The 88,287-nt window shown below is 69.1% G+C and carries 91 protein-coding genes, 5 tRNA genes and 2 riboswitches; of the genes, 39 read left to right on the top strand and 57 right to left on the bottom strand.

Annotated elements, in window-relative coordinates; translation table 11 throughout:
* From AC1DXJ_RS12330 to AC1DXJ_RS12305, 6 genes are all read right to left on the bottom strand, one after another.
* On the bottom strand, nucleotides 1-139 hold a 139-nt coding region (locus tag AC1DXJ_RS12330), incomplete at its 3' end, for a helix-turn-helix domain-containing protein (protein WP_477616056.1).
* Nucleotides 140-253: 114 nt separating this feature from the next.
* A tRNA-Thr gene (locus AC1DXJ_RS12325) sits at nucleotides 254-326 on the bottom strand.
* 197 nt (nucleotides 327-523) lie between these two features.
* Nucleotides 524-1,261, bottom strand: coding sequence for a transglycosylase family protein (locus AC1DXJ_RS12320; RefSeq protein WP_477613941.1), 738 nt, complete (start codon nucleotides 1,259-1,261; stop codon nucleotides 524-526).
* Between the two features lie 11 nt (nucleotides 1,262-1,272).
* A riboswitch (cyclic di-AMP (ydaO/yuaA leader) is annotated at nucleotides 1,273-1,425 on the bottom strand.
* Nucleotides 1,426-1,607: 182 nt separating this feature from the next.
* The gene (locus AC1DXJ_RS12315; RefSeq protein WP_477613942.1) at nucleotides 1,608-3,104 is read right to left on the bottom strand and encodes a threonine/serine exporter family protein; all 1,497 of its coding nucleotides are present in this window, start codon (nucleotides 3,102-3,104) and stop codon (nucleotides 1,608-1,610) included.
* The gene (locus tag AC1DXJ_RS12310) at nucleotides 3,101-4,807 is read right to left on the bottom strand and encodes a serine/threonine-protein kinase (RefSeq protein ID WP_477613943.1); all 1,707 of its coding nucleotides are present in this window, start codon (nucleotides 4,805-4,807) and stop codon (nucleotides 3,101-3,103) included. Before AC1DXJ_RS12310 ends, AC1DXJ_RS12315 begins: the two co-directional genes overlap by 4 nt.
* Before the next feature lie 64 nt (nucleotides 4,808-4,871).
* A complete protein-coding gene (locus AC1DXJ_RS12305; RefSeq protein WP_477613944.1) occupies nucleotides 4,872-5,300 on the bottom strand; it encodes a CBS domain-containing protein in 429 nt (142 codons plus the stop codon).
* A gap of 156 nt (nucleotides 5,301-5,456) precedes the next feature.
* Between AC1DXJ_RS12305 and AC1DXJ_RS12300 the strand changes: the two genes are divergently transcribed.
* Nucleotides 5,457-6,971 carry an alpha,alpha-trehalose-phosphate synthase (UDP-forming) gene (locus AC1DXJ_RS12300; RefSeq protein WP_477613945.1) on the top strand — a complete coding sequence of 505 codons (1,515 nt, stop codon included), beginning with the start codon at nucleotides 5,457-5,459 and terminating at the stop codon, nucleotides 6,969-6,971.
* Complete coding sequence (gene otsB / locus AC1DXJ_RS12295) at nucleotides 6,968-7,738, top strand: trehalose-phosphatase (protein ID WP_477624993.1); 771 nt, start codon at nucleotides 6,968-6,970, stop codon at nucleotides 7,736-7,738. The genes AC1DXJ_RS12300 and otsB overlap by 4 nt, the downstream gene beginning before the upstream one ends.
* A gap of 89 nt (nucleotides 7,739-7,827) precedes the next feature.
* Here otsB and AC1DXJ_RS12290 read toward each other — a convergent pair whose 3' ends face one another.
* Nucleotides 7,828-8,010 carry a hypothetical protein gene (locus AC1DXJ_RS12290; RefSeq protein WP_477624994.1) on the bottom strand — a complete coding sequence of 61 codons (183 nt, stop codon included), beginning with the start codon at nucleotides 8,008-8,010 and terminating at the stop codon, nucleotides 7,828-7,830.
* 10 nt (nucleotides 8,011-8,020) lie between these two features.
* On the opposite strand from AC1DXJ_RS12290, the gene AC1DXJ_RS12285 reads away from it, so the two are divergent.
* Together AC1DXJ_RS12285 and AC1DXJ_RS12280 are read left to right on the top strand one after the other, a co-directional pair.
* Nucleotides 8,021-8,428: a DUF6318 family protein gene (locus tag AC1DXJ_RS12285; RefSeq protein ID WP_477637093.1), complete on the top strand. Its 408-nt coding sequence runs from the start codon at nucleotides 8,021-8,023 to the stop codon at nucleotides 8,426-8,428.
* Nucleotides 8,429-8,793: 365 nt separating this feature from the next.
* Nucleotides 8,794-9,300, top strand: a complete 507-nt coding sequence (locus tag AC1DXJ_RS12280) for a hypothetical protein (protein ID WP_477637092.1) — start codon at nucleotides 8,794-8,796, stop codon at nucleotides 9,298-9,300.
* A 341-nt stretch (nucleotides 9,301-9,641) separates the two neighbouring features.
* Here the strand turns inward: AC1DXJ_RS12280 and AC1DXJ_RS12275 are convergent, their stop codons facing one another.
* Nucleotides 9,642-10,655, bottom strand: a complete 1,014-nt coding sequence (locus AC1DXJ_RS12275; RefSeq protein WP_477613950.1) for a LacI family DNA-binding transcriptional regulator — start codon at nucleotides 10,653-10,655, stop codon at nucleotides 9,642-9,644.
* A gap of 270 nt (nucleotides 10,656-10,925) precedes the next feature.
* Here AC1DXJ_RS12275 and AC1DXJ_RS12270 point away from each other — a divergent pair, with 270 nt between their 5' ends.
* From AC1DXJ_RS12270 to AC1DXJ_RS12260, 3 genes are all read left to right on the top strand, one after another.
* Nucleotides 10,926-12,038: an ABC transporter ATP-binding protein gene (locus tag AC1DXJ_RS12270; RefSeq protein ID WP_477613951.1), complete on the top strand. Its 1,113-nt coding sequence runs from the start codon at nucleotides 10,926-10,928 to the stop codon at nucleotides 12,036-12,038.
* Between the two features lie 198 nt (nucleotides 12,039-12,236).
* Nucleotides 12,237-13,526, top strand: coding sequence for a DUF4032 domain-containing protein (locus tag AC1DXJ_RS12265; RefSeq protein WP_477613952.1), 1,290 nt, complete (start codon nucleotides 12,237-12,239; stop codon nucleotides 13,524-13,526).
* Nucleotides 13,527-13,585: 59 nt separating this feature from the next.
* Nucleotides 13,586-14,206, top strand: coding sequence for an RDD family protein (locus tag AC1DXJ_RS12260; protein ID WP_477637091.1), 621 nt, complete (start codon nucleotides 13,586-13,588; stop codon nucleotides 14,204-14,206).
* A gap of 48 nt (nucleotides 14,207-14,254) precedes the next feature.
* Here AC1DXJ_RS12260 and AC1DXJ_RS12255 read toward each other — a convergent pair whose 3' ends face one another.
* The 5 genes from AC1DXJ_RS12255 to cysS form a co-directional block, all read right to left on the bottom strand.
* Nucleotides 14,255-14,575, bottom strand: coding sequence for a CD225/dispanin family protein (locus AC1DXJ_RS12255; RefSeq protein ID WP_477613954.1), 321 nt, complete (start codon nucleotides 14,573-14,575; stop codon nucleotides 14,255-14,257).
* A gap of 137 nt (nucleotides 14,576-14,712) precedes the next feature.
* Nucleotides 14,713-15,156: a DUF2752 domain-containing protein gene (locus AC1DXJ_RS12250; protein WP_477637090.1), complete on the bottom strand. Its 444-nt coding sequence runs from the start codon at nucleotides 15,154-15,156 to the stop codon at nucleotides 14,713-14,715.
* Nucleotides 15,157-15,177: 21 nt separating this feature from the next.
* Nucleotides 15,178-15,486 (bottom strand): CD225/dispanin family protein, encoded by a 309-nt coding sequence (locus AC1DXJ_RS12245; RefSeq protein WP_477637089.1) that lies wholly within the window; start codon nucleotides 15,484-15,486, stop codon nucleotides 15,178-15,180.
* 87 nt (nucleotides 15,487-15,573) lie between these two features.
* Nucleotides 15,574-16,566 (bottom strand): 23S rRNA (guanosine(2251)-2'-O)-methyltransferase RlmB, encoded by a 993-nt coding sequence (gene rlmB, locus AC1DXJ_RS12240; RefSeq protein ID WP_477624425.1) that lies wholly within the window; start codon nucleotides 16,564-16,566, stop codon nucleotides 15,574-15,576.
* An 11-nt stretch (nucleotides 16,567-16,577) separates the two neighbouring features.
* Entirely contained in the window at nucleotides 16,578-18,017 is a 1,440-nt protein-coding gene (gene cysS, locus AC1DXJ_RS12235) for a cysteine--tRNA ligase (RefSeq protein ID WP_477613958.1), read from the bottom strand.
* 79 nt (nucleotides 18,018-18,096) lie between these two features.
* Here cysS and AC1DXJ_RS12230 point away from each other — a divergent pair, with 79 nt between their 5' ends.
* Entirely contained in the window at nucleotides 18,097-18,483 is a 387-nt protein-coding gene (locus tag AC1DXJ_RS12230) for a hypothetical protein (RefSeq protein WP_477637088.1), read from the top strand.
* On the opposite strand, the gene AC1DXJ_RS12225 is transcribed toward AC1DXJ_RS12230, so the two are convergent.
* Genes AC1DXJ_RS12225 through ispF form a run of 3 tightly spaced genes read right to left on the bottom strand, consistent with a single transcriptional unit; the run spans nucleotide 18,431 to nucleotide 20,704 of the window.
* Nucleotides 18,431-19,114, bottom strand: coding sequence for an MBL fold metallo-hydrolase (locus AC1DXJ_RS12225; protein WP_477613960.1), 684 nt, complete (start codon nucleotides 19,112-19,114; stop codon nucleotides 18,431-18,433). The two genes, AC1DXJ_RS12230 and AC1DXJ_RS12225, sit on opposite strands and share 53 nt — an antisense overlap.
* Nucleotides 19,114-20,199, bottom strand: coding sequence for an S-(hydroxymethyl)mycothiol dehydrogenase (locus tag AC1DXJ_RS12220; protein WP_477637087.1), 1,086 nt, complete (start codon nucleotides 20,197-20,199; stop codon nucleotides 19,114-19,116). Before AC1DXJ_RS12220 ends, AC1DXJ_RS12225 begins: the two co-directional genes overlap by 1 nt.
* A gap of 10 nt (nucleotides 20,200-20,209) precedes the next feature.
* Complete coding sequence (gene ispF / locus AC1DXJ_RS12215; protein ID WP_477624430.1) at nucleotides 20,210-20,704, bottom strand: 2-C-methyl-D-erythritol 2,4-cyclodiphosphate synthase; 495 nt, start codon at nucleotides 20,702-20,704, stop codon at nucleotides 20,210-20,212.
* Nucleotides 20,705-20,787: 83 nt separating this feature from the next.
* Here ispF and AC1DXJ_RS12210 point away from each other — a divergent pair, with 83 nt between their 5' ends.
* Nucleotides 20,788-21,381 carry a GNAT family N-acetyltransferase gene (locus AC1DXJ_RS12210; RefSeq protein WP_477613963.1) on the top strand — a complete coding sequence of 198 codons (594 nt, stop codon included), beginning with the start codon at nucleotides 20,788-20,790 and terminating at the stop codon, nucleotides 21,379-21,381.
* On the opposite strand, the gene ispD is transcribed toward AC1DXJ_RS12210, so the two are convergent.
* The gene (gene ispD, locus AC1DXJ_RS12205; RefSeq protein WP_477637099.1) at nucleotides 21,378-22,049 is read right to left on the bottom strand and encodes a 2-C-methyl-D-erythritol 4-phosphate cytidylyltransferase; all 672 of its coding nucleotides are present in this window, start codon (nucleotides 22,047-22,049) and stop codon (nucleotides 21,378-21,380) included. The genes AC1DXJ_RS12210 and ispD overlap by 4 nt on opposite strands.
* Nucleotides 22,046-22,528 (bottom strand): CarD family transcriptional regulator, encoded by a 483-nt coding sequence (locus AC1DXJ_RS12200; protein ID WP_056922091.1) that lies wholly within the window; start codon nucleotides 22,526-22,528, stop codon nucleotides 22,046-22,048. Before AC1DXJ_RS12200 ends, ispD begins: the two co-directional genes overlap by 4 nt.
* A 219-nt stretch (nucleotides 22,529-22,747) precedes the next feature.
* Here AC1DXJ_RS12200 and AC1DXJ_RS12195 point away from each other — a divergent pair, with 219 nt between their 5' ends.
* On the top strand, nucleotides 22,748-23,299 hold the full coding sequence (locus tag AC1DXJ_RS12195; protein WP_477637086.1) for a hypothetical protein: 552 nt from the start codon (nucleotides 22,748-22,750) through the stop codon (nucleotides 23,297-23,299).
* 1 nt (nucleotide 23,300) lies between these two features.
* Here AC1DXJ_RS12195 and AC1DXJ_RS12190 read toward each other — a convergent pair whose 3' ends face one another.
* Nucleotides 23,301-23,984, bottom strand: a complete 684-nt coding sequence (locus AC1DXJ_RS12190) for a winged helix-turn-helix domain-containing protein (protein ID WP_477613965.1) — start codon at nucleotides 23,982-23,984, stop codon at nucleotides 23,301-23,303.
* Entirely contained in the window at nucleotides 23,981-25,183 is a 1,203-nt protein-coding gene (locus AC1DXJ_RS12185) for a sensor histidine kinase (protein ID WP_477613966.1), read from the bottom strand. The genes AC1DXJ_RS12190 and AC1DXJ_RS12185 overlap by 4 nt, the downstream gene beginning before the upstream one ends.
* A gap of 169 nt (nucleotides 25,184-25,352) precedes the next feature.
* On the opposite strand from AC1DXJ_RS12185, the gene phoU reads away from it, so the two are divergent.
* Nucleotides 25,353-26,042 (top strand): phosphate signaling complex protein PhoU, encoded by a 690-nt coding sequence (gene phoU / locus AC1DXJ_RS12180; RefSeq protein WP_477618378.1) that lies wholly within the window; start codon nucleotides 25,353-25,355, stop codon nucleotides 26,040-26,042.
* Between the two features lie 128 nt (nucleotides 26,043-26,170).
* Here the strand turns inward: phoU and AC1DXJ_RS12175 are convergent, their stop codons facing one another.
* The 4 genes from AC1DXJ_RS12175 to AC1DXJ_RS12160 all read right to left on the bottom strand — a co-directional run bounded on the left by AC1DXJ_RS12175 (nucleotide 26,171) and on the right by AC1DXJ_RS12160 (nucleotide 29,623).
* Entirely contained in the window at nucleotides 26,171-26,905 is a 735-nt protein-coding gene (locus AC1DXJ_RS12175; protein ID WP_477637085.1) for a phosphoglyceromutase, read from the bottom strand.
* A 33-nt stretch (nucleotides 26,906-26,938) separates the two neighbouring features.
* Nucleotides 26,939-27,427: a YbjN domain-containing protein gene (locus AC1DXJ_RS12170; RefSeq protein WP_477637084.1), complete on the bottom strand. Its 489-nt coding sequence runs from the start codon at nucleotides 27,425-27,427 to the stop codon at nucleotides 26,939-26,941.
* Complete coding sequence (gene mshA, locus AC1DXJ_RS12165) at nucleotides 27,424-28,737, bottom strand: D-inositol-3-phosphate glycosyltransferase (protein WP_477637083.1); 1,314 nt, start codon at nucleotides 28,735-28,737, stop codon at nucleotides 27,424-27,426. The genes AC1DXJ_RS12170 and mshA overlap by 4 nt, the downstream gene beginning before the upstream one ends.
* A gap of 94 nt (nucleotides 28,738-28,831) precedes the next feature.
* A complete protein-coding gene (locus AC1DXJ_RS12160; protein ID WP_477637082.1) occupies nucleotides 28,832-29,623 on the bottom strand; it encodes a hypothetical protein in 792 nt (263 codons plus the stop codon).
* A gap of 45 nt (nucleotides 29,624-29,668) precedes the next feature.
* Between AC1DXJ_RS12160 and AC1DXJ_RS12155 the strand changes: the two genes are divergently transcribed.
* Nucleotides 29,669-30,472, top strand: coding sequence for a class I SAM-dependent methyltransferase (locus AC1DXJ_RS12155; RefSeq protein WP_477637098.1), 804 nt, complete (start codon nucleotides 29,669-29,671; stop codon nucleotides 30,470-30,472).
* On the opposite strand, the gene AC1DXJ_RS12150 is transcribed toward AC1DXJ_RS12155, so the two are convergent.
* The 7 genes from AC1DXJ_RS12150 to AC1DXJ_RS12120 all read right to left on the bottom strand — a co-directional run bounded on the left by AC1DXJ_RS12150 (nucleotide 30,454) and on the right by AC1DXJ_RS12120 (nucleotide 34,910).
* Nucleotides 30,454-30,825, bottom strand: coding sequence for a phosphomannose isomerase type II C-terminal cupin domain (locus AC1DXJ_RS12150; protein WP_477637081.1), 372 nt, complete (start codon nucleotides 30,823-30,825; stop codon nucleotides 30,454-30,456). The genes AC1DXJ_RS12155 and AC1DXJ_RS12150 overlap by 19 nt on opposite strands.
* 8 nt (nucleotides 30,826-30,833) lie before the next feature.
* On the bottom strand, nucleotides 30,834-31,172 hold the full coding sequence (locus AC1DXJ_RS12145) for a DUF2516 family protein (protein ID WP_477624437.1): 339 nt from the start codon (nucleotides 31,170-31,172) through the stop codon (nucleotides 30,834-30,836).
* A 16-nt stretch (nucleotides 31,173-31,188) separates the two neighbouring features.
* Nucleotides 31,189-31,614 carry a D-aminoacyl-tRNA deacylase gene (gene dtd, locus AC1DXJ_RS12140; protein ID WP_477637080.1) on the bottom strand — a complete coding sequence of 142 codons (426 nt, stop codon included), beginning with the start codon at nucleotides 31,612-31,614 and terminating at the stop codon, nucleotides 31,189-31,191.
* A gap of 6 nt (nucleotides 31,615-31,620) precedes the next feature.
* Nucleotides 31,621-32,601 carry an asparaginase gene (locus AC1DXJ_RS12135; protein ID WP_477637079.1) on the bottom strand — a complete coding sequence of 327 codons (981 nt, stop codon included), beginning with the start codon at nucleotides 32,599-32,601 and terminating at the stop codon, nucleotides 31,621-31,623.
* 189 nt (nucleotides 32,602-32,790) lie between these two features.
* Entirely contained in the window at nucleotides 32,791-33,489 is a 699-nt protein-coding gene (locus AC1DXJ_RS12130) for a hypothetical protein (protein WP_477613976.1), read from the bottom strand.
* A gap of 1 nt (nucleotide 33,490) precedes the next feature.
* On the bottom strand, nucleotides 33,491-33,913 hold the full coding sequence (locus AC1DXJ_RS12125; protein WP_477624440.1) for a helix-turn-helix domain-containing protein: 423 nt from the start codon (nucleotides 33,911-33,913) through the stop codon (nucleotides 33,491-33,493).
* Nucleotides 33,914-34,070: 157 nt separating this feature from the next.
* Nucleotides 34,071-34,910, bottom strand: coding sequence for a beta-keto acid cleavage family enzyme (locus AC1DXJ_RS12120; protein ID WP_477613978.1), 840 nt, complete (start codon nucleotides 34,908-34,910; stop codon nucleotides 34,071-34,073).
* A gap of 154 nt (nucleotides 34,911-35,064) precedes the next feature.
* Here AC1DXJ_RS12120 and AC1DXJ_RS12115 point away from each other — a divergent pair, with 154 nt between their 5' ends.
* Nucleotides 35,065-36,483 carry a tyrosine-protein kinase domain-containing protein gene (locus AC1DXJ_RS12115; protein WP_477637078.1) on the top strand — a complete coding sequence of 473 codons (1,419 nt, stop codon included), beginning with the start codon at nucleotides 35,065-35,067 and terminating at the stop codon, nucleotides 36,481-36,483.
* A 63-nt stretch (nucleotides 36,484-36,546) separates the two neighbouring features.
* On the opposite strand, the gene ygfZ is transcribed toward AC1DXJ_RS12115, so the two are convergent.
* Both ygfZ and AC1DXJ_RS12105 read right to left on the bottom strand, forming a co-directional pair.
* The gene (ygfZ, locus tag AC1DXJ_RS12110; protein WP_477637077.1) at nucleotides 36,547-37,605 is read right to left on the bottom strand and encodes a CAF17-like 4Fe-4S cluster assembly/insertion protein YgfZ; all 1,059 of its coding nucleotides are present in this window, start codon (nucleotides 37,603-37,605) and stop codon (nucleotides 36,547-36,549) included.
* Entirely contained in the window at nucleotides 37,590-38,009 is a 420-nt protein-coding gene (locus tag AC1DXJ_RS12105) for a Fur family transcriptional regulator (RefSeq protein WP_477637076.1), read from the bottom strand. Before AC1DXJ_RS12105 ends, ygfZ begins: the two co-directional genes overlap by 16 nt.
* 78 nt (nucleotides 38,010-38,087) lie before the next feature.
* Between AC1DXJ_RS12105 and AC1DXJ_RS12100 the strand changes: the two genes are divergently transcribed.
* The gene (locus tag AC1DXJ_RS12100) at nucleotides 38,088-39,110 is read left to right on the top strand and encodes an LCP family protein (RefSeq protein WP_477613982.1); all 1,023 of its coding nucleotides are present in this window, start codon (nucleotides 38,088-38,090) and stop codon (nucleotides 39,108-39,110) included.
* 16 nt (nucleotides 39,111-39,126) lie between these two features.
* Here the strand turns inward: AC1DXJ_RS12100 and AC1DXJ_RS12095 are convergent, their stop codons facing one another.
* Genes AC1DXJ_RS12095 through AC1DXJ_RS12085 form a run of 3 tightly spaced genes read right to left on the bottom strand, consistent with a single transcriptional unit; the run spans nucleotide 39,127 to nucleotide 41,165 of the window.
* Nucleotides 39,127-40,071 carry a hypothetical protein gene (locus tag AC1DXJ_RS12095; RefSeq protein WP_477637075.1) on the bottom strand — a complete coding sequence of 315 codons (945 nt, stop codon included), beginning with the start codon at nucleotides 40,069-40,071 and terminating at the stop codon, nucleotides 39,127-39,129.
* Nucleotides 40,071-40,658 (bottom strand): arsenate reductase/protein-tyrosine-phosphatase family protein, encoded by a 588-nt coding sequence (locus AC1DXJ_RS12090; protein WP_477637074.1) that lies wholly within the window; start codon nucleotides 40,656-40,658, stop codon nucleotides 40,071-40,073. The genes AC1DXJ_RS12095 and AC1DXJ_RS12090 overlap by 1 nt, the downstream gene beginning before the upstream one ends.
* A 9-nt stretch (nucleotides 40,659-40,667) precedes the next feature.
* Nucleotides 40,668-41,165, bottom strand: coding sequence for a heme-binding beta-barrel domain-containing protein (locus AC1DXJ_RS12085; protein ID WP_477613985.1), 498 nt, complete (start codon nucleotides 41,163-41,165; stop codon nucleotides 40,668-40,670).
* A 122-nt stretch (nucleotides 41,166-41,287) separates the two neighbouring features.
* Here AC1DXJ_RS12085 and AC1DXJ_RS12080 point away from each other — a divergent pair, with 122 nt between their 5' ends.
* Nucleotides 41,288-41,656: a DsrE family protein gene (locus AC1DXJ_RS12080; RefSeq protein WP_477637073.1), complete on the top strand. Its 369-nt coding sequence runs from the start codon at nucleotides 41,288-41,290 to the stop codon at nucleotides 41,654-41,656.
* Nucleotides 41,657-41,942: 286 nt separating this feature from the next.
* Here the strand turns inward: AC1DXJ_RS12080 and AC1DXJ_RS12075 are convergent, their stop codons facing one another.
* Both AC1DXJ_RS12075 and AC1DXJ_RS12070 read right to left on the bottom strand, forming a co-directional pair.
* The gene (locus AC1DXJ_RS12075) at nucleotides 41,943-42,806 is read right to left on the bottom strand and encodes a hypothetical protein (RefSeq protein WP_477637072.1); all 864 of its coding nucleotides are present in this window, start codon (nucleotides 42,804-42,806) and stop codon (nucleotides 41,943-41,945) included.
* A gap of 7 nt (nucleotides 42,807-42,813) precedes the next feature.
* A complete protein-coding gene (locus AC1DXJ_RS12070) occupies nucleotides 42,814-43,134 on the bottom strand; it encodes a MoaD/ThiS family protein (protein WP_477613988.1) in 321 nt (106 codons plus the stop codon).
* A gap of 121 nt (nucleotides 43,135-43,255) precedes the next feature.
* Here AC1DXJ_RS12070 and AC1DXJ_RS12065 point away from each other — a divergent pair, with 121 nt between their 5' ends.
* The gene (locus tag AC1DXJ_RS12065; protein WP_477613989.1) at nucleotides 43,256-43,960 is read left to right on the top strand and encodes a winged helix-turn-helix transcriptional regulator; all 705 of its coding nucleotides are present in this window, start codon (nucleotides 43,256-43,258) and stop codon (nucleotides 43,958-43,960) included.
* A gap of 157 nt (nucleotides 43,961-44,117) precedes the next feature.
* Here AC1DXJ_RS12065 and AC1DXJ_RS12060 read toward each other — a convergent pair whose 3' ends face one another.
* Entirely contained in the window at nucleotides 44,118-46,025 is a 1,908-nt protein-coding gene (locus AC1DXJ_RS12060) for a bifunctional metallophosphatase/5'-nucleotidase (protein ID WP_477613990.1), read from the bottom strand.
* A gap of 99 nt (nucleotides 46,026-46,124) precedes the next feature.
* Here AC1DXJ_RS12060 and mshD point away from each other — a divergent pair, with 99 nt between their 5' ends.
* The 7 genes from mshD to pstB all read left to right on the top strand — a co-directional run bounded on the left by mshD (nucleotide 46,125) and on the right by pstB (nucleotide 54,586).
* Entirely contained in the window at nucleotides 46,125-47,108 is a 984-nt protein-coding gene (gene mshD / locus AC1DXJ_RS12055) for a mycothiol synthase (protein WP_477637071.1), read from the top strand.
* Complete coding sequence (locus AC1DXJ_RS12050) at nucleotides 47,105-49,366, top strand: RNA degradosome polyphosphate kinase (protein WP_477637070.1); 2,262 nt, start codon at nucleotides 47,105-47,107, stop codon at nucleotides 49,364-49,366. Before mshD ends, AC1DXJ_RS12050 begins: the two co-directional genes overlap by 4 nt.
* Nucleotides 49,363-50,331 (top strand): NUDIX hydrolase, encoded by a 969-nt coding sequence (locus AC1DXJ_RS12045; RefSeq protein ID WP_477613993.1) that lies wholly within the window; start codon nucleotides 49,363-49,365, stop codon nucleotides 50,329-50,331. Before AC1DXJ_RS12050 ends, AC1DXJ_RS12045 begins: the two co-directional genes overlap by 4 nt.
* Before the next feature lie 197 nt (nucleotides 50,332-50,528).
* A complete protein-coding gene (pstS, locus tag AC1DXJ_RS12040) occupies nucleotides 50,529-51,650 on the top strand; it encodes a phosphate ABC transporter substrate-binding protein PstS (RefSeq protein WP_477637069.1) in 1,122 nt (373 codons plus the stop codon).
* A gap of 153 nt (nucleotides 51,651-51,803) precedes the next feature.
* On the top strand, nucleotides 51,804-52,817 hold the full coding sequence (gene pstC, locus AC1DXJ_RS12035; protein ID WP_477637068.1) for a phosphate ABC transporter permease subunit PstC: 1,014 nt from the start codon (nucleotides 51,804-51,806) through the stop codon (nucleotides 52,815-52,817).
* A complete protein-coding gene (gene pstA, locus AC1DXJ_RS12030; RefSeq protein ID WP_477613996.1) occupies nucleotides 52,814-53,734 on the top strand; it encodes a phosphate ABC transporter permease PstA in 921 nt (306 codons plus the stop codon). The genes pstC and pstA overlap by 4 nt, the downstream gene beginning before the upstream one ends.
* Nucleotides 53,735-53,809: 75 nt before the next feature.
* Nucleotides 53,810-54,586, top strand: a complete 777-nt coding sequence (gene pstB, locus AC1DXJ_RS12025) for a phosphate ABC transporter ATP-binding protein PstB (RefSeq protein WP_477613997.1) — start codon at nucleotides 53,810-53,812, stop codon at nucleotides 54,584-54,586.
* A 345-nt stretch (nucleotides 54,587-54,931) separates the two neighbouring features.
* On the opposite strand, the gene AC1DXJ_RS12020 is transcribed toward pstB, so the two are convergent.
* From AC1DXJ_RS12020 to AC1DXJ_RS11995, 6 genes are all read right to left on the bottom strand, one after another.
* Complete coding sequence (locus AC1DXJ_RS12020; RefSeq protein WP_477637067.1) at nucleotides 54,932-55,699, bottom strand: hypothetical protein; 768 nt, start codon at nucleotides 55,697-55,699, stop codon at nucleotides 54,932-54,934.
* A gap of 729 nt (nucleotides 55,700-56,428) precedes the next feature.
* A complete protein-coding gene (locus AC1DXJ_RS12015; RefSeq protein ID WP_477613999.1) occupies nucleotides 56,429-57,421 on the bottom strand; it encodes an inorganic phosphate transporter in 993 nt (330 codons plus the stop codon).
* 8 nt (nucleotides 57,422-57,429) lie between these two features.
* Complete coding sequence (locus AC1DXJ_RS12010) at nucleotides 57,430-58,056, bottom strand: DUF47 domain-containing protein (RefSeq protein WP_477614000.1); 627 nt, start codon at nucleotides 58,054-58,056, stop codon at nucleotides 57,430-57,432.
* A gap of 108 nt (nucleotides 58,057-58,164) precedes the next feature.
* A complete protein-coding gene (locus tag AC1DXJ_RS12005; RefSeq protein ID WP_477614001.1) occupies nucleotides 58,165-58,383 on the bottom strand; it encodes a hypothetical protein in 219 nt (72 codons plus the stop codon).
* A gap of 566 nt (nucleotides 58,384-58,949) precedes the next feature.
* Complete coding sequence (locus AC1DXJ_RS12000) at nucleotides 58,950-59,597, bottom strand: hypothetical protein (RefSeq protein WP_477614002.1); 648 nt, start codon at nucleotides 59,595-59,597, stop codon at nucleotides 58,950-58,952.
* Nucleotides 59,598-59,638: 41 nt separating this feature from the next.
* Nucleotides 59,639-60,001 (bottom strand): TFIIB-type zinc ribbon-containing protein, encoded by a 363-nt coding sequence (locus AC1DXJ_RS11995; RefSeq protein ID WP_477624453.1) that lies wholly within the window; start codon nucleotides 59,999-60,001, stop codon nucleotides 59,639-59,641.
* 111 nt (nucleotides 60,002-60,112) lie between these two features.
* Between AC1DXJ_RS11995 and AC1DXJ_RS11990 the strand changes: the two genes are divergently transcribed.
* The 9 genes from AC1DXJ_RS11990 to AC1DXJ_RS11950 all read left to right on the top strand — a co-directional run bounded on the left by AC1DXJ_RS11990 (nucleotide 60,113) and on the right by AC1DXJ_RS11950 (nucleotide 64,761).
* Nucleotides 60,113-60,508: a hypothetical protein gene (locus AC1DXJ_RS11990; RefSeq protein ID WP_477624454.1), complete on the top strand. Its 396-nt coding sequence runs from the start codon at nucleotides 60,113-60,115 to the stop codon at nucleotides 60,506-60,508.
* A 103-nt stretch (nucleotides 60,509-60,611) separates the two neighbouring features.
* Nucleotides 60,612-60,684 (top strand) — tRNA-Lys (locus AC1DXJ_RS11985).
* A 148-nt stretch (nucleotides 60,685-60,832) separates the two neighbouring features.
* Nucleotides 60,833-61,822, top strand: coding sequence for a pirin family protein (locus AC1DXJ_RS11980; RefSeq protein ID WP_477624455.1), 990 nt, complete (start codon nucleotides 60,833-60,835; stop codon nucleotides 61,820-61,822).
* A gap of 35 nt (nucleotides 61,823-61,857) precedes the next feature.
* Nucleotides 61,858-62,151 (top strand): hypothetical protein, encoded by a 294-nt coding sequence (locus tag AC1DXJ_RS11975; RefSeq protein WP_477614006.1) that lies wholly within the window; start codon nucleotides 61,858-61,860, stop codon nucleotides 62,149-62,151.
* A complete protein-coding gene (locus AC1DXJ_RS11970) occupies nucleotides 62,148-62,987 on the top strand; it encodes an oxidoreductase (RefSeq protein ID WP_477624456.1) in 840 nt (279 codons plus the stop codon). The genes AC1DXJ_RS11975 and AC1DXJ_RS11970 overlap by 4 nt, the downstream gene beginning before the upstream one ends.
* 4 nt (nucleotides 62,988-62,991) lie before the next feature.
* Nucleotides 62,992-64,059 (top strand): PHP domain-containing protein, encoded by a 1,068-nt coding sequence (locus tag AC1DXJ_RS11965; protein ID WP_477637066.1) that lies wholly within the window; start codon nucleotides 62,992-62,994, stop codon nucleotides 64,057-64,059.
* Nucleotides 64,056-64,430: a GntR family transcriptional regulator gene (locus tag AC1DXJ_RS11960; RefSeq protein ID WP_477637065.1), complete on the top strand. Its 375-nt coding sequence runs from the start codon at nucleotides 64,056-64,058 to the stop codon at nucleotides 64,428-64,430. Before AC1DXJ_RS11965 ends, AC1DXJ_RS11960 begins: the two co-directional genes overlap by 4 nt.
* 164 nt (nucleotides 64,431-64,594) lie before the next feature.
* Nucleotides 64,595-64,667: transfer RNA gene (locus tag AC1DXJ_RS11955), tRNA-Glu, on the top strand.
* Between the two features lie 20 nt (nucleotides 64,668-64,687).
* Nucleotides 64,688-64,761 (top strand) — tRNA-Asp (locus tag AC1DXJ_RS11950).
* Nucleotides 64,762-64,864: 103 nt separating this feature from the next.
* Here AC1DXJ_RS11950 and AC1DXJ_RS11945 read toward each other — a convergent pair.
* The 7 genes from AC1DXJ_RS11945 to AC1DXJ_RS11915 form a co-directional block, all read right to left on the bottom strand.
* Nucleotides 64,865-65,767, bottom strand: coding sequence for a TauD/TfdA dioxygenase family protein (locus AC1DXJ_RS11945; protein ID WP_477637064.1), 903 nt, complete (start codon nucleotides 65,765-65,767; stop codon nucleotides 64,865-64,867).
* On the bottom strand, nucleotides 65,764-67,113 hold the full coding sequence (locus AC1DXJ_RS11940; RefSeq protein ID WP_477637063.1) for an LLM class flavin-dependent oxidoreductase: 1,350 nt from the start codon (nucleotides 67,111-67,113) through the stop codon (nucleotides 65,764-65,766). The genes AC1DXJ_RS11945 and AC1DXJ_RS11940 overlap by 4 nt, the downstream gene beginning before the upstream one ends.
* A 36-nt stretch (nucleotides 67,114-67,149) precedes the next feature.
* The gene (locus AC1DXJ_RS11935; protein ID WP_477637062.1) at nucleotides 67,150-68,043 is read right to left on the bottom strand and encodes an ABC transporter permease; all 894 of its coding nucleotides are present in this window, start codon (nucleotides 68,041-68,043) and stop codon (nucleotides 67,150-67,152) included.
* The gene (locus tag AC1DXJ_RS11930; protein WP_477632776.1) at nucleotides 68,043-68,888 is read right to left on the bottom strand and encodes an ABC transporter ATP-binding protein; all 846 of its coding nucleotides are present in this window, start codon (nucleotides 68,886-68,888) and stop codon (nucleotides 68,043-68,045) included. Before AC1DXJ_RS11930 ends, AC1DXJ_RS11935 begins: the two co-directional genes overlap by 1 nt.
* The gene (locus tag AC1DXJ_RS11925; protein WP_477637061.1) at nucleotides 68,885-69,940 is read right to left on the bottom strand and encodes an ABC transporter substrate-binding protein; all 1,056 of its coding nucleotides are present in this window, start codon (nucleotides 69,938-69,940) and stop codon (nucleotides 68,885-68,887) included. Before AC1DXJ_RS11925 ends, AC1DXJ_RS11930 begins: the two co-directional genes overlap by 4 nt.
* Nucleotides 69,940-70,515 carry an NADPH-dependent FMN reductase gene (ssuE, locus tag AC1DXJ_RS11920; protein WP_477637060.1) on the bottom strand — a complete coding sequence of 192 codons (576 nt, stop codon included), beginning with the start codon at nucleotides 70,513-70,515 and terminating at the stop codon, nucleotides 69,940-69,942. The genes AC1DXJ_RS11925 and ssuE overlap by 1 nt, the downstream gene beginning before the upstream one ends.
* A 285-nt stretch (nucleotides 70,516-70,800) precedes the next feature.
* Nucleotides 70,801-70,915, bottom strand: a riboswitch (SAM riboswitch).
* A 155-nt stretch (nucleotides 70,916-71,070) separates the two neighbouring features.
* Complete coding sequence (locus AC1DXJ_RS11915) at nucleotides 71,071-71,994, bottom strand: NADP-dependent oxidoreductase (protein WP_477614016.1); 924 nt, start codon at nucleotides 71,992-71,994, stop codon at nucleotides 71,071-71,073.
* 172 nt (nucleotides 71,995-72,166) lie between these two features.
* Here AC1DXJ_RS11915 and AC1DXJ_RS11910 point away from each other — a divergent pair.
* The 3 genes from AC1DXJ_RS11910 to AC1DXJ_RS11900 all read left to right on the top strand — a co-directional run bounded on the left by AC1DXJ_RS11910 (nucleotide 72,167) and on the right by AC1DXJ_RS11900 (nucleotide 75,139).
* Nucleotides 72,167-72,243 (top strand) — tRNA-Phe (locus AC1DXJ_RS11910).
* 569 nt (nucleotides 72,244-72,812) lie between these two features.
* Entirely contained in the window at nucleotides 72,813-73,457 is a 645-nt protein-coding gene (locus AC1DXJ_RS11905) for a DUF6308 family protein (protein WP_477637059.1), read from the top strand.
* 1,154 nt (nucleotides 73,458-74,611) lie between these two features.
* Entirely contained in the window at nucleotides 74,612-75,139 is a 528-nt protein-coding gene (locus AC1DXJ_RS11900) for a hypothetical protein (RefSeq protein ID WP_477637058.1), read from the top strand.
* Nucleotides 75,140-75,235: 96 nt separating this feature from the next.
* Here AC1DXJ_RS11900 and AC1DXJ_RS11895 read toward each other — a convergent pair whose 3' ends face one another.
* The 5 genes from AC1DXJ_RS11895 to AC1DXJ_RS11875 form a co-directional block, all read right to left on the bottom strand.
* A complete protein-coding gene (locus AC1DXJ_RS11895; RefSeq protein ID WP_477637057.1) occupies nucleotides 75,236-75,760 on the bottom strand; it encodes a hypothetical protein in 525 nt (174 codons plus the stop codon).
* Nucleotides 75,757-78,753 carry a type I restriction endonuclease subunit R gene (locus tag AC1DXJ_RS11890; protein ID WP_477637056.1) on the bottom strand — a complete coding sequence of 999 codons (2,997 nt, stop codon included), beginning with the start codon at nucleotides 78,751-78,753 and terminating at the stop codon, nucleotides 75,757-75,759. The genes AC1DXJ_RS11895 and AC1DXJ_RS11890 overlap by 4 nt, the downstream gene beginning before the upstream one ends.
* A gap of 10 nt (nucleotides 78,754-78,763) precedes the next feature.
* The gene (locus AC1DXJ_RS11885) at nucleotides 78,764-80,005 is read right to left on the bottom strand and encodes a restriction endonuclease subunit S (protein ID WP_477637055.1); all 1,242 of its coding nucleotides are present in this window, start codon (nucleotides 80,003-80,005) and stop codon (nucleotides 78,764-78,766) included.
* Nucleotides 80,002-81,945, bottom strand: a complete 1,944-nt coding sequence (locus AC1DXJ_RS11880; RefSeq protein ID WP_477637054.1) for a type I restriction-modification system subunit M — start codon at nucleotides 81,943-81,945, stop codon at nucleotides 80,002-80,004. Before AC1DXJ_RS11880 ends, AC1DXJ_RS11885 begins: the two co-directional genes overlap by 4 nt.
* Before the next feature lie 128 nt (nucleotides 81,946-82,073).
* Nucleotides 82,074-82,229 carry a hypothetical protein gene (locus AC1DXJ_RS11875; RefSeq protein WP_477637053.1) on the bottom strand — a complete coding sequence of 52 codons (156 nt, stop codon included), beginning with the start codon at nucleotides 82,227-82,229 and terminating at the stop codon, nucleotides 82,074-82,076.
* Nucleotides 82,230-82,504: 275 nt separating this feature from the next.
* On the opposite strand from AC1DXJ_RS11875, the gene AC1DXJ_RS11870 reads away from it, so the two are divergent.
* Genes AC1DXJ_RS11870 through AC1DXJ_RS11855 form a run of 4 tightly spaced genes read left to right on the top strand, consistent with a single transcriptional unit; the run spans nucleotide 82,505 to nucleotide 87,743 of the window.
* Nucleotides 82,505-82,759 (top strand): hypothetical protein, encoded by a 255-nt coding sequence (locus tag AC1DXJ_RS11870; RefSeq protein ID WP_477637052.1) that lies wholly within the window; start codon nucleotides 82,505-82,507, stop codon nucleotides 82,757-82,759.
* 4 nt (nucleotides 82,760-82,763) lie between these two features.
* A complete protein-coding gene (locus AC1DXJ_RS11865) occupies nucleotides 82,764-83,189 on the top strand; it encodes a hypothetical protein (RefSeq protein WP_477624976.1) in 426 nt (141 codons plus the stop codon).
* Nucleotides 83,186-85,729: an ATP-binding protein gene (locus AC1DXJ_RS11860; RefSeq protein ID WP_477637051.1), complete on the top strand. Its 2,544-nt coding sequence runs from the start codon at nucleotides 83,186-83,188 to the stop codon at nucleotides 85,727-85,729. The genes AC1DXJ_RS11865 and AC1DXJ_RS11860 overlap by 4 nt, the downstream gene beginning before the upstream one ends.
* Before the next feature lies 1 nt (nucleotide 85,730).
* Nucleotides 85,731-87,743 carry a hypothetical protein gene (locus tag AC1DXJ_RS11855; RefSeq protein WP_477637050.1) on the top strand — a complete coding sequence of 671 codons (2,013 nt, stop codon included), beginning with the start codon at nucleotides 85,731-85,733 and terminating at the stop codon, nucleotides 87,741-87,743.
* The last annotated feature ends 544 nt before the right edge of the window (nucleotides 87,744-88,287 follow it).

Raw genomic sequence — 88,287 nt, 5'->3', positions numbered from 1 at the left:
GCTCGTACCTGGCCAACCACTCGTGCAGGGTTTGCCGCGAGACCGACCAGGCGGCCGCGACCTCCTTCACCGTGCGGCCGTCACTGATGACCGCCAGAACCGCCTTGTACCGCTGCTCAGCCACGCTCATCTCCCTCATCAAGGGAGTGTCAAGGATCAGCCGAAGTAGGTGTCAACCATCAACCGAAACACTGTCAGGCATCAACCGAAGCCCAAACGTCAAGCATCAGGCGAAGTCGTACACAGATCAGGGAGCCGACGGGGGGACTCGAACCCCCAACCCCTTGTTTACAAGACAAGTGCGCTGCCAATTGCGCCACGCCGGCCTGCCTGCCGCAGCAGACGGCGACGATGGTACCGGCGCGGGCGCCCTCGTCGAGAATTCCTGACCACCACACGGCAACCAGTGCCAGGGGGACAGCACCTGTTGCCACGTGGACGCCACGAATCGCCGCTCAGGCTGGTCGGCGACCATCCCGGAGCAACACGTCGCACCGGCTCACCGGCTCACCGGCGCGGTGGGTCAGCGGGCGTTGAGGTAGCTCTGCAGCGTCCGCACGGTAGCGCGGTCGAGCGAGTGCGAGCCGTTCTTCCGGGCGCCGATCTTCGCCTGGAGGGCGGCGACCGTCTTCGGGCCGATCACGCCGTCGGGCGCCGAGCCGACCTTGCGCTGCAACGCCTTGACGTCGGCGCGCGACAAGGTGCCGTTGACCGAGCCCCCGACCCAGCGCTCGATGGCGGCGTTCGTCTTCGGTCCGCGGATGCCGTCGACCACCAGCCTGCCCGCGGACGACCGTGCAGAGGAGGTCGCGGGGGCCTTGCGCACCACCGACCGCGACGCGGCTGTCTGCGTCGTGGTCGACCCGGCGTTGACCGCCCCGCCGTTGGCGCGGGTCAGTCCGGCCCGGGCCCCACAGGTCGGCCAGGCACCGGGCCCCTGGGAGGAGAGGACCTTCTGGGCGACCGAGATCTGCTGGGCCTTGGAGGCTCGGTTCGCGGTCGCGGCATAGCGCTCACCGCCGAAGGCATCCCAGGTGCGGTCGGAGAACTGCAGTCCGCCGTAGTAGCCGTTGCCCGTGTTGATGGCCCAGTTCCCACCGCTCTCACAGGCGGCAACCCGGTCCCAGACGGTCGATGCCGACGCGGAGGTCGCGGTCGCCATGCCTCCCGCGACGGTGGCGACACCGGCGACGGCGACACCGGTCACTCGACGGCGGACGGGGTTGACCTTCCGAGCAGAGTGCTTCGGGGCATAGAACATGGCGGGGGGGTTCCTCTCCTGACCGGCGCCTGCGGGGTGAGCTGTCGGGTTCGGGCTGTCAGGTGCCCGGTCGGCCGGAGCCGACTTCACCCCAAGGCCACCGTGGTGGCCGAATTGGGTCCCCCGTCCTCGTCTGCCCGGAGATCTTCCGGCAAGACATCCACCTGACGAGGCTCGGCGCGGTGGATGTGCATGGCTGATTGGGTATGCCGTGTGCAGTTGTGAGAGCGCATTTGCGCAGGTTGTCCACCGTAGAGGGCACTGACCCCGGCGACAAGCAATTCGGACACATTGACGGCAGCCCGCCGCCGGCTGTCGATCGCCGAAGGTCACCCGGTGCCGTTGATCAGCGCCGGCGGGCCCGCCGCTTCTGCACCATGCGGTGGTCGAACGGCGCGGCCATGAACTCCCCCAGCACGCTGCCGGCCGCGATCGCGAGCAGCACCGCCATCGCCCCGAGCAGGGTGGTCAGCCCGCCCTGGAGGGACAGGCTCCCGGAGTTGGCCGACGAGCCGTTCACCATCTCGTAGAGCCCTCGGAAGATGGCCAGACCCGGCAACAGTCCGTAGGACGCGGGCACGACGAGCACCATGGCCGGGGCACCCATGCGCAAGGCGAGCAGTCGGCCGGCACATCCCAGCACGATGGCCGCACTGCCGGCCGCCGCGAGCTGGCCGAGCCCTTCGACCCGGGACACCGCGAGTGACACGGCGACCCCGACGGCGCAGAGCAGCCCGCACGGGATGACCAGCAGCCGCCGGCTCCGCAGCGACACCGCGCCGGCCACGCCCACGACGAACGCTCCCACCACGGCCAGCACCACGGGGGCGTCGAGTGCCCGCGTCGCCATGATCGAGGGTGAGGCGAGCTCGAGGTCGAAAGCACTGGTCAGCGCGAACGTCAGGGACAGGCCCGTGGCCACCCCCAGGATGATCCCCGCCGTCGTCAGGAAGACGGCGAACATCCGGCCCGCACCCGTGACCGAGTAGCCCGAGATCGCGTCCTCGAACGCGGAGGCGACCGTCCGACCCGGGAGGAGCACCGTGATCCCACCGGCCACGATGAAGGCGAAGTCGGATGACGACACGGGCAGCCAGCCCGCAGCACCCAGGCTGAAGGCGCCCCACGCGATCGTCGTCGCCAGGAAGCCGCCGATGGCGCACTGGTAGAAGTCCGGGAGGCCTCCGCGGCCGAGGACGCGGGCGGCATACCCCACCAGGAGGGCCGAGATCCCCGCAACCAGGGCAGCGACCACACCGGCGCCGAGCATGACGGCGATGGCCGCGGCGAGCAGCCCGAGGGAGCCACGAACCGTCCACTTGGGCCAGAACCGAGGCGCGCGCCGGATCTCGCGCAGCTGCTCTGCCGCCGCCTCCCGGTCGTACGAGCCGGCGACGAGGTTCTCCACGAACTCGTGCACGGCCGTCAGCCGGGCGAAGTCGCGGGTCGACGAGCGCACGACCCGGAGCATGGTGATCGGCACCCCCGAACCGGTCGAGCACTGGATCAGCAGCGACTGGAGAGTGATGTCGACCTCGAGGTTGTCCAACCCGGCCGCGGCGGCCACCGCCACCACGGACGACTCGACCTGCGGTGCGCCCGCGCCACAACGCAGCATCAGCTCGCCGACCCGCAGCGCCAGGTCCAGGGACGCCCTGGCCTCACGCTCCTCGGCGGCCGCCTGGAGCACACGCGGGTTGCGGTAGGGCGTGTGTCGCAGGCTCTCGATCATCGGAAGCGTCTCGGTGAGCTCCTCCCCCCGCCAGATCCGGCTCTGGCGCAGCACCGGACGACGCTTGACCGGTCGTGGCCTGGCCGGCCTGCCCTCGGTGCCCTCCGTCATGCGGTGAGGCCGACGCCGGACAGCAGCCCCGACGGCGCCTCGGTCGGCCACCACTGCGGCACACCGGAGTTCTGCAGGCTCCACACGGCGAGCGCGCCAGCCGCAAGCAGCAACAGGACCACCAGCACCTGGGTCGCCCGCGGGCCGGGGCTGACTCCGCGGATGATGCTTCGGGTGCCGCGGCGCAGGCCCGACCCACCCGGGCCCCACCACGCCATCAACGCGGCAACCAGTGCGCCCACGGCCAGCGGGGCGGAGGAGTTCGGGTGCGGCGAGCCGCTGTTGACCGCCACCGCGGCCAGGGCTGCGCTGAAGACCGCACAGATCCCGACAAGCAGGGGCAGGATCGCGCTGACAACGGTCGCGAGCGCCCCCACGACGAGGTGCCAGGGGCTCGCGACGACGGCCAGCGGCATGTCGGACCGGCGGCGGCCGCGGTGGTGGCGACGCAGCACGAGCGAGGTCACCGAGCGGTCCGCGGTGCGGGCCGCCCAGGACCAGAGCACCGCGACCGCGACGGCCACCACGGGGAACCCCGCCGCTGCCGCGACCACGACGGTGAGCAGGGCCAGCAGGGTGCCGGTGCGCGCCGGGCGGCCGATGCGCGGGTCCGGCTCGCCGACCTCCCCCTCCCAGGCGGCCTGCCACTCGGACAGCTCGCCCTCGGGCTCGTCCCAGGGCACGAGGTCCTGCTCGGGTTCCGGCGCCCACTGCCCGTCAGACACCCACTGCGGCTCTGGGGCCCATTCCGGTTCGACAGGCAGGGCGACGGGCCCGGCGGCGACCGCAGGGCGTTCCCAGCGTGCGGTGGGACGGTTCTCCAACACCTGGGTATGCCGCGGGGGCGTCGCGAGCGCCTCGGTCACCGGTTTCCCGGTGGCGTAGCGCTCCAGCGCGTCGACGACCTCGTCGGAGTCGGGGCGCTGGCGCGGCTGCGGCGACAGCGCGGCATACAGGAGTGGGGCGAGGCGCGGGTCGACCCCGGTGAGGTCGGCCTCGCCCCTGCTGACCCGCGTCAGGACCACGTCCATCGGTCCGCGGCCGAAGGGCGGGGCGCCGCTGGCGGCGTAGGCCAGGGTGGCGGCCCATCCCCACCAGTCGGTGGCCTCGGTGACCGGGGCGCCCTCGACGACCTCGGGGGACAGGTAGCCGGGCGTCCCCATGACCAGCCCGGTCATGGTGATCCGGACGTCGTCTGCGACGTGGGCGATGCCGAAGTCGATCAGCACCGGGTCACCGTCGAGGAGCAGCACGTTGCCCGGCTTGAGGTCGCGGTGGATGACGTCGGCGGCGTGGATGGCGTGGAGGGCGTCCGCGAGGCCACGGCCCAGCCGGAGCAGCTCGCCGCCACGCATCGGGCCGGACTCCTTCACCACGTCGTCCAGGGCGGGGCCCGGGACGTAGCGGGTCACGAGGTAGGGCCGGTCGCCGTCGAGGTCGGCATCGATCACGGCCGCGACACGGTGGTCGTCGATGCGACGCAGGACCTGCACCTCGCGCGCCAGGCGGGTGCGGGCGTCGCGGTCGTGCGCCACGTGCGGGCGCAACAGCTTGAGCGCCACGGCCCTGCCACTGGGGTCGAGCGCCAGGTGGACCACTCCCATGCCGCCCTCGCCGAGCTGCTGGATGAGGCGGTACGGGCCGATCCGGAGGCCGTCGGGCGCGACGGACCGGCCGCTGCCCTCCATCGCCTCGGTCGTCATCCCCCTGCGTCCTGCGCCGTCATCCCCCTACGGTACGTGAGGGACCCCTGTGAAACGGGTGAGGTTACTGCTGGATGTACCCAACAAGTTGGTCACGCTCGGACTGGAGCTCGTCGATCCGGTGCTTGACGATGTCGCCGATGCTGACGATCGCGTGCAGCTTGCCATCGACCACGACCGGTACGTGGCGGATGCGCAGGTCGGTCATGGTGCGGGCCAGCTCGTCGATCTGGACATCAGGCCCACACGTCTGGACGTCGGCCGTCATGATCGAGCCCACGGGCGCCAGGAGCACGGCTGCGCCGTCACTGTGCAGGTGGCGCACGACGTCACGCTCGCTGACGATGCCGGTCACGCTTTCACCGTCGTCGCTCACGACGAGGGCACCGATGCGGTGCTCGGCGAGCAGGTCGAGCAGCCGTTCCACGGTCTCCTCGGAGCGGATGGTGACCACTTGGCCACCCTTGCGACGCACGACATCCGAGATCCTCATGCTCAGACGGTAGACCGCCGGGAGGGCCACCGCTAGGGGGAGCCCACGCACGCGGCATACCCGCCGGAGAGCTCCCACGGCCGTGGCACCGTGTGCCGTCAGGTCGGCTCGCGACATAGGGTTGCCACTGCAACTACACCGTGGAGTTGATTTTCTGTGCCTCGCAGCCAGCAGCAGTTCGACCTGGTCATCGCCGCCAACCGATTGCCCGTGGACCGGGTCGTGGACGCCGACGGGCAGGAGTCCTGGCGGACCAGCCCGGGCGGTCTGGTCACCGCCATGGAGTCGGTCATGCGCGGCCGCGAGGGCGCCTGGGTCGGGTGGCACGGAGAGGCGGGCGAGTCCCCCGAGCCGTTCGTCGAGGACGACATGTACCTGCGCCCCGTGCCCCTGTCCGAGGACGAGGTCGCCCACTACTACGAGGGCTTCAGCAACGACACGCTCTGGCCGATCTACCACGACGTCATCGTCCCGGCGACGTTCCACCGGTACTGGTTCACCGCCTACGAGACGGTCAACCGTCGGTTCGCGGAGGCGGTCTGCGAGGTCGCCGCGAAGGGCGCGACGGTGTGGGTGCACGACTACCAGCTGCAGCTGGTGCCCGCGATGGTTCGCGAGCTGCGTCCGGACGTGCGGATCGGCTGGTTCGACCACATCCCCTTCCCGCCGGTCGAGCTGTTCGCCCAGCTGCCCTGGCGCCGGGCCGTGCTCGAGGGGTTGCTCGGAGCGGACTACCTCGGGTTCCAGCGGGTCGCGGACGCGCAGAACTTCGTCCGTGCCTGCCGGCAGCTGCTGGGACTGCCCACCAAGGGGGACACGGTCTCGGTCTCGCGCGCCGACGACAGCCGGCGGGTGCGGGCCAGCGCCGTCCCGATCTCCATCGACTACGTCGGGCTCGAGGCGGTCGCCAAACAGCCCGAGACCCAGCAGCGCGCCAAGGAGATCCGCGAGTCGCTCGGCAACCCCCGCACGCTGCTCCTCGGCGTGGATCGACTCGACTACACCAAGGGCATCGGGCACCGGATCAAGGCCTACGGGGAGCTCCTCGAGGAGGGCCAGGTCTCGCCGCCCAACGAGGTCTTCGTGCAGGTGGCCACGCCGAGCCGCGAGCGGGTGGCTGCGTACCGCGAGCTGCGGCACGAGATCGAGGGCGAGGTCGGACGCCTCAACGGAGAGCACAGTCGCATCGGTTCGCCCGCGGTCCAGTACCTCCACCACTCCTACCCGCGGCAGGAGATGGCAGCGCTCTACCTCGCCGCCGACGTGGTCCTCGTGACCCCGCTGCGCGACGGCATGAACCTCGTCGCCAAGGAGTACGTCACCTGCCGTCACGACGAGGGCGGTGCGCTGGTGCTCTCGGAGTTCACGGGGGCCTTCCACGAGCTGCACCAGGCGTTCGTCTGCAACCCGCACGACATCGAGGGACTGAAGCAGACGATCATGCGGGCGATCGAGACGCCCGAGAAGGAGAAGCGGCGCCTGATGCGGTCGATGCGTCGCCGTGTCGCCGACCACGACGTGCAGCGGTGGGCATCCCGGTTCCTCGAAGCCCTCGCCGTCGCGCCGGATCGACCGCAGCGCACCACCAAGGAGCAGAAGGCCGACGACGAGCACGCCACGGCCGACCGCAAGGCGCGCGACCTGCACAACGCCGAGGACTCCATCCCGTGAGCCTGCCCCCGGGACTGACGGAGGCCATCGACGAGTTCGCTTCTGCGACAACAGTGCTCGTCGCGTCTGACTTCGACGGCGTGCTCGCGCCCCTCGTCCACGACCCGATGGCATCGCGCGCCCTACCGGGCACGATCGAGAGCCTCGAGGGCCTGGCGGCCCTTCCCTCCACGTATGCCGCGGTGGTGTCCGGGCGCGACCTCTCGACCCTGACCCAGCTCACCGGCCTGGCCGACAGCGCCGTGGTGCGGATCGGCAGCCACGGGGCGGAGACCAGCTCCGAGGTCGGTCGCGGCCTGAGCGACGACGAAGCACAGGCGCTCCACCGGGTCACCGACGACCTCAAGGACCTGTGCGTCGGACTGCCCCCCGGCGTCACGCTCGAGTTCAAGCCGACGGCCGTAGTCCTGCACACCCGCCGGATGGCCGACGAGTCCGCCGCGCGCGATGCCGAGGCGGCGGCGCTCGAGGTGACCACCCGGCATACCGGACTGCACGTGCTGCACGGCAAGCACGTGGTGGAGGTGAGTGTGGTGCGAGCGGACAAGGGCACCGCGCTGGTGGCGCTGCGCGACGAGGTGGGGGCGGACGTCGTCACCTACGTCGGCGACGACGTGACCGACGAGGACGCGTTCCGGGCGCTGGGGCCCGACGACCTCACCGTCAAGGTCGGTCCCGGCGAGACCGCTGCGCGGTTCCGCGTCGACTCCCCCGAGGACGCCGCCGAGGTCCTGCGGCTGGTGTTCGACCGACGCTCCGGGCGGTAGGGCGGTCTCGGCGGGTGTCCGCGCTGTGGATGGTGCTGGGCCAGTTGTCATCTGTTTGCGTAGAGTCGCGTGCGATCGGGTAGCGGGGGCTACTGAGGGGGATCGACCGTGGGTTCTGTGCGTGCGTATGCCGCGTCCGGCCTTGGCGTGGCGCTGGCCTTGGTGGGGTGTTCGTCGGGGGGCGCCGACCCGCCGGTTGGAGGTTCGACGACGTCGAGGAGTGCGACGAGCTCACCGCCGAGCAGGTCGGCGACGACGACTTCGCCTCCCACGACTGCTCCGGTGGACATCCCGGCGGCGGCAAGGGCGCACACCCCGGAAGGCGCCGAAGCCTTCGTGCGCTTCTTCGTCGAGCAATCCAACGTGGCTTGGACCAAGCCCGCGGCAGGACTACTCCCGCCGTTGAGCGATCCGGGTTGTATCGCGTGCAAGGKACTTGAGACCACGGCCTCCGAATTGGTCACCAAGAAGCAACGCTATGTCTCAGCCCCAATCACCCAAATCCGGACAACAGCGGTTTCCGGTGCGGTGGCTGCGCGCCAACTGATCCGTCTCACCGCCAACCAGAACCGGGTCAAGGTCGTGGACGCTGCCGGGACCGAAGTGAGAACGGACCCTGCCATGAAAATCGCGAGGACCGTGCTACTCATCTGGGGGGATGAACAGTGGCGAGTATTCGACGCACAGTGACTGCTGTTTGCCTTGGCTCTGTCCTCGTCCTGGCTCCCGCGGCCGCCTGGGCCGCGGACGGTTGGGGCGGCCTGTTCACGGGTGGTGGCTCCCGAACGACTCTGTTCGACCGCGCGGAGTTGTTAGCGATCCATGCTCAGGCGGCTGCAACTGCCGCGAAAGCGACGAGACATGAGTACGCGTCGGTCTCGAACTGTGGGTCGAACTCGCCCGACAATCCGAACGCGGATGACCTGTGCACCGAGGCCGCGGCCTTCTGCGCCGGAAACACCGATCAGCAGGGGCTCGGGCCGAGTGTGCGGCTGTTCCGTCGCACCGTTGACGCTGCGGGGAGTGCGACTGGGCCGTGGGTGCAATACGGGATCATGTGCTTCCCCGAGGACGCGCCGGGCGCGCGGCCGGTGGTGACGATGGCGATGGTCCTGGCGGCGTTCCACGACACCGCGTTCGCGAGGCCGACGTTGGAGGTCCAGCCCAAGGGCAACGTGACCCTGGTGACCCTGCCGACGTACTTCGAGACCCGCTGGCCGGACGCCGGCTACGAACCGGGCGAGATCGACCACGTGGACCGGGCGCGGATGGCGGGCTTCCGGGTGGAGATCCGGCCGCGGGCCAAGAGCATCACCTACGTCTACGGTGATGGCACGACGAGTGGGGCGGTGACCTCTCTGGGAGGTCCCTATCCGGAGGGCGACATCACCAAGTCGTACGCGAAGTCCGGCGACTTCACGGTCCGGGCCGATGCCACGTACACGGGTGAGTTCCGCGTCAACGGTGGCGAGTGGATCGACATCCCTGGCGAGGTGACGATCCAGGGCACCCCCGAGACCCTTCAGGTGAAGACAGCCAAGGCGAGGCTCTACACCCGCTGACCGGCGCCCAGTGCCGACCTGTTGCCGGCAGATCGTCACCGACCCCCGAAATCAGGGGGCCCGTGACCACCAGGACGCAACAAGTCCAACCCACCCCGACGTGTTGCCGGCAGATCGTCACCGACCCCCGCAATCAGGGGCCCCGTGACCACCAGRACGCAACAAGTCCAACCCACCCCGACGTGTTGCCGGCAGATCGTCACCGACCCCCGATCCAGGGCCTCCCGTGACCACCAGGACGCAACAAGTCCAACCCACCCCGACGTGTTGCCGGCAGATCGTCACCGACCCCCGATCCCGGCCCTCGCGTGACCACCAGGACGCAACAAATCGCAGCAGCTTCAGCGGCTGGGCGCGGCGCCGGTGGAGGCGCGCACCACGAGCTCGGGCCGGAACACGTACTCGGCTCGCGGAGAGGGCTCCCCGGCGATCTCGTCGAGCAGGGCTCCGACGGCGGCCTCGGCCATCGCCTGGACGCTCTGGCGCACGGTCGTCAGCGGCGGGTCGGTGAACGCGATGAGGGGCGAGTCGTCGTACCCCACCACCGAGAAGTCCGCTGGCACCTGCTTGCCAACCCGCCGTGCCGCCCGGATCGCGCCCAGGGCCATCAGGTCCGAGCCGCAGACGACGGCCGTGCAGCCCTTCTCGATCAGCCGCGCCCCGGCGGTGTCGCCACCTTCGACCGAGAACATGGTCCGCTCGATGAGCTCGTCGACGTCGTCGCGACCGAGCAGGTTCCTCATCGACGCGCGGAACCCGTCGATCTTGCGGATGACCGGGACGAAGCGCTCCGGCCCGACGGCCAGCCCGATCTGGGTGTGGCCGAGCTGGACGAGGTGGGTCAGCGCGAGCTCCATCGAGGCGACGTCGTCGTTGGAGATGAAGGGCGCGTCGATGCCCTCGCAGTAGCCGTTGACCAGCACGATCGGCAGCTCGCGCTCGCGCAGGGTGATGTACCGCTCGGGATCGGTCGTGACGTCCGCGTGCTGGCCCGAGACGTAGATGATCCCGGCGACGCCGCGATCCAGCAGCATCTGCACGTACTCGTCCTCGTGCACCCCGCCCGGGGTCTGCGTGCACAGCACCGGCGTGAACTGGTGCCGGGCGAGCGCCGTCTCGATGATCTGGGCGAACGCGGGAAAGATCGGGTTGGTCAGCTCCGGGACGATCAGCCCGACGAGGTCGGCGGTCTTGCGCCGCAGCCGCGACGGGCGGTCGTAACCCAGGATGTCCAGCGAGGTGAGCACGGCCTCGCGGGTGGACTCGGCGACCCCGGGCTTGCCGTTGAGCACCCTGCTGACGGTCGCCTCGCTGACGTCGGCATGCGCCGCGATGTCAGCCAGTCTCGCCTTCATGGCCGCGACGGTAGCAAGAACTTGCAGGCTTGACCGCCGACACCCTGCAAGAACTTTCAGGTATGCCGCGTGCGCGCCGCGGCCCCGTGGCATACCTGTCGCTTGCGCAAACGTTTTCATCCCCCTGCCCGCCGGCCGGACCAGCACTGGCGCAACGCCCCCTGCTGGGCCAGACTGAGGCCACCGCGGACACCGACGTCAGCGGCGGCACCACCCTTTACAACGGATCGTCCGGCACGTTCCTGCCGGTGAAGGAAAGGCAACGAAGCCATGGCAACAGTCAAGTTCGACGAGGCAACCCGGCTCTACCCGGGCAACGACAAGCCCTCGGTTGACAAGCTCAACATCGACATCGAGGACGGCGAGTTCCTCGTCCTGGTCGGTCCCTCCGGATGTGGCAAGTCCACCTCCCTGCGCATGCTCGCGGGCCTCGAAGAGGTCAACGCCGGCAAGATCTGGATCGGTGACCGAGACGTCACCAACCTGTCCCCCAAGGACCGCGACGTCGCGATGGTGTTCCAGAACTATGCGCTCTACCCCCACATGACGGTGGCCGACAACATGGGCTTCGCGCTCAAGATCGCCGGCGTCGACAAGGGTCAGATCCGCAAGCGCGTCGAAGAGGCCGCCAAGATCCTCGACCTCGAGCAGTACCTCGAGCGCAAGCCGAAGGCCCTCTCCGGTGGCCAGCGCCAGCGCGTCGCGATGGGTCGCGCGATCGTGCGCTCCCCCCAGGTGTTCCTCATGGACGAGCCGCTGTCGAACCTCGACGCCAAGCTCCGCGTCCAGACGCGCACCCAGATCGCCTCGCTGCAGCGCCGACTCGGTGTCACCACCGTCTACGTCACCCACGACCAGGTCGAGGCCATGACGATGGGTGACCGCGTCGCGGTCCTCAAGGACGGCCTCCTCATGCAGTGCGACACCCCGCGCCGCATGTACGACCACCCGAACAACGTCTTCGTCGCCGGCTTCATCGGCTCGCCGGCCATGAACCTGCTCGACGTCGACGTCGCTGACGGCGGCGTCAAGGTCAGTGGCAGCGTGATGCCGGTCGACCGCGAGGTCCTGGCGAAGGCGCACGGCAAGTCGATCACGATGGGCGTGCGACCCGAGGACCTCGAGCTGACCACCGAGTCCGGCGGCGGCATTCCCGTCACCGTCGACGTGGTCGAGGAGCTCGGCGCGGACGCCTACATCTACGGGTCCGCCAAGGTGCACCAGCACATCGAGGCCGACGAGGACAGCGACGCACCGGAGAAGCCGTTCATCGCCCGTGTCGACGGCCGCAAGCCCCCCAAGAAGGGCGAGACGGTCTACCTGGCCCCCAAGCAGGGGCACCTGCACCTGTTCGACGCGGAGAACGGCCAGCGCCTCAGCTAGGCCCCCCGCGGCTCGTATGCCGGGTGGCCGGTTCCCGTGCGCGGGGGCCGGCCACCTCGGTTTCTGGCCCGACGATTCATGGCCCGACGATTCATGGCCCGACGATTCATGGCCCGACGATTCATGGCCCCAGGCGTGGATCTCACCTGTGTGGAACGATGTTGACGCTGCCCACGACACCAGAGCGAGGCTGAGGACGTGGCACTACAGATCACCGCGGCACGACCTGACCCGGCCCTGCTGGACCTCCCCTGGGAGCTCCCCCTCGAGACCTGGCCGGAGGAGCACCTCGCTGCCCTCCCCCGCGGCATCTCGCGGCACGTGGTGCGGTTCGTCAAGCTCTCGGGACGGGTCCTGGCCGTCAAGGAGATCAAGGCCGACATCGCGGCGCGCGAGTACCAGATGCTGCGGATGCTGGGGAAGCTCGACCTGCCGTGTGTCGTGCCGTTCGGCGTCGTCAGCGGACGGGAGGACACCGACGGCGAACCCCTCGACGCCTGCCTCATCACCCGGCACCTCCAGTTCTCGCTGCCCTACCGCGCCCTGTTCAGCCAGTCGCTGCGCCCGGACACCTCGACCCGACTGATCGACGCGTTGGCCGTGCTGCTGGTCCGGCTGCACCTCGTCGGCTTCTGGTGGGGCGACGTGTCGTTGTCCAACACGCTGTTCCGCCGCGATGCCGGCGCGTTCGCGGCATACCTCGTCGACGCGGAGACCGGTGAGCTGCACCAGACGCTGACCTCAGGGCAGCGCGAGCACGACCTCGACATCGCTCGCGTCAACATCGCCGGCGAGCTGATGGACCTCGAGGCCGGCGGCTTCCTCGAGGCCGGCGTCGACCCGGTCGACACGTCCAACCGCATCGTCACCCGCTATGGCGACCTGTGGGCCGAGCTCACCGGCCTCGAGCGGTTCGAGAGTGGGGACCGGTGGCGCGTGGACGAGCGGATCCGCCGCCTCAACGAGCTCGGCTTCGACGTCGACGAGCTCTCGATCTCGACCGACATCGGGGGGACGACGATCCAGATCCAGCCCAAGGTCGTCGACGCCGGCCACCACTCGCGGCGCCTGCTGCGGCTCACCGGCCTCGACGTCGAGGAGAACCAGGCTCGTCGGCTGCTCAACGACCTCGACTCCTACCGCGCGGACACCGACCGCCAGAACGACGACGAGGAGATCGTCGCGCACGACTGGCTGGCCAAGATCTACGAACCCATCACCCGCACCGTCCCGCGCGACCTGGCCGGCAAGCTCGAACCCGCTGAGCTGTTCCACGAGGTCCTCGAGCACCGCTGGTACCTCTCCGAGCGGGCCGGGCGCGACATGCCGATCGAGGACGCGATCCGCGACTACGTGTCGACGGTGCTTCCGAGCAAGCCCGACGAGGCGACCGTGGTGGGCGTCGACACCGTCGAGATGCCGGTGGTGGCGATGTTCGACGACACCGTCGACGACGACCCGCGCCCTTCGCCTCGGCACCAGGCCTAGCACCGCTAGGGTGACGGCGCCCGCACGACCAACGACGTGCGCCGACCGCAGGGGGAACAGTGCCTGACCAGCCCGACCAGCCAACCGCACCGCTCCCGCCCCAGCCGGCGCAGCCATGGACCCAGGCGCCCGCCTACGGCGCACCCCACGGGTATGCCGGCCAGACGGCATACGGGGTCGGCTCGCCCTGGGGGCCGCTCGCCGGCTGGGGCACCCGGGTGGCGGCCATGCTCCTCGACAGCCTGCTCCAGCTGCTCGGCCTGGTCCCCTACGTCGTGGGGCTCATCCTGTTCGTCGTCGGCGCGCCGGACTCAGGCGGGTCCGACAGCAGGTACTCGGACTACGCGCCGGCCACGGAGGGCAACACGGGCCTGATGGTCGGCGGAGGCCTGCTCGTGCTGGCGGGCCTGCTCCTGATGCTCGGCATCCAGATCTGGAACCGCGCCTTCAAGCAGGGCCGCACGGGACAGAGCGTGGGCAAGAAGGTGATGGGCATCAGGCTGGTCGACGAGGGCACGGGACAGCCGATCGGCGCCGGGATGGCGTTCGTGCGGGACCTGGCGCACACGCTGGACGGGTTCGCCTACGTCGGCTACCTCTGGCCGCTCTGGGACGACAAGCGACAGACGTTCGCGGACAAGATCCTCAGCACCGTCGTGGTCGAGACGCCCAAGGGCTGACTGACCAGGTCCCCCGGCACGGACGACCAGGTGGCTCCTGGCTGAGGGTCAGGAACCGTTGCTCATGGCGGCGACCACGACGACGAAGAAGAGCCACACCAGGGCGCCCGCCACGCCAGCGATCGCCGACCACATCGCGAACTTCCTGGCCTTTTCCGAGGCGTCGGCTGCGCCGGCGACATCGCCCGCCTGCCACTTGCTGTTGACCTGGGCCGCGTAGACGATGGACGCGACCCCGAGCGGCAGGCAGCACAGGATGGTCGACAGGATCGCCCAGACCAGGTAGTTCGGCGGCGGGGCGCCAGCCACTCCAGCGGGGTTGTAGCCGGTCGCGGCCGGCGGAGGCGGCGGGTTGCCGTAGTCAGACATTGCGATTGCGTCCCTTCGGGGTGTGCGGGCGCCGCTCCCCCCAATGGGCGCGACAGGGCGAAACGCTAGCGGACGCAACCCGACTCGCGCCGGGAGTCAGGTAGCGAAGGGCCAAACGGACGGATCGGCGGGCGGGCTCAGACGGGCGACAGCCAGGTCCAGCCGGGCAAATTGCGCAGCACCCAGAACGCCAGCACCAGCGTCAGCAACGCGTACAGGAGCCGGGGAGGCGCCACCCAGGTCCGCGGCAGTCCGCGCCACAGCCGCCGCGCCCAGAGGACGAAGGCCACGAGGAGGCCGCCCGCGGCGAGCACCATCAGGGGGTTGCGGGCCAAGGCGCCCGCGACGTCACCGTGGGCGAGGTCGTGCAGGGCGCGCAGCGAGCCGCACCCCGGGCAGTAGTAACCGGTCACCGCCAGGAAGGGGCATGTCGGGTAGTGACCCGGCTGGTTGGGGTCGACCACCGCAACGAGGGTGGTCACGGCCGCGGCCGCGGCCAGGACCAGGCCGGGCACACGCAGCGCCCCGAGCCCCCGTGCGGCGACGGGTGGTGCGGGGCGCTGCGGTACCACGGCGGTCATGGCTGCCTCGGAGACCGAGACCTACTTGTTCAGGTTCGGCAGGACGAAGGCGAAGTAGAGGCCGTTGACGACGACGCCGACGACAGCCGCGATCATGGCGAAACGCTTCGCCTTCTCGGACGAGGCGCGGGCGCCGGCGGCGTCGCCCGCCTGCCACTTGCCGTTGACCTGGGCCGCGAAGACGATCGAGGCGATGCCCAGCGGGAGGCAGCAGAAGATCGTGGACAGAATCGCCCACACGAGGTAGTTCGGCGGCGGCGTGCCACCGGCGGTCGTCTGGCTGAAGCCGGGCGCGGGCGGAGGAGGCGGCGGGGTGCCGTAGTCAGACATGCGGTTGGTCCCTTCGAGTGTTCGAGCGCCGCTCCCCCATGGGCGCGACAGGGCGAAACGCTAGCGGATTCGTCCCGTTTCGTGTGGTCAGATCGCCCGACGTCGTGCGACTTCGTACAGCGCGACTCCCGTGGCGATGCCTGCGTTGAGGGACTCGACGGCCGAGGACATGGGGATGGAGACGATCTGGTCGCAGTTCTCCCTGACCAGGCGGGACAGCCCCTTGCCCTCCGACCCGGTCACGATGACGATCGGCTCGGTCGCGAGCTCGAGGTCGGGCAGCTGGACGTCGCCCTCCATGTCGAGCCCGAGGATGAAGAAGCCCGCCTTGCGGTACTCCTCCAGCGCGCGCGTCAGGTTCGCGGCCAGCGCCACGGGGACTCGGGCTGCGGCACCCGCCGACGTCTTCCAGGCGCTGGCGGTCATGCCGACCGAGCGACGCTCGGGGACGACCACGCCGTGGCCGCCGAACGCCGCCACCGAGCGGATGATCGCGCCGAGGTTGCGGGGGTCGGTGATGCCGTCGAGGGCAACCACGAGGGGTATGCCGGGTGCTTCCGGGTCGATGAAGTCGTGGGGGTGCGCGTACTCGTAGGGCGGGACCTGCAGGGCCAGGCCCTGGTGGACCGCACCGTCGGTGAGCCGGTCCAGCTCGCCGCGCGGGGTCTCCAGGATCGCGATGCCCCTGGCGGTGGCGATCTTGAGGGCTTCCCGGACCCGGTCGTCGGAGTCGATCCGGCCGGCGACGTACATCGTGGTCACGGGCACCTCGGCACGCAACGCCTCGACGACCGAGTTGCGCCCGGCGACGATCTCGCTCGAGACCTTGCCCCGGCGGGATCCACCGCGGCTGGCGCTGGGTCGAGCGCCCGGCTTGGACCCGCCGGACCTGGATCCGCCGGCTCGCTTCTCGGCGGCGGTGGCCATCCGGTTTGCCTTGTGCTTGGGACGCTCCTCGGCCTTGGGTGTCGGGCCCCTGCCCTCGAGGCCGCGACGACGCTGACCGCCGGAACCGACCTGGGGCCCCTTCTTCGACGCGCCCTTGCGAACGGCGCCACGTCGCTGGGAGTTGCCAGCCATGGGTGTTCCTCTCAGCTCTCGCGGCGGGCGAGCGACCAGTTCGCTCCCGACGCCGTGTCTTCGATGACGATGCCGGCCGCGCCCAGCTGGTCGCGGATCGCGTCCGCCGTGGCGAAGTCGCGCGCCGCCCGGGCCGCCGCGCGGGCGTCCAGCTGCACGCGGACCAGTGCGTCGAGCGCATCGTGGGCGTCGCCGGCACCGGCGTCGCTGCCGCCGCCCCAGTGTGGGTCGAGCGGGTTGATGCCGAGCAGGTCGGTCATGGCCACGACGGCGCCGAACGCGGTCGCCAACGCCTCGTCGTCACCGTCGTCGATGGCGGTGTTGCCCGCCCGGACGGTGTCGTGGACCACGGCGAGCGCGCCCGAGACGTTCAGGTCGTCGTCCATCGCCGCGGCATACGCCTCAGGCACGGTGGTGTGGTCCGGCGCGGTGGACGTTCCCTCGGGGAGGGCGCGCAAGGCGCGGGCGAGGAAGCCCTCGATGCGCTCGACGGCCGCCTCGGCCTCGCGCAGCGAGCCCTCGTGGTACTCGATCGTGGACCGGTAGTGGGCCGCCGTGAGGTAGTAGCGCAGCGCCAGCGGGCGGGCGACCTTGGTGACCTCGGAGACGATCAGGCTGTTGCCGAGCGACTTGCTCATCTTCTCGCCGCCCACGGTGACCCAGGCGTTGTGCAACCAGTAGGTCGCGAAGCCGAGGCCGGCGGCGTGCGACTGGGCCTGCTCGTTCTCGTGGTGCGGGAAGCGGAGGTCGACGCCGCCACCGTGGATGTCGAAGGAGTCACCGAGGTACTTCCGTGCCATGGCGGAGCACTCGAGGTGCCAGCCGGGGCGACCGGTGCCGAACGGAGTGGCCCAGGACGCGGTGACCGGCTCGGACTCCTTGCGTCCCTTCCAGAGGGCGAAGTCACGGGGGTCACGCTTGCCCCGGGGGTCGGCGTCCTCCGCGGCCTCCATGTCGTCAATCTTCTGGTGCGTCAGGGAGCCGTACTCGGGGAAGCTCTTGACGTCGAAGTAGACGTCGCCGCTGTCGTCCGTCGCGGCGTAGGCGTGGCCCTTGTCCACGAGGGTCTCCATCAGGGCGACCATCTCGGGAATGTGGCCGGTGGCGCGCGGCTCGTAGGTCGGGGCCAGCACCCCGAGCGAGTCGAGCGCGGCGGCCGTCGCCACCTCGTTGCGGTAGGACAGCGCGAACCACTGCTCCCCCGCGTCGGCGGACTTGGCGAGGATCTTGTCGTCGATGTCCGTGACGTTGCGGACGAGCGTCACGTCGTAGCCGTGGCGACCCTCGAGCCACCGGCGCAGCACGTCGAACGCCACGGCGAACCGCACGTGACCGATGTGGGGTGCGCCCTGGGTCGTGAGCCCGCAGATGTAGATGCCCACCCGACCAGGTTCCAGAGGGGTGAAGTCGCGCAGCTCACGCGCGGCGGTGTCGTACAGGCGAAGACTCACGGCGCAAGGCTACCTGCGCGAACACCACCCACCGAAACGCTAGGTTGGGCCGTCACGTAGAGCACCGGGGGGTTTGGTCGTGCTGTTGGGACTGTTCGGCATCGAGGGGGTGAGTGTCCTGACGGAGCTCACCATCGTCGGCCTGCTCGGCGCGGCCTACGTCGTGCGCAAGCGCGGGGGCGGCGAGCGCTGGGCCCGGTGGGGCGGGCGCGGCTTCGGGCTCCTCGCCATCGAGAGGGTCTGCTCGATCGTCACCACGCAGTGGATGCTGCACAGCTCCCTCCCGATGTACTACCGAGTTCGACGGATGGAGATCTTCACCCTCGCGGAGTGGCTCATCTCGGTGGCCGGCCTGGCACTGCTCGTGGCCGCCGTCCTGGTCGGGCGAGGAACACCCGGGCTGGCACCCGTTGTCAGTGACCGCGGTCGAGCCACTCCTGCAGGTGCGGAGCCTCCGCCCCGATGACGGTCGAGTCGCCGTGTCCGGTCAGCACGACGGTCTCGTCGGGCAAGGTGAGGAGCCGGTCGCGGATCGACTCGATGATCGTCGGGAAGTCGCTGTACGACCGCCCTGTCGCGCCGGGCCCGCCGTTGAACAGCGTGTCCCCCGTGAAGACGACGTCCAGGGCCGGCACGTAGAGCGAGCACGACCCCGGAGTGTGGCCCGGCGTGTGGATCACGTGCAGGTCGACGTCACCGACCGTGATCACCTGGCCGTCAGCCAGCTCGCGGTCGGGGGTGACGGGATACACCTGGTCCCAGAGCATCCGGTCCGCAGGATGCAGGTATGCCGGGGCGCGTGTGCCGTCGCACACCTCGGCGACGGCGTTGATGTGGTCGTTGTGGGCGTGGGTGGAGATGACGGCGGTGACCCTGCGCTGGAGGTCGATCGACTTCACGATCTTCCTGCCGTCGTGGGCCGCGTCGATGATGACGCACTCCTTGTCGTCACCGACCACCCAGACGTTGTTGTCCACCTCCCAGCTGCCTCCGTCCAGCTCGAACGTCCCGGAGGTGACGATCCGATCGACGCGGACGCCACCCGCGGAGGGCGAGATGACCGGCATACCCGGGTCCTGGTCGTCAGCCGCGGCCATCAGAGGACCACCACCGAGCGGAGGACCTCGCGGCGTTCCATCTTGTCGAAGGCACCCTCGACATCGCCGAGCGAGATGCGCTCCGACACGAACGCGTCGAGGTCGAACCGGCCCTGCCGGTAGAGGTCGACCAGCATCGGGAAGTCACGGCTGGGCAGGCAGTCGCCGTACCAGCTGGACTTGAGCGCACCACCGCGGCCGAAGATCTCGATCATGGGCAGGGTGACCTGCTTGTCGGGGGTGGGGACGCCGACGAGCACCACCGTGCCGGCCAGGTCGCGGGCATAGAAGGCCTGTTCGTAGGTCTCCGGGCGGCCGACCGCCTCGACGACCACGTCCGCGCCGAACCCGCCCGTCAGCTCACGGATCCGCTCGACGACGTCCTCGTCCTTGCCGTTGACGGTGTGGGTGGCGCCGAAGGTCCGGGCAGTCTCGAGCTTTCGGTCGTCGACGTCCACCGCGATGATCGTCGTCGCACCGACCACGGAGGCCCCGGCGATGGCGGCGTTGCCGACGCCACCGCACCCGATGACGGCGATCGAGTCGCCGCGACCCACGCCACCGGTGTTGACGGCGGCACCGAAGCCGGCCATCACCCCGCACCCGAGCAGGCCCACGGCCGCCGCGTCGGCCTCGGCGTCGACCTTGGTGCACTGCCCGGCGGCGACCAGGGTCTTCTCGATGAAGGCGCCGATGCCGAGCGCAGGGCTGAGCGCGGTGCCGTCCTCGAGGGTCATCTTCTGCGTGGCGTTGTGGGTGTTGAAGCAGTACCAGGGCTTGCCCTTGGCGCAGGCCCGGCACTGCCCACACACCGCGCGCCAGTTGAGGATCACGAAGTCACCCGGCGCGACCTCGGTGACGCCCTCGCCGACGGACTCCACGACGCCCGCCGCCTCGTGTCCGAGCAGGAAGGGGAACTCGTCGTTGATGCCGCCCTCGCGGTAGTGCAGGTCGGTGTGGCAGACCCCGCAGGAGTGGACCTGGACCACGGCCTCGCCGGGTCCGGGGTCGGGGACGACGATGTCGACGAGCTCGACGTCGGCGCCCTTGCTGCGGGCGATGACGCCCTTGACGGTCTGCGGCATGCGGGGCTCCTCAGTTGGTGGGGCGGACGAGGGCAGTCGCGATCGCGGCGATTCCCTCGTCGCGACCGGTGAGCCCCAGGCCATCGGTGGTCGTCCCGCTCAGCGACACCGGTGCCAGTGCGCACCCTGTCATGGCTTCCTGCGCCTCCGCACGGCGCGTCCCGATCTTCGGACGGTTGCCGATCACCTGGACGGCGACGTTGCCGATCTCGAAGCCCGCCTCGCGCACGAGCCGGGCGGCCTCGCCCAACAGGGTCAGCCCCGAAGCCCCCGCGAGCTCAGGGCGGTCGGTGCCGAAGTGCACCCCGAGGTCACCGAGGCCGGCGGCCGAGAACAGCGCGTCGCACGCCGCGTGACAGGCGACGTCCGCGTCGGAGTGCCCCTCGAGCCCGGTGACGCCCGGCCACAGCAGGCCGCCCAGCCACAGCTCGCGACCCGAGCCCTCGGGCGCGAAGGCGTGCACGTCCACGCCCACGCCCGTGCGCGGCATACCGGTGGTCCCCATGGCGTCCATCCAACCACCCGGGACTCCCGGGACCCGGATAACGAGGTGAGCCGGGCACGCCCGAGCCGTTAGCGTTGCCGCGCATGAGCACCCCGACGCAGGCGCTGGCCGTCCCCGTCCTCGCCGGCGACCTGGTGACCCTTCGGCCGCACTCGTCGGACGACCTCGACGCGATCTACGAACGGTGCGTCGACCCGCTGACCAAGCGCTTCACGACGATCCCGCTGGAGTACACCCGCGAGATGGCGCAGGACTACCTCTCGGGCCTGCTCGAACCCTCACCCGTCCTCATCTCGTGGGGCATCGAGGTCGAGGGCCGCTATGCCGGGACCATCGACCTCCGGGTGCTGCCCGTGGACGACGGTGCAGGCGATCTCGGCTACGTCACCCACCCGGCGTTCCGCGGACGGGGCGTGATGTCCGAGGCGGTCCGGCTCGTGGTCGTCCACGCCTTCGACACCCTCGGCTGGCAGACCGTCCGCTGGGAGGCGCACGCCGGCAACTGGGGCAGCGCCAAGGCGGTCTGGCGCGCGGGGTTCCCGGTGCCGGCCTTCGTGCCCGATCTGTTGATCGAGCGCGGCCGGCTCGTCGACGGCTGGATCAGCACGCTCCACGCCCCTGCCCCTGCCGGGCCGATGACCCCGTGGGACGAGTTCGTCGCGGCCCTGACGCCCTAGTCCGCGACGTGGCGTTCTGCCAGGGCCAAGTCGTCCGGCGTCGTGATCTTGAAGGCGAGCCGGTCTCCGTCGACCACGCGCACGTGGCCGCCCATCCGCTCGACCAGGGCTGCGTCGTCGGTCGCCTGCCCACCCGAGGCGTGGGCGTGCACCAGCACCTCACGCAGAAACGCCTGCGGTGTCTGGATCGCCCGCAGCTGGGTGCGGTCAGGCGTTGCGGTGACGCGACCAGCCGCGTCGACCACCTTGACGGTGTCCGTGACGGGTATGCCGGGAACGACGGCCGGGTGCCCCGACCGCACCTCGTGCACCAGGCGGGAGAACAAGCTGGCCGGCGCGAGGGCGCGGGCCGCGTCGTGGACCAGCACGATGCCGTCGTCGGGGCGCAGCGCCGCGAGACCTGCTGCCACGGAGTCCGTCCGCTCGGCGCCACCGGCGACCACGTCCACGTCGTCGGGCCGGCTGCTCCGGGACGCGATCGCGCCCGCCTCCCTCAGGTGGGAAGCGGGCGCAACCACGACTACGTGTGAAATCTCAGGCGCCGTCAGGGCGCGCTGGACGGCGTGCTCGAGCAACGGCATACCCGCCACGACCACGAAGGCCTTGGGCTGGGTGGCGCCGAGCCGGGTGCCTTGCCCTCCAGCGACGAGGACGACGGCAACGCTCAGGAGGCGAGCACCTCGTCGAGGATTGCCTCGGCCTTGTCCTCGTTGGTCTTCTCGGCGAGCGCGAGCTCGGAGACGAGGATCTGACGAGCCTTGGCGAGCATGCGCTTCTCGCCGGCCGACAGGCCACGGTCCTTGTCACGACGCCACAGGTCGCGAACGACCTCGGCCACCTTGATGACATCGCCGGAGGCGAGCTTCTCGAGGTTGGCCTTGTAGCGGCGCGACCAGTTGGTCGGCTCTTCGGTGTGGGGAGCGCGGAGGACTGCGAAGACCTTGTCGAGCCCTTCCTGTCCGACGACGTCCCGGACGCCGATGTCCTCGCAGTTGTCTGCGGGAACCTCGATCGTCAGATCGCCCTGGGCCACCTTGAGCTTGAGGTAGATCTTCTCCTCGCCCTTGATCGTGCGGGTATTGATTTCTTCGATGAGTGCAGCCCCGTGGTGGGGGTACACGACCGTCTCGCCGACCTTGAAAACCATGTGCTGTTTTCCCCTTTCGCGACTCTCAGAATATCACGCCACGCCGACGTCGGGAAAGCCAGCCAGAATGCGTTTGCGCAGGTCAGGGGCGCGCAAAGGCCTTGCGGGGCAACGAATTCGGTCTTGACAGAATGGTCACTTCCGTGCAACGCGCACGGGTGCGCACTCGGGTGCAGAGGGTCGGCGCGCGGCCGGCACCCGGCCGGTAGGCTGTCTCCCGTGACCCGCCGAACCCCGCTGGCCCGCCGTTCCGGAGGCCGTTCCACCAGTCCGCGCCCTTTCCTGCGACGCCTGCTCCCGGTCGCGGTGGCCGGTGCCGCCCTCGCGCTCTCGGCCTGCCAGACGCAGTCGCCGATGCAGACCGACGTCCCCTACGTCGCGGCCGACGGTGTCCCCGTTGACCTCGGCGCCGTGCAGCTGCGCGACCTCGTCGTCGTCAGCGGCGGCAAGGACAAGGCCGGCGTGCTGTCGGCGTCGGTCAGCAACAACAGCAGCGAGGCGCAGCGGATCGCGTTCGCCCTGCCGCAGGGCCAGCCCGTGTATGCCGAGGCGCCGGCCCACTCCGAACGTCGCCTCTCCGACGCGACCCAGGTGCAGCTGCCGGGCGTGCCGGTCAGCCCCGGCGATGTCGTCACGCTCAGCGTGCAGTCGCCGAGCGCACCCGCCGTCGTCGTGGTGGTGCCGGTGCTGTCGGCCAGCGGGTACTACGCCTCGCTCGCCCCGACCAACCCGCCCGTCGCGGCCACCCCCACGGCGACGGCGACTCCCTGACTCAGTCTGACTCGAACTTGTAGCCCAGTCCGCGCACCGTGACGATGTGCCGGGGGTCGGCCGGGTCGGGTTCGATCTTGGCGCGCAAGCGCTTCACGTGGACGTCGAGCGTCTTGGTGTCGCCGACGTAGTCACTGCCCCAGACGCGGTCGATGAGCTGCATGCGCGTGAGCACGCGGCCGGTGTTGCGCAGCAGCATCTCGAGCAGCTCGAACTCCTTCAGCGGGAGCTGGGTCGGCTCCCCCGAGACGGTGACGATGTGCCGCTCGACGTCCATGCGCACCGGACCGGCCTCGATCGTGGCGGGCAGCAGGTCCTCGGGCTCGGACAGCCTGCGCAGTACTGCCTTGATCCGGGCCAGCAGCTCGCGGGACGAGTAGGGCTTGGTCACGTAGTCGTCCGCACCGATCTCCAGACCCACGACCTTGTCGATCTCGCTGTCCTTGGCGGTGAGCATGATGACGGGGACGTTCGAGCGCGACCGGATCGCGCGGCATACCTCGGTGCCGGACAGGCCCGGGAGCATCAGGTCCAGGAGCACGAGGTCGGCACCGGCCCGGTCGAAGTCGGCGAGCGCCTCGGGTCCGGTCTCGGCGACGGCGACCTCGTAGCCCTCCTTGCGGAGCAGGTAGGACAGGGGGTCCGAGAACGAGATCTCGTCCTCGACGACCAGGATGCGCGTCATGCCGGGGTGTCTCCTCGGGTCGGGTGCGGCTGCTCTGCTGAAGGGCTGGGCGATGGGCGCGAGGACCCGGTCCGGTCGACCGCGGCGGGTAGGCGGATGGTGAAGGTCGACCCGCGCCCTTCCTCGCTCCACACGTCGACGTCGCCGCCGTGGTTGGCGCAGATGTGCTTGACGATGGCCAGGCCGAGACCCGTCCCGCCGGTGGCGCGGGAGCGCGCGTCGTCGACGCGGTAGAAGCGCTCGAAGATGCGCGTCTGCTCGCTCGCCGGAATGCCCTGCCCCTGGTCGGTGACGGTGATCTCGACCATCTCGCCCGCGAGGCGACCGGCGACGGCGACCCGGGTTCCGGGCTCGGAGTAGGCGACGGCGTTGCCGATGAGGTTGCGGACAGCGGTGACGAGCAGGGCCTCGTCGCCGAAGACCTTGAGGTCGGCAGCGCAGGCCTCCGCGATGTCGATCTGCTTGGCGTCGGCGCCGACGCGCGAGTAGTCGATCGCCTCGTGCACGGCTGCCGTCACGTCGACGAGCCGGGGTTCGTGGAGGGTGTCGGCCACCTGCAGGCGCGACAGGTCGACGATCTCCTTGACGAGCTGGGCCAGCCGATGGCTCTCGACCTGCATCCGCGAGGCAAACCGCTCGACCGCCTCGGGGTCGTCCTTGGCGTCCTGGATCGCCTCGGCCAGCAGGCCCAGCCCGCCCACCGGGGTCTTGAGCTCGTGGCTCACGTTGGCCACGAAGTCGCGCCTGACCTCCTCGACGCGCTGGGCTTGAGTGTGGTCCTCGACCAGCAGCAGCACGTGGCTGCTCCCCAGCGGGGCCACTCGGGCGTGCATGATCGAGCGGGCCTGGCCGAGCGGGCCGCGGGCCAGCTCGAGCTGGGACTCACGGATGACGCCGTCGCGGCGGACCTGCCTGGCCAGGTGGCGCAGCTCGCGGTGGACCAGCTCCTTGCCCTTGACCAGGCCGTAGGCCGCGGCGGACGGTGAGTTGTTGATGACCTCGTCGGCCGAGTCGACGACGATGGCGCTGGAGCGCAGCACCGCGAGGACGTCGGCCACCCCCGACGGCAACGGCGTGACCGGAACCGTCGGCGGCACACTGGTCTGCTGTCGCTCGGAGTAGCGCACGGCGATGACGGCAAGGGCGCCGGTCAGCAACCCGGCGAACCCGGCCAAGACGGCAGCGCTGGTCGCATCCACCCCATCAATGTACGGTGCGGAACATCCCCTTCCGAGCACGAAACGACACCCCAACGCACGGCCGTACCCAGATGTTCACCTGAGGTCACCCGATCGTTAACTGCCCCGTGGGAGCCTCGGCTCGCACACCTCACCACGCCCACCCGTGCCCAACACCCCTAGGGAAGCAATGCGCAACGCCTTTCACGAGGACCTGGACACCATCTCCGACCAGCTGGTCGAGATGACGCGTCTGGCCGGGTCCGCCATGGCCCGGGCCACGACGGCCCTGCTCGACGCCGACATCCAGCTGGCCGAATCGGTCATCAAGGCCGACAAGGAGCTGGATCGCATGCGCGAGGACCTCGACGCGCTCTCGATCGACCTCCTGGCCCGACAGCAGCCGGTCGCCACAGACCTGCGCATGGTCGTCACCAGCATGCGGATGAGCGCCGACCTCGAGCGCATGGGAGACCTCGCCCGGCACGTGGCCAAGGTCGCGCGGCTGCGCTACCCCGACTCCGCCGTGCCGGCCGACATCCGAGCGACGATCCTGCAGATGGGCCAGGTGGCCGAGCGCATCGTCGCCAAGTGCGGGCAGGTCATCGCCGCCAAGGACGTCGAGGACGCCAAGACGCTCGAGCGCGACGACGACGCGATGGACGAGCTGCACCGCACGCTGTTCAGCCACCTCATCGACGGGACGTGGAAGCACGGCACCGAGGCAGCCGTCGACATGACCCTCGTGGGTCGCTACTACGAGCGCTTCGCCGACCACGCCGTGTCGGTCGCCCACCGCGTCGTCTACCTCGTCACCGGTGAGTGGGACGTCGCCGAGGACCACGAGGAGCAGGAAGACCGCGCGACCGGTCCGCAGTAACCGCCTCGCGCGGCACTCACCTCGCGCGCCACTCACCTCGCGCGGCAAAACGGCCGTTGCGCGGCGAAACGGGAGTTGTAGACCCCGTTTCGCAGCGCAACGGCCGTTTTGCGTCAGACGTCGGCGCGCTAGCGGCCCTGGTTGGCGACGGCTGCGGCGGCCTCGGCGGCGGCCTCGGGGTCGAGGTACTCCCCCGGCTTGGTCGGCATGAAGTCCTCACCGAGGGTGTAGACGAGCGGCTGGCCGGTCGGGATGTTCAGGGCGGCGATGTCCTCGTCGCTGATGCCGTCGAGGTGCTTGACCAGTCCGCGCAGGCTGTTGCCGTGGGCCGTGACCAGCACCGTCTCACCGGACCGCAGGTCGTCCTGGATCGGCCCCTCCCAGTAGGGCATGAACCGCTCGATGACGTCCTTGAGGCACTCGGTCCGCGGCACGTCGATGCCGGCGTAGCGCGGGTCGCCGCTCTGGTCGAACTCGGACCCGGCCTCGATCGGCGGCGGCGGCGTGTCGAACGACCGCCGCCACAGCATGAACTGCTCGTCGCCGTACTTGTCGCGCGTGGCCGCCTTGTCGAGCCCCTGGAGCGCGCCGTAGTGGCGCTCGTTGAGCCGCCAGTCGCGCCTGACCGGGATCCAGTGCCGGTCCGCTGCGTCGAGTGCGAGGTTCGCCGTGTTGATGGCGCGCCGAAGCACCGACGTGTGCACGACGGTGGGCAGAACTCCCTTGTCCCTCAGCAGGTTTCCACCGTTGACGGCCTCCTCGCGACCCTGGTCGTTCAGGTCGACGTCGACCCAGCCGGTAAAGAGGTTCTTGGCGTTCCAGTCGGAGTGCCCGTGGCGCAGCAGGATGAGGGTGTATGCCATGCGGGCCAGCCTAGCGAGGCAACGCGCCACCGCTCAGTCGTGCTCCAGCAGGTGGCGGAACGCCTCGAGGTTGCGCAGGGACTCCCCCCGCGACACCCGCCAGTCCCACTCCTTCTGCATGCTCGTGACGAAGCCGATCGCGAGCAGCTCGTTGAAGTGCGCGTCCGCGGCTTCCAGCACGACTCCCAGGACCTGGTCGAGGTATGCCGCGTCGACCCCGCCCGCGGGGACGCGTCCGGTCACATAGACGTCGCCGGACTTGTCGACCGAGTAGGCGAGCCCCGGAAGGCGCAGGTTCTTGCGCAAGAGGTAGCGGTAGAAGGTCTCGTGGCTCTCGTCCGGGTTGCGAATGACGAAGGCCGACACCGAGAGGGCGTCAGCCCCCGCCACCAGTGAGACGACGGTCTTGAGCTTCTGCTCGCCCGGCAGCGTGAGGACGAACTCACCCTCGCGGGCACCCTGCTCCCACTCGATCTCGGCCCCAGCGAGGTATCCCTCGATCGCGGACACCAGCTGGCTCACGGGACCACCGCCGCAGGCACCCCGGCCAGTGAGCCGTTGGGCGAGGGAGTGTCGTTGGAGTAGCTCTTGGCCCGACACGCTTCGACGTAGACCTCGTAGAGCCGCTCGGTCGTGCGGTCCCAGCCGAACAGCGCCGCGTGCTGCACCGCCTTGCGGCTCAGGTCTTCTCTTCGCTGCGGGTCCAGCAGCAGGGACTCGAGGGCCAGGGACCACGTGTGGGGGTCGTGGCCGTCGACCAGGATCCCGGCATCCCCGACCGCAGTGGGCAGACCGCCGACATCGGCAGCGACGACCGGGGTCCCGCACGCCTCCGCCTCGACGGCGACCAGTCCGAAGGACTCCGAGTGCGACGGCACCGACACGAGATCGGCGGCGCGGTACCAGTCAGCCAGGTCGGTCCTGGGCACCGGCGGCACGAACCGCACCTGCGCGCTGATGCCGAGTCCCTCGGCCAGCTCCTGCAACCCTCGCGGGTGCGCCAGGCCGGAACCGGACGGACCGCCGAGGACGGCGACGACCAGCTCGCCGGACCAGTGCGGGTGCCGCGCCAGGAGCTCGGCCGCCGCCTTGATGAGCACCTCGGGCGCCTTGAGGGGCTGGATCCGTCCGACGAAGAGCAGCACCTTGGCGTCCTGCGGCAGGCCCACGGCGGCACGCGCCGCGCGACGGTCACCCGGCGAGAACAGCGACAGGTCCACGCCCGGAGGCACGACGACCACCTTGTCGGGCTCCGCGGCATACAGGTCGATCAGCTCGTGGCGCTCGCCCAGGGTGTTGGCGATGAGGCGGTCCGCCGCCTCCACGACCTGGACCTCACCGATCTCGCGACCAGGGGGCTCGGGGGTGTCACCGTCGGCGAGGTGGAGGTTCTTGACCCGCGCCATGGTGTGCATGGTGTGGACGAGCGGCACCTGCCAGCGGTCGGCGGCCAGCCACCCCACCTGGCCGGACAGCCAGTAGTGCGAGTGGACCAGGCTGTAGTGGCCCTCGGCCTCGTGGGCTCCGGTGCGCATCACCCCGGCGGCGAAAGCACACAGCTGCCCGGGGAGGTCGTCCTTGCCGAGCCCCTCGTAGGGACCCGCGGTGACGTGACGGACGGTGACGCCCGGCTCCATCTCGACCGTGGGGGGCAGGTCCGCCGTCGTGGTGCGGGTGAAGATCTCGACCTCGACGCCGCGCCTGGCCAGCTGGTGCGCCACCTCGACGACGTAGACGTTCATCCCRCCCGCGTCACCGGTGCCCGGTTGCTCCAGCGGGGAGGTGTGGACGCTCAGCATCGCGACGCGGTCGATGCGTTCGCAGCAGCCCATGTTGCGAGTCTGCCACGCAGCCGCTGGGGCCCACGACGCCGGTGGTCAGCCCGGCGCCGTGCTCAGCCGACGCGGCGCCCAGCCCAGGCCGTGCTCAGCCGCGCGATCGAGACGGCTGCGGCGCCGGACGGGCCTGGGACGACACCGACAACGAGCACGAGTCGGACCAGACGTGGATGTCGGTGCGCCCGGCCGCGCGGATGTCGACGCCTCGAGCCACCCGCTGCGGGCCGACCCCGATGTCGGTCCGCAGCAGGGTCGTGAAGACGGCCCGCCCCTCGACCGCTCCCGGGTCGATCCAGGCCGCCGAGTCGCGAAGGTTCACGGCGGGGAGGCCGGGACGGATGCCGACCGTCAGGGGTTCGCGGTCGAGGTGCCAGACGACTCCGTCGGCACCGTTGACCGAGGCGCCGACCCTGACCAGCCCTCCCGCCGACTCGATCCGCAGCGTCACGGGCAGCGAGCGCGACCCGTCGCTGAGCCTGCCGAAGTACGTCGCCCGGCCCGGCAGGAAGACCAGCTCGGTGATGGTCAGGTTGTCGTAGCTGCGGGTGACCCGCTCCTTCGTCCCGGCTGCGTCCGTCGTGGCACTCCCCTCGACGGCCGACAGCATCGACCCCCCGATCACGGTCTGGAGCAGCAGGTCGTTCTCGCGGTTGATCCGCAGTCCGTCGGAGTAGAGCGACACGGTCACGCCGCCACCCAGGGTCGCCACCCCCTTGGCCTCGGCGTCGACCGTCAGCAGGCCCGGAGCGACGTCGACGAAGCCTTCGCCGTGGCCCAGCCAGCCGGGCACGTTCGTGACGAGGCCGAGCAGCGCGAGGGCGGCGAGCGAAGCCACCAGCGCGACCATGCTGCGGCTGATGTCACGCTCCCGGCCTCGCACCTGCCCAGCCTAGGGTGCGTCGCCGCGTAGGCTGCGCGCGTGGCTGTGCAGCGACCGGTGGGCACCATCACCCGCGGCACCACCAACCCCAACCGGTTGCGCCGGGTCGACCGCTGGTTGGCCGGCCCCCAGGCCTGGCGCCTGCGGCGGGCCGTCGGTATGCCGGTCGTGGTGGACCTCGGGTACGGCGCCTCCCCGGTGACGGCTGTCGAGCTGCACGACCGCATGCGGCGGGTGCGTCCTGATGTCCGGGTCGTGGGGATCGAGATCGAGCCTGAGCGGGTGGCGCTGGGCCGGCCCCTCGAGCGTGAGGGGCTCTCGTTCCGGCTCGGTGGTTTCGAGGTACCGATCGACGGGCGTCAGGCGACCATCGTCCGCGCGTTCAACGTGCTGCGGCAGTACGACGAGACAGAGGTGGCCGAGGCGTGGGCGACCGTGCAGCAACGGCTCTCCCCCGACGGCCTGCTCGTCGACGGCACGTGTGACGAGCTCGGTCGACGCAGTGCGTGGATCGCCGTCGATCGGACCGGCCCAGTGTCGTTGAGCCTGTCGTGGCGACTGCGGGGGCTCGACCGCCCCTCCGACATCGCCGAGCGGCTGCCCAAGTCGCTCATCCACCGCAACGTCGACGGGGAGCCGGTCCACGGGTGGCTCCAGGCGCTGGACAGGGCGTGGAGCCATGCGGCCCACCACGCGAGCTTCGGCGTTCGGCAACGCTTCCTGGCGGCGGTGGACGCCGTGCGTGAGGACGGCTGGCCGGTCCAGGACGGGCCGGCGAGGTGGCGCCTCGGCGAGGTCACCGTCGACTGGTCGGCCGTCGCCCCCGTGGGTCAGGCGTCGCGGGCGTAGTCGTCCTCGAGGCGGACGATGTCGGCCTCGTCGAAGTCACCGAAGGCGATCTCGAGCAGCCGGCCCGGCTGGTCGCCCTTGTTGGCCATCCGGTGCACCGCGTTGCACGGCACCCAGACCGGCTCGCCGGGCGCGGCAGTCCACGTGCGGTCCCCGACGGTGACCTCGATCGGGACGTCCAGGACCTGCCAGAACTCCCCCCGGTGGTCGTGGGTCTGCAGCGACAGCCGGTGGCCCGGGTCGACCGTGATGATCTTGACGGTGACGGGCTCGTTGGCGACGAACTGCTGGAAGTTCCCCCAGGGCCGCTCCACCGTGAAGATGCCGTCGCGCGGGTCGGGCAGGGCCGACATGTCTCGGGTCACCACGGTCCGTACGGCCCCATGTGCTGCCCTCCGCGGCCGCTGCCGCTGACCTGCTGCAGCGCTGGACGCACGTCGGCGAGGTAGATGCCCGCCCCGACGATGGCGATGAGCCCGACCGAGAACAGGGTGATCGAGTTCGCCACCGAGATGAACCCGAGCAGGACCGCGACACCCGTGACGATGGTCCAGAACTTCTTGGTGCGCTTGCCTGCCGCGATGAACGCGTCCGGGCGGTGGCGCAGGGCGTCGACCAGCGCGAAGACTTCGGCCGCGAAGGCCGCGAGACTGAGCAGCAGGATCACGATGCCCTGTGCGGAACCGAGCGCGGAGAACATGTGCACAGCCTAAGGGTCAGACGTCCACGACCAGGGTGACTGGACCGTCATTGACGAGGGTGACCTCCATCATGGCCCCAAACCGGCCGGTGGCAACCTCCACCCCTCGAGCACGGAGGGCCGCGACGACAGCGTCCACGAGCGGCTCCGCGACCGGGCCCGGCGCCGCGTTGTTCCACGACGGCCGCCGCCCCTTTCGCGTGTCGGCGTACAGCGTGAACTGGCTGACGACCAGCACCGGCGCACCGTCGTCGAGCACCGAACGCTCGTCGCGCAGGATCCGCAGCTCGCTGATCTTGCGGGCCAGCGCCTCGACCTGGTCGGGCCCGTCGTCGTGGGTCACACCGACCAGCGCCACCAGCCCCGGCCGGTCGACTGCTCCCACGACCTCGCCCTCGACCGAGACGGAGGCGCTCGTCACCCGCTGCAGGACGGCGCGCACGTCGCCTCAGATGTTGACGGCGACGATGCCGCCGACGACCTCGCCGTGCCCGAGCACGGGAGAGTTCTCGAGCTGGGCCAGGGCGGGCGACTCGACGCCGAGCCGCCGCAGCGCGGCGGCCAGGATCACCGGCTTCGCCCGGGGGTAGCCGTCGGCGACTTTGACGGCCACGCCGCGCCCGTCGGCGAGCCCCACGGCATACACGGACTCGGCACCGTCCTTGGCGATGAGGCCGGGGGTGGCCTCGATGAGGGCGGTCACGTCACGGTCACTGCCCCCGAGGTATGCCGGGTTGGCACGGATGGCGTCTGCGACCTCGCCCTCGTGCGTCGCCGGGTCGGCAGCGGCCATCCGGCCGAAGGCCCGGGCGAGCCCCGCGAGCGTCACAGCCATCACCGGCGCGCCACAGCCGTCGACGGCCACTGCCGTGATCTCGTCATCCGTCAGCTCGGCGAGTGTCCGCGAAATCGCTTGCTGCAGTGGGTGATTCGGGTCGCGGTAGGTTTTGGTGTCCCAGCCGTTGACGACACACGTGGCCAGCATCGCCGCATGCTTGCCCGAGCAGTTCTGCATGATGGGCGTCTTGGCCCCGCCTGAACGGATCACCGCCTCGCGCGCCGCCTCGTTGACCGGGTAGTCCGGCGTGTTCTGGAGGGCGGCTTCGGTCAGTCCCGCAGCGGCGAGCATCTCGCGCACGGCCTCGACGTGGAACTCCTCGCCGGAGTGGCTGGCGGACGCGAGCGCGAGGTGCTCGGGCGGCACACGCAGACCTGCACGCACCATGGCCAGGGTCTGGATCGGCTTGTTCGACGACCTCGGGAAGATCGGGTCGTCGACGGCACCGAGCGCCAGCAGGTGGCTGCCGTCGGGCGCGGTGGCGACCACGGAGGCGCGGTGCGCGGACTCGACGAAACCGCCGCGCACGTAGTGGGCGAGGACCGGCGCGTTGTCGAGGGCGGGCGGGGTGGCTGTCTGCGGCGTGCTCACCCGGCGAGCCTAGCCACCGCCCACCCCACCTCCCCCGCCCCACCTTTATCGGGTCAAGGGACAAGGGCGTGCTTCACCCCGGAACGGTTCCGGGGTGAAGGTCACCGTTCCGGGGTGGAGCGCCTCAGCCGGGACAGGCAAACGGCCCCCTCCCGGATCACGGGAGAGGGCCGATTGGCTTGGGGTTGGTCAGTCGCCGACCTTCGTGGCGGCCGTGGTGGCAGCCTTCTTGGTGGCGGTGGCCGTCTTCTTCGCGCTGGTGGTCGCGCCCTTGGTGGCGGACGTGCTCTTGGCGGCGGCCTTCTTCGTGGTGGTCGCGGTGCGCTTGGCGGCGGTGCGCGTGCGGGTGGCGGACTGCTTCACCGCGGTGCCGGCCTCCGTGGCCTCGACGACGATCGAGTCGGCGATGGCGTCGGCGGCGACAGCGGCCTCCTTGCGACCGGTGGTCAGCGTGGCCTTGGCCGAGCGCTGGATGTCCGTGGCGGACTTGCGCACGGTCGTGACGGCACCCTTGCCCAGGGCGAAGGTTGCCTCGGCCTGCGCGAGCAGGTCCTTGGTCGACTTCTGGGTGCGGACGCGCTTGACGAGCTTCTCGCCACGGGCAGCGACGGTCTCGTAGGTCTCCTGCGCCTTGCCGGCCAGCTCGAGGCTGCGGTTGAGGGCGAGGGCCGGGAGCTCCTGGGCCTGCTCGGCAACCTCGGTCACGCGGACCTGGGCCTTGGTCTGCAGCGCGGCGGGGTCGAGGTCGACACGGACGCCGGTGGCCTTGACGGTGGCCTTGACGCGGGCGTCGCGCACCTTCTCGACGGCGAGGTCGGCCAGGCCGACCGCGGCGAAGACGGGAGTGGTGTCGGTGACGGTCTTGCGGATGTCGGCAACGAATGCCATGTCATGCTCCTTTGTTACGAGGGGTCTTGGTACGGGTGGTGCCGGGCTTGCTGCCGACGCCCACGAACGAGTCGTAGATGTCGAGCAGCGCCGCCTTCTGACGGTCGGTGAGCTGCGGGTCGGCGCCGATGACGGCCCTGGTGTCGAACTCGGCGCCGGGCGTCGCATGGGCGTCGCCGTGGCGCTCGTCGAGGATCCCGGCCCGGACGTAGAGCGACTCCGCCGAGACCTCGAGGCCCTTGGCGAGCTGCTGGAGGATCTCGGCGCTGGGCTTCTTCAGGCCCCGCTCGATCTGCGAGAGGTAGGGGTTGGACACACCGGCGAGCTCGGAGAGCTGGCGCAGCGAGAGCCGGGCGGACTGACGCTGCTCGCGCAGGTAGTCACCCAGGTTGTTGCCGGGGAGCGGCAACGGGATTCGGCTCATGCCCCCAGTGTGCTTGCTCCAGTTAGCAGAATGCAAACTGGAGGCAGCGTGTTCCCCATCACAGGGTGACTTCCTGCGCGGAGATCGTCACCAACCAGTGCCTGCGGCGGCTCCGTGACGACCGGCTGGCAACAAGTCGGGGACTCGGGTGCCGGTCTCAGCGGCGGTCCTTCACGCCCAGCATGAGGCGCGCGTCCTCGGTCGACAGCGCGGGGCGCTGCATCACCTCTGCGAGGTGCGCGGCCCGCTCCACGAGCTGGGAGTTGTGCTCGACGGGTATGCCGCGGGCGAAGACCACGTTGTCCTCCATCCCCACCCGCAGGTGGCCGCCGGCCGCGAGGGCCGCTGCCGCGACGGGCAGGTGGCTGCGACCGATCCCCGTCGCGGACCAGGAGGTGACCTCGGGCGGGAGCATCGCCACGCCGGCCAACAGCGCAGCAGGTGTACCCGGCATACCTCCGGGCACACCGGTCACGAAGTCCACGTGCACCTTGCCGCCGAACGGGAGGCCGTGGGTGTCGATGAGGCGGGCCAGCGACGCGACGTGGCCCAGGTCGAACAGCTCGAACTCCGGGACCACCTCGCGCTCCTGGGCCTGCACGTAGAGGTCGGACATGAAGCCGTAGGGGTTGAGGAAGACGTCGTCGCCGAAGTTCGTGGTGCCGCAGGTGAGCGAGCAGGAGTCGGGCTCTGCGTCCAGGACCGTGAGCCGCTGGTCGAGCGGGTCGTGCACGCTGCCCCCGGTCGACAGCTGGATGACCAGCGAGGTCCGCTCCCGGAGTGCCTCCACGGCGGCCTTCAGGTGACCTGGGTCCAGCGTCGGTCGGTGCTCGCCGTCACGGATGTGCAGGTGGATCATCGAGGCACCCGCCCGCTCACACGCCACGGCCGTCTCGACGAGCTCGTCGAGCGTCGTGGGCAGCTGTGGGAAGTCGGCCTTGGCGAGTTCCGCACCGGTGGGCGCGACGGTGATCAGGGTGCCGGTCGTGGGAGCCATGGGCGCCATCATGGCAGCCACGCCCAGCGCCATCACCACGGCCGCTCCAGCAGCGGAAACCCGGCTCCTCAGGCGTTGTGTGGGAGACTGTCGGCGCTCACAGCCGAAACCAACCGGGGCCCATCGACCGCGCCCCGACAGTGAAAGCAGGACCGTGGACCTTCACGACTACTACCGGGTCGTGCGCAAGCGCTGGCGTGCCATCGCTGCCGTGACTCTCCTGATGGTGGGCCTGGCTGCGTTGCTCACCCTGTGGAGCCCCAAGACGTACCAGGCGCGCACCCAGCTGTTCGTGTCCACCTCGGGCGGTCAGGACTCCACCCAGCTGCTGCAGGGCAACACGTTCACCCAGCAGCGCGTCAAGTCCTACTCAGACCTGATCACGACGCCGACCGTGCTCGATCCGGTCATCAAGAGCCTCGGACTTTCCGGCACTGCCGACCAGCTCGGCTCCCGCATCACGGCCAGCGTCCCCCTCGACACCGTCCTGATCGACGTGCTCGTGTCGGACGGCAACCCCGAGCAGGCCGCGCGAATCGCCAGCGCCGTGGGGAAGCAGTTCTCGACCAGCATCCTTGAGCTCGAGCGCGTCAACGACGACTCCGTGAGCCCGGTCAAGGTGTCGGTCGTCCGGCCGCCGTCGGTGCCCGTGAGCCCGATCAGCCCGAACCCGGTGCGCAACATCGGCCTCGGTGTGGTCCTGGGTCTGCTCGTCGGACTCGGCGTCGCCCTGCTCCGCGACACCTTCGACACCTCCATCAAGAGCGAACGCGACGTGACCGACGCGGTCGACGAGACGATCATCGGCGGGATCACCTACGATCCGGAGGGCCCCAAGAACCCGCTCATCGTGCAGTCCGACCCGCACGGACCCCGCGCCGAGGCCTTCCGGGCCCTGCGCACGAACCTGCAGTTCGTCGACGCCGCCAACCACCCTCGCTCGATCGTGTTCACCTCCTCGCTCCCCGCCGAGGGCAAGAAGACGACGACGGCCAACCTCGCCATCAGCATGGCTGCCGCGGGCGCCCGGGTCTGCATCATCGAGGCGGACCTGCGTCGACCGCGGCTGCTGAACTACATGGGCTTGGAGGGTTCCGTCGGCCTGACCAACGTCCTCATCGGCCAGGCCGACCTGGTGGACGTGCTCCAGCCGTTCGGCGACACGGGTGTCCAGGTCCTCGGCGCCGGTCAGATCCCGCCCAACCCCAGTGAGCTGCTCGGGTCGGAGACGATGTCGCGCACCATCAGCCGGCTCGAGGAGATGTTCGACTACGTCATCATCGACGCCCCGCCGGTCCTGCCCGTCACTGACGCCACCGTGCTGAGCACCCTCACCGGGGGGGTCGTGCTCGTGGTCGGCTGCGGAGTCGTCAACAGTGAGCAGCTGACCCGGGCCCTGATGTCCGTCCACGCGGTCAACGGCAACGTCCTGGGCCTCGTGGTCAACAGGATCCCGACCCGTGGCGCGAACGCCGAGAGCTACTACTACGGCGAGGGCTACGCACCGCTCACCCAGGCGCGCAGTCGCAAGGAACGCACCCGCGACCGCCACGCCCACGCCGTCAAGGTCTGACCCTTCACCGTCGCCTGCTCGGGCGCCTACCGCACGACTAGCGCGCGGCGCGCGGCCAAGCGACTAGGGCGCGACGACCACGACCTGGCTGGCGCTGACGCCGTCGATGTCGAGGACGTCGTCGACCGGGGTGTTCCGCTTCACCAGCGCCAGTCCGACCGGGCCGTCCTCGAAGTGCCTGGCCACCGAGGTCAGCTGACCCACCTGACGGTCACCGGCCATCACCGCTGCGCCGCGATCGGGCAGCGTGTGCCCCGACCCGTCGAGGTGCAGGAAGACCAGTCGCCGCGGTGGGCGACCGAGGTTGTGCACGCGAGCCACCGTCTCCTGGCCTCGGTAGCAGCCCTTGTGCAGGTGCACCGCCGTGCGGAGCCAGTCCACCTCGTGGGCGATGGTGCGGTGGTCGGTCTCGAAGCCCAGGCGCGGACGCCAGGCCGCGACGCGCAGCGCCTCGCATGCCCACGTGCCGGCGAGGTCGCAGTCGGCGACCGCCTCTGCCAGTCCCGGCCGCTCGACCAGGACCTCACGCCAGGTGCGCCCGAGTGCCGGGTGCCCCTCGACCGGTCCGTATGCCGCGGTGTCACCCACGAGGTCGGGCCAGGGGTCTCGCCAGGCCAGGCGCTCCCCGGGCTGGGACTCCAGCCCTGACGGCTCGCCGAGGACGGCCCACTCGGACGTCACGTCGGCCACCTCGACCCTGAGCATGAAGCGCATCGAGTCCAGCCAGCCGACCAGGGCCGCCGACCGTCCGGGCTCGGTGGTGATCCACGTCGTCTCACCGTCGTCGACGAGGTGGAGGTTGTGCTCTACGTGGCCCTTGGGTGTCAGCACCAGCGCCTCGCGTGACTGCCGCGGCCCCAGGCCCGTCAGCTGCTGGCTCGTGATCGAGTGGAGCCAGGACAACCGGTCGGGTCCGGTCACGGTGACGACCCCCCTGTGGGACAGGTCGACGACGGCCAGCCCCTCGGAGAGGAGGCGCTGCTCGCGGAGCGGATCGCCGTAGTGGGCGGCGACCCCTGCATCGGGACCGTCACCCTCCACGGCACCGCCGTGGCCGAGCAGCACGGAGGGCGTCACCGCCGGCATACCGGGCTCGGTGGTCGTCCCTAGCGCGTCGCGCATGTGCCGCACTCTCCGTGGATCGCCATGTGTGTCACGTCAGCAACAAAGCCGGAACCGGCCAGAACATTCCCCGCGAAGCCCTCGGCGTACTCCTTGGGGCACTCCTGCACGCGGCCGCAGGTGCGGCAGACGAGGTGGATGTGGTCGGCGTGGTCTGCGAGGTGGTAGCTCGGCGCCCGGTGGTCGAGGTGGGTGTGTCCCACGACCCGCAGCGACTCGAGGGCGTCCAAGGCGCGGTAGACGGTCGACGGCGCCAGGGCCGGACCCCCGTCGCGGGCCACCTGGGCGACGACGTCCTCGGGCGTGGCGTGCCCCAGCTGGGCGACGGCGTCGAGCACCCGCTGCCGCTGCGGCGTCATCCGCCGCCCCTGGGCCCGCAACCGCTCGCCGACGTCCTGCACCATCCCACTCTACGGTTCTGTGACGGGCCCCTCGGGCGAGTTCTGTCACGAGTGCGCTCGGGCGCTACCTACACTGTCCGGGTGCTCGACCAATTCGCAGACACCCAGTCCACGCCCCCGAAGGCGCCCCAGAAGCGTTCGCGCCTTCGGCGGACCCTGGCCGTCATCCTGGCGCTCGTGGTCCTGATCGTGGTCGGGGGCATCGCGGCATACCTGCTCTTCCTCAACCACACGGTGACCGCAAACGTCCAGCACGAGTCCCTGCTCCCGACACCGGGAGTCAGCGGTGCCGCGCCCGCCCCGACGAAGAAGCCCGCGGCGAAGCAGGCGCAGAACATCCTGTTCATCGGGTCCGACGCCCGCGCAGGGCTGGCCGGCGCCCGTTCCGACGTCATCGTGCTCATGCACGTCGCGAGTGACCGCAAGACCGTCACGCTGGTGCACTTCCCGCGCGACCTCTACGTCAGCGTCCCCGGCCACGGCAAGGACAAGATCAACGCGGCCTTCGCCTACGGGGGTGCGCCGCTGCTGGTCCAGACGCTCCAGGGCCTCGTCGGGGTGCCGATCGACCACGTGACCCTGGTGGGCTTCGAGGGCTTCAAGAACATGACCGATGCCGTGGGCGGCGTCAACGTGTACGTCGAGGAGTCGAGCAGCTCGGACGGCTACACGTTCACCAAGGGCTACCAGCAGATGACTGGTGCGGAGGCGCTCGCCTTCGTCCGCGAGCGCAAGGATCTCAGCGAGGGCGACATCTCGCGCGGCCGACGCCAGCAGGCCTTCATCAAGGCCCTGATGCTCAAGTCCCTGAGCAAGAGCGTCCTGACCAACCCGGTCAGGTTGGCGCAGTTCGTGGAAGCGGGCACGGCGAACCTCACGGTCGATGACGCCTTCACGGTGAGCAAGATGCGCAGCGAGGCCTTGTCCCTGCGCAACCTGCGTGGTTCGGACATCGCGTTCGTGACGGCGCCGTTCACCGGTTTCGGCACCTCACCCGCCGGTGCATCCATCGACATCGTCGACGAGCCCGGGATGCAGGCCCTCGGCGAGGCGCTGCAGAACGACGCGATGGGCACCTACCAGGACGTCACCCACACGCCGTAGCGGCGTCAGCGGCCGCTCAGCTCTTCTTCCAGGTCGCGAGGTCGCCGCCGGCGAGGTAGACGGCGTCTCCCACGAGGAGCCAGCCGGAGCCGGACGTCACCGACAGCGCGACGGTTCCCGGCTCGACCTTGGTGAGGTCTGCCTCAGCACAGCCCAGGGCCGAGGTGGGCTTGGCGGCGTCGACGACCGCGACGCCGCTGCACGAGTCCGCACCGGGGAGCGCGACGAACGCGCGGCCCTTGGCGTTGAGCGCCAGGGCGAGCGCACCGGCAACGGTGGCCGACGTGTCCCAGCGCCCGCCGGAGGTGCTCACCCTCACCCGTCCGTCCGGGCACAGGGCTGCGGCGCCGCTGTCCACCACCGCAAGGTCGATCACGGGGCCGGAGCCACACGGTTTGCCCGTGCCGCCCGTGGGCAGACCGATCGAGGCGGCCGCCCTCGGGTCGCGGAACCACGCATCCTTCACGACCACCGAGTCCCCGAAGTCCGCGTCGAGGGCACCTGCCTGGCGAATGGCCGGGGTGCAGTCGGTGGCGGAGTCGGCGCCGACGACGAAGGCCGAACCATTGGGTCGCACGCGGACGCGGACGATGGCGTCAAAGGGGACCGCCCGGGGGCCCCAGGTCGCTCCGGCGTTGCGGGTCAGCTCGAGCTTGGAGCCGCCCGACTTGCAGGTGCCCGTCGTGAAGCGGAAGGCGCTGTTCTTGTCGAACGCCACGACCCCCTGCGTCAACGGGGCGACCTCGACGCTGGGCGTGCTCGGGTCCGACGTGGTCGTGCCGCTCGTGGACGTACTCGTCTTGGAGGATGACGCCGAGCCGACCACGCCGGTGTTGATGGTGGAGCCACCCTGGTCGACCGGCTGACGCGTGCTGTTGATCGCGAAGGCCACCAGCAGCACGTCCACGACCAGGAAGGCGCCCAACCCGACGATGCCGGCTCGTTCACCCAGGCGGGGCATCACGGCCTCCCGAGGGCTCGGGCCACCGCGGGCAGCGAGCCCATGATCTGGCCGGTCATGTCCTCGAAGACCTGCGGGGGCCGGCGGTACGGGTCGACGATGTCGGCCTCGGCGTCACTCAGCGGCGCCCGCATCCCCCGCTGGCCTGCTGCCAGGGCGACGACGCGGACGATGTGCTCCCGGGCCGAGTCGGACGGGATCTGCACGACCGAGTCCTCCAGCCCCGAGACCAGGTCGGCGAACTCGCGGAAGGCGAAGACGTAGCGCAGCGCCTTGGGGTGCAGCATGGCCACCTTGCCCCGGTGCGCGCGGGTGGCGGTGAGCACGATGTCGGCCTCGGCGACCATCGACTGCGTGAGGTCGCGAGCGAGGAAACCGTTCGCGGCATACCCCTGGCTCTCCAGGTGCGCCCGCGCCTGGTCCTCCATCGCGTGGCCGGGCAGCGCGCCGGTGCCACCGCTGGACACCTCGACGGCGCCGGGGCCCCACGATCGGTCAAGTTCCGCCTGCAGCGCGCGTTCGAGGAACGGCGACCGGCAGATGTTGCCGGTGCAGACCGTGAGGATCCGCGCTGGTGTCGACGACATCGGTGGGCCCTAGCCGACGCGCTTGAGCTCGGCGGACAGGTGGCTCTGGAGCGGCTGACCGACGGCGGCCATGTCCATCGCCCACATGAGGTTGGAGTTGACGAGGCCGTACAGCCGGGTGGCGGCGTTGTACTCCTTGGCCTGGGGGCTGCGCAGCACTCCATCGGTGCGCAGCTCGATCTTGGCCGGCTCGGCCTTGCCGTAGTAGAGCTCGACGATGCCCGTCGGGTGGGTCAGGAGGAACTCGACCTCGCCGTCGGGGAAGGGCCGCCAGAAGCCGAGCTCGGTCGCCAGCGGTCGCACCTTGTCGCCCGCCTCGTTGAGCAGCCAGGTGCGGCTGTGCCACGCCAGGAACGGGCGGCCGTCGTGCGTCACCTCGATCTCCTGCCCGAAGTTGGCCGACTCGATCGTGGGGTAGCCGACGACGCCGGCGCCCTCCCAGCGGCCGATCAGCCAGGCCAGGGGCGCGAGCTCGCGCGGGAGGTCGGGGTCGAGGGTGAACTGCATCAGCGCGGCGTCTTGACCAGGCGGTAGACGACGAATCCCGCGAACCAGGTGATCACCACGGCCGTGAGGGCGAGCAGGGAGATGTAGAACGTGTGCACGCGCCAGATCGTAGCCTGTGGACCATGACAGACCCGCGCACGCTCGTCATCAAGGTCACCTGTGGCACCGAGTCGCTCGAACGCCTCAACCAGGCATTCACGGTCGCCGCCACCGCCGTGGCCAGCGGGGTGGACGTCAGTCTGTGGCTCACGGGGGACGCGTCGTGGATGGGCGTGCCCGGTCGGGCGGAGGCGGTCGAGCTGGCCCACGCCGCTCCGCTGGCGGACCTCCGCGACGCCGTGGTGGCAGCCGGGACGGTCACCGTGTGCGGCCAGTGCGCTGCGCGGCGCGACCTCAGCGACGCCGACCTCGTGCCGGGCGTGGTCATCCGTGGGGCGGCGGCGTTCGTCGAGGAGGTCACCGCGCCCGGGGCCCAGGCCCTCGTCTACTGACCGCAGCGAGCGCCCGACGCCAGACCCACGGCCTGGGTATGCCGCGTGCCCACCTCCCAGCGCGGGAAGGGTCGCCACGCCCTGCGACTTGTTGCTCCCCGGTGGTCACCAGACCCCCGATCCGGGCCCTGGGTGACCACCAGCCGGCAACAAGTCCCCACCCCCTGCGACATGTTGCTCCCCGGTGGTCACCAGACCCCCGATCCGGGCCTTCCATGACCACCAGGCGGCAACAAGTCGCGGCGCCCGCGCCCGCCGTGGGGCACCCTCGCCGGAAGTGCGGTGCTCAGGCGACGAAGTAGCGGACCACGAGGTAGGCGACCACGCCGACGAGCAGGGATGACGCGGCAGCCACGGCGAGCTGGGCCCGTGGCATGGCCGTCGCCGGCAGTGGAGCCAGCACCCGCCGCGCCGCGTGCGAGATGGCGGCCGCGAGCAGGCCGAGCAGTGCTGCCGGCCCCGGCATCGGGTCACCCGCCACGAGGGAGACGACGACCGCTGCGCCACCCCCGACCAGCATCGCGATGAAGAGCGCCCACTGCCGCAGTCGGGCGATGGAGACGCAGGGATCGGCGAGGGCACCGACTCCCAGTCCGGCCATCGCCGCCGCGAGGGCCGGCTCTCCCGCCAGGACGTGCGGAATGGGGGCGAGCGTGGTGCCCGCCGAGATGATCGCCAGCCCTGAGATCGTGGCGGCCACCGACTCGGTCAGGCGCGGGCGGCCGTCACGGCGCATCAGCTGGTGCAGGAAGGCGACGATGACCGCGACGGCGAGCGCGGCCGGCATCCACTCGAGGTACGGGTCGTGACGCGTCAGCAGGGCGGTCCCCGTCATGAGCAGCGTGCCGATGGCCAGGACGGCGCTGGTGCCGCGGGGACTCGGCAGGCTGAGCAGCAGCGGCCATCCCCAGGCGAGCACCAACCCGGCCAACGCCACGGCGAGCGCCACGAACTGGGGGCTCGCATAGCCGGTGAGTGCCACCAGGGCGGCAAAGGCCACCGTCGCCGCGATCGACAGCGGTCGCGGGAGCAGGGCTCGTCGCGGCAGCGCAGGCGGGGCGGTCTGGGCATGGGCTCGACGCTCGCGCCGGGTCAGCGGGACGGCAGGGTTGTTGGGCGCCTGCTCGGGGACGTCGGACACAAGGGGCATCTTCGCATCACCCCCCGGCGAAGGGAGGCAGTACCTCCAGCACCGAACCGTCCGGGAGGGGGTCGTCGCGGTGCGCCGCCCGGCCGTCGAGGAGCAGCGTGCTCACTGCCGTCACCGGCGCCAGCCCGGGGTGGAGCGCGTCGACCACCGCCACGGCCTCGGCGATCGTTGCGCAGTCACGCACGAGGTCGGTCTCCACGCCGGCGGCAGCCCGGGCGCCGGCCCAGTACCGGACCGTGGCACTGCGGACCGTGGCACTGCGGACCGTGGCACTGCCAACCTCGGTCGAGCCGACGGTGACCGTCGGCGCATCGTCGTCACGCGGCATACCCACGCTCCTCTCAGGCGACTCCTGTCGCGCTCTTCTCGTGAGCTCTTCCCGTGAGACAAGGGTCTCACCATGTGTGCACTGGCCCGCCGGGGGGCCCTCGCCCGTATCCTTTCAAGGCATGGCCCGTCTGTTGCTGCTGACGAACGCCTTGGCGCCCAGCGCCGAGGTGCTTCCGGCACTGGGTCTGCTCACCCACCACGTGCGCATCATCCCGGCCGAGCCGACTGCGCTGGTCGACGCCCCACCCTGCGATGCCGTCCTGCTGGACGCCCGCCGCGACCTGGCGGTGGCCCGCTCCCTGTGCCGCGTGCTCCGTGCCACGGGGATGTCCGTGCCCCTCATCGCCATCCTCACCGAGGGCGGCCTGGCGGGCATCACGGCCGAGTGGGGGGTCGACGAGGTCCTGCTCGAGTCCGCCGGCCCCGCCGAGGTCGAGGCCCGGCTTCGGCTGGCGGCAGGCCGACTCGTGGACACCCAGGAGCCCGAGGACGTCCAGATCACCTCGGGCGACGTCACGATCGACGAGGCGACCTACTCCGCACGTGTCCGTGGACGGCTGCTCGACCTGACCTACAAGGAGTTCGAGCTCCTCAAGTACCTCGCCCAGCACCCGGGTCGCGTGTTCAGCCGGGCCCAGCTGCTTCAGGAGGTCTGGGGCTACGACTACTACGGGGGCACCCGCACCGTCGACGTCCACATCCGCCGGCTGCGGGCCAAGCTCGGCTCCGAGCACGAGGTGCTCATCGGCACGGTGCGCAACGTGGGCTACCGGTTCGTCCCCGCCGAGGACCTCCCCCGCGAAGACGCACACGCCGACGCCTGAACCCGTTGCGCTGCAACGCTCCGCGACCCTCAGCCCCTGAAGCCAGCTGCACACCGAAGGCGCCCCTCCCGTTCCCGGGAGGGGCGCCTTCGTCGTTGCCGTATGCCGCGTTGCCGCGTCAGTGCGTATGCCGCGTTGCCGCGCCCATACGTGGTGCTCAGTTCTTCGTGATCCGGGCGTCCGCGACCGGGCTGTACGGCGAGTGCGCCTGCAGGTAGTTCGCGAAGGCGTCGATGTCGAGGCCGCCGAAGAACCTGCCGGTGCCGACCCGGAAGCCGGGAAGGCCGTCTCCACCGTCCGCGACGAAGTTGTTCGTCACGACGCGGTAGCTGGCCGTGTCACTGATCTCGGCACCACCCAGGGTCACCGGCCCGAGAACTCGGCCCGTGGGGGTGTCGCTGTAGCTGTAGGCGAAGCCCGCCGACACCTGCAGGATGACCGGCCTGGCAGTGGTGTTGGGCGAGGTCGTCGCACCACCACCCCACTGCTCGCGCAGGATCTCCTTGATCTGTGCGCCCGTGAGCGACACCGAGACGAGGTAGTTGTTGAACGGCTGCACCTGGAAGGCCTCGTCGTAGGTCACCTCACCGGGGGCCTCGTTCCACGACTTGTTCGCGTAGGTGAGGTTGGTGCGGATGCCACCCGGGTTCATGAAGGCGATCACCGGGGTCTGGCCACCGGTGATGGTCGACGGGTCGGCCAGCTGGGCGTCGGCGATGAGGTCCCCGAGCTTGGACTCGCCGGCAGAGCTCGCCGACGTCGTGATGTCCGTGCTGATCGAACCGAGAACCTTGCTCGCGATGGGGGCGATGAGGGTCTTGTAGTCGGCGATGATCTTGGTCTCCGCCGCGTCCTTGAGGGCCGGATCGCGGGTGACGATGACGTTGCTGCCGGCCACCGAGCTGCGCACGATGTCCTGGGTGCGACGGTCGAAGGTCAGCGTCGTCTCGGTCACGAGACGGCCGAACGAGGACGCCGACGTCACCAGGCGCGGCTGCCCTGCCGGGTCGGGGATGCTGCAGACGTACGGCGTGTGGGTGTGGCCGCTGACGATCATGTCGATCTGCGGGGACAGCGCCCTCGCGATCGGGATGATCGGGCTCGCGCTGGTGTTGGGGTTCAGGCCCGTGCTGGTGCCCGTGGGGCAGGCCGAGTCGAACCGGTTCTCCAGACCGCTGGCCGGGTTGGTGTGGGGCCCGCCGGGGTAGGTCGCGGTCCGCAGGGGGACGCCACCCTGGTGGATGAGGACGACGATCGCCTTGACGCCCTGCGCCTCGAGCTGGGGGACCAACGCGTTCGCGGTGTCCACCTCGTCGGTGAACTCCAGTCCCTCGATGCCCGACGCGGTCACGATGTTCGGCGTGTCCTTGAGGGTCATGCCGATGAAGCCGACCTTGGCTCCCTTGAAGTTCTTGACCCACGTGGCCGGCAGGATCGTCTGGCCGGTCGCCTTGTAGCGGACGTTGGCCGCGAGGATCGGGAAGGACGCCCCCGCGAAGCTCTTGCCACCGGGGCAGGAGTCCTGGTTGGCCGCGCCGGCGCCGTCGTCGAGGCAGCCACCGTTGGCCAGTCGCTGCAGCTCCTTGTACCCCTCGTCGAACTCGTGGTTGCCCACGGCTGTGACGTCGAGGCCCAGGCTGTTCATTGCCTCGATGCTCGGCTCGTCGTGGAACGCGGCCGAGAGGAGCGGCGAGGCTCCGACGATGTCGCCCGCTGCGACGGTCGCGGTGTACGGGTGTCCCTGACGCATGGCCTTGAGGTGTCCCGCGAGGTACTCGACTCCACCGGCGTTCACCGTCGTGGGGGTCACCGCGTAGGTGGTCACGCCGGTGTTCGGGTTCGTGCTCGACGTCTCGGTGTAGGTGTCCGAGGTGATGATCCGGCCGCCGGAGCCCGACGGGGGCTCGAGGTTCCCGTGGAAGTCGTTGAACGACAGCAGCTGGATGTCGATGGTCGGCCCGTTGGGGGCAGCGGACGTGCTGCCTCCCGTGAAGGCCGCACCGGTGGCCGCGAGGGCGGCCACGGCCACGACGCTGGATAGGCGTCGGGTGCGGGATGAGGTCATGTGTGCGTCCTTGTGCGGGAGGAAAACCGGCGGTAGCCGGACCTGTGCACGCTAACCGCGGATCTTTGGCGAGGGAAGATGCATGGTGCAATGTTTTACGTGCCCTTGACTCCCGTCCGCCTCGCCGACACCTTGACCGCCAGCCAAGTCGCCCAGGTTCATGACCTGCAGCGACGTGCCGCCGCTGTCGACGGCGTCGCTCCCGTGTCGGAGCAGTCGCTCCTGTCCCTCGCCACACCGAGTGGCCGGGTCCGCCACCTGCTCGGGTATGCCGGTCGGCAGCTTGCGGGGTACGCCCAGCTCGACTCCGCCGCCGGGGACGACGGCTCGGGTGAGCTCGTCGTCGACCCCGACTTCCGGCGTCAGGGCCTCGGTCGCGCCCTCGTGGACGCGGTCCTCGAGACTGCGCCCGGGGCCCGGCTGTGGGCCCACGGCCAGCTGCCGGCCGCTCGGGCCCTTGCTGCCAGCGCGCAGCTCACGGCGGTCCGTGAGCTGCACAAGATGGCCCGACCGCTCACGGAGGCAGACCGCGAGCCCGCGGCGAGCGCGCTGCCGCCCGGTTTCACGGCACGGTCCTTCGAGGCCGGCCGCGACGAGGAGGACTGGCTGGCGACCAACGCCGCGGCCTTCGCGCACCACCCCGAGCAGGGGCGCCTGACGCTGGCCGACCTCCGGGAACGGATGGCGCTCCCGTGGTTCGACGCGGCCGGGTTCATCCTCGTCGAGGCCGACGCCGCCACCAGGGATCGGTCCGCAGGGGCGGTCGCAGCCTTCCACTGGACCAAGGTCGACCCCGACGAGCGCTCGTCCGTCGACCCGGCCAGACCGGCGGGTGAGGTGTACGTGGTCGGCGTGCACCCGGCATACCAGGGACGAGGTCTGGGGCGGCCGGTGACGGCGCTGGGGCTGGCCCACCTCGCGGGGCTGGGACTTCCCGAGGTGGTCCTCTACGTCGACGGTGACAACCAGGCCGCGATACGCACCTACACGGGGCTCGGTTTTCGCAGCATCATGGTCGACGTGATGTATTCGCGCGCTGTTCAGCCGGCGCGTTCACCCGGCACTGTCAGGATGACGCCATGAGTGTGACGACCCGCCCCGCGGACGAGCCCGAGATCTTCGACGGCGATGAGTCCGGCCACGAGGTGTCGATCGCCAGCGCGCAGCCGCGGGCTTCCAACGGGCGCTTCATGCGGGTCGTCCACGCCGCGGGGGGCCAGGACGACAGCGGACTGCCGGCCGACCGGTTCCTCGACCGCGAGATCTCGTGGCTGCAGTTCAACGAACGCGTCCTCCAGCTGGCCGCCGACGAGTCGGTGCCGCTGCTCGAGCGCGCGCGATTCCTGGCGATCTTCACGTCGAACCTCGACGAGTTCTTCATGGTCCGGGTGGCCGGGCTCAAGCGTCGCATCGCCACCGGCCTGGCCGTGCGCTCAGCCTCAGGTCTCGAGCCCCGTGAGGTCCTCGAGCAGATCTCGCTCGTCGCGCACGAGCTGCAGGCGATGCAGACCCTCGTCTACAAGGAAAAGGTGCAGCCCGCCCTCGAGGAGGAGGGCATCTCGATCGTCCGGTGGGACGAGCTGAGCGAGACCGAGCAGACGCTCCACTCGGGCCTGTTCACGGACCGCGTCTTCCCGGTCCTCACCCCCTTGGCGGTCGACCCGGCCCACCCGTTCCCCTACATCTCGGGGCTGTCGCTCAACCTCGCGGTGGTGCTGATCAACCCCAAGACGGGCAAGGAGCACTTCGCCCGGGTGAAGGTGCCACCGCTGCTGCCCCGGCTGCTGCACATCGAGCCCGAGGCCGGCGAGCCGTCGACGTCGGACCTGTTCAGCACTCGGTTCGTGCCGCTCGAGGACGTCATCGCCGCCCACCTCGACATGCTCTTCCCCGGCATGGAGGTGCGGGAGCACTTCACCTTCCGGGTGACCCGCAACGAGGACCTCGAGGTCGAGGAGGACGACGCCGAGAACCTCCTCACCGCGCTGGAGAAGGAGCTCACCCGTCGCCGGTTCGGGCCGCCGGTCCGTCTGGAGGTGGACGAGACCATCGACGACCACGTGCTCGACATGCTGGTCCGTGAGCTCGGTGTCACCGACAGCGAGGTCTACCGGCTCCCGGCTCCCCTCGACCTGCGCGGGCTCAACCTCGTCGCGGACCTCGAGCGCTCCGACCTGCGCTACCCGCCGTTCCGTGGGCAGATGCACCCCGACCTCGCACCCGCCGAGAGCTCCAAGCCGTCGGAGATCCTGCCGATCGTCCGCGACAAGGACGTCCTGCTTCAACACCCCTATGACTCCTTCTCGACCTCGGTCCAGGCCTTCATCGAGCAGGCGGCGAACGACCCCAACGTGCTCGCCATCAAGCAGACCCTCTATCGCACGAGCGGCGACTCCCCCATCATCGACGCCCTCATCGACGCCGCCGAGTCCGGCAAGCAGGTGCTGGCCATCGTCGAGATCAAGGCGCGCTTCGACGAGAAGAACAACATCTCCTGGGCCCGCAAGCTCGAGCACGCGGGCGTCCACGTCGTCTACGGCATGGTCGGGCTCAAGACCCACGCGAAGCTCTGCATGGTGGTGCGCCAGGAGCAGGACGGCAGCCTGCGCCGCTACTGCCACATCGGCACCGGCAACTACAACGGCAAGACCGCCCGCCTCTACGAGGACTTCGGCCTGCTGACCTCCGACCCGCAGGTGGGCGACGACCTGGCGCGCCTGTTCAACCAGCTGTCCGGCTTCGCCCCCCGCAGCAAGTTCAAGCGGCTGCTGGTGGCACCGAGGTCCGTCCGGTCCGGGCTGCTCGAACGCATCGACGCCGAGATCGACCACGTGGAGGCAGGGCGCGGGGGCCTGGTCCAGCTGAAGCTCAACTCGATCGTCGACGAGCAGCTCATCGACGCGCTCTACCGCGCCTCGCAGGCCGGGGTGGTCGTCGACATCTGGGTGCGCGGCATCTGCTCGCTGCGCCCGGGCGTGCCGGGGCTCTCCGAGACCATCACGGTGCACTCCGTCCTCGGGCGCTTCCTCGAGCACTCACGGGTGTTCCTGTTCGGCGGTGGTGGGGAACCCCAGGTCTACATCGGCAGCGCCGACATGATGCACCGCAACCTCGACCGCAGGGTCGAGGCGCTGGTGCGCCTCGCGGACCCCCAGCACATCGCCGACCTCCAGTCGCTGATGGCCCGCGGCATGAGCGACACCTACGCCCACTGGCGGCTGACCGGCGACGGCCGGTGGACGCGGGTGAACTTCGACGAGGACGGCGAGCCACTCGCCGACCTGCAGAGCGCCATGATCGAGATGCACGCCAAGCGTCGCCGCAAGGCCCGCCGGCGTTGACCGCCCCGATCCCTGCCGCGGGCACCGTCCCGTGGCGCCGCCGACGCGGTCAGCTCGAGGTCGCGCTGGTGCACCGACCGAAGTACGACGACTGGTCGTGGGCCAAGGGCAAGCTCGACCCGGGCGAGGAGTGGCCGGTCGCCGCCGTGCGAGAGACCCTCGAGGAGACGTCGCTGGCCGTCGGGCTGGGTCGGCCGCTGCCCGGCGCGGAGTACACCGTGCTCGACGCAACGGGCCAGCCGGCGACCAAGGAGGTCCGCTACTGGGCAGCCGAGGCCACCAGCCCCGCCGGGCCGTTGGTGAACGAGATCGACGAGGTGCGCTGGCTGGACGTGGTCGCCGCGTCTGACCGCCTCGACTACGCCCGCGACCGTGACCAGCTGCGCGCGGTGGTGCGGGCCGACAACGTCGGGACCCTGACCACCTGGCCGTTGGCCCTCGTGCGTCACGCCCATGCGGTGGGGCGCGGCTCGTGGGCGCAGGACGACCAGCTGCGCCCCCTCGACGCCACCGGGCAGGAACGCGCGGCGGGCATCGCACCGCTGCTCGCGGCATACGGCGTCAAGCGGTTGGTCAGCTCGCCCTCGGTGCGCTGCGCCGACACCCTGCGCCCCTTCGCGGCGCGGCTCGGGGCGCCGATGCGCACCAAGGACGGCCTCAGCGAGGAGGGGTATGCCGCGGAGCCGGCTCGCGCCCTCCGGCACCTCGAGCGGCTGGTCGAGCGGGGTGCCCCCGCAGCGCTGTGCAGCCACGGACCGGTGCTCCCGGCGCTGCTCGGTCTGCTGCTCGCCCAGGTTGCTCCCGACGAGCCGGAGGCCGACCTGGCCCAGGCAGCGCTGAGGGCTGCGGCCCGCGACAAGATGGCCAAGGGAGAGGTCCTCGTCGCCCACCTCGTAGGTACCGGAGCGGCCGCGCGCGTGGTGGCCGTCGAGCGCCACCTTCCGCCGCACCACGCCCGCGGCTGAGCCCGTGCTGACGCACTCCTGACCTCTCGTTCACCCACTGCATCCCGGGGGGTCGGTGGGGCGACCTCGAATGTCTGACTGGTGTTCACCGTCCGTTCACCCTCCGCGGGCCGCTGCGTCACTCGCCCTGCCTACCTTCGGGGCGTCGGGTACGAATGCCCGCCCCTGATTTTCCCCTGTGGAAAGGTTTGAACACCGTGAAGATTCAGCGTCTTGGCCTGGTGGCCAGCGTCGCCTTGGTCAGCTCGATCGCGCTGACCGCGTGCGGCTCCGACAACAACGCCGGCAGCTCCGGCGGTTCGTCGGACTCGAGCTCCACCACCACGTCGGCCTGCCCCAAGAGCGGCACCCTGAACGGCGAGGGCTCCTCGGCTCAGAAGAACGCCATCGAAGAGGCCATCGCGTCGTTCCAGGACGAGTGTGCCGGCACCACCGTCAACTACAACCCGACCGGTTCCGGCGCGGGCATCAAGCAGTTCATCGCGGGCCAGGTCGACTTCGCCGGCTCCGACTCCGCGCTCAAGACCGTTGAGAAGGACGGGGTCATCGAGGCCGACGCCGCGGCGAAGTTCTGCGGCTCCCCCGCCTGGAACCTGCCGATGGTCACCGGCCCCATCGCGGTCTCCTACAACGTCAAGGGCGTCGACAAGCTCGTCCTGACCCCCGAGGTCGCCGCCAACATCTTCAGCGGCAAGGTCACGACGTGGAACGACGCGTCGATCGCCAAGCTCAACGCCGGCGTGACCCTGCCGAGCGAGCCGATCAAGGTGTTCTTCCGCTCTGACGAGTCGGGCACGACCGAGAACTTCACCAAGTACCTCAAGGCCGCAGCCCCGGCTGCCTGGACCTCCGAGCCCGGCAAGAAGTGGCTGGGCAAGGGTGAGGGCAAGGAGAAGTCCGCCGGTGTCGCCGGTGCCGTCAAGGCCACCGAGGGTGGCATCACCTACGCCGAGTGGTCCTACGCCAAGGACAACAAGCTGGGCATCGCCCAGATCGACAACGGCGCCGGCCCGGTCGAGCTCAGCGGTGCCTCCGTGGGCAAGGCCGTGTCCGCCGCGAAGGCCGACGGCGAAGGCAACGACCTGCGCCTCAAGATGGACTACGCCACCAAGGAGGCCGGGGCCTACCCGATCCTGCTGGTGACCTACGAGATCGTCTGCTCCAAGGGCAAGGACGCCGCCAAGACGGCCCTCACCAAGGCCTTCCTGACGCACTTCGCCTCTGCCGACACCCAGAAGTCCCTCGAGGAGATCGGCTACGCGCCGCTCCCCGACGAGGTCCGCACCAAGGTCGACACCGCGATCGCAGCGCTGTCCTGACCCGCACCGGGTATGCCGGGGGGCTGGCTGGTTGCCAGCTCCCCGGCATACCCGTTCTGATGGATGGACGAACGTCTGGTGGACTGTGCGAAGGCACGCACCACCACGACCGCACGCACCACGACCACGACCACACGCACCGAGAGGCGCAACGTGAGCTCCGTAACCGGCGTTTCGATCGCTGACGAGCTGCCCGGACCCGACGGCCGACCCACCCTGAGCGGCGACGGCGCCGGCACCGGACGGCTCGGCGACCGTCTCTTCGGGGGTGCGGCCAAGGGCGCCGGGATCCTCGTCATCGGCCTGGTGTCGCTGGTCGGGGCGTTCCTGCTCTGGCAGGCCATCCCGGCGATCGCCGACGACAAGGTCAACTTCCTCACCTCGCGCGAGTGGTCGGTCGACAACGCGTCGAACCTGAAGTTCGGGATCGTCGAGCTGCTGTGGACCACCATTGCCGTCTCGACCATCGGCATGCTCATCGCGGTGCCGGTCGGGGTGGCGGTGGCGCTGTTCATCACGCAGTACGCGCCGAGGTGGCTCTCGCGGCCGGCGGCGAACCTCGTGGACCTGCTTGCCGCGGTGCCCTCGATCGTCTACGGCATCTGGGGCCTGAAGACCTTCGGCCCGGTGTTCGAGCCGGTCCAGAACTTCCTCAAGGACACGCTGGGCTGGTTCCCTCTCTTCTCCGACGCGGGCATCAGCGGCGGGAGCACGATCCTGTTCGTCGGCATCGTCCTGGCGATCATGGTGCTCCCGATCGTCACGGCGCTGTCGCGCGAGGTGTTCGCCCAGACGCCCGTGACCCACACGGAAGGCGCGCTGGCCCTCGGCGCGACCAAGTGGGAGATGATCCGCGTCGCGGTGCTGCCGTTCGGCAAGGCCGGCGTCATCTCGGCCGCCATGCTGGCCCTCGGCCGCGCCCTCGGCGAGACCATCGCCGTCACGATCATCCTCTCGACCCTGGCCGCCGGAACTGGCTGGACCTGGTCGCTGTTCAACGGCGGCGAGACGTTCGCGTCGCGCATCGCCAACAACGCCGGGGAGTTCGACTCCCCCGCGAAGACCGGCGCGTTCATCGCGGCCGGGCTGGTGCTGTTCGTGCTGACCTTCATCGTCAACGCGATCGCCCGCATCGTGATCGAGCGCAGGAAGGCGTTCATCGAATGAGCACCGTCGACACCGTGCGGCCCGACCAGGCGTCCAACGGCTCCACGATCCCGGCCCTCGGCCACCCGGCCCGCGGGCGCGAGATCCGGGACCAGCTGGCGCGGGTGGTGATGTGGGGCGCGTTCCTGCTCGCCCTCGTGCCACTGCTGTGGATCCTGTGGACCGTCGTCAGCAAGGGCGCCCACCTGCTCCTGGACGCCCAGTGGTGGACGAACTCCCAGAAGGGCATCACGGCCCGCCGCGAAGGTGGCGGCGCGATCCACGCCATCCAGGGCACCCTGATCCAGGGCCTCACGACCGCGGCCATCTCCGTGCCGATCGGCGTGATGACCGCGATCTACCTCGTCGAGTACGGCCGAGGCCGGCTGGCGAAGGCCGTGTCCTTCATGGTCGACATCCTGACCGGTGTGCCCTCGATCGTCGCCGGCCTGTTCGTCTATGCGCTCTGGGTGACGACGTTCGGATTCCAGCGGGTCGGCTTCGCGGTCTGCCTGGCGCTCGTGCTCCTGATGGTGCCGGTCGTGGTGCGCTCCACCGAGGAGATGCTCAAGCTCGTGCCGAACGAGCTGCGTGAGGCGGCGTACGCCCTGGGAGTGCCCAAGTGGAAGACGATCGTGCGGGTCGTCCTGCCCACCGCCTTCTCGGGCATCATCACCGGCGTGCTGCTGGGACTGGCCCGGGTCATGGGCGAGACCGCACCGCTGCTGATCCTCGGGCCCTACTCCAAGTCCATCGCCACGGACCTGTTCAGCGGCCTCATGCCGACGCTCCCCACGATGATCAACCAGGACCGGACCGAGAGCCTGCAGCCCGCGGTCGACCGCGTCTGGGCTGCCGCGCTGACCCTGATCCTGCTGATCCTGATCCTCAACCTGGCCGGCCGTGTCATCGCCCGGCTCGGATCCGTCAAGAAGTAAGCCACCCGCGAAACCCCGCTCCGCGACCGTGCCGGCCACCCGGCATACTCGATCCGAAGGACGAAAGAACAGACCATGGCCAAGCGAATCGACGTCAGTGACCTGAACGTCTACTACGGCGCGTTCAAGGCCGTCGAAGGCGTCACGATGACCGTGGAGCCACGCTCGGTGACCGCGTTCATCGGGCCGTCGGGCTGCGGGAAGTCCACGTTCCTGCGCACCCTCAACCGGATGCACGAGGTGATCCCCGGCGGTCGCGTCGAGGGCAAGGTCATGCTCGACGACCAGGACCTGTACGCATCGGGCGTCGACCCCGTGGCGGTGCGCCGGACGGTCGGGATGGTGTTCCAGCGACCGAACCCGTTCCCCACGATGTCGATCTACGACAACGTCGCGGCCGGGCTCCGGCTGAACGGCGTACGCGGGAAGGCCAAGCTCGACGAGGTCGTGGAGAAGTCGCTCAACGGGGCCAACCTGTGGAACGAGGTCAAGGACCGGCTGGCCAAGCCCGGCGCCGGACTGTCCGGTGGCCAGCAGCAGCGGCTGTGCATCGCCCGGGCCATCGCGGTCGAGCCGCAGGTGCTGCTGATGGACGAGCCCTGCTCGGCGCTCGACCCGATCTCGACCCTGGCCATCGAGGACCTGATCTCGGAGCTGAAGAGCCAGTACACGATCGTGATCGTCACCCACAACATGCAGCAGGCAGCACGGGTCTCCGACCAGACCGCCTTCTTCAACCTCGCGGCGACCGGCAAGCCCGGCAAGCTGGTCGAGGTCGCCGACACCCAGAAGATCTTCAACAACCCCGGGGTGAAGGCCACAGAGGACTACATCAGCGGTCGCTTCGGCTGACCCCAGCGCCTGCTGGGCGGCGACGGGTTGCGCGCAGATCGTCACCAACGCCGCAATCGGCTCCCTCGTGACCACCTGCCGGCAACAAGTACCCCGGCGCGGCGACTTGTTGCGCGCTAATCGTCACCAACGCCGCAAACGGCCGGCCCGTGACCACCGGCGCGCAACAAGTCCCCCGGCGCTGCGACCTGTTGCGCGCAGATCGTCACCAGCCCCGCAATCGGCCCCCTCGAGACCACCTGCCGGCAACAAGTCCCCCGGCGCTGCGACCTGTTGCGCGCTAATCGTCACCAACGCCGCAATCGGCCCCCTCGAGACCACCTGCGCGCAACAAGTCGCCCGGAGTTAGGCGGCGTAGGGGCCCTCATCTCCGCCCATCCGCATGGTCTCCGCACTCCAGAGACGCAGGTCGTCCTCAGGGTCCTGCCTCCAAAGACAGCGGATCCGGCTCGGATCTGCCCGACGACGAGCAGATCGCAAGACCTCAGCCAAGCCAGAACCGCCACCCAGGACGTCGCTTGTGTCCCACCTCGCCACTGCGAAACCCACTGACTCGAGCTCGCGTTCGCGTTCCCGCTCGGCGAGCATGTGGGTCGCGGCTTCGTCGGCGTCCCAGGTGTCTGAGCCGTAGGCACCCAGGTACTTGCCGCGGCCGTCCGCCTCGCCGATCACGCCAGCCAGTGCCCACAGGAAGTCGACCCTGCCTATGAGTCGACCATCCAGGTGGTGGATCCATACCTGGCTCATCGGCACCGAGAAGCCCAACTGGTGAGCTGTGGCAACGGAGGCTGACTCGAGCCAGCTCTCGCGACGCGCATCCGCCATGGCAATCCCGGCGTCGGCCTTCGTGACGCCCGGCCACCTCGTCTGGAAGGCCCGCATCGCCCGTAGTGCGTCAGCACTGGTCGTCCCGTTGCGCAGCGCTCCATCGGCGATCGCCAAGGCGTCGCGGAGCCGCAGCTGGCGAAGGCAGTCGATGACAGTGCGGTCGACCGTCGTCACGGGAAGGCCCGAAACCTCGGTGACGTGATCGGAAGGGAGGTCGCCATCCAGCAGGCGCCTCCAGTCATCTCGGGCGGCAGTGCGCTCGGACTCGGGCACTGTCAGGCTCACGGCACCAAGTGGGCCCAAGGGCTGTGGGAGCCCGTGCACAAGCGCAGCGCTCTGGTGGCTCAGCACCCCATCTTTGACGGACGCGCTCGCAGCACGGGACATGGCCCGATGAAGCTCTTGGGGGTCGAGTTCGAGCCACGGCTCGCGGACGGCGTACAGGCTGGGCGCGACAGGAATGATGTGACGCCGTCTGACTGCCCCGGCGATGCTGGTGCTGCTCAGGCCGGCGGCTAACGCCTCCCTGGCCAGGAAGGGTTGGGGCAGGGACTGCCACGCTGCTTCAGGGGTTGTCCTCATCCTGCGATCGTGGGTGGCGAGGCTGTCGCGGACCATGCCCGACCTTGGGCCTGTGGACACAGCCCGCGTCGACCGTGACCCTGTGGACCAGCACGACCGATGCGGGCGCGGCGTCGCGGCCACGGTGGCCGGGCGCCGGCCGAACTCGCCCCGCGCTGCCCGCCGTGGCCTCGCGCTGCCCCCGACTTGTTGCCGTCCGATGGTCACGGCGCCCCCCAAACCGGACCGGGGTGACCACCAGATCGCAACACGTCGCACCTGCCCCCGACTTGTTGCCGTCCGATGGTCACGGCACCCCCAAAAACGGACCCGGGTGACCACCAGATCGCAACAAGTGCGAGCAGAGCAGGGCCGAGCAGGGCCGAGCAGAGCAGCGCCGAGTAGCGCCGAACCCGTCCTACCCCCAGCACCCGTGGCCAGGAGCGGGGGCGGTCAGACGAAGAGGTTGATCAGGAGGCAGCTGGCGGCGGCGACCAGGCCGGCGCCGGGGAAGGTCAGGATCCAGGCGCCGACGATGTTGCCGGCCACGCCCCACCGCACGGCCGACAGCCGCTTGGTCGCGCCGACGCCCATGATCGCCGAGGTGATCGTGTGGGTGGTCGAGATCGGGGCGCCGAACGCCATGCCCGCAACGTAGAGGATCGAGGCCGCCGTCGTCTCCGCTGCGAAACCCTGCGGCGGGTCGAGGTGGATGATCCGGCGGCCGAGGGTACGCATGATCCGCCACCCACCGGCATACGTGCCCAGGGAGATCACGATGGCGCTCATGAGCAGCACCCACAGCGGGATGCCCTTGCCGTTGTAGTGGCCACCAACGGTCAGCGCGAGGACGACGACACCGGCGGTCTTGGACGCGTCCTGGAGTCCGTGGCCGAAGGCCATGGCCGCGGCCGACGCGGTCTGCGCGTACCTGAATCCACGCGAGACGCGACCCGGGTGGGCTCGGCGGAACAGCCACATGATCGTGGCCATGACGATGTAGCCGAGCATGATCCCGACGAGGGGCGAGGCGATCATCGGGATGATGACCTTGTGGAAGATGCCGGTCCACTTGACGTCAGCACCCGCAGCCAGGGCGGCACCACCCAGGCCGCCGATCAGGGCGTGGGACGAGGACGACGGCAGGCCGTACCACCAGGTCAGCAGGTTCCACCCGATGGCGCCGATCAGGGCGGCCGCGCAGATCACCAGACCGGGGTTGCCTGAGGGCGCCTCGATGATGCCCTTGCCGACGGTGTCCGCGATCTTCTTGCCGAAGAACGCACCGAAGAGGTTGGCCACTGCGGCCATGAGCAGCGCGACCCGCGGCGTCAGGGCGCGGGTCGAGACCGAGGTCGCGATCGCATTGGCCGCGTCGTGAAAACCGTTGGTGTAGTTGAAGCCCATCGCCAAGGCGATGACGATTCCGATCGGAAGCCAGTCCATGGGGAGGCTCAGGACTCCTTGACCGCGATGCTCTCGACCTTGTGAGCCACCTTCTCGAACGCGTCAGCGGCGGCCTCGAGCTCCTCGACGACCTCCTTGAGCTTCATGATCGTGAGGGTGTCGCCACCGAAGTCACCGTTGAACAGTCCGGCGAGCAGCCGGCGGTAGATCTGGTCGGCCTGGTTCTCGAGGCGGTTGATCTCGATCCAGTAGCCGGAGAGGTCCTTCATCGAGCGCAACCGAGGCATGGCGTCAGCCGTGAGCTCCGACATCCGCGAGAGGACCTCGACCTGGTCGGACACGCCGGCCGGGAGGTCACCGATGCGGTAGAGCACGATCAGGTCGACCGCGGCGTCCATCATGTCCATGCAGTCGTCCAGCGTCGACGCGAGGCCGTGGATGTCCTCACGGTCGAACGGCGTGATGAACGAGCTGTTCACCTTGCGGATGATCTCGTGGGTCGCCTCGTCGGCGGCGTGCTCGATCTCCCGCATCTTCGTCGCGACGGCTTCGCGCTCGGCGTGTGGAACGCCCAACAGCGTCGTCAGCTCACGCGAGCCGAGGACGAGGTAGGAAGCGGACTTGGCGAACAGATCGTAAAAACTGTTCTCCTGGGGGGTGAGGCGAAAGCCCACGGTTCTCTCCGGTCACGCAAGGGGGATGGCCGTGGACGATGCTACGGGCAAGGACGCGAGAAAGCGCAACTGGGCGCTGATCGTCGCCGGTCGGTACCGCGCAGACGATCAGGCGTTCTGGCGCTTCCAGACCCGGTGCGGGGAGCTCGGTGCGTCGTCGGACGACGTCGGGTGCCCGCGCTCGATGCCGAGGGCCCGGTCGATCTCGTCCTCGGTGAGCGGCTCGTCGCTGGCAGTCGCGGCGACGACCAGGTCGCCCACCAGCTCGATCTCGTCCTGAAGCGCGTCGTCGGTCAGGTCAGCACCGGCCCGCGGTTCCTTGGTCATGGATGAAACGCTAACCGAGGCAACGCCGAACAGCGCATCTAGTTTGCTATCTCTTGACCCGCGATGCCCCGGAACCACCCAGATGGGCCATACCGGACACCATCACGACTAGTCCCATCCGGCTATGCCTGATGATGGTGGCCATGACCCCCGATCTCGGCGGTGCCCCCCCGGTCGAACCTCGCGATGTCGAGGACCGGGGTTCGTTCAGTCATGCCGTATGCCGCGTGTGCGGCTGGAGCGGTCCGGGTCGCCGTTCGCGACGGGTCTCGAGAGAGGACGCACAGGCTCACCAGGGGGTCTGCCCGGGTGGTCGACCGCCGGCCCAGGACAGCTGAGCGAGGGGGCGCGCACGCGGCATACCAAGGCTTGTGGATCAGTGGCCAGACATGGCCGGGAGATGAACATTTGTGCGTCGGGCCGGGAGCGCCTCACGGCGCGCGGCCGCTCGTAGCGGCTTCAGTTGGGACCCGGGGCTACCGCGGCCCGACGCACGTCCGACTGTAACCCCGGAGGCTCTGGAGTTGTTCCATCTGCGGCGTGTTTACCGCGACGCAAGGGGCCGTTCAGATGAGTTCGCCGGCCCGCCACAGGCGGGCTCCGGCCTCCAGATCCTCGGCGGTCGAGAGCATCGACGCGGCCCGGCGGGTCTGCTGGGCGGCGGCCTCGCGGTCCTGGGCGTCGGTCGTGTCGGCACGGTCGGCGCGGCCCGCGGCCACGACGCGACAGAACGCCGCCGCCCGTTGCAGCGCAACGGCGAAGTCGCCCGCGAAGACTCCCCGCAGGATCGCGTCGCTGAGCTCGCGGAGCTCGGCGGGTCCGGGCGGCTCGGCGACGCCCGCCACCGCGTGGTTGACGTCGGTGAAGCGGATCCCTGCTGCGTAGTCGGCGCTGGCCTCACCCGGGCTGCGCTGCACCCACTCTCGCAAGGCGTAGAGCCGCCAGAGGGCACCCGGCAGGCTCCGCGCGGGACGGTCGGCCCAGAGCTCTGCGACGGTGACCAACCCCAGCTCGTCGACGAGGGCTACGAGCCGCGCGGTCAGGGCGGGGTCGTCGTTGGCGCGCCCGGTGCCCACCAGGACCGCGGCCGTCTCGTGGGCGATCTCGGTGACCTGCGCGGGGTCGGGGACCGTGCCGCCCTGCGCCTCCATCGCCATGGGGCTGAAGAAGGCTGGGCGGCGCGGACCGGGTCGGCCACTGGGCTCGTTTTTCATCGCGCCCATTGTCTCAGGTGATGCTCGCTGGGCGGCCTCGCTCAGTCGAAGAGCTCGCTGAGGAACGACTTCTTGCGCCGCTGGCCGTAGCCGCCAGGTCCGCCGTACGGCGCCTTGGACATCGAGCGGTAGGGCGCCTGGTAGCTCTGAGCCGGCTGCTGTTGCCACGCCCCCTGCTGCTGTGGGGGCTGTGGCACCGGCGGCTGCTGCGGGGTCGGCGCTGCCGCTGCGGGAGGTGCTTGCGCAGGGGATTGGTGCCACGCGTTCTCCGCGGCGACCAGGGCCTCGAGCTCCCCACGGTCGAGGAACAGGCCGCCACATCCCGTGCACTGGTCGACGTGGACCCGGTTGCGCTCGTAGCTGCGCATGTCGGAACCACACTTGGGACAGGTGAGGGTGATCATGTCGGGCCAACGGCTCGGGGTGGGATGGGGTTCCGGGCGCCCCCGGACTGCCTGGGGTTGGTTCCTTGCCGGGTCCCACGATGCAACGGCTGGTTGCGACACAGTGGGAACGTGCCCCCTGAGTCCCGGAGTCCGCGGCCGGCTCGTGTGGTCCGCACCGTCGTGTCGGTGCTCGTGATCGCCACAGGGGTGGCCGGTTTCGCGTTCTTCGGGTTGATGGCCTGGCTCGGTATGTGCGGGATCTCGGGGTGCTCGGGCGGCGGCTTCGGGCGGTCTACGGACCCGGCGGGAACCCGCCAGCTGCTGCTGCTGGCCGCAGCCTGCCTGCTCGCCGCGCTGCTCGTCCGCTCTGCGCTCCTGCGCAGCCTGCGCAGCCTGCGCACCGCCGGGTATGCCGTCGTGATCAGCCTCGTGGCGGTGCCGGCACTCGCGGGGGTGATCGGGTCGGACTGGCGCGGCTGTCCGAGGTCCGTCTCCTACGAGACCTGTCTCGCCGAGAGTCGTTGAACGCCTGATCCGTTGTTCGCTGACCGCCAGGGCCCGTTGAACGGAGTGGGGACTCCTGCGCCTCGTTGGCTACGCTGACCTGCGGCTCGCCAACCGGCAGCCAGGGCCTCTAGCTCAATGGTTAGAGCTGCGGACTTTTAATCCGTAGGTTGTGGGTTCGAGTCCCACGGGGCCCACCGGTGCCCGAAAAACTTGGCTGTCTGACGCGGCGCGCGTGACTCGAGAGTGCACGACACGCTGACGCGACCGTGATGTCCTCAGCGTGTCGTGCACACTCGATGGCACGTCTGCTGCGGGTGAGCGCGTTCGGTGCAGACTGGGTTGGTGAGCAATGTCGAGACCCAGCCGCAAGAAACCGTCTGCTCGACGGCGCCGTCCGTCGACGGGGTGGAGATCCTCGAACCCCGTGACGTGCCCCTCGGCGGGCCTCGCGCGATGACAGTCCGTCGCACCCTCCCCCAGCGCCAGCGCTCCCTCATCGGCGCCTGGTGCTTCGCCGACCACTACGGCCCGGACGACGTCGCAGGCTCGGGTGGCATGGACGTCCCGCCCCACCCCCACTGCGGGCTCCAGACGGTCAGCTGGCTGTTCACGGGCGAGATCGAGCACCGCGACAGCCTCGGCTCGCACGCCATCATCCGCCCCGGTGCGGTCAACCTGATGACCGGTGGGCTCGGCATCGCCCACTCCGAGGTGTCCACTCCGGGCACGACCGTCCTCCACGGGGCCCAGCTGTGGGTGGCCCTGCCCGACGCGTACCGCAACGCCCCCAAGGCATTCCAGCACCACGAGCCGACGCCGACGCGGCTCGACGGTGCCACCCTGAGCGTGTTTCTCGGCAGCCTGGCCGGCCAGACCTCCCCGGTCGAGAGCTTCACCCCCCTGCTCGGCGCCGAGGTCACCCTCGACGCGGGGGCCACGGTCGAGCTGGGTCTCGACGCGGCATACGAGCACGGGGTGCTGGCCGACAGCGAAGGGCTCACGGTCAACGGCACCGCCACCCCGCGCAGCGCCATGGCCTATCTCCCCACGGCGACCGCGACGCTCACCCTCACCAACACCGGAAACGACAGCGCCCGGGCGCTCATCCTCGGTGGGCCGCCGTTCGACGAGGAGATCGTCATGTGGTGGAACTTCGTCGGCCGCAGCCACGAGGACATCGTGACCGCTCGCGAGGAGTGGATGGCCCACTCGGAGCGGTTCGGTGAGGTGGACGGGTACGCCGGCCAGGTCAAGCACCTGCCGGCGCCAGAGATGCCTGCCGTGCGGATCCGCCCGCGCTCCAACACATCTCGCAGCGCCCGGGACGCGTGACCCCTTCCCGGCGGGTGATGGGGCAGACTGGCGGCATGAGTCCCACCACCGGACAGCGCCCCGGGCAGCGACCTGGTGGCGTCGCCGCCTTCGCCCCCATCGTCGTCGCCGTCTGTGCGATCGTCCTCGTCCGCGAAGGTCTCGAGGCGGTCCTCCCCAGCCTCAACACGTGGGTCGTCTTCGTCATCGCCCTGGCGGCGGGCTGGCTGGCGTACGCAGGCGTCGAGCGCTGGGTCGCGCGCCGCAACGGGGGCGGACCCGCCGGCCCCGCAGGACCCGCAGGACCCGCAGGACCGGCCGGACCCGCAGGGCGCGGCGAGGAGCAGTGAGCGCCGCCCCCACCGGACCTGTCCTCGTCACCGGCTGCTCGTCCGGCATCGGCCGTGCCGCAGCCGAGGCGCTCATCGCACGCGGCCACACGGTCTATGCCACCGCCCGTCGCACCGAGACCCTCACCGACCTCGAAGCCGCGGGAGCGCGCATTCTCGCCCTCGACGTCACCTCCGAGGAGTCGATGTCCAGCGCGGTCAAAACGATCGAGGCCGAGCACGACAGCATCGGCGCCCTGGTCAACAACGCCGGGTACGGCGAGTACGGCACCATCGAGGAAACAGACCTCGACAAGGTGCGCACCATGTTCGAGACCAACGTGTTCGGACTCGCCCGGCTCACCCAGCTCGTCCTGCCGGCGATGCGCGAAGCCCACAGCGGTCGCGTCGTCAACATCGGCTCGATGGGGGGCCGCTTCACCTTCCCCGTCGGCGGCTACTACCACGCGACCAAGTACGCCGTGGAGGCGATCACCGACGCCCTGCGCAACGAGGTGCGCGGCTTCGGCATCGGCGTCAGCCTGATCGAGCCAGGCCTCATCCGGACCGGCTTCGAGGAGACCGCCCTCACCTCCGATGCCGCTGCGGCACAACAACATTCACCGTATGCCGCGTTGCTGGCCTCCAGCGCCAGCAACACCACCGGCGGCTACGGCAACCCCATGGTGGCCACCGGCCCGGAGTCCGTCGCCAAGGTCGTCGTCAGGGCAGTCGAGTCGCGCCACCCCCGGTCGCGCTACATCGTGACGCCGGCAGCCAGGGCCCTCATCGCCACGAGGACGCTGGGTGGCGACCGGGTCTGGGACTTCATGATCCGGCAGCAGTTCAAGGGGTAGCGCCGTGGTCGCGTCCGTGGAACCCCTCACCGCACCCGTCGAGCCCGACGAGGCCCTGCGACGCATCGCCTTCCTGCTCGAGCGGGAACGGGCCGGCTCCTACCGCGTCGAGGCGTTCCGCAAAGCCGTCGTCACGGTCAGGGAGACACCGGACGACGAACTCCGCAGCCGCCACGAGGCCGGCACCCTGCAGGACCTCGCCGGGATCGGGAAGTCCACCGCCGCCGTGGTGAGCGAGGCCCTGGACGGTGAGCTCCCGGCATACCTGGAGTCGTTGCAGGGAAAGGCGAAGCCGCTCGCCCAGGGCGGCACCGACTTGCTCGCCCAGATCAAGGGCGACTGCCACTCGCACTCCAACTGGTCGGACGGTGGCAGTCCCATCGAGGAGATGGTGCTCACGGCCGTGGAGCTCGGGCACGAGTGGCTGGTCCTCACCGACCACTCCCCCCAGCTGCGCGTGGCCAACGGGCTCACGGCCGAGCGACTGACCAAGCAGCTGGCCATCGTCGATGCGATCAACGCCTCGCTGGGTGGCCAGTTCCAGCTGCTCAAGGGGATCGAGGTCGACATCCTCGACGACGGGTCACTGGACCAGACCGACGCGATGCTCGCCAAGCTCGACCTGGTCACCGCGAGCGTCCACTCCAAGCTCAAGATGAACAAGGCGCCGATGACCAAGCGGATGGTGGCCGCGGTGTCCAACCCCCGCGTCAACGTGCTGGGCCACTGCACCGGGCGGCTCGTCGAGGGATCGCGCGGGACGCGAGCGCAGTCGGAGTTCGACGCGCGCGCCGTGTTCGAGGCCTGTGCCGAGCACGGCACCGCCGTCGAGATCAACAGCCGTCCCGAGCGGCGCGACCCACCGGACGAGCTGATCAGGCTGGCGATGGAGATCGGCTGCGTGTTCGCGATCGACTCCGACGCGCACGCCCCGGGGCAGCTGGAGATGAAGGCCTACGGCTGCGAGCGCGCCGGGGACCTCGGCATCGACCCCGACCGGATCGTCACCACCTGGGACGTCGACCGCCTGCTGACGTGGGCCGCCCCGCAGACGGCTGCGAGCGGCGGGTGAGCACCCCGCCGGTGTCGGTCGACCCGACTGCCCCGGAGCCACCCTTCGAGCAGGTCCGCGCCCAGCTGGCCGGGCTGATCGCCCGCGGCACCCTCGCGGAGGGCGACCGGCTCCCTACCGTGCGTGGGCTGGCCGCCGACCTGGGCCTGGCGGTCAACACCGTGGCCCGGGCCTACAAGGAGCTCGAGGCCGAGGGTCTCGTCACCACCCGAAGTCGCGCCGGGACCGTCGTGGCGGCGGCCTCTCAACCCCTCGACGTCGCCCTCGACCGCAGCGCCGCGGACTACGCCATCCTGGCCGCACGGGCCGGGCTGAGCGAGTCGGCGGCCGTCGACCGGGTGCGCGCGGCGCTGCGCGAGGCACGCCCCTGACCAGCCCCGCGGCATACCATCGGGTCGTGCGGACGGGCGGCGCCCAGCCCCCGGCTCGCGTTGCCCACGGACCCGTTTTGGTTATCCGGGCGGTCTGCCCGTATGCTTTCGCGAGTCCTCGACGGATCCGCGCCTGGCGCTAACGGCGGGGGGCCGTTGAACTGGTCCCCATCGTCTAGCGGCCTAGGACCCCGCCCTTTCACGGCGGTAGCACGGGTTCGAATCCCGTTGGGGATACGCAGTAAAAGCACCATCTAGGCCCCGTAGCGCAGTTGGTTAGCGCGCCGCCCTGTCACGGCGGAGGTCGCCGGTTCGAGCCCGGTCGGGGTCGCTCGAAAGCCAAGAGGCCCGCACACACGTGCGGGCCTCTTCGCATGTCCGGGCATGCCGCGGGGCTGGGCCTCGTGCGCCGGCCCAGCCCTGGGGCATCCCCGTCAGTCCCCCTGCGTGTAGTGCGACGCGTCCCCTTCGATCACCCTGCTCTTCTCCCCAGTCAGCCCCACCGGCACGTCGCCCGCGACGGTGACCCGGTGGAGGCGGCGCGGCAGGTGGTCGTAGTTGTCGATCGCGTAGTGCTGGGTGATCCGGTTGTCGAAGATGACGAGCTGGTCCGGCTCCCAGGCGACACGCACGACGTTCTCCGGGCGGGTGATGTAGGACTGGAACAGCCGGATCAGGTCCCGGCTCTCCGCGGCGGACAGCCCGACCAGCCGCTGGGCGAAGCCGCCGAGGTAGAGCCCCTTCTCCCCCGTCTCGGGATGCACGCGCACGACCGGGTGGGCGGTCCGATAGGCGGTGGAGGTGAACTCAGCACGGTTCTCCCTGGCCTGGTCGTCGAGGGACTCCTCCGGCTCGGCGTAGTCGTAGTCGTTGGTGTGGATCGCCCAGAGCGAGTCGGCCAGCAGCCTCAAGGGCTCGGGCAGGTCGCGGTAGCCCGCACCGGTGTTGGCGATCAGCGTCTCGCCGCCGTGGGGTGGGACCACCTTGCTCGACAGGGTGGTCGCCTTCGGTGGCGCCTGGACGAAGGTGACGTCCGTGTGCCAGTGGTTGGCCACCCCCATCTCGCTGTCGACGGGGAGGATCCGCGGGGCGCCCGGCGCCGACGCCACCGTGGGGTGCGCCGTCGTGAGCGGGCCGAAGTGCGCGGCGAACCGTTCCTGCTGATCGTCGGTGAGCGGGGCACGGCGGAAGACGAGCGCCTTGTGCTCCAGCAGAGCCTGGTTGAGGAACTGGATGGTTTCGGCATCGAGGTCGGAGGTGAGGTCGACGCCGACGATCTCGGCGCCGATCCGTCCGGTGATCTTGCGGACGTCCCGGTCGGTGGCGATGGCGGTCATGCTGCGTGCTCCTTCGTGGTGAGGGCGTGCTCGGTGTTGGGGTTGGCCGGCCGGGGCAGGCCGTAGTGGTCGCGCAGCGTCCTGCCCGTGTACTCGGTGCGGAACAGGCCCCGACGCTGCAGCTCGGGGACCACGAGGTCGACGAAGTCGTCCAGACCGCCCGGCAGCGTCGGCGGCATGACGTTGAACCCGTCGGCTGCCCCCTGCTCGAACCACTCCTGGATCTGGTCGGCGACCTGCACGGCCGTCCCGGCGAACACCCGGTGGCCGCGCCCGCCGGCCAACCTCTCGATGAGCTGGCGGACCGTGAGGCCCTCGCGCTCGGACAGGTCGAGGACCAGCTGCTTGCGGCTCTGGTTGCCTTCCGTGCCCACCGCCACGGGCGGCAGTGGTCCGTCGAGGTCGCCCTCGGTCAGCTCGTGGTCGAGCATGGTCGAGAGCTGCGCCAGCCCGTGTGCCGGGTTGATCAGGGCGTTGAGCTCGGCCTCCTTCTCCTTGGCCTCCTCCTCTGTGCGCCCTATGACGGGGCTGATGCCAGGGAGAATGAGCAGGGCTTCCGGGCGCCGACCGTGGGCGGCGAGCCGGCCCTTGAGGTCGGCGTAGAACGCCTGCGCCTCCTCGAGCGTCTGCTGCGCGGTGAAGACGGCCTCGGCGAAGCGGGCCGCGTACTCCTTGCCCGACTCGCTCGACCCCGCCTGCACCAGGAGGGGGTAGCCCTGCACGGGCCGGCGGATGTTGAGTGGGCCGCGCACCTCGAAGTGCGGGCCCTTGTGGTCGATCGGAGCGATGCGGTCGGTGTCGGCGTAGATGCCCGACCCCTTGTCGGCGATGACGGCCTCGTCGTCGAAGGAGTCCCAGAGCGCCTGGGCGAGCTGGACGAACTCGGTGGCCCGCGCATACCTCGCCTCGTGGTCGGGGCGACCCTCGAGCCCGAAGTTCCGCGCCTCGTCCTGCCCGGCGCTCGTGACGATGTTCCACCCGGCCCGCCCACCGCTGAGGTGGTCGAGCGAGGCGAACGCGCGAGCCAGCGTGTAGGGGTGGTTGTACGTCGTCGACGCGGTCGCGATGAGCCCGACGTGGGTCGTCGAGGCGGCCAGGGCCGAGAGCAGGGTGAGGGGCTCGAACGCGCTGTGCGTGTTGTGCTTCACGTTGCCGTGCAGCGCCACTCCGTCGGCGAAGAAGACCGAGTTGAGCAGGCCGCGCTCGGCCGTCCGGGCGATGTCGACGTAGTGCTGCAAGGTGAGGGCCCGGGCCGGCTCGACGTCAGGATGGCGCCAGGCCGCCTCGTGGTGGCCGGTGGACATGATGAAGGCGTTGAGATGGAGCTCTCGGTGTTCAGTGGACATGGTTCACCTTTCCTTTCAACGGATGTGGGGTGCTGGTCAGCGGGCCGCGGCAGCGACGCGCCAGCGCGAGAAGTGCCGCTCCAGCCGGACGAGGACGGTGTTCACGAGGAGCCCGAACAGCGAGACGGTGAGGATGCCGGCATACATGTCCGGGATCTGGAAGCTGCTCTGGGCGTTGACGATCAGGTAGCCCAGCCCCGCCTTTGCACCCACCATCTCGGCCGCGATGAGGACCAGGATCGACGCCGTCCCAGCCATGCGGACGCCCGTGAAGATGGTGGGCACCGCCGAGGGCAGGACCACCTTCTGGAACAGCCTCAGGCTGCCCAGCCCCAGCGACCGGGCGGCTCTGACGAGGAGCGGGTCGACCGTGCGCACCCCGGCGATCGTGTTGAGCAGCACCGGGAAGAAGCTCGCGTACGCGACGATCGAGATCTTGCTCGTCTCCCCGATCCCGAGCAGTAGGACGAAGACCGGCAGGAGCGCGAGGGCGGCCGTGTTGCGGAAGGCTTCCAGCAGCGGCGTGAGGAACTCGCGCAGGCCGTCGTACCAGGCCACCACGAGTCCCAGCCCGATGCCCGCGACGACCGCGACGCTGAACCCGATCACCGACCGGGTCAGGCTGGCCGCGACGTGCTGCTGGAGCTGGCCGCTCTGGACCAGCCCCCACCACGCCTGGAGCACTTCGTGCAACGGGGGGAGGAACACCTTGCGCGCGGGGTCGAGCAGGTACTGCGTGCCGAACTCCCACAACAGGAGGAAAAGCACGACGGCAGCAGACCTGCGCGTCCCCCGCCCGAGGCGGCGCGCGGCGCCACCCCACCAGGTATGCCGCGTGGCGGCCGGCCGAGCCACGCTCGCCTCGGGTGCCGGGCCGGGCTGCGTCGGCACTGTCAGATCACGACCTGGGTCCAGGGTTGCGGTGCTCATCAGGCTGCCTTCTCTGTGCCGTCGGGCTGGATCTTGAGATGACCGGCGTCCTGGGCGCGGCGCACCTCGTCGTGCAGGAGCGTCCAGACCTCGTGCCGGTAGTGCACGAAGCGGGGGTCCGACCGCAGGTCGGTGGTGGACTCGCGGTCGCCGAGGTCGACGTCGACGAGAGCCTTGAGACGCCCGGGCCGGGCGCTCAGGACGGCCACGCGCTGGCCGAGATAGACCGCCTCCTCGATGCCGTGGGTGATGAACACGACAGTCGTGTCGGTGGCTCGCCAGATCCGCAGCAGCTCGTCCTGCAGCTGTTCACGGGTCTGCGCGTCAAGGGCAGCGAACGGCTCGTCCATGAGCAGGATGCCGGGCTGGTAGGCCAGGCTCCGGGCGATCGCGACCCGCTGCTTCATCCCACCGGAGAGCTCGTGTGGATACCGGTCCTCGAACCCCTCGAGCCCCACGAGGGCCAGGTTCTCGCGGGCCCGTTCGGTGCGCTCGCGGCGACTCAGTCCCCGTTGCTCGAGGCCGAACGTCACGTTGGCGAGGGTGGTCCGCCAGGGAAAGAGCGCGTACTGCTGGAAGACGATGCCCCGGTCGAGACCGGGACCGGTCACCTCGGCGCCGTCCACGAGGACGCTGCCGCTCGTGGGGCGGCTCAGCCCGCCGAGGAGGTCGAGCAAGGTGGTCTTGCCCGACCCGCTCGGTCCGACCAGCGTGAGGAACTCACCGCGTGGCACCTCCAGGGACACGTCGTCCAGCGCGACCAGCGGGCGTGCTTGCGGCTGGTCCCTGGTCGGGCGGAGCGCGAACTCCTTGGTCACGCCACGCAGCTCGATGTGGGCACTCATGAGGACGCCTTCGACGCGAGCCCGTTGTAGTCGTTGGTGTAGAGGTCGCGGGGCTTGAGCGCGCCCTGCTCGAGGACCCCGCTGTCGACGAGCCACGGCTCCCAGCGGGTGAAGTCCTGGTCACTGATCAAGCCGCCCTTGCTGGCGACTCCCACGCTCTTCCAGAACTTGAGGTTGTCGGTCTTCTCGTTGCGACCACGCTTCTCGATGATGGTGGTGAACCGCGTGATGACGGTCTCGCGAGAGCTCGTGCGCTCCCACTCGATCGCCTTGGCGACCCCGGTGACGAACTCCTTGGCTGCCGCCGGATGCTTGGCGATGAAGTCGTCCCGTAGGACGTACTGACCACCGTTGAAGGCGCCGAACAGCTCGTAGTCGCTGAACAGCGACCGCAGCCCACCCGTGGCGATGGCGTGGTCCTGCAGGACCCCCGAGAGGGTGCCGACGTCGACCTGCCCACGCCGGACGGCCRGCTCGGTGTCGTTGGGGGGCAGTGGGACCAGCTGCACCTGCTTGATCTCCTCCGGCGTGAGGCCGTTCTTCTTCAGGTAGGTGTCGATGACCGCCTCGGCGTGCGCCCCCAGAGTGTTGACAGCGACCTTCTTGCCGATCAGGTCGTGCGGGGTCCGGATCGGACTGTCGTTCTTGACGTAGAAGCCGTTGAACGTCCTGGCGTCCTCGCCGTAGTAGTTGATGACGGCCTTGACCGGGGCGCCTGCGCTGATGAGCTTGACCACGGCGCCGGAGAACGCACCGCCGAAGTCGGTCTGCCCCGTGGCCGCGGACTGGATGTCCTGGGGACCGCTGGTGGTGTTGCCGACCCAGTTGAGCTTGAGGGTGGGGAAGTAGCCCAGGTCGGAGGCGAGCTCGGGTAGCGACACCGAGTTGGCCCACCCCTGGTAGCGAATGGTCACCGGCCCCTTGTCCTTCGCGGACGTGCTGGCCTCGCTCGACGGGAGCGAGCAGCCGGACACCAGGACGAGTGGCAGGGCCGCCGCCAGCGAGGCGATCAGCGCCCGGCTCGCGGTGAAGGAACCACGAATCGCGCGCATCAGGCCACCGCCTCGCGGAGCACGGCACCCGCGGTAACCAGCGAGCGGCCTGCCACGGTGTCGAGGAAGACGGTCGTGACCTCGCGCAGCGGTCGCAGGGCAGCCTCGTCGAGGAAGGCCTCACCCCCGTCGACGAGCCTCACGTGGTCGGCCAGGACGAACCAGCCCGGGGTGATGCTGCTCGGCGACAGGCTCGCCAGGACGGGGCGGAGGGCATAGTCGACGACCAGCACGTGGGCGGGCGTGCCGCCGGTGGCCACCGGCAGGACGACCTTGCCCCGCAGCGCGAACTGCGGCAGCAGGTCGAGGAAGGTCTTGAGCAGGCCGCCGTAGGCCGCCTTGTAGACCGGGGTGGACACGACGACCGCGTCTGCCGCCTCGAGCGCAGCCACGGCGCGTGCCACTTCGGGGTCGTGGGCGTCACCGCGCAGGAGTGGGCCGGCGGGCAGGTCCCGCAACACGATGGGGACGACGACGTGGCCGGCGCGTTGGAGCTGTCTTGCGATGTCGGAGAGGACGGCGTCGGTCTTGGAGGAGGGGGAGGGACTGCTGGAGATCGTGGCAATGACAGCCATGGGTGGATCCTTTCGGGCAAGGGGAATCGCCGGTCCTGCGCCGAGGCGCAGAACCGTTGGAGGAGAATGGGTTTCGAGGTAGCAGTCGTCGAACAGACCTACGAGCGCAGGTCGGAGACCGGCTGAAGCCGACGAACGACGAGGGCGCGCGTCAGGGGCGACAGAGTGCGCTGGAAACCCTGAGCAGGTCGATGTGCCTGCGCAGGACGGGTAGACAGGAGCGATCGACTGCCTGCCTGGATCCGTTGTCCTTCATGGGTTTCCGTCCTCGGATGAGGCTCGAGAGCCTCGCGCTTGCGGCAGTCGTCCGACTGCCACCTGGTCTTCACCCGGAGCACCCCACCGCGAGTGGGAGGGTTGCCGTCCAGCGAGCCGGGGCTTGTCACTGGAGCTCATGACCTACGTCGAAGGTAGCGGTTCCTTCATTGCCTATCAAATAAGTAGGATATGCCTCTCGCATGGTGGGACGACAAAGAGCGCCCACGCACGGAATCCGTTGCGCGGGCGCCCTTTTGGACAGGCGTCATATGCGTGGCGGGGGCCCGCCAGGGTCCGTCAGACGCTGACCTCGATGGCGATCTTGCCGCGGACGTGCCCGGTCTGGCTCAGCTCGAACGCCTCAGCCGCATCCGCGAGCGCGAACACGTCGGCCACCGGCACGGTCAGCCGACCCGCGTCGGCGAGGTCGCCCAGCGCAGTCAGGTCCTCGGCGTTGGGCCGCACCCATGCGGCGATGCCACCGGCCTCGGCGACGGTGCCGTCGGCGATCGACCCGTGCCGTCCACCGTCGGCGAGAACGGCCTGCGTGACGTCCAGGACCCCGCCGACGAAGTCGGCCACGACGTCCACGCCGTCGGGCGACAGCTCACGTACGCGCTCGGCCAGCCCCGCGCCATACGTCACCGGCTCTGCACCCAGCCCGCGCAGGAACTCGTGGTTGCCCTCGGAGGCGGTGCCGATCACGCGCGCGCCGAGAGCTCGGGCGATCTGCACGGCGAAGAGACCGACTCCACCGGCGGCGGCGTGCACGAGGACCGTCTCGCCATCCTTGAGTCCCAGCCGAGCGATCAGCTGGTATGCCGTGAGGCCGGCAAGCGGGAGGCCCGCCGCCTGGTGCCAGTCGAGGGACTTCGGCTTGCGGGCGACCGTGCGGACGGGCGCGGTGACAAGCTCGGCGAAGGTGCCGCCCTGCACCCAGTCCTTGCGGGCGTAGGCGATCACCTCGTCGCCGGGGGCCCACTCGGGGGTGTCGGGGCCGACCGCCTCGACGACTCCCGAGACGTCCCAGCCCGGGATCGCGGGGAACTCCACGACCATGAGGCCGTCGAGATAGCCCTTCATGACCTTCCAGTCGACAGGGTTCACGGCTGCGCTGCGCACGCGGATGAGCACCTCGCCGGGGCCGACCTTGGGGTCGGGGAGGTCGGTGAGCTGGAGGATGTCGGGGTCGCCGTACTCGGCGAAGGTGATTGCCTTCATGGTGGGGGCAACGTCGCCACCCACGGGGTATTCCGCGATGACCGTCGGTTGTGAGGGGGCAGCACGGATCGGCTATGATCCTGCAGTCGCGACGGTCCCCCGGGCTTCGGCACGAGGCCGCCGCGATCGCATGTTCTGCATTGCATGGTCACCATCACGCACATGCACCCACGGCCAGGTAGCTCAGTTGGTACGAGCGTCCGACTGAAAATCGGAAGGTCGGCGGTTCGACCCCGCCCCTGGCCACCACCCAAAGCCGCAGGTCAGGGACCCGTGACCTGCGGCTTTGCGTATCTCTCGCCCTCCGTTGAGGAGGGGCGGCTTGCCGCCAATGACCGCGATTAACCGGCAATAGCCGAGAGATGTTGCACGAGATGTTGCACGAAATCTCGAGGTCAACAGACTCGGGCAGCTCAAGCAGATGGCCGCGCCCGGGACGATCCGGCCGTTAGAGGCTGCGCTCACCGCGGCGTCCGCGGAGGGCCGGCTTCTAGCCCATGCCCCCCGGCTCTGGTCACCGGACCGACGTCGAGGAACGCATGTCCGATATGTGCTGAGCTATTCATTACGAGCGTCTTTGGCCCTGGGGCGACGTCGGCGGCAGTGGCGTCAGGAGCACCAGCCGTACGAATCTGACGCCATCGGTTGGGCCGTTCTCAGATCTCGTGTGCCCAAATTGTGCCCACGCGTGAGGGAGGCTTCGTGGGCTGTCCGCGCCTTCCGACATGCTGTCTGGCATGACAGAACCTGGCACAGCGTTGCCGAACGGCTGGACCCAAGCGCCTGTTGCCCTCCTCTCAGAGGCCACCGAGCGAGTCATGTCCATCCTCTCGAATACGGACACAGCGGTCGAGAGATTGGCCGCGTACTACCGGTGGGAGGGCGACTATGCCGGGGCTGCGTTTGTGACGGTGAACCCGAACGATCCGTATGCCATCGAGGCGAGCGATCTGTTCGCGGTCACGCTCCTGAATGTCGAGATCCCACAGATGGCGGCCCGGCGAATCTTGGAGCCGGGTGCAACCTCGGCTCACTTGAGCCGGCTATTGGCTCTCGACGAGCTCGGCCTCGATCGGAATCTGCAGACCTCCGGGCTCGAGACGCTGTCCGCCATGGGTCTGTTCTACGACACCGTGAAGATGGCGTTGGCGCCTCACCATGTTGCGACGTCCGACCGCTGGGTGACCGCGGCGAAGGTGTGCGCTCGCAAACGACCAGACCTGTTTCCTGTCCGAGACAACGACGTGACCAAGCTGCTGGGCACGCGCGCCTCGAAGAGCTACGCGCTCGACTGGTTGGTGTTCAAGCATCTCCTGAGCACGGACCATCTTCTGCGGGCCCTAGACGAGGTTGTGGACCGCGCCGCGCAGAAGCCAGGCGTCAGGATTGGGGACCCGAACCTTCGGTTGCGGCATTTGGACGTGGTCCTCTGGACGCACGCCAATCCCCCACCCGGCACGTAGGTGCACTTTGCGCCGAGGCCGGGCGGGCGGGTCTGCGCATTGACTCGAGGGCGGGGAGCCGGAAGGTGACCGGCTGCGATGCCGGTACGGGCGCCAACCGAACGGGTCTTAAGGCGGAAAATAGGCCGGAAGGTGCTGGCTGGGGCTTACGGCAGCCGTGCGCCCGCCCGCCCCGTCCGTCAACAGTGCAGTAGACGGTGAGCTGAGTCGGAGTTGAGAGCAGCGTCCTGGGAGGTGGTCAGGGCGCTACTTGCATGTGCCGCCCTCGGCGCGGCCGCGCCCGGAACGGCCGCCAGGCCGCATACCCGGCATGGCCGCGCCGCAGGCGCGGCTCGCGGCGGAGCCGCGTTTAAGCCAGTAGAGAAAGTCCTCACCACCAGACTCGGCAGACACGCGCGCCCGCCGGAGTCGGCCACTACACTGCGCATCACGGCCTCCTTAGGGTGGCTTTGTAGTTGCTTTTTCGGTGGCTTAAGCGTAACGTCAGGCTCTCCACAAGGAGGATTGATGGCACCCACTCAGATCTCGACACACGCCGACACCACACGGCAGGACATCCACGAAACGACGCGCCAACTCCTTAGCCATTTGGGGCTGACGGCCGTCTCCCTCCTCGCTGGTGCCAAGGATGCCAAGCAGGCGAGTCGCTGGGCCCGAGCCGACGCAGCAGAGCCGCGACCGGAGGCACGGAAGCGACTGTTGGCGGCGCATAGGGCCTGGATGCAGGTGTCAACAGCGGAAAGCGATTACATAGCTCGCAACTGGTTCATTGGCAGTAATCCTCGGCTCGGTGAGGTCTCCCCCCTCGAGGCCCTACGGGAAGGCGACATTCAAGAAGTATTGGACGCTGCGGCCGCCTTCGTTAGCGGTACGGACGGGTGACTGCCGCGCCTTCGGCTGAATCGAGCCGCACCTGCGAAGCAACAGGATTGAGGCTTTCACCCCCGTCGGGCCAGCGCTTTTGGCGCGTTCAAAAGCCATCTTGGGGTGCCCTAAACCCGCCCCTTCGCCCAAGCGACCTCACCACCGCCGGCCGCTGGGGTCGCTGGGACGCCGCCGGACACCGAACCATCTATGGAGCGGCTCCGCGCCGCTACGCATATCAAGAGGTGCTCGCGTATCTCGCGCCGTCACCGTCCTTGGCGGAAACGTCAATGACCGACGTCTTCGAAGACGGCAACAACGGCACGGAGTCAGTCTTGGACTCGATTCGGCGCGACTGGGCAGGTCGCATGCCCCCAGAACACATCGCGCGACAGTGGCGCGATGAACGAACCATTTACGAACTGGAGCTTCCAAGTTCGGGCTGGTTCATTGATATTACCCACGGCGACAGTCTCGCCGCACTAAACAGCGCGGACGGGCCCTTCGCCTCTTTGCTCGCACCTACTCGCCGGCTCACACTCGAGGATCTTGTCGGACGGGACCGCGTGCTCACCTGCGCCATTGCCACTCTCCTGCACGGCCTGATTCTGGATGACGGCTGGCAAGCCGATGGCATCGCGTTCCCATCGAAGTGGGGAGTAGATGGTCGCTGCTGGGCCGTGTGGCTGCGCGCCACCGACGATGGGTCTCCGGCAGCCGAACGGGTGAGGGAGCGAGTCTCCAGCGCAATCCACGGCATCGAGCAGGACGATGACCTCAAGGTTGCCGCCGAGAGCCTTGGGCTAACCGTCTTCTAGTCGGTTGCTGGCTGTCTCGGAAAGTTCGCCTTCAACTTCGCGCACGCGCCCAGGTCGTCGCAAGTTGCCTAGCCTAGGCGAGAACCTAGGCACGATTCATGCCTGATAGTCGACATCCCGGGGGTCCATCAGTGTCGTCATAAACTGGAAGCTCTCCGTGTCCTCAAGCGAGCCGGCGGTTTCCTCCCACTCGTACGTCTCGATTGTCACTGACCACTCCCATTGGGCTGACGCAATTTCGCCCGGCATGCCTTTGAACTCGAGGCAGTCCCCGCAGTCTTCCTCGCCGTGCTCGATGCAAGCGCCAAGTTCTCCCTCACCTAGGTACCCATCGGTCGTCAGGTATCCACGAGGTGGCCACACGATCGCAAACGTCTGGTTGTCCTCAAGGAACCGCCCCCACTCCTTCTGGTACGCGGCGAGGACAAGCACTTGGTGCGCCTCGGTCCAGTCCAAGTCCGGAGGCACGGCCGAGTCCTCCGGCGGCCAGTATCCGTCCCAACCGCCCGTCCCGACATGCGAGTAGGTCTCGCCGTCGCGCGGCCGAATCTCCGGGATTGGGAAGCCGTCCGCCAGGGAAGCGTGGAGCTCGTGTTGGAGTGTGAACCGCTCAGCACTCAACCCGCTACCTCACTCCGGAACTCGTCGTAGGTGCCGGCGAGGTAGTTGACTAGCGAGGTCTGGAAGTCGGGGTTGGCGAAGAACATGTCGAAGAGGACGCCGTTCTTGTCGTGTCGTTCGACGACCAGGTCCTTGATCTTCTGCCAAAGCACCTGCTCGTACTGACTGCGGTCGTTGTTCTCAGCCACGGCTCGCATCTGGTCATCGCCCTTGACGACCGACCACTGCTGGTCGACCCAGACCTTGTCGGGCTCGCCCAGGTCGGCGCCATACTTCTCGTTCATCGCGGAGATCAGCGCGGACAGCTTGTCCATGACCGGGTCGACCTGCTTGCCCTTGCCCTCCCCGGGGAACGCGTTCCCAGGCTCGTCGGACGCCTGTAGTTCGATCGCAACTTCCGACGTGACCGCGATACGCAGGTGCGTGAGTTGCACGGACTTGCTCAGCTGCGGCATCGGGTCGTTCTCGGAACCGGGCAGTTCGACGAGCAGCATCCGACCATAGAGGAACAGTCGCTCCAGGTCGGTGTCGGTGAAGGGCATGACCTGCGCAACGAACGCATACGCCCGACAGAAGCTCTGCAGCTTCCCCCGGAACTCGTCCTGCGCCTCCTCCTCCAGCCCAACGAACCGTCCGACAGCGAAGCCGAGATTGCTGTAGATCACCGACTGCTGGGCCGGGTCCTCCGACAACAGAGCCCCCACCGCCGCTTCCATCTCGGGCATCGACAACACCCCAGCAGCCATGAGGTCGTGCTCCCACCCATAGAGCAGGTTCGGCTCGGTCGGCGTCGCGAACGATTCCTCATAGAACTCGCTGAACGCTTCCTTGATCTCATCGCTCGTGTTGGCGAAGTCGAGGACGAAGGTGTCGACCTTCCCAGGGTGCGTCCGGTTGAGGCGGGACAGCGTCTGCACGGCCTTCACACCGGAGAGCTTCTTGTCGACGTACATGGTGTGGAGCAACGGCTGATCGAACCCGGTCTGGTACTTCTCCGCGACCACAAGCACCTGAAACTCATCCTCCGTGAATCGCTTCGGCAGTTGCGTCTCAGGAAAACCATTGATGCTGGCCTCAGTCCACGACAGGTCCTGCGCATCAGGGTCGGTCACCGTCCCGGAGAACGCCACCAGCGTCCTTAGAGGTCGCTCGCCTGCGGTGTACCCCATCCTCGTGATGTATGCGTCGAGCGCCTGCTTCATTCGCACCGCGTGCAGGCGAGAGCGGGTCACCACCATGGCCTTGGCGTGGCCGTCAATCTTCCCGGCGGACTTCTGCCGGAAGTGTTCGACGATGACCTGAGCCTTCTGCTCCAGCTGATACGGATGTAGGGAAACGTATGCCGCAAGCGCCGCCTTCGCCTTCGACGCGTCCATCTCGGGGTCGTTGCGAGGATGCGTGTTTGCGAGTTTGTAGTACGTCGCGTACGTCGTGTAATTCGCGAGCACGTCAAGGATGAAGCCCTCGTCGATCGCCTGCCGCATCGAGTAGGTGTGGAACGGCCGCTTGTGTCCGTCCGCGTCGAGCTGGCCGAAGGTGTCCAGCGTCTTCGGTTTGGGAGTCGCCGTGAAGGCGAAGAACGAGAGGTTCTGCTTCTTGCCTCGATTCAGGGCGCTGGCCAGCAGCAGATCCTCAGACGATGAGGACTTGACCGCGAGAGCCTCCTCGGCCTCCGCCTCCTGGAGAGCAGCCTCCCCCTTGAGGACCTTCTTCATCTTTGACACCGAATCACCCGAGGAGGACGAGTGGGCCTCATCGATGATGATCGCGAAACGGCGGCCCACGATGTCCTTGCCCTCGCCAGCCGCGCCTTCTTCGGCAGCGAGCTTGGCGACCACCGGGAACTTCTGGAGCGTCGTGATGATGACGCGAGCAGCGTTGCCGGACAACGCTTCCTTGAGCTGAGTCGAGTGCTGATCGATACGCACGATGGTCCCGGGGGTGTGCTCCAGCCCAGCAACGGTCTCCTGCAGCTGTCGGTCCAGGACGCGGCGGTCAGTGATCACGACCACCTTGTCGAAGATCGGCTGATCGTCCTCGCCATGGAGCCGCGATAAGGCGTGAGCGGTCCACGCGATCGTGTTGGACTTGCCCGACCCCGCCGAGTGCTGGACCAGACGGTCGACTCCCGCCCCGTCCTTGCGGGTCGCCTCGATGAGTGAGCGGACGGCGTGCCACTGATGGAACCGCGGAAAGAGGACCCGCGAATCCTCGACGTGGATGAAGCTGCCAAGCAGGTCGAGCCAGCTGTCTCGCTGCCAGACCTCCCGCCACAGGTACTCGGTGCTGTAGATCCCGGGCATCATCGGGTTGCCGGCGGCGCCCGGCCGACCCGGTCCGGCCGTGCCGAGGTTGAAGGGCAAGAACCGCGTGTCCTGACCCGCGAGCTTCGTCGTCATGGCGACAAGGTGCGGATCAACAGCGAAGTGGACCAAGGTGCGCTTGGCGAAGATCAGATCGTGTGGGTTGCGGTCCGTGCGGTACTGCGTCATCGCCTGCTCGATGCCCTGCCCGGTCAGCGGGTTCTTGAGTTCGGCGGTCGCGACGGGGATCCCGTTGACGACAAGGGCGAGGTCCACGGAGTCGAAGGTGTTGGACTCCGAGTGGTGGAGCTGGCGGACGACACCAAGACGGTTCGCTGCATAGCGCGCCCCCTGTTCCCCACTGAGCCCACTCGCCGGCTTGAAGTAGCAGAGGCGCACGCTGACGCCAGAGTCCTTGACCGGACTCCGTAGAACGCTGATGGTGCCTCGGTGGTCAATGGCGTCCGAGACGACCTTGATGAACTTCTGCTTCGCGGTGGTATCGCCACCGTGACGCTTGACGAGCTGAGCCCATGCCTTCGGCTGCGACTGCTGAACGAACGCGAGGACCTCGTCCTCGAAGAGTCCACCACTTCGGTTGTATGCCGTGGGCTCGAGTTTGTGCCAACCCTCATCGAGCAGCGCCGCCTCGATGTTGCTCTCGAACGCTGCTTCCTGCGTGATCGTCATTGACCCACCCTCATCCAGGTACTCCGCTCCCAGCAGTGGTGACATCCAACTCACCCTTCACGGCCGCTGTGATCAACGACTGTTTGTACTCGTTGAGAAGGGTCACCGACCGGGAGAAGGTCCGCTGCGCCAATTGACTCTGGAGTTCCTGTCGGCGAAGTTCGCGCACGACCTCTCGCTGCTTCCCGATGTCAGGGGCGGGGATACGGAGGCTGCGCACAACCTGTTGGCTGATGTTGGGTTGCCCCCCTCCGGAAGCCAAGCCCATGACTTCTCCCCTATGAGCCAAGAACCAGTAGAAGGCGTACTCATTTCCGACAGGCCCTCGTGCTTCGAGGGCACAGCATGCCTGATTGACCGTCGCGGGGATGCCGAGGAGCCCAGCACGCCCCACCGTAGCCCCGTACATGGCAACAAGGAGCGTGCCAACGGGATACACCTTGAGGACTGAATGGTCTCGGATTGCCTCCGCACTTACCGTGCGTGGCACCGACGAGATGCTGCGGTCTCGTAGGTCTGATGTGGTCACCCACGGAACGTCGCCGTCGTAGTAGCTGGTGTCAGTTGAGAGTGGCGTGGTGCCGCTCCCTGTTGTGAACGCCTGACCTACTCGCCACAGGTCATGATCACCGCCGACCTTGGGCATCCATGCGATCCCAGTTTCGACAGCACCTATTTGCTCACTACCGGTGGTGAGTCCGCGCGCCAACTCCAGTTGAGTGGATGCAGCCAGCTTCAACTGCGCTTGGCGGGCCGCGATGATGCGGTCGATGCGGGCGACTCGGTCATCGAGGAAGTCCGCAATCCTCAGCTGCTCTCTCGGATCGGGGAGGAACAGAGGGGTCGCAGCGAGCTGGTCGTTGTCAATCTCGATCTGGCCAGTGCGAACGCCCCTGGAGATCGACGCGAAGTGAGCCGTGTACTCGGGCGATCGGAGCAAGTAATGCAAGTAGCGGTCAACTTCCTCGTGGACTGGGGCGAAGCAGATGTAGTGGCCGGACATGATTCCCCTGAGCGCAGAGATGCCAAGAGCCCCCTGCCAGGCCTTCATGCGATTAACGGCCAGCCATCCCGGCTCCACGAGTTGATAGATGCCGCGGTCTTCCGCCGTCTGATTGTGGTTCGTCAGTGCGTCCTTGAATACAACCCCGTGCTGTCGAAAGACAGACAGCATCGGCTCATCGACGTGGCCGAGAACCTTTCGGCGCTCAAAGAGCCTTCCGAGTCGGACTTCGCGGCCTGCAAGAGTCACGCCAAGAGCCCGTTCATCCAAGACCGGATCTGGGACTCCAAAGTCTTGATCTCGTTGGCGATCTCATCGACGGGTCGCGGCGGTGTATAGACGTAGAACTGGCGGGTGAAGGGGATCTCAAAGCCGACCTTGGTCTTGGTGTGATCGATCCAGGCGTCGCCGACGTACGGCCGGATCTCGTTCTCCAAATGCGCTTCTGCCGCGTCGACGAGCGCCTTCACGCGCTGTGGTCCATCAAGATTAAGCCACCCCTCAGGCAGCGGCACGTTCTCGGCATCGCGCAGATCCGGGTCCGGCTCAGGTGACCCGCCACGCTTGGTCATGGTGGGTGCCTCGGGGTCAGCGACCGAACACGCCTTGGCGAAGGCCCTCTTCTGGGTGGCCGTCAGGCCGCCCGTCTCGGCGAGCAGCGCCTTCTCGGAGTCGAAACACTGACCCAGCAGGCCGGCATACGCATCAAACGGAGGAGAGGCAACGGCTTCCGGGGTGACCTCCCAACGGCGGCGCATCGGGCGTTCGACCGTGATGCGCTGGAACCCGAAGGTCTCGTTGCTCAGGACCTTGACGCGAGTGTCGTCCGATCCCTCGTCAAGGGCGGCCCCGTAGAGCTGGACGATGTCGGCAATCGCAGCGTTGGTGAGCTCTTTGCGCTTGTCTCCCAACGACTTCCGCATCTTCGTGCCGAGATCGCGAGCGTCGATGAGTTTGACCTTGCCGCGGTCCTGTTCGGCCTTGTCGTTGGTGAGGATCCACACATACGTGGAGATGCCGGTGTTGTAGAACATCTGGTCCGGCAGGGCGACGATGCCTTCGAGCCAGTCGTTCTCGAGGATCCAGCGACGGATCTCGGATTCGCCCGACCCTGCTTGGCCGGAGAAGAGCGGCGAGCCGGACAGGACGATGCCGACGCGAGAGCCGTTCGGCTTCATGTGCGACAGCATGTGCTGGAGGAACAGGAACGAGCCGTCGGAGATGCGCGGGAGACCGGCGCCGAAGCGGCCGTTGTGGCCCTGCTTCTCGGACTCGTCCTTGATCGGCTTGGCGTAGGCCTTCCAGTCCACGCCGTAGGGCGGGTTGGCTAGGATGAAGTCGAACTTCTTGGTCGGGAAGGCGTCACCGGTGAGGGTGTTGCCGTTGCGCATTCTGGCTGGGTCAATCTCCTGCATCATCAGGTCGGACTGCGCGATGGCCCAGGTCTCATCGTTGAGTTCCTGACCGAAGACATCCACGATGGCTGCGGGGTTGAGCTCCTTGATGCGGTGCATCGCAGACATGAGCATTCCACCGGTGCCAGCGGCGGGGTCGTAGACAGTGCGGACCGGCTTGGGGTTGGCGTGCAGTTCCGTGAAGGTCTTGCCGCTGAGGAGTAGGTCGACCATGAGGCGGATGACCTCGCGCGGCGTGTAGTGCTCGCCTGCGGTTTCGTTGCTCATCTCCGAGAACTTCCGGAGGAGCTCTTCGAAGATGTAGCCCATCGCCTCGTTGCTGACCTGGCTGGGACGCAGGTCGAGGTCGGCGAAGTCGGCCACGACGGCATACAGGATCCCGGCACGGTCCATCCGCTGGATCTTGTCGTCGAGGTTGTAAGCCTCGACGACACGGTAGGCGTCGGGGGAGAGCTTGCGGATGTAGCCGGCGAGATTGTCTGCGAGGTTCTTGTCGTCGTTGAGGAGCATGGTGAAGCTCAGCGGGGACGTGTTGTAGAAGCGATGGCCGGCTGTCTTCTTGAGGAGGGCGTCGTACCCCTCGTTGAGGTCCTTGATCCCCTTGGCCTTGTCGAGGACTTGCTCCTTGGTTGGGGCGAGGACCACGTCCATACGGCGCAGGACAAGGAGCGGCAGCATCACAGAGCCGTACTCGTGCGGCTTGAACGTCCCTCGGAGCTTGTCCGCAACCTTCCAGACGAACGCGACCTTGTCCTCGAAGCCGACTGGCGCCATGTCTCCCTCTCATTTGAACCGACGAGGGCCAACCTAACCGGCTTGCGTGAGCCCGCCGCGGCGAGGCACCTCTTGGTTAGTCCCAGGCGTCGGAAGGGTGCGCAACGCGTACAGCCCCAATGGCGGGACTAGCCCCCCTTGAGTGCCTTCCGCTGGGCCTTCAGCAGCTTCGCCTCTGCCCTGGCGACCTTCATCGAGGCCCTGGCCTCCTTCGCGGCCGCGTTCGCCTTCTTCTCGCTTGGCGAATGGTACGAAACGAGCCCTGCACTCGAGAGGCTGGTCATCTTGCGCATCATGCCCATGGTGGTTCGTGTGTCCTTCGTGCTCGAGATGTCGGGATTTGGTCCAGGTTCGCCCGAACTGTTGGCAATTCAATCAGGACGGCGTCGACTCCGAAGCGGATTCGCGGAAAGGCCCCTCAGAGAACTTCTGCGGGGAACGGAAGGTCAACAAACGGTAAGAACTCGTCTCAAACCCAGACAATTGGTGGACTGAGGGTGTATCGGACGAGTTAATGGTGGCGCGGGTGGCCACTCGCACCAACCGATTGGGGACGATCATGCACACCCTGAACACCACACTCGTCTCGGCCGCCAACACCGGCGGCCTGCAGTCCTGGATCAAGGACAACGTCATCCCACTGCTGCTCCTGCTCATCGCGGTGATGCTCTTCGTGCTCGCTCAGCGCGGCGACAACGCCAAGGCCATGAAGGTTGTGGCCGGCGTGGTCGTTGCTCTGGCCGTGCTCGGCATCGCCAGCAGTGGTCAAGCTGACAATCTCGGCGCCTGGATGGCCGGGCTCATCACAGGTTGATCCGATGCGACTTCCCGTCGATGACGAGATCTACAACGTCAACGCCGTCTGGCTGGGTCCGCCCAACAAGACCCTGCCCTTCCGAGCGCGGTACGTCGCGTACGCCGTGGGCGCCCTGGTCTTTGTCCTCCTGCAGGTCATCGAGAGACGACTAGGCATCGGCCTGGGGTTCTTCAGCCTCGCCTACACCCTGTTGGTCACCGTCGGGATGACCCGACTCATCCTCAACGTCGTAGACGCAGACCGGCCACTCGGCTCGGTCATCGCTGGATTTGCCCACGAGGTCGGCGCCCCGCGAGAGCGCACCCGACCCACGGTGGGCCTCATGCACCCGGCTCGGGTACGTGCCGTCCCCACACGCCTGAGCCGGGCCCAACGCAAGGCAGCCCGCCTTCAAGCCAAGCCAGCATCAAGAGAGGCTCCGTCATGAGCAAGCCGGGGATAGCGCTGCGCCGGATCAGCGGCCATTGCACGGTGACCGCCGACCGGATCGTGGCTTGGTACCTCCTCGATCCGCAGGGATGGTCCTTCCGCCCAGACAGCGTGCGAGAGCAGCTGATCATCGATGGTGCGGATGCGTACGCCCAACTGGTCAAGCGTCAGCTGCACATCCGGGTCACGACCAGGCCCTACCCGGTGAGTCGGTGGGCCGCCGCACACGACGAGAACGCCCCGGCCCCGCTGCCCGGGTGGCGCAACCACCTCCTGACGGACCAGCAGCACCTTTCTGGTCGCAGCATGGCCGACAAGGAGGTCTACGTCGGCGTCGAGATCCCCGCACGCAAGGGCCTCTACAAAGCGCTCGGCGGGCTGGCCGGCACGTTCTCGGACCGAGAGGTCTCGGCCCTGTCCAAGGAGATCCGCGTCACCGACGAGATCATGGTTGCCCCGGGCATGGACGGTGCACCGGTCACACCCCGCGAGCTGGAATGGCTGCTGCACCGGTCCTGCTCCCTCGGCCTACCCGCACCACTGACACTCGGGGCTGTCGACGACGGCCGCTGGGAGGAAGAGGACCTGCACGAGTTCACCGACCACGTGCAATGGTTCGCCGAACCCTACGCCCGCACCCTGCGCGTCATCGGGGAGAACGAGAACCAGCGCGTCGAACGGCACGTGTGCGTCCTGTCCGTCGGCCGGATGACCGACCTGGAGATCCCCGCCGGCATCCCGTGGATGCAGCGCACCGACCAGCTCGGCTTCCCGGTCGAGTGGTCCGCCCGGGTCACGATCGAGGACTCCGCCAAGGTGGGGATGGCGATGCGTCGCAACATCCAGAAGATCCGCGCCCAGAAGGACCATTACGAGGTCGAGCACCACGAGCCCGCCCCCGGCGCCCTGGACCGTCAGGCCGACAAGGCCCTGGGCGTCGAGGACGAGATCTCGATGGGCCTGTCCGGGCTATCGACCCGCACCACCGGCTGGTACCGCATTGCGGTCTCCGGAGCATCGGAGGAGGAGGCACTCGAGCGGGCCAGCCTGCTGCGCAAGCTCTACACGCCCCAGATCACCATCGCCCGCCCCGCGGACCAGTACGCCATCGCACGCGAGTTCATCCCCGGCGAGAAGCTGGCGTCCACGGCATACAAGCGGCGTATGCCGGTGACCACCCTCGCCGCCGCAGTCCCCGCCGCCACCGCGAAGGTGGGCGACCGGGTCGGGATCCACCTCGGCGAGACGTCCGGTACCAGCGCCCGCGTCGTCACGTGGGAGCCGTGGGAGAGCACCGAGACCCGAGAAGAGTCCGGTCTCGCGGTCCTGTGCGCGGGTCTGGGCGGGGGCAAGTCCACTGCCGGCGGGAACATCATCTACCGCACCGTGATGCAGGGCGTCCCGTGGACCGTGCTCGACCCTTCCGGGCGACTGACCGCGTTGTGCCGTCTGCCGGAGCTGGCGGAGGTGTCCCAGGCGATCGACCTGCTCGACGCACCACCTGGCTCGCTGTGCACCTATCGCGTCATCGCTGAACCACGCCGTGAGCACTACGACTCCGAGTTGGACTGGCGCACGGCACAGAACCAGGCCGAGGACACCCGCCGCCTGCTCACCTCGTCGGTGCTGCGGGCAATGCTGCCGCGGCAGCTGCAGGACCACATGCTGACCGAGGTGGCCTTGATGCGTGCCGTCGGTGCGGTGTCGGCCAGGCACACCGCATCCACCCACGAGGTCGTCGACGCACTGACGCGACTGGACGGAGACCCGGACCTGCGCCGCCACGCCGGGTACATGGCGGACTTCCTGACCGAGGCTGCCAAAACCAGCCACGGCCGGTTGATCTTCCCGTCCGGGTACCAGCAGGACTACGGGCGGGAAAACCCGCTGTTGACCGTGTACAGCCTGCGCGGGCTTGCCCTGCCGGACGAGTCCACCGCCAACAGTGAGGACCTCGACGAGCGACTGTCCATGTGCGTGCTCTACCTTGCCGCGTGGCTCACCCAACGCGGCATGTACCTCGGGGATGTCAACGCCCGCAAGGGAATCTTCATCGACGAGGCGTGGGCGCTGTCCACCTTCAGCACCGGCCGCCGGTTCATCGACCGAGCCGCCCGCGACTCCCGCAAGCACAACACCCGCGTGCTGATGGCCTCGCAGAACCCCGCCGACCTGCTCAAGCTCGACTTGGCCAACCTCATTTCGGCCGCGTTCATCGGCCGCCTCACGGGGGAGGACGCCCAGACCGACGCGCTGCGGTTCCTGCCCGGCATCCGCGACGGAATGGGCTACGAGTCGATATTCGGCACCCTGTCCCGCCCGACCCGTGAAGGCCGCCGAGGGTCTCGAGAGTTCATCTTCAGCGACGGCACCGGCGGCATCGAACGGATCCGCATGGACCTGTCCGCCCACCCCCACCTGCTGGCTGCGCTGAACACCACGGCCCAGCCCGATCAGGCCCGCAACCGGGTGGCCCGAACTGAGCTCTCCCCCACCCCAACGACAGCCGAGGACGAGCCCGAGAGGGAGAGTGCCTGACATGGCTGCTCTGCGGGGGGTCATATGCCGCATGCTGGCCATCGGCGCGATCCTCGCCGGGGTCGGTGTGGGTCTGGCCGGGGCAGCTTCGGCGGCACCGACCATCCCAGGTGTGCCGGACTGCAAGGACGCACCCACGGCGCAGCTGCCCGGGTCCGGGATAACCGGGTTCCTCGACGAACGGCCCAAGACCCCACCGGAACCGCGCGACCCGTTCGCCGACCATCCCTCGACCAGCGTGTACGAGCAATACGGGTACGCCGGACTCGGGTGGCACACCTACGACCTTGGCTGCGGTGGTGGCCTGCGCGACGTCGAGGCCAGCATCGACACCGCGACCGGCAACTTCCTGATGTCCGCCGCGACGTGGGGTGCCGCAGCCACCAACGGGCTGCACAACAAGGTTGCCCATCCCGAGGAGTACATGGCCCCGCTTGACGACGTCGTTGCCGGCGTGACGCAGCGGCTGCATGACTCGATCTGGTCCCCCTGGGGCGCCACCGCACTCGTCGGAGTCGGTGCTTTGCTGCTGTTCTACTCGATGAGCGGTCGACTGTCGTCGGTGACCTCCGCCGCCGCGTGGGCACTGCTGGTGACAGCGATCGTCGCCGGCATCGGCCAGTACCCGACCCGGGTCGCCACCTTCTTCGACAGCACGGTCACCTCGAGCGTCTCGGCGATCAGCAGCGGCGTCAGCGGCCTGACCAACCTGCCCGCCTCGTCCGATCCCGCACGCGCCCAGGGGGCCTTGGTGGTCGACCGCGTCCTGTACGACAACTGGCTGCGCGGCGAGCTCGGCTCCACGGACTCCCCAGCGGCCAAGAAGTGGGGCCCGGACCTGTTCAAGGCCAGCGCCTTCACCTGGGCCGAAGCCCGCCAGGCAGAGCAGGACCCCGATGCGGGCAAGCGGATCGCCGAGAAGAAGGCCGAGAACTGGAAGAAGACGGCCGCCGAGATTGAGAAGCAGGACCCGGTCGCGTACGGCTACCTGCAGGGTAAGGCCGGTGGTCGCGCAGGAACCGGTGTGATGGTCGCACTCGGGTCAACTTTCAGCCTGCTGTTCCGGCTGGCCGCCGACATCTTCCTCTTTGCCGGCCTGGTCATGCTGCGGTTGCTGGTCATGCTGTTCCCCGCTATCGCCGTCGTTGGGGTCATGGCCCCGATGGCATCGATCGTGCGGCGCGTGTTCAGCATGGGCGGTGCCGCGGTGGTCAACGTGGTCGCGTTCTCGGCCGGGTCCGCGGTCCACGCCACGATCATCTCGGCAGTCCTGTCCCGCGCCACCACGACCGGCATGGGCGTCCTGGGCATCGTGCTGTGCATGGTGGCGACCGTGGCGGCGTTCATCGTGCTGTTCCCCCTGCTGTCGTTCACGAACATCCTCGGTCACTCCGGAGGCCCACGCTGGGCCAAACGTGGCGGGCGTGAGATCTGGAACTACACCTCCAGGCGACTGGCCACCCAACACGGCGTCGACGCAGCCAACGAGAACGCCAACCAGAACCAGAAGGCCGATGGCGACGAGAAGGCAGCCACGCAGGACACCGGTGTCCACCGTCGCTACCGACACACCGGGCTTCCCGCTGAAGCCTTCGGACGACCCGCCTACTTCCCCACCGTCGCCGAGTCCGAGAGAGGCCTGCCGGCGCCGCAACACCTTCAACTCAGCTCCGTTGAGGCACCCAGGCCCGCGCACTCCGTCACCGCGAACCAAGGCCCCGGCTTTGCCCCCGACTTTGCCGAGGCGGACGCCGATCGCGAGAGCCCGGCATACGCCCTCGCTGGTGAAGTCCGGCAGACGCCGGAACCCGACCCTGTGAACGTCCGAGCCACAAGCGGACAGACCCCTATCAGCGGACGGATAGTCCCTCAGATCCCAGCGGACGCCCGCGAGATCCCCAACCTGGCCCACGACTCGCACACGCAATTCCGGCGTGACGGTGTCGGACCACGCCTCTACGACCCCGACACCAAGCAGACGGTCCTGAGCCTGCAGAAACGAGCCGAGGAATGAACGCCGGAGGAGTCGGCCGCGCCGTGCGATGGCCGCTGTGGTCATGGCGCAACCTGACCCTGACGGCCGTTCTGGCTCTCGTCCTGCTCGCAGCCCTCGGCCGCTTGACCAACGGAGTGGGAGCCTCGGCCGCGCCTGCCCCGCGGCCACCCCTGACCGCATCCGTGCCCACCGTGCCCGCCGCGACGACCACCCTCAGCGACCCGACGGCGCCAGTTGAATCGGCCACAGCAAGCCAGAGTTCAACCACGCCAACCAAGGTCTCGGCTGGCTCCCCGGTCGCGGTGGCCACAGCGTTCGTCACTGCCTGGTCGACCACCACCCACGGGGAGACGCCGTGGCTGACCGGCATGAAACGCTGGGGAACCCCATCCCTCATTTCGGCCCTCACTGGAACTGACCCAGCCCAAGTCCCAGCCACCCGAGTCACCGGTGACGCCGCCCTGAAGTCGATCAAGGGCGCCACCGCCACCGTTAGCGTGCCCACCGACGGGGGCCGCATCGCCGTTGACCTGGTCAACCAGAGCGGCACGTGGAAAGCCAA

The organism is Pedococcus sp. P2_D9 (genome assembly GCF_056404275.1).
Note: the sequence above shows the minus strand (reverse complement) of the source record. Positions and strands in the feature narration are given on the sequence as shown.

What these genes read in the sequence shown, in the direction of transcription:
- AC1DXJ_RS12310 (WP_477613943.1), bottom strand. Translation starts at nt 4,807, where the DNA reads ATGACGACCGAGGCGATGGAGGGCAGCGGCCGGTCCGTCGCGCCCGAC.
- AC1DXJ_RS12000 (WP_477614002.1), bottom strand. Translation starts at nt 59,597, where the DNA reads ATGAAAAACGAGCCCAGTGGCCGACCCGGTCCGCGCCGCCCAGCCTTC.
- AC1DXJ_RS12200 (WP_056922091.1), bottom strand. Translation starts at nt 22,528, where the DNA reads ATGGTTTTCAAGGTCGGCGAGACGGTCGTGTACCCCCACCACGGGGCT.
- ispF (WP_477624430.1), bottom strand. Translation starts at nt 20,704, where the DNA reads ATGGGGACCACCGGTATGCCGCGCACGGGCGTGGGCGTGGACGTGCAC.
- AC1DXJ_RS12190 (WP_477613965.1), bottom strand. Translation starts at nt 23,984, where the DNA reads ATGACGCGCATCCTGGTCGTCGAGGACGAGATCTCGTTCTCGGACCCC.
- AC1DXJ_RS12225 (WP_477613960.1), bottom strand. Translation starts at nt 19,114, where the DNA reads ATGGCCGCGGCTGACGACCAGGACCCGGGTATGCCGGTCATCTCGCCC.
- AC1DXJ_RS12050 (WP_477637070.1), top strand. Translation starts at nt 47,105, where the DNA reads ATGAGTGTGACGACCCGCCCCGCGGACGAGCCCGAGATCTTCGACGGC.
- AC1DXJ_RS11880 (WP_477637054.1), bottom strand. Translation starts at nt 81,945, where the DNA reads ATGGCGCCAGTCGGCTTCGAGGACAAGGTCGCGTTCGTCTGGAAGGTT.
- AC1DXJ_RS12080 (WP_477637073.1), top strand. Translation starts at nt 41,288, where the DNA reads ATGACAGACCCGCGCACGCTCGTCATCAAGGTCACCTGTGGCACCGAG.
- phoU (WP_477618378.1), top strand. Translation starts at nt 25,353, where the DNA reads ATGCGCAACGCCTTTCACGAGGACCTGGACACCATCTCCGACCAGCTG.
- AC1DXJ_RS12210 (WP_477613963.1), top strand. Translation starts at nt 20,788, where the DNA reads ATGAGCACCCCGACGCAGGCGCTGGCCGTCCCCGTCCTCGCCGGCGAC.
- AC1DXJ_RS11870 (WP_477637052.1), top strand. Translation starts at nt 82,505, where the DNA reads ATGCACACCCTGAACACCACACTCGTCTCGGCCGCCAACACCGGCGGC.
- AC1DXJ_RS12085 (WP_477613985.1), bottom strand. Translation starts at nt 41,165, where the DNA reads ATGCAGTTCACCCTCGACCCCGACCTCCCGCGCGAGCTCGCGCCCCTG.
- AC1DXJ_RS12015 (WP_477613999.1), bottom strand. Translation starts at nt 57,421, where the DNA reads ATGGACTGGCTTCCGATCGGAATCGTCATCGCCTTGGCGATGGGCTTC.
- AC1DXJ_RS11875 (WP_477637053.1), bottom strand. Translation starts at nt 82,229, where the DNA reads ATGACCAGCCTCTCGAGTGCAGGGCTCGTTTCGTACCATTCGCCAAGC.
- pstA (WP_477613996.1), top strand. Translation starts at nt 52,814, where the DNA reads ATGAGCACCGTCGACACCGTGCGGCCCGACCAGGCGTCCAACGGCTCC.
- pstB (WP_477613997.1), top strand. Translation starts at nt 53,810, where the DNA reads ATGGCCAAGCGAATCGACGTCAGTGACCTGAACGTCTACTACGGCGCG.
- AC1DXJ_RS11930 (WP_477632776.1), bottom strand. Translation starts at nt 68,888, where the DNA reads ATGAGTGCCCACATCGAGCTGCGTGGCGTGACCAAGGAGTTCGCGCTC.
- AC1DXJ_RS12070 (WP_477613988.1), bottom strand. Translation starts at nt 43,134, where the DNA reads ATGCCGCGTGACGACGATGCGCCGACGGTCACCGTCGGCTCGACCGAG.
- ygfZ (WP_477637077.1), bottom strand. Translation starts at nt 37,605, where the DNA reads ATGCGCGACGCGCTAGGGACGACCACCGAGCCCGGTATGCCGGCGGTG.
- AC1DXJ_RS11975 (WP_477614006.1), top strand. Translation starts at nt 61,858, where the DNA reads ATGAGTCCCACCACCGGACAGCGCCCCGGGCAGCGACCTGGTGGCGTC.
- AC1DXJ_RS11935 (WP_477637062.1), bottom strand. Translation starts at nt 68,043, where the DNA reads ATGAGCACCGCAACCCTGGACCCAGGTCGTGATCTGACAGTGCCGACG.
- AC1DXJ_RS12060 (WP_477613990.1), bottom strand. Translation starts at nt 46,025, where the DNA reads ATGACCTCATCCCGCACCCGACGCCTATCCAGCGTCGTGGCCGTGGCC.
- ssuE (WP_477637060.1), bottom strand. Translation starts at nt 70,515, where the DNA reads ATGGCTGTCATTGCCACGATCTCCAGCAGTCCCTCCCCCTCCTCCAAG.
- AC1DXJ_RS12150 (WP_477637081.1), bottom strand. Translation starts at nt 30,825, where the DNA reads ATGTCGGCCCTGCCCGACCCGCGCGACGGCATCTTCACGGTGGAGCGG.
- AC1DXJ_RS12255 (WP_477613954.1), bottom strand. Translation starts at nt 14,575, where the DNA reads ATGTCTGACTACGGCAACCCGCCGCCTCCGCCGGCCGCGACCGGCTAC.
- AC1DXJ_RS11905 (WP_477637059.1), top strand. Translation starts at nt 72,813, where the DNA reads ATGTCCATCCTCTCGAATACGGACACAGCGGTCGAGAGATTGGCCGCG.
- AC1DXJ_RS12315 (WP_477613942.1), bottom strand. Translation starts at nt 3,104, where the DNA reads ATGACGGAGGGCACCGAGGGCAGGCCGGCCAGGCCACGACCGGTCAAG.
- AC1DXJ_RS12270 (WP_477613951.1), top strand. Translation starts at nt 10,926, where the DNA reads ATGGCAACAGTCAAGTTCGACGAGGCAACCCGGCTCTACCCGGGCAAC.
- AC1DXJ_RS11900 (WP_477637058.1), top strand. Translation starts at nt 74,612, where the DNA reads ATGACCGACGTCTTCGAAGACGGCAACAACGGCACGGAGTCAGTCTTG.
- AC1DXJ_RS12175 (WP_477637085.1), bottom strand. Translation starts at nt 26,905, where the DNA reads ATGGCATACACCCTCATCCTGCTGCGCCACGGGCACTCCGACTGGAAC.
- AC1DXJ_RS11855 (WP_477637050.1), top strand. Translation starts at nt 85,731, where the DNA reads ATGGCTGCTCTGCGGGGGGTCATATGCCGCATGCTGGCCATCGGCGCG.
- AC1DXJ_RS11860 (WP_477637051.1), top strand. Translation starts at nt 83,186, where the DNA reads ATGAGCAAGCCGGGGATAGCGCTGCGCCGGATCAGCGGCCATTGCACG.
- AC1DXJ_RS12095 (WP_477637075.1), bottom strand. Translation starts at nt 40,071, where the DNA reads ATGCCCCGCCTGGGTGAACGAGCCGGCATCGTCGGGTTGGGCGCCTTC.
- AC1DXJ_RS12125 (WP_477624440.1), bottom strand. Translation starts at nt 33,913, where the DNA reads ATGAGCCGAATCCCGTTGCCGCTCCCCGGCAACAACCTGGGTGACTAC.
- AC1DXJ_RS11915 (WP_477614016.1), bottom strand. Translation starts at nt 71,994, where the DNA reads ATGAAGGCAATCACCTTCGCCGAGTACGGCGACCCCGACATCCTCCAG.
- AC1DXJ_RS12075 (WP_477637072.1), bottom strand. Translation starts at nt 42,806, where the DNA reads ATGCCCCTTGTGTCCGACGTCCCCGAGCAGGCGCCCAACAACCCTGCC.
- AC1DXJ_RS12320 (WP_477613941.1), bottom strand. Translation starts at nt 1,261, where the DNA reads ATGTTCTATGCCCCGAAGCACTCTGCTCGGAAGGTCAACCCCGTCCGC.
- AC1DXJ_RS12305 (WP_477613944.1), bottom strand. Translation starts at nt 5,300, where the DNA reads ATGAGGATCTCGGATGTCGTGCGTCGCAAGGGTGGCCAAGTGGTCACC.
- AC1DXJ_RS12275 (WP_477613950.1), bottom strand. Translation starts at nt 10,655, where the DNA reads ATGAAGGCGAGACTGGCTGACATCGCGGCGCATGCCGACGTCAGCGAG.
- AC1DXJ_RS12245 (WP_477637089.1), bottom strand. Translation starts at nt 15,486, where the DNA reads ATGTCTGACTACGGCACCCCGCCGCCTCCTCCGCCCGCGCCCGGCTTC.
- AC1DXJ_RS12005 (WP_477614001.1), bottom strand. Translation starts at nt 58,383, where the DNA reads ATGACCAAGGAACCGCGGGCCGGTGCTGACCTGACCGACGACGCGCTT.
- AC1DXJ_RS12250 (WP_477637090.1), bottom strand. Translation starts at nt 15,156, where the DNA reads ATGACCGCCGTGGTACCGCAGCGCCCCGCACCACCCGTCGCCGCACGG.
- AC1DXJ_RS12130 (WP_477613976.1), bottom strand. Translation starts at nt 33,489, where the DNA reads ATGGCATTCGTTGCCGACATCCGCAAGACCGTCACCGACACCACTCCC.
- AC1DXJ_RS11890 (WP_477637056.1), bottom strand. Translation starts at nt 78,753, where the DNA reads ATGACGATCACGCAGGAAGCAGCGTTCGAGAGCAACATCGAGGCGGCG.
- AC1DXJ_RS12120 (WP_477613978.1), bottom strand. Translation starts at nt 34,910, where the DNA reads ATGGCTCCCACGACCGGCACCCTGATCACCGTCGCGCCCACCGGTGCG.
- AC1DXJ_RS11945 (WP_477637064.1), bottom strand. Translation starts at nt 65,767, where the DNA reads ATGACCGCCATCGCCACCGACCGGGACGTCCGCAAGATCACCGGACGG.
- rlmB (WP_477624425.1), bottom strand. Translation starts at nt 16,566, where the DNA reads ATGGCTGGCAACTCCCAGCGACGTGGCGCCGTTCGCAAGGGCGCGTCG.
- AC1DXJ_RS11995 (WP_477624453.1), bottom strand. Translation starts at nt 60,001, where the DNA reads ATGATCACCCTCACCTGTCCCAAGTGTGGTTCCGACATGCGCAGCTAC.
- AC1DXJ_RS12065 (WP_477613989.1), top strand. Translation starts at nt 43,256, where the DNA reads ATGGCCCGTCTGTTGCTGCTGACGAACGCCTTGGCGCCCAGCGCCGAG.
- AC1DXJ_RS12220 (WP_477637087.1), bottom strand. Translation starts at nt 20,199, where the DNA reads ATGCCGCAGACCGTCAAGGGCGTCATCGCCCGCAGCAAGGGCGCCGAC.
- AC1DXJ_RS12105 (WP_477637076.1), bottom strand. Translation starts at nt 38,009, where the DNA reads ATGGTGCAGGACGTCGGCGAGCGGTTGCGGGCCCAGGGGCGGCGGATG.
- AC1DXJ_RS11940 (WP_477637063.1), bottom strand. Translation starts at nt 67,113, where the DNA reads ATGTCCACTGAACACCGAGAGCTCCATCTCAACGCCTTCATCATGTCC.
- AC1DXJ_RS12145 (WP_477624437.1), bottom strand. Translation starts at nt 31,172, where the DNA reads ATGTTCTCCGCGCTCGGTTCCGCACAGGGCATCGTGATCCTGCTGCTC.
- AC1DXJ_RS11865 (WP_477624976.1), top strand. Translation starts at nt 82,764, where the DNA reads ATGCGACTTCCCGTCGATGACGAGATCTACAACGTCAACGCCGTCTGG.
- AC1DXJ_RS12090 (WP_477637074.1), bottom strand. Translation starts at nt 40,658, where the DNA reads ATGTCGTCGACACCAGCGCGGATCCTCACGGTCTGCACCGGCAACATC.
- AC1DXJ_RS12280 (WP_477637092.1), top strand. Translation starts at nt 8,794, where the DNA reads ATGTGCTTCCCCGAGGACGCGCCGGGCGCGCGGCCGGTGGTGACGATG.